The sequence below is a fragment of the Pseudoalteromonas carrageenovora IAM 12662 genome (assembly GCF_900239935.1).
GTDB lineage: Bacteria > Pseudomonadota > Gammaproteobacteria > Enterobacterales > Alteromonadaceae > Pseudoalteromonas > Pseudoalteromonas carrageenovora.
In genome coordinates this window covers 225,001-340,343 of the sequence record NZ_LT965929.1, presented here as the reverse complement: position 1 = coordinate 340,343, position 115,343 = coordinate 225,001, and the positions used below count along the sequence as shown (strand labels likewise).

Here is a 115,343-nt window from a genome sequence, read left to right as displayed (position 1 = left end):
TCTTAAAAATCATAGTTGATTAAGCACACTGTAAGCTCTTATCGGGTAATGTAATCAATCACTTTAGTTTATAGTTAATTTCCTCTTTATTAATAAAATTAAATAAGTTTAATTTTCATATGATGTGCGTCATCTTTTTTATTATTAAATGAAGTAGAATAACGTTGCCTTTTGAATAAACAGAATGTATGCATTTCTAAAACTTAGGGACATTTTTAATGAAAGGTACTGATATTCGAGTTACCTCTGGTCTGATTTCTATAGCCATTGTTTTACTACTTTGGTTTGCTGTACCACCTCCGCAAGGTGTTACCGAAAATGCATGGCATTTGCTCGCTTTATTTATTGGTACTGTAGTTGCCATTATTGGTAAAGCAATGCCTATCGGTGCCATTGCTATTTTAGCTATTACTTCTGTTGCACTAACCGGCGTAACTAATGACAGCCCATCTGGCGCTATTAAAGATGCATTAAGTGGCTTTTCTAATTCATTAATTTGGCTGATTGGTATTGCTATTATTATTTCTCGGGGTTTAGCTAAAACTGGTTTGGGAAACCGTATTGGCTATAATTTTATTTCTTTTTTTGGTAAAAAAACTATTGGTATTGGCTATGCACTCGCGCTGTCTGAACTTGTTATAGCGCCTGTGACGCCAAGTAATACCGCGCGAGGCGGCGCTATTATTCACCCAATTATGAAGTCGATAGCAACAAGCTTTGGCTCGTCCCCTGAGGAAGGTACCTCTCGTAAAATTGGCCACTACCTTGCTTTAGTGAGCTACCATATAAACCCTATTACATCAGCTATGTTTATTACAGCGACTGCGCCAAACCCGCTAATTGTAAAGCTTATTGCAGATGCTACTGGTGCAAATATTAGTATTACTTGGAGTACGTGGGCGCTCGCAGCGCTTGTTCCTGGTTTGCTATGTATTGCCCTTGTGCCTTTGGTTGTTTATGCCATTTACCCACCTGAAGTTAAAAGTACGCCCGACGCTAAAACCTACGCAGAATCTAAATTAACTGAAATGGGCCCAATGAGTTACGGCGAAAAAATAATGGTGGGTGTTTTTGCCATGCTGCTTATTTTATGGGCCGGCGTGCCTGCAATGATTTTAGGGGCTGACTACGCAGTTAATACAACCGCAGTGGCTTTTTTGGGTCTGTCGGTTTTATTAGTGACTGGTGTATTAAGCTGGGACGATGTACTTAAAGAAAAGTCTGCGTGGGATACCGTTGTTTGGTTTTCAGCATTAGTAATGATGGCCACTTTTTTAAATAAACTAGGTTTGGTAACGTGGTTTTCAACACTTGTTGAGAGCAATATTGCGCAACTGGGCTTTGACTGGATTGTATCGGCCATTATATTGGTAGCTGTGTATTTTTACGCTCATTACTTTTTTGCCAGTACCACAGCACATATTACTGCTATGTTTGCCGCATTTTACGCCGCAGGTTTAGCGCTTGGCGCTCCGCCTTTATTTTTAGGTTTACTGTTAGCTGGCGCTTCATCACTCATGATGTCGTTAACGCATTACGCAACAGGCACATCTCCCATCGTGTTTGGCTCAGGCTATGTATCGTTAAAAGACTGGTGGGTAATGGGCCTTATAATGAGCGTTATTAATTTAAGTGTATGGGGAATTATTGGCGGGCTTTGGTGGAAGGCACTTGGGTATTGGTAGTATTGCCTTTGTTAGCTTGGCTTGCACATTTAATACTGCAGACTTATTTTGATTAGTTCTACTAATATAAACATTAAGGCTGTTGCAAGGTAGCACTATGGTTTTTAAATTCATAAAGGCAGCATATTCAGACCGAGGCTACTTATTAAGCCTCAGAAAACTGACTATGGTTGAACACTTAGAAAATGCCGGGTTATTTTTAACTGAGCAACAGCATAATGAAAGGGTTGATGAGCAATACGATTGCTCTCATCTCATACAGTTTAATGGTGATATTTTAGGTACGTTAAAGTACAAAATATGGGGTAGCCACATTGAAATAATGCAATTGCAAATACACCCCAACCATCAAAATAAAGGCTACGGCAGAGGCGTTATTGAGCAAGTAATTAAAACTGCAAAGTTAAAGCCTATCAAACTAACAGTACTTAAAAACAACCCTGCTAAAGCACTTTATACTCGACTAGGCTTTAAGATCACTGAGGAAGATAACTATGAGTACCATATGCAAACCCAGCCTATAAATAACTAAGAGCTACTCTCTTTGATCTTTAAAATCTTTTTTTCTGAAAATGGTTAGGTGCCAGCCCCATTTAAGCGAGCCTAATCTTAAAAATACAGTGGTAAAAAGTGAGCCTAAAATACACCAAATGTAATCGACTTCTATGGTAAACAGCGCAGCATAAACTAGGCCGCCTACTAAACAGGCTGAAGCATAGGGCTCGTTTCGCATAACTGAAGGTACTTCGCGGCAAATTACGTCTCGTATTAGGCCGCCAAAAATCCCTGTGGTGATCCCCATTGTTATCGCTATTACCATACCTGTGCCGCTTATTAAGGCTTTTTCTATCCCCATAATATTAAATAACGCCATACCTATGGCATCGACTAATAAAAAATAATAGTTATTTACATGAGGTAAGTAACGCACAAAAAATATGGTGGCAATAATAGCGGCGTATGTTGAGTATAAATACTCAGGCGTGGCTATCCAAAATATAGGTTTATCTAAAAGTATGTCTCTTAGCGTGCCGCCACCTAAAGCAGTTACAGTTGCTACCACCACTACACCAAAACCACTTATGCTTTTTTCATAGCCGAGCAATGCACCTGCTACCGAAAAAAATGCCACCCCAAGCAGCCCCAACACCATAAAATATTCAGCGGTCATGTGCAGTCCTTTTAAAAAATTTATAAATGAGTGCATCAACTTATGTGCCAAAAATAATTAGCGAAAGCGAAAGTGGATTAAAAAATATTATTTAAAAACAATACAGTAGTAAACGTTTAACGCGGTTGTAGGTCAGGCTTAATAAAATGTAATATTTAAAAAGGTAATTATTTTAAAAGTGAGTAGTTTTTACACATTTTTTGTTTTTAACTGTTCTGCCTTTTTTAGTGCCCACCAGCCAATTATTAGGCTCATTAGTATACGTACGGGAAAGTAAATAACAGCAGGAATGCCAAATAACCAATTGGCAAAGCCTTCGGGCATTACATAAAGCGCAACCTGCTTCACCCAATATATAAACTCAACATACTGTGCTAAAAAGTCATTAAGCGATAAGTTTAAAAGTGCTAAATTATTACCTATTAAAACCCATAGTGCATACAAGCCAAGTAAGCCATCGCCCACACTGCCAATGTATGATGAGTAGCCAATAAATAATAAAAAGCTGCGCATAATAAGTCCTTGTTGCTGCATCGTTAAGTTAAAAAATAGACTAGCTTAGTTAATTGCAGCCTTTGTTGGTTTTAACTAGGTGAACGTCATGAACACTTGCGTGCGCCCCACAGTAAAACATGTAGTTAGAGCAATGATAGTTTTTATCCTTAATATGCAAGCCATTCTCGTCAAATTCTAGTTCAAACTTACAGTTAATATCGTATTCGGGCTCTTGTTCTTCAAACACTAGTTTTTTACCCTTTAGTATTAAAGGCAATGGTTCTGAAACTCCTTCTACAGGGGCGGTGATAGTACAAATGTGAAAGTTGTAACCCCATATCAAGCCTTCTGTAAAATATTTATCATCTTCTTTAAATACATTTATATAGCTCGTTTTTAACTTAAAACGCTCATTACTTTCGCTCCCATCTTCGTTGAGCATAGGGATCGCACTCGTTATTTTATCCGTCCTTGAATAGCATCCCTCAAATGAGCTTGCATATGAATATTCACTAAAGATGGCACTTGCTAGCATCAAAAATATTAAAATCGGTTTGATCACCACAACTCCTTGCTGCGCTGTTAATCTTCCTCAAAAAAACGGCCCTTATCATCTGTCATTTTTACTGGTAGGGCGTTATCAACCATAAAATAATAAAAGCGTAGGTCGTCAATTAAATCTGGTGCCGTTATTTCAATATCTTGGTATGTGGCGTTTTTAAATTTAAATCTTAAAATATGCTCAAAACGCTTAGTTTGGCAATAAAGTACTTCTTCTAGCTCAGACACCTTTATATTTATGCCGAGTAGTTCAAACTCGCCATTTACAATTTCAACTGCCTGAGATTGTTCTTTGTTTATACAATACCACTGTGAAAACACCCTCAATAATACAAACGCAAATAAGTATAAAAATTGATGCAGCAAAGGCTGTTCAATAAATACCTCTACCCAAAATAAAATTATAACTGCGATAAATGTATTGAAACCAAGTGTCCAAAGTAATTTTGCACTGGGTGCTTTTTTATACCTCGTTAGTTTATTCATAAATACCTTTTAAACATTATCCTTAGCTGGGTATTACTACTTCTCAATATAACTCACTTTGGTTCCTGCTATATGGTCGTGTAAACAGCGTTTATCTTTTGCAAAAATAAAGGCTGGATTAACTACGCCAGCTATCACCTGCCCTACAGAAGGTACAAGCGATAACAGCTGCATGGGTAACATGCGTTTAAAGTAAATAGTTGTAAAACTCGCTTTTGTGCCATCTATGTTTTCTATACGAATAGACATACAGTACTTACCAATAGTTTGTCCGCTGTGATACATAAGGTAACCATGAAGTACTAAAACGCTAAGTACACCATAACCCAATAAAAACAAAGATAACCCAAGGGTTGGCTGCATTAAGCTATCAAAGCCGATATACATCATTAAAGGTATAGTAAAAGCGATTCCTATTAGGCCATCAATTATGGCAGCAACGAGCCTATCCCCGCGTGATGCTTGTTCGCCCACTATTTTTGAGTCGGTATTTTGTGTGGGATCTTGCGCTTCTCGGGTTTTAATAAGCTCGTCTATTTCTTTTGCGCGCTCAGGAAAGCGTTCTCGATCAATTACTTTTGCGCTGGAGTAAAGCTCATCTAAGGTGTAGGAGGTAAAGTCTATTTGAGTGTTCAATTTTGTACATTCCTTTGAATAATCCTCCTCAAAATAGCATATATAGTTAATAATATTCAATAAGTTATAAAGCAGACTATTTAGCCATTAAGCTTATAGCCAACCCCATAAACTGCAGTAATAGGGTTTAAATCGCTTTTAATATCATTAATTTTTTTACGAATATTTTTAATGTGGTTATCAATATTACGGTCTGATATTTCAACTGTGTGGTTATAAACGCTATTAATGATATCTTCACGGCTAAATACACGGCCCACATGGCTAATAAACAATAAAAATATTTTAAACTCTACTGCTGTCAGCGCTAGGCTTTTACCATGGACTAAAGCTACGTAATCATCTTTAAATAACTCAAATTCACCATAGCTAACTACATTATTTTTAGGCTGGCTTAAGCGCCTTAATACGGCTTTTATTCTGGCCATCACCTCTTTAGGGCTAAAAGGTTTGCATATGTAGTCATCAGCGCCAAGTTCAAGCCCTTGTAATCGGTCTAGCTCTTCACGTTTGGCGGTTACCATAATAATAGGTATGCTTGAAAACGACCTAACCTGTTTGCAAATAGTTAGCCCGTCAATATGAGGGATCATTAAATCGAGTAAAATTAAATCGGGCTGATTATTTTTTACAAAGCTCACTACTCCATTGCCAGTGTTAAAATACTCTGTGCTGTAACCTTGTTGTTGGCTGTAAGCTATGAGTACTTCGGCTATGTTTTTTTCGTCTTCTACTATTAGTATTTTTTGTTTAGTCATCGTGTTACTCAAAAAGCGGTAAAGTTATTTTAGCTTCGAGCCCACCTAGTGCACTATGGCCAAGCGTAATATCGCCATTGTGCGCCAACACTATTTGCTGGCAAAGCGCTAAGCCGAGCCCCGAGCCGCCAAATTCTCTATTACGAGACTTTTCTACTCGGTAAAATCGCTCAAAAAGTTTGTTTAATTCTTCGCTTTTGACCCCGGGTGCTGAGTCTTGAATACATAATGTAACTTCTTTACGTTTAAGGTTTTTGCAAATAGTTATATTTACTTGCCCACCAGCATGGGTGTATCTGCAAGTGTTTTCTAGTAGGTTGGTAAATAACTGCATTAAGCGGTCTTTATCGGCATTTATAAAATATTGTGGCGCGGCAATTAAACTTTCATTGTTTAAGGTTAGCGAGCGCTCTTTAAAACGTGCACTAAAATTTTGTAAAGCGAGTTTAAATACCTTGGTTAAATCAAGCTTATTAAAATGATAGGTTAAATTAGCTGTGTCGTTATTTACCAGTTGAGCTAGGTCGTCAACAATATGATTTAAGTTATCTACTTGCTCTATTAATAAGTTTATACGTTTTTCGTCGGCTATAAAAACGCCATCTTGCACAGCTAATAAATGAGAGCGCAATACAGTAATGGGGGTTTTAAGTTCATGAGACGTATCCGACATCCATTGAAAGCGCATTTGCTGGTTGTGCTCAAGTGTATTAGCCAACTCGTTTACGTTACTTGTGAGTATACCTAGCTCATCGCGCGTTAAAGGGGTTATTCGGTTTGAAAAGTTCCCTTTATTAAGCTGATTTGTGCCATGCACTATTTGTTTAATTGGCTTAGTTAAATGACGAGAGAGTAAAATAGCCATTACAAAAGCCAATAAAATTACAAGCAGCGTAATCATAAAGTAGTTATGAAACTGAGCCGTTAAAAAGGCTTTTGCGGGGCTGTTTTCAACTAAGCGTGACGGCATTAAACCAAGCCAGCCAACGGTATTTTTGTTAATTACTATAGGCTCAATATGAGGATTGTCGGCTATTTGAGGCTTGCCTACCACAACCTGTTTCTCTGCGTTATATAAGCTAATACGCTGCCCTGTTTTAAGCAAATCGGCGGGTAAATTTATCCATAACAATGAGGGGGTTGGTTGTAGTGGTTTGCTTGCTACGCTACTTTTTGGCTTGCTTTTAACTGGTTTAGATTTTGGGGCAACAATAGAGCGCCATAAATGTACACTTTGAGAAATACCCTGCCAGCTATTATATTGGCTATACACTTTGGCAAGTTGCTGTTTTACATTAGCTAAATGCTGTTGTTCTTCTTTTTCAACAAAGTTATTAAACTCGCTAGCAAAGTTCATATAAATAAACACAAACATTAAGCCTACGAGCGTTATATTCGTTATAAAAAATGCTAAAAAGAATTTATGTATTAGTTTCACAGGTACTCTATTTTTTTAGGCTGTAGGCGTGTGCGGTAATAGTGCTTACACTCTAATTAGCAGTATTGCATAACGAGGGTTTACAATTAAGCTTTAAATAAATAACCCCTCGTTATTTAGCACATTAAAAGCTGGCGTTTAAAGCTTCACCAGCATTGATCAACTTATACTGCGGTTTAACAATGTTAGCGTGCACCGCGCCTAAGCTTTTAGAAAACGACAACGACACATCACTTACTTTTGAAACCTTATGCCGTGCTAGCAAAACTATTTCATCATGTTGATTTGGGTATGTGTTGAATAATGCTCGCTCAAACTTTATTGCTTGATTATTTATTTGCAATTGAGTCGATTGTAAAAGCATAATTTTAATATAGTTTTGCTGATCATTTATGCCCAAATTTTCTGGCATAACTTGTTCTATGTCGCCCATTAACCACGCTTGATCACTTTGTAATGTAGCTGCTAAATGGGCTGTGTCGGTTATTATTTTAACTTCTACTTGGCCATCTCTTAAAATAATATGAGCACTTGTGCCATTAAGCTCATGCGCGCTCACGGCTGCACTTAAATTTAGTAATACACACATAAAAATTAAATAGCACTTTTTTAATACAAACATATCTTGCCTTTAAGTTTATTAATGCGGCTCATTTATAGTCACTCTACAAATAAGCGTATTATCGGTCTCTAAATCGCTACCCCAAATAAACTGTGCGGTTTTATCCCAGTTTATATCATCGAACCCGTCTTTAGGGCTTACCGAGGAGGTGGTATGCTCGGTAGCATTAGGCCAGGTGCTGTCATCAAAGTTACTTTTTAACCAATCGCGTGGCGCTTCTTTTGCCATATATTTGCACGGAGCGATACCTGCGGTTGGGTTTTGGCTATTTTCACATGTTTTATCTAGTGGGGCTTTGTGTAACATTTCACATTTTAAGGTTTTATTACTTACCGCCACTATTTTATTATTTTTGGTATCAGTAATTTGCATTATAAAACCACCATCGCCCATTTGCTGCCTGCGCGTACCTATGTACTCAAGCCCTGTATTATTTTGCTTAAAGTCTTTAATAATAAAATTAAGCTGTATAGGGTAAGACGCTGAAAAGTTAATGCTTTCTGCATTAAAAGATCGCTCTGTAGTAATAGGTACAGAGTCTTCAATTAGTAATTTATCTCCAATATAGGCTGCAAACCAATTGTCGGCCCATGCCTCTAATTTAAAACGAGCTTCGGGATTATTTTGACTTAGTTTTTTAGCTTGTGGTTGCTGACCTCGGCAAAAAGTCCCTGTTTGAATACCGTTTTTGTTACTAATGGTTTTTTGTTTAAAGTCAAAACAGTCATCCCCCTGCTTTGAAGGACTATAAGTTGTAAAGTATTGCTCATTTTTATATGTGTAGCGCATAGTACGGCTACCATCTTCGCCTACTGTGTGAGTTAAATTTGTTACCCCACCAACAGGTGGTTTTAATTGAGATCTAATACCTTGGGTATCACCACTAAGCGGCGCAACTCGTGGTAATACACGCGTATCGACCTCACCTACTAAACATTGAAAAATATACGGTGCATTTTTTGATGTGTGGTATCGGTAGCCAAACTTGCTATCACTTTGCCCGTTACACACATCGAGTTCGTTTTTGGCAATGGTACTGCCATCAGGGTTTTTATTGCCATACAGCGGGTATCCGTCGTACGCCCAGCCAATAATGGCATCACTGCTTTGGTTTTTCATTGTGTCGATCATACATGTGGGTGCTACATGGTAGTGGTAATCATCCCCGCGCCCTGCATGGCCGCCACAGTTATCTAGTTGGCCTAACTTTAAAGTATCGTGTTTGGCATCATACTGATTAACGTTTAACTCACCTTGCGATGAATAATCGTAAATTGGTACACCATTTACCGCTACACCAAGTGCTGCATCTATTGTTGTAAGCTTTTTGGCCTTTTCGGGAGCTAACTTAATAGGTGCGGCGTAATTTTTTGCTGGTACTGGCACCTGTTCATTAGTACCTGTTATACCCGTCATCACAGGGTGTTCAGGGTAAGTATTCGATACTATGTAAGCATATTGGTTATCGCAGGTAACGCGTGCGTTTTTACTAAACCCTGCGTTATTTACAGAGCTTTTTATTGTATTACAGCGACTAGATTGCAAAGCTGTTAAATCAACAGGAGGTGCTGAGTTAACTAAACTTAAAGGTGTTTTTATACCTTCATGCACTTTAGGCTTTTTACGTGCAGGCTTATGTGGACTGCCTGCTCGCTCGTAAGTTACCGTCATTTGTGCTGAGTCTAGGGTAATATTTTTTATAGCTTTAAGTAAGGTAGCTCTATCTACTTGAGTGTTTTTAGCAAAATTTATCGCATCCGATAGTGCATAAACAGTATATGTATAGCGTTTTTCACCAGGCCCCTTTGAGCAAGGCGGCGCATACTGGTTCAAATTATTAACACTGTTGCTACCAAGTTCTGCTTTAATATCAGCTAAATTTTGGCCGCTATTTATGTGTGAAGTGCTTGCATTAATATTATAAACATTCCAATACCAATGTACTCCATCGGGCGCATTGTGATGCATTATGAGAGCATAATACTTTGTGCCTTTTGGTGCTCCACTCCAGCTAAGAGGGGGGTTAACACTATTGCCATCACAGGTATAGGCTACAGGTAACGTACCGTTATTTTTCATTACGTTACTAACTAATTTAAACGTATTGGATTCCGAGCTTTGTGTATCACTTGTGTTGTTATTACACCCAGCTAACGAAACCCCGTACACTATGGCAAAGCATAATATCCATAAGTTTTTCATTTTTTGCGCTCCAATATGTCACAGCAGATATAAATATTTATAGATAGTGTAATGAGCAATTGTAGGGGAATTATGTAGATTGGTAGTTTGTATCTTCAAACTAGTTAACAGGGCCTAAAGGCCCTTATAATTTTTATAGTTTGTAATTAAGTTTTAAGCGCCGCAATAAGCCAATATTTAATAGGTTAAAAAATAACAAGGCCAACAACACAATTAAAAAAGTAAGAAGTTGATAAAAATGTAAATTAATATTGCTTTGTGCGCCTTCAAATAACTATTTTTTGTCAATTTAAGCTTATATGAGGGCGTTTTAAAATTAAAAACATTGCTCTACTGTACCGCATCTTTATTTTTAGGGTTTACTAAATTCATTACCGCAAGGTAAATCCAACCACCAATAAAAGTAAACCCTAATACAAACGTAACAAGTGCGCTAACAAGCTTTGAACGGTTTTGTTTAGCTGCTAAACGTAATGACAATAAGGCAGGTATTAAAGATGAAAAAATTAAAATAATGTAGACAAAATTAGCACTGATATTCATTAAAAATCCTTTATGTTAATTAGGGTATGGTTATCTTTTAAGGTAAAACTAACAATACCAAAAATATTTAAACCACATCTAAAGCTATCATAAAAGGCGCTTTTATAGGTACATTTAATGATACAAAAAAGGCTGCATTAAATAGCAGCCTTTTGTGGTCATATTCAGAAGCGTTTAAAATTTTAAAAGTGCCATTTAACCATTAAATTTGGGTTGTGCTCTGTTTCGCCATCTACTCCAAACTTATTTTTCCAAAATACGTATTCAATACCTACATCTAGGCGGCCTGTATCGAGGCCAAGCATTGGGGCAATGTTGTACTTAAGTTGCGAGGTAAAGTTAAAACCGCCTTCACTTTTACCAAACATAGTGTCGGTGCTATCAACAATATCTAAAAAGCCATCGTATCTAAAATTACCTTTGTTATAGCCCCACGTTACGGTTATTTGGTTGTTATCTTCACGCTCTATACCTATATCGTCTTGAAAACGACGGTAATAAGCCACATTAAAGTATTGAAAACCAGGTACATCTAACGACACGCCACCACCTAATAAATAGTTATTTTGATCGGTATCGCCTGAGCCATATTCTGTTTGTAGCCCTAAAAACACCTCTTTAACAAAGCCGTCTTGTGGTTTATACAGCGTTGGGTTTATATTTAGCTCTCCGTATACTTCATCAGGGTTACTTAACCTATCCATAAAGAAGAACGTGCTTCCCCAGGTATGGCCCGATGCGTGCTCAATGGTTACTACGCTTCTGTCGTCTTCCTCGCCAGAAAACGGTTCTAGGTAATCTGCACCAGTCATAGCGGTAATACTAAAATCTGACCAAAGCTCTTTTGCCGACACGCCCGTTGAACACAGTGATATTGCAGTTACTAACGCTAAACTTTTTATTGTTTTGATTTTCATTATTGATCCCTTTTTTGTAATTTTATTAGTTTAGTTAAGATGATCTGTACTTGCTGAATAATTTTCAGGCAATACCAGCGTCATAACTATTGCTGTTAAACCTGATACCGTAACAGCACTTCCAAATATGGCGGTTACTAGCTTAGGCGCATTAATAAATAGCTCTGGTACAAAACTAACCCCTAGCCCCATGCCTAAGCTCACCGCAATAATAAGTAAGCTACGGCGATTGATTTTTTCACTGGCCAGTATTTTGACCCCTGCGGCTGCCACGGTACCAAACATCACGAGCGTTGCGCCGCCTAGTACAGGTTTTGGTATGTTTTGCAGTACAGCACCAATTACCGGAAATAATCCTAAAACAATCAGTATTGCGCCAATCCATAGGCCAATGTACCTACTTGCTACACCTGTTAACTGAATAACGCCGTTGTTTTGACTAAAAGTAGTATTAGGAAAGGTATTAAACGCGGCTGCAATCATTGAGTTAACGCCATCACCTAAAATGCCTCCACGTATGCGTGCTAAATAGCTTGCACCTTTAACGGGTAATTTAGATACTGCACAATTAGCGGTTATATCGCCGGTCGATTCTATGGCTGTAATAAGGTATAAAAAGCCAAAAGCAATCATGGCGCCAAAATCAACATTAAAGCCATATTTGAATGGTATTGGCATGGCAATTAAATCAAACTCGCCCACCTCAAATTTGGCAATACCTAATAAAACCGCTAGCAGCCAACCTACTATCATGGCTACAACCACAGCAGTAAGCCTTACCCATTGGTTTTTACTGGCGTTAAGTAACACCACTAGTGCCACCACCGAAAAACCAACAATTAAGTTACTTGCTGAAGCAAACTTTTCGGGCATATTAGTTAATAACCATTGGCCACCGCCTATGTCGGTCATGCCTACTTTAATGAGGTAAACCCCAATGGTGGTGATCACCACACCGGTGACTACAGGTTTAATTACCTTCCCGAGTTTTTCTATAAAAAAACTAATAAAAATCTCTACAAAGGCCGCTAAAAAACACACTGCAAATATAGTAGCAAGTACCTCATCGTTATTGCCCCCAGTGGCTTTTACGGTAAATCCGGTTGCCAAAATGGTGCCTAAAAAAGCAAAACTGGTGCCTTGAACGCATATAAGCCCTGAGCCTACAGGCCCTACTCGTCGCGCTTGTATAAAAGTACCAACTCCCGATACAAACAGCGCCATACTAATTAAATACGGTATTTCGCTGCCGAGCCCCAATACCCCACCAATAATAAGCGTGGGCGTAATAATGCCAACAAAGCTTGCTAGCACATGTTGTAGTGCGGCAAAAAATGATTCAGTTAGCCCTGGTTTATCATCTACCGCGTATATTATGTCTTCTGAAATAGCTTCTTGGTTTGACATGGTCAATATCCTTTTAGCGCTTAAATTTGGGCAAGGTAAAACAACCTTGCCCTTATTTTAATTTAACTACCTAAGCGCTTATTTAAGCTGCCCTTCAACGCCTTCTACGTAAAAGTCCATACCTAGTAAGGTTTTATCATCGATTGTTTGGCCCGCTTTAGTAACCAACTCACCTTGCTGGTTTTTAATTGGACCACTAAATGGATGAAACTCGCCATTAGCAATTTTTGCACTAAGAGCGTCAATTTCAGCGACTACATTGGCAGGAATATCTTTACTCAGTGGCGCTAAACGCGTCATACCAGCGTCTATACCTTTCCATACATCTTGCGATTGCCACTCGTCGTCAAGCACTTGCTGTACACGCTGGGCATAAAACTCATCCCAATGGTGCACAGGTGCCGTAAGGTGCGCTTTTTTACCATAGCCGCTCATATCTGAGTGGTAACCAATCGCGTATATTCCGGCTGCTTCTGCGGCTTGAAGTGGCGCAGGCGAGTCGGTATGTTGAGTAATAATATCAACACCTTGGTCGATTAAGCTGTCGGCAGCTTCGCGCTCTTTACCTGGGTCGAACCAGCTATTAACCCAGACTACTTTTACTTTTGCGTTAGGTTTTACTGAGCGCAGGCCTAAAGTAAACGCGTTAATACCGCGTATTACCTCAGGAATAGGAAACGCGGCAATATAGCCAATACTGTCAGACTTACTCATGTGCCCAGCAATAACACCGGTTAAGTAACGTCCTTCGTAAATACGGTCAAAGTAAGTGCCTACATTTTTAGCGCGTTTATAACCTGTTGCATGCTCAAACTTTACATTAGGAAAACGTTTAGCCACTTTAATGGTCGGGTTCATGTAGCCAAACGAGGTGGTAAATATTAAATCGTGCCCGCTTTTAGCTAATTGTGTAATAACTCGCTCTGCATCGGCGCCCTCAGGTACGCTTTCTACAAAGGTGGTTTCTATTTTTTCGCCAAATTTTTCTTCTAGGTAGTGGCGGCTTACATCGTGTGTGTAGGTCCAACCGGCTTCGCCAATGGGGCTTACATATACAAACCCTACTTTTACGCTGTCTTTTGCAAGTGCACTCGCGCTTAACCCTAAGCTAAGTGCTACGCCAAGCGCTGTTATTAGTTTTTTCATTGTTATTCTCCGTGTTGTATTTTTAATATCCTGTTGAAGGCTTATTTTTACTCTTTATTTAAAGTTTTAATGCCCTTTGTGCCACGGTTTCCCTAGCCACATGGGTTCGTACATTTTTAGTTTTTGTTTATTTTTACTTAGCATAATCAATACGATAAGCGTTGCACCATAAGGCAGCATGGCCAGTAAATTAGAATCAATCGCTAAGCCAAATGCCTGTGCCACTAAGTGCATAATGCTGGCAAAACCAAATAAATAAGCGCCGAGCATTACCCGCTCAATTCGCCAGCTTGCAAAAACCACTAAAGCCAGCGCTATCCAGCCACGCCCTGATGTCATGTTTTGTGTCCAAAGCGGTGTGTAAGCAAGTGACAAATACGCCCCTGCAATACCCGCTAATGCGCCGCCAAACATCACCGCTAAATAACGAGTACGCATTACTGGTAAACCTAGGTTATTGCCTACACCTGGGCTTTCGCCAATAGCACGTACTGCAAGCCCTGCTCGATGATGTTTAAAAAATAAATAAGCACCTAGCACTAACGCCCAGCTTAAATACACAATGGCATCTTGCGAAAATAGCGCTTTGCCCAGTACCGGAATATGCTCAAACCCAGCAATTGCTAAAGTAGGTAAAGCATTAATGGTTTTTCCCTCATAGTCGGCGCCTAAAAAGGCCGACAAACCCGTGCCAAAAATAGTGAGCGCCAATCCTGCTGCCACTTGGCTGGCATTTAAATTAAGTGCTACAAACGCAAATACTAACGACGCCATAATCCCCACAAGCGCAGCCACACTAAAGCCTATAAGTAGGTTGTCGCACTGGTACATGGTTATAAATCCTGCCACCGCACCGAGCAGCATCATGCCCTCTTGCCCAAGGTTAAGTGTGCCGCTTTTCTCACATACCATTTCACCTAGTGCCACCAGCAATAAAGGCGTACCGGTACGAATAGTGGCGTATAAAATATTAGTAATAACCTCTAAATCCATTTTTATGACTCCTGTGCAATAGGGGTTAGCTGCGTTTTTTGTTGTTTAAATGGCAGCGATAATTTAATGCGATAACCAATAAGCACATCGCACGAGAGTAAATAAAACAGCATTAACCCCTGAAAAATACCGGTAATCGCATTGGGCAAACCTATGTTTATTTGCGCCATTTCCCCGCCCATATAAATAAGCCCCATTAATAGCCCTGCCAAGGTAATACCCAGAGGATGTAAGCGCCCCAAAAAGGCTACAATAATCGCTGCGTAACCATATCCGGGTGATATTTTCGGCACTAATTGCCCAATAGGCCCAGCCACTTCGCCAGCTCCCGCAAGCCCTGCTAATCCGCCACTAATCACTAATACACCGGCAATTAAAAACGCGCGTTTATAGCCCGCCATTTTGGCAGCAGATGCATCAAGCCCGAGTACTTGAATTTGAAAACCCACAAAGGTTTTACTAATAAACACCCATGTTGCACACAGCGCTAATAGCGCAAAAGCCAGCCCTAAGTGAAGTCGAGTGCCGTCAAAAATCACCGGCAGTAAAGTGCTATCGCCAAAGAGCGCGCTTTCAGGAAAGTTATAACCGTGAGGGTCTTTCAATGGCCCATGAACAGCCCACAGCAATACATTTACTGCTATGTAATTGAGCATAATGGTGACTAAAATTTCGTTGGTGTTTAAACGTAATTTCATAAATGCAGCAAGGCCTGCCCACAACATGCCACCGGCAATACCCGCAAGTAATGTAAGCGGTAATGCAAATGCACTTGTAGAATCAACAAAGTTAACAGCTACGGCACTAGCGCATACGCCGCCAATAAGTAGCTGCCCTTCAGCGCCGATATTCCACACCGAGGCTCTGTAGCACAGTGCTAATCCATAAGCACACAGTAAAATAGGTGTGGTCATTACTAATAACTCTGTAACGCCGTACCAATCAGCAATAGGTGCTACAAGTAACGTATATAAGGCATTAAGCGGATCGTGCCCTAGTAAGGCAAACACCACATAACCTGTTATTAATGTAAGTAAAATGGCTAAAACAGGAGAGAGATAGCTCCAACTTTTTGAGCGCTCTACCCGTGGCTCAAGCTTTATCATGCTAGCGCCCCTTGCGGTGTTATTTGTGTTGTGTTGTTTTTAAGGTCGTGATTAAAATCGCCCGCCATCCATTGCCCTAATTGCACAAGCGGTACACAGTCGGTATCTAAAATAGGAGAGAGTTTGCCATCGCAAATTGCGCCAATTCGGTCGCAAATTTTATAGAGCTCGTCTAAGTCTTCTGAAATAACCAGCACCGCACAGCCTTCGTCGCGAAGCGTTAAAATAGCTTCGTGAATTGCCACTTGCGCGCCAATATCTACACCCCATGTTGGGTGCGACATTACTAACAATTGTGGGTTTTGCTCGACCTCTCGGCCAATAATAAATTTTTGTAAGTTACCACCAGAAAGGCTTAGTGCATGCGTGCGGTTACTTGGGGTTTTTACTTTGTATTTTTTTATAATTTTGTCGGCGAGTTGGCTAATTTTTTGTTTTACTAAAAAGCCGTTTTTAACTAAACCACTATCAAAACTAGTAAGTAGTGCGTTTTGAGCTAAGTCCATATCGGGTACTGCGCCGCGCCCTAGCCTGTCCTCTGGTACACAGGCAAGCCCGAGCCTGCGCCTTTTTAATGGGCATAACGCATCAACTACGGTATTTTTAAATTTGATAGCGCTACTGTTTTCTTGTATTTCCTCACCCGAGAGCGCTTTTAATAGCTCTTCTTGCCCATTACCAGCTACGCCTGCAATACCCACTATTTCGCCTTGCTGTACGGCAAAGTTAATATTTTTTAGTGGCGTGTCGAATAGTGCCTGCGCATTGGTTGATAAATTATTGACCGTTAAAAAATCACCTGTGCCTCTCGCTCTGCGCGTTTGGTTACTTATTGGTGTGCTATCGCCAACCATTAAGCGGGCTATTGATTCGCTGGTTTCGTTTTTAGGAATGCAATGCCCACTTACTTTGCCACCGCGTAAAATAGTCGCGCTGTCGCACAGCTCAATAACTTCATGCAATTTATGACTAATAAACAGTACCGAACAGCCTTCTTTTTTTAAAGAATGGAGCGTTTTAAACAGTGCATCTACTTCTTGAGGAGTGAGTACAGAGGTAGGCTCATCCAGAATAAGTAGCTGAATATCTAATAATAAACACCTGACTATTTCTACCCGTTGGCGCTCGCCTGTTGAAAGCGTAGACACCAACCTGTGTGGGTCAAGCGGCATACCGTACCTAGCCGATGTTTTACTAATTCTGCTAGCAAGCGAACTACTGTGCCCTGCTAAATCACCCAGTGCTAACGCTATATTTTGCGCCACGGTTAGAGTTTCAAATAATGAGAAATGTTGAAACACCATACCTATGCCTAATTCGCGGGCATCTGCGGGTTCTTTTATGTTCATTACTCTGCCATTAAAAAACATGTCCCCTTGGTCAGGTTTAACTACACCGTAAAGCATTTTCATTAACGTACTTTTACCCGCGCCGTTTTCACCAAGCAGGGCATGTACCTCACCATGTTTTATTTTTATTGTTACGCCGTCGTTGGCTATACATCCGGGGTAGTGCTTTGTCATTCCCTGCATAGTAAGGCGGTATTTATTGTCCATTATTTAAACCTTTCTTTGTGCTTGTTGGTTAAATAAGCTAGCCTAGAAACTTAGCTGACCAAGCGGTCAACAATGGCATGGTATCTGCAATTAACTTACCAAGATGAAAAAGTTTTTTTCTTAGCAGTACCAAAACAACAAGAAAAAATATACGCCAAGCCTTTACATATCAGGGCTTTATAAAAGTTAAGGGGGTCTGTGTGATTACGTTTTTATTAAATGACACGCCAATAGAAGTAGAAGAATGCGCGCCGAATCTCACCATTTTGGACTGGCTTCGCACCAAAAAAGGGAAAATGGGCACCAAAGAAGGGTGTGCTACAGGCGATTGCGGCGCGTGCACAATTTTAGTTGGCGAAGAAAAACTAAACTCAAACGGTAACCCAGTTTGGCACTACCAAACCATGAACAGCTGCCTGCTTTTATTAGGCAATGCACACGCAAAACATATAGTAACCGTAGAGGCTGTAACAACGGGGCTTTACCCAACCCTTGATGACTTACACCCAGTACAACGCGCATTGGTTGAGTGCCATGGTTCGCAATGTGGTTTTTGTACCCCTGGCATAATAATGAGCATGTTGGCGCTTTATATTAATAACCCGAGTTACCCGGGTAAAAAAGCCGCTATTCATGCTTTAGGTGGCAACTTGTGCCGTTGTACTGGCTACAGCCCTATTTTACTAGCGGTAGAAAAAGCCTACAGCTATGAGCGCAAAAATGAGCCTTACTCAGCCATGGCAGCTCAGTTTAAAGCCTCACTTAATACGCAACATGATGACGATGTTCCATTTTTAAAAAATGGCCCTCGCAAATTCTACTTGCCACAAAATGCTAAGCAGCTTGTTGAACTAAAAGCGCTTTACCCGCATGCACACTTGGTTGCTGGTGGCACCGACTTTGCCATTGAGCTTAGCCAAAACATGCTGTTGCCCGATATTATTATATCGCTTAGCCAAACCAGTGAGCTGTGCACTTTAAGCGATAACAACGGCGAGCTACATATTGGTGCAGCACTACCTTACAGCCAATTTGTTGAAGCGTTTTACACTTACTACCCTGAGTCTAAAGAGCTGTTTGAACGCCTTGGATCTAACCAAGTACGTAACAGTGGCACCTTAGGTGGCAGCATAGGAAATGCCTCTCCTATTGGCGATCCAGCCCCATTATTAATTGCACTTAATGCCACTATGGATTTATTAAGCGCAGCAGGCACACGCACTATAAACGTGGCCGACTACTTTGTTGATTACAAAAAAACAGTCATTAAAAGCGATGAAGTAATTAGCAAAATTACAGTGCCAAAACGTCCAGACTCGTTAAAGCTTGCGTGTCATAAAATTTCAAAACGCTTTGAAGATGATATATCTACTGTGTGTTTAGTGCTGGCTATAGAGCAAGCACAAGGTTTAATTAGCACTGCCCGCTGCGCCATGGGCGGTATGGCTGCCATACCAAAACGCGCAGCGCACATAGAGCAAAAGCTTAATGCTCAGACCTTACAAGTAAGCACGTTTATAGATGCCGCTAGTGCTATAAATGATGACTTTGCTCCCATGAGCGATGTACGCAGCAGCGCACATTACCGCACTACGGTAAGCAAAAACTTGCTACAGCGTATTGGTATTGAGTTTTGTGGTGCACAGCCAAGCAGTAAAAATAATAACAACATTGCCATTACGAGGATCTCACATGCGTCACTTTGAAATGGATAAACTAAAAGCCCAAGGCGGAAGCGTTGGCCAATCTAAGTATCACGAAAGCGCAATAAAACAAGTATGTGGCAATGCAAACTACGCCGACGATAACCCAGAGCCCCATGGCTGCTTGCACGCCTATCCTGTGCTTGCGCCTATTGCCAGCGGCTTTATTAAATCAATTGATAAAAGTAAAGCGCTTGAAGTGGCAGGCGTTAAACGTATTTTATCGGCCGATGATGTACCCGGTAAGCTTGATATTGGCCCAGTATTCCCTGGGGATGTACTGCTGACCAGTCATGAAATTCAATACCACGGACAACCAGTGCTGGTAGTGGTTGCCGACAGCTACGCCATTGCGCGCCGCGCAGCACGCTTGGTGGTTATAGAGTGCGAGCAAACCACCCCCATACTTGATATTAAAGAAGCCATAAAAAAAGAGCATTGGGTAAGGCCGCCACACTCACTTAACCGCGGTAATAGCGAGCAAGCAATAAATAATGCAGCCCACCAACTTAAAGGCGAAATACACATAGGCGGGCAAGAACACTTTTACCTTGAGGGGCAAATAGCACTTGCTCAGCCCGACAATGACGGTGGGATTCATGTGCAATGTTCTACGCAGCACCCAACAGAGGTGCAGCACTTAGTTGCTAAAATTTTAAAAAAGCCATTTAGCTTTGTAAACGTAGAAACCCGCCGTATGGGCGGAGCCTTTGGCGGTAAAGAAACCCAAGGCGCGCCGTGGGCTTGCCTTGCAGCGCTTGCAGTTTACCACCTTGGCTGCGCCGTTAAAATGCGCCTAGCCCGCAGCGACGACTTTAAACTTACCGGTAAGCGCCACCCATTTTATAACCAATACCATGTAGGGTTTGACGAAAATGGCCTTATTGAAGGCGCTGATGTAACCGTAAATGGGTTTTGTGGTTATTCGCCTGATTTATCTGATGCCATTGTAGACCGCGCAATGTTTCATGCAGATAATGCTTATTACTACCCAGCTGCCACCATTAAGGGGAATCGCTGTAAAGTAAACACCGTAAGTCACACTGCGTTTAGAGGATTTGGTGGACCGCAAGGCATGATTATGGGCGAGCTAATAATGGACGACATAGCCGCTAAATTAGGTAAAGATCCACTTGAGATCCGAAAGCTTAATTTATACAAAAAAGGCCGCGACACTACGCCGTATCATCAAACAGTAGAGCAGCATATTTTAAAAGATATGATAAGCCAGCTTGAGGAGTCGGGTGATTACTGGGCGCGAAAAAAGGCAATTAAAGCCTTTAATGCATCATCGCCCATTATCAAAAAAGGCCTTGCGATGACGCCGGTAAAATACGGTATATCGTTTACTGTACAGCACTTAAACCAGGCGGGTGCACTTGTGCATGTATATAGCGATGGCTCGATACATTTAAACCATGGCGGCACCGAAATGGGCCAAGGGCTTAATACAAAAATAGCGCAAATAGTAGCCCATGGCTTTGGCGTTGATTTTGACGCAGTAAGCATAAGCGCTACTCGTACCGACAAAGTACCAAACACCTCGCCAACAGCAGCTTCAAGCGGGACTGACTTAAACGGCATGGCGGCGCTAAACGCGGTAAATACTATAAAAGAGCGTTTAATAAACTTTATAAGTGAGCACTTTGAAGTAGACAGCCAAAGTATTGTATTTAAAGATAACCTCATTACCTTTAGTAAAGGCGAAATTAGCTTTAGCGAACTTGCAAACCTTGCTTACATGAATCGAATATCGCTTTCATCAACCGGTTATTACGCCACACCTAAAATTCATTACGATAGAGCGAAAGGCGAAGGCCGGCCATTTTTTTACTACGCACACGGCGTAGCACTCAGTGAAGTAGAAGTAGATACGCTGACAGGCGAAAACACCGTAACCCGCGTTGATATACTGCACGATGTGGGCAGCTCAATTAATCCTGCACTTGATATAGGCCAAATTGAAGGCGCTTTTGTGCAAGGTATGGGCTGGCTTACCACCGAAGACTTACAATGGAATGATAAAGGCCAGCTTGCAAGCTTTGGCCCTGCTAACTATAAAATTCCTGCAATTGGCGATACCCCTGCCGAATTTAATGTAAATTTATATAACTCGGCCAATCCAGAAACCACGGTATTTAGATCAAAAGCGGTTGGCGAGCCGCCGTTTATGTTGGCCTTTAGTGTGTGGAGTGCTATTCGTAATGCTATAAGCAGTGTGGCCGATTACAAATACACCGCCCCACTTGATACACCTGCCACACCTGAGCGTGTATTAAATGCAATTGAGCAAACCGCTAGCAGGTTTAAGGAGCAGCAACATGGCTAATTTAAATGAATCGTTTCAGGGTTTTCATACGCAAAATTGGGCGCAAGCTATAAACGAGCACGAACAAAGCGGCACTAACTATGTTATTGCCACTGTGCTTGGCACCAATGGCTCAACCCCACGTGGTACAGGCTCTAAAATGGTAATAAGCGGCGAGCACATTTACGACACCCTTGGCGGTGGTCACCTTGAATACGTAGTAATAGAAAAAGCCCGCGAGCTACTTGCTAAAGGCGAGGCAGCCCAAGTGATAGAGCAATTTAACCTAGGCGCAAATTTAGGCCAGTGCTGCGGCGGAGCTGCCACAGTGATGCTTGAGTGCATGCAATGCGAGCGCTTTACCCTCGACATATACGGCGCAGGCCATGTAGCACAGGCGCTTATTGGTATATTGGCACAGCTGCCTATGCGTATACGTTGGATAGATAGCCGCGCCGATGTATTCCCACAGAACATTCCTAATAACGTAGTAAAAGTGGTTGATGAAGAACCAATAGAGCAAGTAAAACGCGCCCCTAAAGCTAACAATTACTTAATATTAACCCATAACCACCAGCTCGATTTTGCACTCACACAAGCCATTATTAAACGCGCTGATGCCAATTGGCTTGGCGTAATTGGCTCAGATACCAAAGCAAAACGCTTTAAGCAGCGCTTAGCTCATCGCGATTTTACCACCGAGCAAATAAAGCAAATGGTCTGCCCTGTTGGGCTAGAAAATGTAACGGGCAAGCTCCCTATGGAAGTGGCAATATCAATTAGCGGGCAGTTAATTGGCCTTTATCAGGCTATGCAAACCCATGCGCCTAAACGCCAAGGTGTGCAATGGCGTGCACTTAAAAATGCCCTAATTAGCACCACGCAAGAGGAAGAAAACGCATGAGTAGCTTAAAAATTAACAACCTAAATGAAGCGCAAGCGTATCAAGCCTTAGAGCATTGCTGCGCCGCCCCTAATTGGGTAAGCGGTATGCTAAATACCATGCCATTTGAAAATAAAGAGCACCTATTTCAGAGCGCTCAAAGCGCATGGGATAGCCTAGGTGAGAGCGATTATTTAGCCGCTTTTGAAGGCCACCCGCAAATAGGCGATTTATCAACTTTAAGTAAAAAGTACGCCGCTACAGCGCAAAAAGCGGGGCACGAACAATCAGGCATGAGTAAAGCAAACGAGCAAACCCTAAAAAAAATGATTGCGCTAAATAAAGAATACCTCAGTAAATTTGGCTTTATATTTATTGTGTGTGCCAGTGGTAAAAGTGCTGAGCAAATGCTTGAACTTATTGAGCAGCGTATACACAACACCCGCAGCACAGAGCTTAATATAGCCGCGGGCGAACAAGCCAAAATAACAAAAATAAGATTGGAGTCATTGCTATGAATAAGAGCCCTATCACTACCCATATTCTCGATACCAGCACAGGTAAACCTGCAGCAAATGTAGCTGTACAATTGTTTTTACTCACTAATAACGAGTGGCAATTAATTGCTCAAGGTAAAACAAATAGCGACGGGCGAATTACCGACTGGCTCAACATAGACGTAGAGTTTGCAACCTATAAACTGGTTTTTGACTTAGACAGCTATTATGAAAACCAAGAAAAACCTGCGTTTTACCCAGAGGCGCAAATTACCTTTAGATTACAAGATAAAAAACACCATCATATTCCGTTATTGCTTAGCCCATTTGGCTACTCAACGTACAGAGGCAGCTAATTATGAGCACGCAAAATAATAATAAAATAACCGTAATTTGTGCCAACATACTCGATTTTGTTGACGACCCAGCCATAGCCGGCGACAACGCCCATCGCTATTTTGAAAAAGGCGCGTTAGTTATTCAAAATGGCAAAGTGGTTAACCTTGGTTACGAGCAAGAGATACTTCCAAGCATTGATAAGTCAGCCACTATTATTCGCCACGATGGCAAATTGGTTATGCCCGGCATGATAGACACGCACATACATTTGCCGCAAACCGAAATGGTCGGCGCGTATGGCGAGCAGCTTTTAAGCTGGCTCACCGAATATGCCTTCCCAACCGAAAAAAAGTTTACCTGTGAGCATTATTCAAAAGACATATCTAACCGCTTTTTAGACGAGCTACTGCGTAACGGCACCACCACCGCGTTAGTATTTGGCACTGTGCACCCGCAATCGGTGGATGCATTTTTTAACGAATCACAAAAACGTAATTTACGCATGATTGCCGGTAAGGTGATGATGGACCGAAACTGCCCTGACGATTTATCAGATTGCGCGCAAACTAGTTACGATCAATCAAAAGCACTTATAGAAAAATGGCACAATGTTGATAGATTAAGCTATGCGGTCACGCCACGTTTTGCGCCTACATCAACCCCTGAACAACTACAAAAATGTACTCAATTATTAGAAGAATACCCCGACACCTACCTGCATACACACTTATCTGAAAACAAAGACGAGTGCGAATGGGTAAAAGGGTTATTTCCTGAAGCCGAAGATTACCTTGGCGTTTATGAGCAAGCTAAAATGGTGCGTAAACGCTCGGTATTTGCCCATAGTATTCATTTATCTGAACGTGAGCTTTGCTGTCTTGCAGATCAGGGCGCAGCTATATCGCACTGCCCTACCTCTAACTTATTTTTAGGCTCGGGCTTATTAAATTTAAAAGCTTGTGAAGAGCACGGAATAAACGTGGGTATGGGTACCGATGTAGGCGCAGGCACAAGTTTTTCTATGCTACAAACAGGTAACGAAGCGTACAAAATTCAACAGTTACAAGGGCAAAAGTTCTCGGCATTTAAAGGACTGTATTTAGCCACCCTTGGCGGTGCACGTGCACTTGATTTAGAAGGCACAATAGGTAACTTTGCAATAGGCTGCGAAGCCGACTTTATTGTCATGGATTACGCGGCCACCTCATTTTTAAAATTCAGAATTGGCCATGCAAAAACCCTGCACGAGCAGCTTTTTGCCATGATGATGCTAGGCGATGACCGCTGCATAGAGCAAACCTACATCATGGGTAAAAGCGTGTATAAGCGCGATGATAATAATCAATTTTCAGACACCCGCTCACCGCAATTAGAAGAGGCTTAACCTAATGGAAAACTATTTTTTTGAGCTTGCTCATTTAGTGCTGCGTTATTTTCATGTTATTGCGGGCATAGCGTGGATTGGGGCGTCGTTTTATTTTGCGTGGCTTGATAATAACTTACAAACCCCACCACAGTGGAAACAAGACAAAGGCATAAAAGGCGATTTATGGGCCGTACACGGCGGTGGCTTTTACGAAGTGGCTAAGTATCAAAATGGCCCTGAACAAATGCCCCACACCCTGCACTGGTTTAAATGGGAAGCCTACACAACCTGGATCACCGGTATTTTATTATTTAGCTTACTTTATTATGTTGGCGCCGATGTTTACCTAATTGATAACAGCAAAAGTGAGCTAAGTAAATTTGCCGCTATTGGCGCGTCGCTTGGCTTTATTGGCTTAGGTTATGGTGTTTATCGATTATTGTGCAAAACCCCGCTCGTTGAAAACGGTAAAGCGTTTATTGCTGTGGTTATTGGCATATTGGCCCTTTGGACTTACGGGGTTGACCAGCTATTTAGTGACCGCGCTGTGTATATTCATGTAGGTGCGCTTATTGGTACGTGTATGGTTGGCAATGTGTACCACATAATTATGCCAGGGCAGCGCTACATGGTAAGCGAAGTAGAAGCTGGCCGTATTCCCGATTCCGCACCGGGTTTAAAAGCAAAGCTGTGCTCTATTCATAATAACTACGCCACGTTACCTGTGGTATTTATTATGCTGAGCAACCACTTTCCTTACACCTACAGCCACAGCTTTGGCTGGCTTATATTAATTGCGTTATTTGGTATTGGCATGTGGATACGCCATTACTTTAACTTAAAGCACCAAGGCGTTAATAAACCTTCGGTACTTATAAGTGGTATTGCCGCCTTTTTTGCCCTAATGCTAGCTATAGCTCCATGGCCTAGCAGCCCAACAATTACAGGCGAAAGCGCGCCTTTACAAGCAAGCATTACCGACACTCAAGCGTGGGAAATAATCAGCAAGCACTGTACACAGTGCCACAGTGAAACACCCACCTCTGAGCTTTTTCAAACAGCGCCGCTTGGCTTTAAGCTCGACTCTATTAATGATGTAAAAAAAGCCAGCACGCTTATTCATACCCGCGCGGTTATAACCAAAGACATGCCATTGGCAAATATGACCAAAATGACTGATGCAGAGCGCGAAACGCTAGGCTCTTGGCTCACAGCGCTTAAAAAGGAGCAATAACATGAGCGAGCAATTTAAACACTACCCGCGCGATTTAGTTGGTTATGGCTCACAGGTGCCCCATGCAAATTGGCCCAATAAAGCCCGTATTGCTGTGCAAGTGGTATTAAATTACGAAGAAGGCGGCGAAAACTGTGTACTGCATGGTGATGCAGCGGCTGAAACGTTTTTGTCTGAAATAGTCAGTGCCCCACATGTAGAAGACCGCCATATAAGCATGGAGTCCATTTACGAATATGGCTCGCGAGCAGGTGTATGGCGTTTACTTAAACTCTTTAAAAAATACGATATACCGGTCACCATTTTTGCCGTGGCGATGGCCCTTGAGCGCCACCCTGATATTGCTAAAGCCTTTGTTGATGCTGGGCACGAAATTGCAAGCCATGGCCTACGCTGGATTAATTATCAACATATAGATAAGCAAACCGAGCGCGAGCACATGCAAAAAGCCATTGAAATAATTCAAGCGCTTAGTGGTAAAAAGCCCAAAGGCTGGTATACCGGGCGTACAAGCCCCAATACTGCAGCCCTTGTGGTAGAAAATGGCTCGTTTTTATATGACGCTGACGATTACAGCGACGACTTACCCTTTTACAGTATTAAAGAAGGTAAACCACAGTTAATAGTACCTTACACCCTTGATGTAAACGACATGCGCTTTGCTGCTGTGCAAGGCTTTAATGCCGGCGATCAGTTTTATAATTATTTAAAAGATGCCTTTGATACGCTTTATGACGAAGGCGACCCACAAGGTGAAAATGCCCCAAAAATGATGTCGATAGGTTTGCATTGCCGCTTAATTGGCCGTCCTGGGCGCATTAAAGCCCTAGCGCGGTTTTTAGAATATGCCAGCTCGCATGAGCAGGTATGGTTTGCCACGCGCGAGCAAATCGCCGAGCACTGGCTTAAAACCCATCCGTATAATACCAATCCGCAATAATACTTAATCATTTTCAGGGGCTAAACGTGTCGCTATCTGCGTTAAAAAATTCTCATTTAGAACAACTAAATAGCGAATTTTTTGCCTTGCTATCAACACGTTTATCCATCCTCAAAATAGATCTCTTAATTATGCGGTTTGGTATAAAAAAGCCTAGATGTGAGTCGTTCAAACTAAACTCTAAGAGCTTATTAGATTTATCGTAAAATAAAAAAAGCCCAGCAGTGCTGGGCTTAAGCTCACTTTAGGAGTAGTGAAATTTATTCAAAAGAAACTGTGATGATATTCGAACACACATTTTCTGTTACACATAATTGGTAATCGTACGAAGGTAATGTAGCACCACGTACATAATCACGGTATCTGCCGTTATCTGACGTTGTATCTACTAGCTCACCGTTACGGTATACGCTTAATGACTCAGCGCCTACACGATCCCAGCTTAGATCTACTCGCATAGTATCTAATCGAGACTTATTAGCACGTTTTAAAGTCAGTTCTAGCTCTACATCACTTACAACAACCGTTTGAGTTGATGTACTTGTGTTGCCTTCACTGTCTGTTACCGTTAGTTCTACATCGTAATTACCTGATGCCGCATACACATGCATAGGATTTTGATCAGATGATGTTGCTCCATCGCCAAAGTTCCAGCTCCACTGCGTAATATCGTTATTTGAATCTGTGCTTGAATCAATAAAGTTAACAGTTAAACCTTGTGTTTCAGCCTCAAAGCTAGCACGTGGTGGTTGTGGACTAACTTCGCCAATAGCGCTTAGCGTTAATGACCAACCATTAATTGTGCCCGTATCGGCTGCGGCAGTGTCTTCTACTTGTAGTGTCCAATCGCCTGTAGCAACTTCGCCATTAAACGATTCAGACGTAAAGCTTTTAACTATGTCGTCGTTAGAACCACCCACATTGCTTTGTAGCGTTACTTGCGTGCCCTGAGCAGATACTAACTTAACCACTAAGTCGCCAGAGTAAGTATGCGAAATATCTACATCTGCAGTAGTACCAAATACAGTTAAGTCATCAGGTACATTAATTACTGACATTGCGCCTACTGGCGAGTTATCAGGAATGTCAACGCTTGTGCTACTGCTGTACGTAAAGTCATTTAAGCCAACAGGTTGAATCATTAATTTAACTGATTGCTGCTTAACAATATCACCCGCGGTAGCTGTTACAGTAAGATCGTATTCGCCCCACTGAGTGTCAGTGTCGGTTTCAACGTTAAGTCTTACTTCATCACCAGGGCGTGCTGTATTAGCCGACAAATAAGCACCGCCTAATGTTGTTGATAATTCAAGCGTTACTTCTTCATCCCACTCAGCAATTGAGCCAATTGTAAACGTGTAGTTTGTAGCTTGCCCAGCTTCAACTTGCTGCGTAAGTGGATCGGCTGATATTTTAAATCCTGGCGTAGGATCTGCATCAATAAGCGCTTGATTTACATTAAGACGCGTGCCTGCAACAGTTACACCTTGAAGTGCAGCATTTGCATCACCAGAGCTCATTAGTAAATCTTTAAGCTCTTGAGTGCTAAGCTCTGGGTTAATTGACAATACTAACGCTGCAGCACCTGCTACATGTGGCGTTGCCATTGATGTACCTGAGTAAGACGCATAGCTCTCACCTGGTGTAGTAGATAAAATAGCACTACCCGGCGCGCCCATATCAACGCTTGTTAAACCATAATGTGAGAACCATGAAATACCATCAGTTTGGTCTGTACTTGCAACTGATAATACACTTGCATTTTCGTAGTTAGATGGGTAGTGAGGGTTAACATCGTTATCAATAGTATCGTTACCCGCTGCAGCTACAAATAGTAAATCGGCCGCTTCGCTTGATGCAATTGCATCAGCTAATGCTTGGCTGTAACCGCCACCGCCCCAGCTATTATTTAAAACGCGTAAGTTAACACCTGAGTTTTTAAGACCAACCATATAGTCAATACACTTAATAGCGTCTGATGTTGAACCATTACCCGCAGCATCTAAAAACTTACAACCAACAAGTGACACTTCATGGTTAACACCTACGACACCAATACCATTGCCGCCACTTGCGCCAATAGTACCTGAAACGTGGGTACCATGGCCTTCGTCATCCATAGGGTCGCCACTGTCTGTAATGGCATTTATACCATGCACGTCATCAACAAAGCCGTTGCCGTCATTATCAATGCCATCTCCAGGAATTTCACTGCTATTTACCCACATGTTGCTAGCTAAATCACTGTGGCTGTAATCAATACCCGTATCGATTACACCTACCACTACATCGCGGCTACCAGTCGAAATATCCCATGCTTCTACTGCATCAATATCAGCGTCTGCTGTACCACCCGTTTGGCCATCATTATTTAAGCCCCAAAGCTCATCAAAACGAGGATCATCTGGCGTACGTGCAATGCTTACTTGGTAATCAGGCTCTACGTATTCAATTGCTTGGTGTGATTTTAGGCGAGCGATTGCTTCTTTAGTGCTCATACCCGAAATTTTAAACTTAGCTAAACGTCCAGAAAGTAAAGACTTGTAGTTATCATCAATCTCATCTGCGTTTACATCTGAAATTTTTGCTTTTACTAATGAACGCGCTTGTTTACGCATTTCTGCTGACGCATTTTTTTTGTATTTAACAATTACTGCATCATTACTTGCTACAACAGGTTGTTTAACACCAGCATCAGGAAGTTTTGCTGCAGCTAAACACGGTAGTAAAGCAAGAGTAATAATAGATAATTTTGTTTTCATTGTTCTATCCATAGTTTAATTAAGTTGGCTTAGTTTCTCTAAGCAAGTTTTTCACTATTTCGAGTACAGCGGATCACGTGGCATGTACTTAGAAAACAACCTAATTACTAATTAAACAAGCTAAAAAAATAAATTGGTTTAAAAACCATCTTTTTTGACCAGTTCAGTTTCAAAAAAAACACCAAACACAGTCATTTTCATGAAATTTAACATCTGAGCAATACCTAATATAGGGTCAGATATTTTTACTGGTTTTTATTCCAAAAATAGAAACAAACAAGAAACAACCCGTAAGTCCATGATATTTAAGATGTAATAAATTGGTAAAAAAAGATGATTTAAGTAATCGCGTTTGAGGAATACAGTAATTGGGTACTTATTAATTAACAGCTACTAAACGTAAGTTAAAAATAATGACAATACGCTCACTAGCTATTATTAATTGTACGGTACGTTTTACTATTAAGAATTAAACAGGCGGATCACAAACATTATATCGGCACGGCATGCTGAAACAGCAAATACCTTTTAAAACTTATAACACCTAGGTATTTGATTTTAATATTCAAGGAGAATAATAATGAAGTTAAATAAATCACTTTTAAGCTGCGCTGTTGCTATTGCAATGGGTACCAGCTTTGCCTCATACGCTGATACGGATAATAAATCAGCTTCTAGCTCACAACTTAGCACCAAAATTACAACTGAAAGTGTTGAAAATACATTAACGTTGAGCCAAACATTATCTGAAAACAATGCATACCTTTATCAAGATGGCGACAGCAACACCATGCTTGTCACTACAATTGGTAACAATAATGATACTGAAGTTGTACAAAACCAGTTTGGTAATTATGCCCAAGTAATTACAACAGGTGACAACAACACACAAGTATACTCTCAAGATGGCGTTGCAAACGGCTTTATCTCTGAAGTAACTGGTAATAATAACATGTTGTTTGTTTCACAATTTGGCCAAGGCTTTTTTGTAAATAACGAAGCAATTAATATTGTAACAGGTGATGATAACCTGATTGATGTAGAGCAAGGTAATGGCGGTCACTGGTTCTACAACATGGATATGCAAGGTAATGCAAATGAAATCACATCTTTGCAAACTGGTGAATGGCATGAAGCAGAAATTACTATGCTTTCAGGCGATGAAAATACACTTGATCTAGTTCAAGACGGCTACTGGAATACCTTCAAAGTAAGTAGCTTACAAGGTAACGACAACGAACTTGAAGTTGAACAAGACGGTGATCGTAACGCTGTAGCATTTAGTGCAATTTCTGGTGATGCAAATGAAATTGAAATTGAGCAAGATGGCTTAACTAATGCGGTAACGTTTGCAGCTGTAATTGGCGACGACAACCAAATAGATTTAGATCAAGAAGGTTCATTAAATACAATTGAATCAAACTTATTTGAAGGTTCGAATAATGAAGTTTCAGCAACTCAAGTTGGCGCTGAAAACTTAATGACAGCCGATTTAATTGGTGACAACAACGAACTAACATCAATGCAAAACGGTGATTTGAACGAAGTTTACATGGGTGTAATTGGTTCAGACAATGAATTTTCATCAAGCCAAATGGGTGATTTAAACTCTATTCACTTAGCTAACTTTAACGGCACAGGTAACGATGTTGATTTAGTGCAATCTGGCGATGAAAATACAATGCTTGTGCAATCATCTTACCCAGATGTGTCTTTAACGTCTAACGACAACGATATTGATATTTCGCAAAGTGGCTCTCAAAACGAAACTGTTGTAACGCTTGCTGGGATTCTTGATAGCAACAATAACCAAATTGACATTTCGCAAGATGGTACATTAAACCTAGTTGACATGATGGTTGAAGGTAATAACCACAGCATTGATATTTCACAAGAAGGTGAAGGCAACTGGGTAAGCGGCATTGAACAGTCTGCCTTTTTAGTAGGCGGTGAAAATGTGTCGTTCAGTGTTACTCAAGTAGGTAATGACAACCTTGTTGAAGGCTCTGTAATTGGCTACGACAGCACTGTGTCAGTTACTCAAATTGGTGACGGAAACACTGCAACAATTACGCAAATGTAATTGCTGAGGTGGGGAGGTTAACCCTCCCCATTTTTACTTATGAAAAAACATATTCAGATTCGTAACTACCTACTCCCCATTTTTCTGTGTTTTTCTTCGGCAAGCTTTGGCGCCGACGAACTAGAAATAGATGGCTTATTACTCGATAGAAGTATTAGCCGCTTTGGTCATCAGTTTTATTACGAGTTTTCAAACTACTGGCGAGATCTTCCCTCAACAGCTGGTTTTAATATTGAAATAAGAGAAACCGTAATCCCTAAAGCTGGCACAAAACTTTCTTTAATTATGAACAACCAACTAGTGTATGCAACTTACTTAGGCCGTAGATTAGCGCCCCTTGATGAGCGAGTTGAACAAGCTGTTTATACTGTAATAGACGCAATGGCGCGTTCAAACATGGCAACATCATCACCCGATATGGCTGTAAATGGATGGTAAAATGAAAAAAATAGCACTTATAATAATAACAACATTAAGTTTTTCAGCCTCTGCGACTGAAATAATTTACACTCCAATAAACCCAAGCTTTGGTGGCAACCCATTAAACGCAAATATGCTGCTGAGCAAAGCTCAAGCACAAAATAAACATAAAGCACCTAGCGTTGAAAAAGGTTACGCCGAGCAATTTCAAGACACATTAGAGCGCACATATTTAAACCGTATGGTCAGAGAAATTACTGATATGGCGTTTGGTGAAGACATTGAAGACAGTCTTTTTGACCAAGACTCAATTTTTATGAGTGGCGATTATCAAATAGAAGTAATAACCAGTACAACAGACAGTATTACCGTAAAAATAACAAATATGTTAGATGACTCTGTTGTGATCATCGAAGTACCGAGGTTTGGATAATGCACAAGATACTAATAACAATAACTTTATTAGGCCTTAGTGGCTGCACAAGTATGGCAAATTTAATTCCCCCTTCTCAGCAAAAAGCGATGTCTTTAGAACCAACAGAAATATTTAGCGATTTAAAAAATTTACCTAAACCTGTTGGTAGTATTCCTGTTTCTGTCTATTCATTTAGAGATCAAACGGGTCAATATAAGCCGCAAACTAACGTCAGCTCTTTTTCAACAGCGGTTACACAAGGCGCTAACTCAATACTAATACAAGCCCTGCATGAGTCTGATTGGTTTACACCTGTAGAACGAGAAGGCCTTCAAAATATATTAACTGAGCGAAAAATTATTAGAGCAGGTCAATCCGATAACCCAAACCAAGCAGAATTACCCCCTTTAACTACTGCAAAAATAATTTTAGAAGGTGGCATTATTAGTTACGACACCAACGTAAAAACTGGCGGCTTAGGTATGGAATATTTTGGTATTGGCGCATCGGAGCTATACCGTGAAGATGCAATATCTATTTACTTACGTGCAGTTGATGTACGTACTGGGCAAGTATTATTAAGTGTAGCGACTAGTAAAAAAGTGCTTAGCCAAGAAATGCGAGCGGGATTTTTTAGATACGTAAGCTACAAGCGTTTAGCCGAAGCTGAGGCTGGTTTTAGTGATAACGAACCTATGAGCATTTGTGTAACACAAGCCATTGAAAAAGCACTCACTGATTTAATAACAAAAGGTATTAACAAAGGTTTGTGGGCTCAAAAAACAGCGTAAACTCATTTCAGGACAAAACATTTAAATACACTAAAAAGGCTACATAACTGTAGCCTTTTTAGTGTTTGATACTTGTTGTATATATAAGCTTTAGCTCATCTTTACCTAAATATAATATAGTACCTAGCTCGCCTTTTACTTACTCATTGGAAGTAAAACCGATATGTAACGCTGGGCCCAATTAGCTAATTCAATTCGATTACGAGAGTTGGTTTTTTTAAACGCGCTGTACAAGTGAGTTTTTACAGTGTGATCGCTAATATTAAGCTTATCAGCAATGGCGTTATTACTCGCGCCTTGCGCTATTAAATGAATAACCGACTTTTCTCGCTTCGTTAAATGTGCGTAATCATCTTGCTTAAGCTCTATATTATCGCTTAAGTTATTAAATGAAGCTGCAACAGCCAGTATATCGTTAAATGCTTGAGAAATGACCTTACGAGTAAACCAAAGCTCCCCTGCACTTACCCTTACCAATCCTTTAAAAATATCTTCAGGCTCGTCTGATTTATAAAACACACCATTTATATGGTTTAGTAATAAGTTTTTTTCACAAACATTTTCTTTATCTACATTAAAAACAACAATGCTGTATTGCTTAGCTAAGCATATTAGATCTGCTGGAATTAGGTCGTGCCAATTATTTTTAGCACCATCAATTAAAAACAAATCATAATGACCGCGTTGCTCTGCTTTAGGCAAAGTATCGTCCATTTTGATATCGCCAAAAAGCGCCTGGATCGTTTTTAAAATAGTTGTGTAACTTTCTGTGTGAAAAGATGACTGGAATGTGGTCTTTACAAAAATAGCCTGCTGCTGTGACATAAATCTCATCCTTGAAATGTTTAAACCACATTACCGAAATTATACCAAAGTTACAATGCGATTTTGGTATGAGAAGATGCAGTTTTTTCACTCATACTATTTAGCTAAATTTATTATATAACATGGTGTTACAAAATTAGAATCACAAAAAGTTGTATGAGTTACAGCTCTGATCAGTGAGTTCAAGAAACATGCAAGTATCTTAATTCTACGAATAGCGCCATTCTCATATATTAAATGGCTACATCAAAAAATCACTGGGTTACGCCTGTTACTTTACATTTGCTTTTAATTTATTTAATGCATCAACCGAAAAGCCACGGTCGTAAAAATATAAAATTTCCCCTGTATTATCTATAAGTATCACACGGGTATTATTAGGGTTTTGATTACCTGTAAACTTTTGAACTGTCTCGCCATCTTTATAAATAGTGATAACCCCACCCCACAGCTCTTTTGGTATACCTTTGCGCATACCGTTGTCTATAAATGTACTAAACATACGCGGTGCCATACCAGCAATAGTAGGTAATTCGTAGGTAGGAAGCGTAACACCTGCCATATCTAAACCGATTAACCAACGGTCAATATCAAACTGGCTGTCTTGCTTATAGCCAATTAATAAGAGTGTTTTATCGGCTTTGAAATCACTAGGTATAGTTACCATACTTTGATCTAAGCTTTCACCACTAATGCTTGGAAATTGCTCCCCCTCTAGCTGCTGATTTGGGTATTGAGCAGAGCATGCACTAAGTAGCACAACCGCAAACACACTTGTTATTAATTTGAACATGGTTAAACCTTACTTTTTAAGTATCATAATATTACGCTTTAGCTAGCACTTAAGATTTAAAAGTTTTGCTTAGTTAAAAACGTTTTAAATGTAGCGGCTGTCATCGGTTTCCCATACTTCCAACCTTGTCCGTAATGTACTCCAGCTGTTTTTAATATAGCCTCTTGTTCAGAGGTTTCTATTCCTTCAGCTACACAGGTGTAATTAAATTTATGTACAAGCTCCATAATGTTAGGGATCATAGAGGCTTTTAAGCCTTCAGTGGCTATATCTTGAACAAAGGTACGGTCGATTTTAAGTTGATGAAAACTCAGATTTTGTAAATTTCTTAAATTTGAATAACCAGTACCAAAGTCATCTAACGACAAATTAAAACCCGATTCAACCAAGGTTCTAAAATGAGCATGAGCCATACTTGTATCAAGGTATTCATCTTCTGTTATTTCTAAACAAATAATAAACCGTGAATCGGTAAGCTCTGTAATTTGTGGTAACAGCGACACATTACCTTGCTCTACATCACACGGAAATATATTAAGTGATACTTTAAATCCCTTTGGTAATGCCTCTATTGACGTAAGCTCTTTAAGCGTAGTGGCTATCATTGCCTCGGTAAAAGCCCACGTTAAATGTTTTTTTCTAATTACTGGAATAAACTCATCGGGGAAGAGTGCGCCATACTTATCTTCAAAGCGTGCTAACACCTCACAGCCAATTAGCTTGCCTGTTTGCAAACAAATAATAGGTTGGTAAGTCCAATAAAATGAGCCTTTTTTAAGCCCTTTTTTAATACGTTGATTAGTAGAGCGACGCGCTGCGATGCGAGCATCAACCAGCAATGCACTCGATACACCCGCTAAACAAGTCAAAATTAAAGAAATAATTAACAATAAGTGGTTATTAGAGAAAAACTTACTCCAAGGTAAATGTACCGCAGCGCAATAATTAGCATTATTATTACTACAGGTAAAACCTGTTTCGTAAGGTAAAAAAGAGTGAGTTCCTACCTGACTAAAAAGCCCTTCTATGCCTGCTAAGTGGTGCAACTTTTCATCTTCTTTATAAATTACTTCCCAGCTAGGCGACTCAATGCCAGCAGAATCGAATGCTCTTAAGTCCATAATTAAATTAAAGTTACCTTGGCGAACTATGATTACTTTCATTGGGCGGCCGGTAAACAGTAATAAGTATAATTGTGGCTCATACCGCACACGTACATTTTCGTCTTTGCGAATGTAGTCGGGCTCTCTGTCGTTTATAACGTTGCTTAATAAACCCGCACCGGTAGTGCACACGAGCTGATTATTTATAAAAAAGCCTATATCAATGGCATATTTTGAATCAAACAAAGCACGGCGCATCTCAAGCAAAGTAGCTTCATCGCATTGTTTAAAAGCAAATTTATTAAGTGGGGTTAATATATCGCGACGTTCTTGCGCGGCAGAGTCAAGATGGTCAATAATGTATTTAGCGTCTGTATTTATTTGTGTCGTTAATTGCTGCGCTGCAAAATACAATAAAACAAAACAGCCAGCCACAAATACCACACCTCCGGTTATAACGGCTATTATTGATTTTTGTTGGTACTTTTTCATAGTATCCCGAGGATGGTTATTTATAAAGCGACTTAAACAGGATAATTACATAACTTGCATTAAATTCAAACAGATAGATTCAAAAATTGTTCATTAATTGCTTTATCGCATTAGCAATTAAGTAGCTGATTTGCTCGTGCTCTTGGGCATTAAAGTGAATACCATCTTCTGCTAATGCGTTCACCGAGTTCAAATTTATAAACTCACATTTTTGATTATCGGCTATTTGCTTAAATTCGTCAGACAGTGTTTTTAGCTTTACATCAGCACCGCTGTAGATGCGCGCATATTGCTCAGTTAGCCTTATTTTAGCAGGGCTAATAACAATAATTTGAGGAGGTTTTAACGTACTATTAGATTGGTAAAACGCTTTAATAGCATTAATTAAGTCATTTAACCCATTTGCAATTGCGCTTGAAGTTAAATCAAAACGTTTTTTAAGATCGTTAGTACCCAGTGCAACGACTATAATATTTAGTTTATGCGTATCTAAATAAGGTTTTAAATAACTAACACCGCTAAGCACTCCGTCAAACGGTGGGTTATTCACCAAAGTACGATTTGGTTGCCCCGCCTCAATTACGTTAAAGCCAGGCCCTAAATTTTTATTTAGTAGCGCTGGCCAACGACTATTTTCATCAAAACGTTTACCCGTTACAGAGTTTAAGCCCCATGTATTTGAGTCGCCAAAGCAAAGTATGTTTTTTATAATTTGAGTCATTAAAATGGATTGAGCGTATAGCCTTGCTGTTGAAGTTGTGCATGAGCGGTCATCGCTGAAAGCGACATTTTTACACCATCAATTAAAAGCGCTGGTGTTACTTTAAAGTGAGTAGCCGATTGCCCGCACACATACACTTTAGTGTTCTTAGCAAGTAACTGCTTAATTAAGGCTTGGTTTTTATTGTTAGCACTAAAGCGCTTTTTATATTCGCTGTTAGCTAACACATCAACGCTTGCGCTGCCGTGCACAACTAATGCAAGTTGAATGTTTTCAGGCTTTACACCATGCGCTACATGCATATTAATAAAACGTGCAAGTGAGTTCATTGAATTGTTCTGCTCACCTTTTTTAGCGCCATCGCCAACATCAAAGGCTATTTTGAATACCGTAGAGTCATTAATTTCATCATGTTGAGGAACATCATAATAATTACCAAACCCTTTAATTGGTTGCTCAGCTGCATTTATTAAAGGGCTAAAAAGCAGTACTAACCATAGTAAATATTTCATAAAACAATCCTGTGTTTTTAATATTATTACTAAACTACCAGAGACAACCAAAAAAGGCTGCAATTTAAGCAACCTTTTGGGTACTTTTATGGCTATGGTTAATAAACTGCATGCCTAAATAGCTAAACGTATTTTTAAACTGCTCTATAAAACACGCAGGGGCTTCGCTTGATGACGCATTCGAAAGCACAGAAAAATGCTTACTACGCAGCGTTCGTAACTTTGGCTTTAATACTTCATCGTCCATGTAATCGGTTATTCTATCAATAAATAATTTCATTTGTACTGTGGTGCTATACCAATAAACGGGCGAGGCAAACACCCAATGGTCATACTTTAAAAGCGATTCAAATACAGCGTAAAAATCATCATTTTTATAGTTTTTGTTATAGCAGTATGGCGCAATTTTATAATCATCCAGGCAAATTACACGCACAGCATTTTGCTCTGCAAATCCGTTAACGTGCGCCTGTGTATTACCATTTTTACGTGCGCTTGAATAAATAATAACCGTACTACGCTCAAGTTTTTGTTGCATTTAGTTAGCTCCTTTTTTAATGTTGAAAGAAGCTTAAAACCTCAAGTTATATTGAGGTCAAACGGAAATTAAAAATAATGCCTATAGATCAAAAAAAACTAACTGAGGCCAACTTAACAGTAGGTTATGTAGCAAAGCGTAGCAGCGTAAAAGTATCAACCCTACATTTTTACGAAACAAAAGGACTAATACGTAGCTGGCGAAATGGCGGCAACCAACGCCGCTACAAAAAAGATGTATTACGCCGTATAGCGGTAATAAAAGCCGCACAAGCAATGGGAATAACCCTTGATGAAATTAAACAAACACTGGCTACTTTGCCAGATAAGCGTACACCCACGCAAAAAGACTGGTCAGCCCTTTCAAAGCAGTGGCAAACACAGCTTGATGAACGCATAGCGTATATGCAGCGCCTGCGCGATCGCGTTGATGGGTGTATTGGTTGTGGATGCTTATCTATGAGTAAGTGCCCTATTTATAACAAAAACGACCACTTAGGCGAAAACCAAAGTGGTGCTATTTTATTAGAGCAAGATTAAGGCTGATTAATGTTAATCTAGGCCGTTTAACCCCTCCCTCGCTGCTCTAAATAATGCACCAAGGGTTGAGTCAAATACGTATTTTATAAAGCTATATGTTAGCTCTACCGCTTTACGAATTACTTTGCCTGCAAACACTAACATATGCCCAAGTAAACCAAGTGTTTGCGTTGCAAACGAGGCTGAAGCCTTCGCTATTTTATCTAAAGTACGTGCCAACATATCGTAAAAAGTGAGCCCTGTACCAATAGATGCTTGGGTAGCAACTGCACTGTAATAACCAGCATCTTTAAGTAGCGTTATTAACGCGGCCGTTAATTTATCAGACCAATGTGAATTAAATGAAGCTTGATTTCTGTCTTCAAACTTTAAACGCACAGGCGTACTTAAAAAGTGGTTAGCTTTTACAGTTAAGTTATTCCAATCGTTACTGTTAGCCGTGTTAATGTAACCTGGTGTACCATCTAATTTATGAGCAGGGCCTTTTAAACCTTGGCCATTATCTAAACGTATTTCTTGACCATTGTAAGGAGCATGTGAAAAAGGCCACAAAGGCACTTTGGCAACTGGGTCTGCCCCATGAGTACAGCGGTAAATTTTATCAATTCTTGAGGTTGCAGCACGAGAGAAGTTTTCAAGCCCAACACGTGGTGATCCAAACGTATATAATTTAACAGGGAGCCCAAACTCCGCCTTAATCCAATCAGCAGAAAGTGTTGCTAAAGCACCACCTAAACTGTGCCCAACAACATGGACTCCGCCGGTGATTTTATTTTTATAATTATCTTTAATAAAATCTTGTAAAGCATGCTGCATACTATAAAACGTTTTATTAAATCCTGCATGAACCATACTGCCATTTGCACCACCGCTTAAGCCAAAGTGAAGATCGGTAATGCCATCGCGTATTGTATCTGTACCTCTGATTGCTATTACTGATTCTCCTTTTAAGCTACCCATACCATGACCTACAAGACCAAAGCCTGAGCTTAATCCAAATAAATGTGAGATAAAGCCACCAGATACACCTTGAACTGAATGACGGCTTATAGAAAAATCAACTTGACCGCGTAAAGAAGGAGACAATGAATTATTTATAAGATCTGTATTCTTAATATCTTTAGCGTCATAAGCAAGTAACGCAAGTTGTACCGCTTGTTCAGGTGTTAATGTATTCATGCTAAATCCCTTTAAATTGTTTAAGCTAAATTTTACATGTTGTATAAACCGTAAAAACGTGTTGTTTATCTTCAATAATAGGTATGTCGTAAGTTTGAGGCTCTTTTGCTATGTCGCACATTAAGTTATTTAAATAACCATTCAAGGTAGCACTTTGTTTATGTAAACCGAGTCTAGCAAACCAAATAACCTTATCTTGAGCGTTATCACTTTTTATATAAATGTGCTGAATTAAAGATCCGTTATCAAACATATTCGATGGCTTAGAGGTTTTAATAACCTTTTCAGGGAATGAAAAATGACCATTCTCGTCTGATGTTGTTTCATCTAAGTACTCATCGCCAAATGTAAACGACTTAAAAACAGTCACATTCGCAAGTGGCTTACCGTCTTCTAGTAGCTGACCATTAATTGGAACTGATAAAACAAAATCATGTTTTTTAAAAAAACCAAACATATCTGCACAAGCCTGTGATGTAGTAAAAAAAACAACGGTAATAGAGACTATTACCAACACAAAAATTTTTAAACGCGATAAAAACAAAGTAAACACTCTCCCACTAGCTATAAGCTACTTAATGTATATGGCTAATTAATTACACAAGCCATATTTATATTAAAAAAAGCAGGGGTCTAATTAGGTACAATTATACTGCATGTTTTTTAATCAAAAAACAATCACTAATCTAATTATAAAATAGTGTATATATTAATTTACCCATGCCACTAAACATGATGCCGCCCATAAGCAAAAAGCCATACATAAAGCTAATAGCACCCGCTGAGGGGTCGCTCTTTTTATCAATTTCTATGCATGCCGTGCAAACAACAAAATATATAAAAAAGTTAGCGATAACCCCTAAAATAAAAGCATTGCCAAATAACGGTGATACGCCAGCTAAAACTGCACCCAATATTAGCAGCGAGCCTGAAAATGAATGTTTATTAAACCGGCTCTCTATTATTTTTATAGCTAATGTGGCTAGCATTAAGAGTAAAAAGTATAACGTTGGCCAAAACTGATAATATAAATACCCCCAGTTTAAAAGCTCACCTGAAGTTGATGAATAAGCTTGCTGACCTATGTCGGGTGCTGAAGCATTCGCGGCATTTTCGGTAAAAAGATACCCTATCCCACCAATAATTAATTTTATAAGCCAAAAAAATAAAAAACTGGCAATAGTAAACCCGATAGCGTCATCCCTTGTTAATCGTTTTTTAGCTTTGCTTTTTACAATAATGGCGAGCATTAAACCTAGTAGGCATACACTTCCTAAATAAAGTACTGCCTGCCAAAAGTCATCAGGATAAAATACAGCTAACCCTGGAGCGATAAATAGATACATAGCATCTTCGTTATCAAGTGAACGGTTTTGGGCACTGTGCTCAGACTCTTTAAAAAGAGCTAAATATACAAATAAAGGCTGTAAAAACAGCATTAAAATACTCGTGGTGATAAGGCTCATACATCATCCTTAATGAGAAAAAACGAATGCAGCACTTGTGCTGCATTAAAATGTGGGTGTTCAATAATAAAGAGAGGTAGGTGTTATAGGTTTATTTTTTGAAAGTATGTTTTAAGTTTTAAAAGCCCTGACTCAAGTTCAAATTTTTGTATTTTTGGATTTTTGAATTTAAATCCATTAGAAATATGGGTATTAATCATCGTCGCCATACCCTCAAACCCAGCTGGTGCAGTGGCAACTAAATCGCTCAATAAGGGCATGATAAGCACTTGATGCTCTTCTATTAAAGTTGGGTCTTCGTATATATCGTAAACAAGGTTAGTTAGTGTTTGTTGGTTTTGTTGTTCCATATCATTTCTATAACGCCGTAGCTTAGGCGTTTATAGCTCCCTAAAGTTCTAAATTGAATAAAGGTAAGTAAAATTTTATTACTTTTTGTTCCTTCGGTTACCTTTTGACATTTCTTTTTCGACAGCAGCACGAGCGTCTTTTATATCTTTAAAAAAATCATACTGATATTTAATAAGACCTTGGTATTTTTCTCCTTTAATTAAATAAAAAGAGAGCAACATAAAGGCTATATTGATAACTGTTGCAATATAATACCCATTACCTTCTAAAATTATAAAAGCCGGTAAGCAAATCACAGCTAAAAATAAAGCATAGAATTTTAATATATTTGCGCAAAAAAAAGAGCCTTGGCTTACTTTAAAATTTATAAGGCAAAATACTAGCCCTGTAGAAAATAAAATACCTAACAGCCACTCAGGATCTGTATCAAAGTATTGCGTTAACACCGTCATTCCTGAGTATGCAGTACCCAAAAGTAAGAGCACTGTTACTAATAGAAACCTACGTAAAAGCTTCCATGGTGGAAATAATAGAAATACCTCATCGTTTTTAGACACTACTTACTCAACTCCTCAAATATTCCAATTGCGAGTGAATTCACCGTTCCAGATAGAGCGCTCCCACCAAAACAGACGACTTGAGGCTCTCTACTCTGTCTCTATAAAAAGAGCTAAACATAAAAATAAAGCTTGTGAAAACAGCGTTAAAAAATGAGTGAGTAATTATGAACGGTATTACAGGTTTATTTTTTTGAAAATATGTTTTAAGTTTTAAAAGTCCCGATTCAAGTTCAAATTTTTGTATTTTAGGGTTCTTGAATTTAAACCCATTAGAAATATGGGTATTAATCATCGTCGCCATACCCTCAAACCCAGCTGGCGCACTAGCAACTAAATCGCTCAACAAGGGCATGATAAGCACTTGATGCTCTTCTATTAAAGTTGGGTTCTCGTATATATCGTAAACAAGGTTAGTTAGTGTTTGTTGATTTTGCTGTTCCATATCATTTCTATAGCGCCTTAGCTTAGGCGTTTATAGCTCCTTTGTGTACCAGTTTTAATTCAATAATTTATTTTTAATTGAGCTTTCTCATTTGCTAACTGTAATAGGCTAACAGCTTGCTCTTTGTCATAAGCTAAAGCGCTGTGTTCAATAACATATTGTGCATGCTCTTTTACTGCAAGCCAATTATGCTGCGATTTATATAAACTTGCTAACTCAAAATGCGCCGTTGTAACTAATGAATTTGGCAATTCTGTATCTAACGCTAAAAATTCTTTGTGAAGGGAAATTGCATTATCAATATCTTGCCCTACAAACATGCCACTTCCATATAACCAAGCTAATGTTGAATAAGCTTCTATCTCTTTTGCCGCAACCCGCTTTTTGGCTTCCTCTAATAATCGAGTCCCATCCCCAGTGTGAAGGCTTAAAGTAATCAATGCTTTCCAGTATCCCATGGAATAAGCTTTTTCACACCACTCCTCAAGATACTCTGGCGCGTTAATTAAGCTTTTATGACATTGCTGTGCGGCGGTTATTACAGTTAAATCTGGGTCATTTATACCTATAGTATTATCCCATCGAGGACCTGCGGCATAGATGGAAGGCGCCATCATAATCAACAATAATAATATTTTATCCATAAAATCACTTCCCTAAAGATTGTTCTGGAAGATGGACAGTATAAGAAGGTACTGGTGAAGGTAAAAATGCACCTTTCCTATAGAAATAAGTCTCTCTAAGCGGCTTTTTTAAGTCGCCTTCACCTTCACAAACTCCACTATCTTTGCAGGTCATCCCACCAATATAGTCAATTATACTTATTCCACTGATTTTTAAATTAAGTAAAATAGAATCAACACCTACATGCCTATTACCAGCATTAAATGCATGATACCGATGCATAAATGCAACAATACGGGAGCCTTTTTCAATTTTAAGGGAACTGCTTAGTATGCTCGCCCACATTTGATTTCTTTGAATATGTGAATCAGTACATAAACCACCATCAGCGTCCTCCCAACTGCACCTACCATCAATTTTATCCATCACCTCAACAGGCATATCTAACGGAATAATTTTCATACCTAGAGAGTTAGCAGCTTTAACTAGCTCACTATAACCTGTGCTAGCAGCACCATTCCAATACCAATTTTCTCGAAAATGTTTGTAAATCACATCAAAACCTTTACCAGTACGTTGATAAAAATCTATTTTTTCTTTTATCTTTATAGGTAACATTTCCATCGCAAAATGAGTGAAACCCGCAGCTTTAAGTTGTTTTAGAGCCTTTATAGCCTCATATTTATAAGATACTGGATTATGGCTAGACTCGGCAATAATCACTAAGCGCGCGTTACCTACCATTGTTCTGTAATTTACATCCGTGTTTATTTTACTCACTGTATTTCCTTATGTTTAATATTCTTAATATTATTCAAAAACCCAAGCTAGTCACAGCAACCTGCATGTGTGCGTGCTAGTTTAAGGGAATCTCTATTTTCATTTATCCAAGCATCAATAACAGGTGTAGGTTTAAACTCTGAGCCCGTACCAGGCCAATAATAGGACCCGCTTAAATTCTTACAAAGTGCTAAGTAAATAGGTGCCGAGTTAAACATTACATCTTCGCCACTCTCAACAAACATCTCATAAGAGATTTGTTTATGAATTAACCCTTTATAGGTTGTAATTATATCAGCAATAAAAACATGCCTTTGGAAACCATCAAGCTCTAATAAATCAGTATGTTGAGCATTAGTACAAAAACTAAAGCTTAATAAAATAGTGTGCGCGATCAGCGCTTTTAATTGGCTAAAAATCATCAATAGAAGCTAATTTACTAATAGCAGTACTGTCACAAGTCCAGTATTTCTTTATATCATTCTTTTGTAGTGTGACTGTTTTTTCCTTTGTTACTGTATCAAACTCTTCGCTATAGTAATCACTCACTATAACTTCTCTTTTTCCTTCACTAAAAGCCAAACTGTACTCAGTAACTAAAGAGCGATGATAGCTCGATTTTTCTACCGCTTTAAAGTCTGCTGAATCAATAACTGTGGCTGCATTTATAATGAATTTATCTAAGTGAAATTTATTCCCTACTTTGTTAATAACCAGCTCAATAGGTGTAGGTACATCCGCATTACATTTAAATATAACTTGCGAAGTACCTTGAGCTCCATTACACGGTGCAATAAAAAATACAGGAATAATCAGCAAAAACTTACCAAGGTTACTTTTTATCATGCTTCTAAATACCCTTGGCAATTCAATATTATAGTTATTTAGTAAATACATTACTTAATGCCTAACTGATACACCTGATAAATCAAAGTTGTAAAGTGTAACTGAATCAATTGAGTGCTCTTCAACTAGCTTAGTATTCTTTACGCTAATAACACCTTCATCAATACTAATATTGCTTACATTACTACTTAAAGTAAAATTAGGGAGTGCGTATAGCTCTGAGTTGATGACTTGATATCCCTTTAGTATTTGCAATTTGTTACCTGCATAAAACTTTATTAATGCATAATAATTTTTGTCTTTTTCGAGCAATGTTATTTCTGGCGTATGACCTTTTAATCGAGTGACAATAAAAGGGATCCCTTCACTAAAAGACAAGATGTAAGTATCCCTCGTAGGCAAGCAAATACCTGACTTATCTTTGTGGAGTAATTTAACTTGCTCATACTTCAATGACTGCAATAGCCCTGTTTTGTCATCAACTTTTATAGGCTTAGTTACTTTTATATTTAAGCATTCTGACGCGAAAGCGGTATGACTTACCGAAAGTAATAAAACACAAATTAAAGCTTGTGTAAGCGAGATAAGCCTTTGTGATTTATTTAGCACAGTTTGTACCGCTTCTACATCAGTTAAACTATTAAAGCCACTCAATCCAACCGATTGTACTATTCTTATTAATGACATCGAAAAGTCCACTTTTAACGTTACCTCTTTTGGATGCATTTTGTCAGCGGTAAGTGAACACCCATCATTAAAGGTGGGTGTCTTTATTATTTAAATTTTTATACATAAAATATGAAAAACTAAAATATTTTTAACTTAGTTTTGAAATTTCTATAAATATCCATTTATAAAACCCTAAATCATCTTCCTCAGAGTTTTGATAAGGCATAACAGCAAAGTCATAATTAAGGACAAATATTAATTCTTCTATACTGTATATGCTTTCCGCTTTATTTTTATATGCTTGCTTGACCCCTTCCCATAAGCGCATTGCATTATCGGAGTACTTATCTTGCCAGTGCTCTTTCAACAATGCTGAGTTATTATGTTTTAAAGTAAATGCAGAAACATCTGCTCTCGTTAACGAATCAATATTTGGAAGCACTAATAGCGTTTTTGCCCAATACCTAGGGTAACTTTCAGGCAAGCCTTCCCATGACTTTATTTGATTTATAACGTCTATATCAAGATCGTCATATTCTTGACTATCGATGTCGAGTGATTTGTACCACGCGAAATCTTCATCATATTTAAAGTCAATTGAGAAGTCGCCTTCGGATGTCATTTCAAAACGCGCTTTATTCCAAGGCACATCATTTTCATTCTTTTGCATAATCTCAAATAACTCTTTATATGCTGTGATGATATTGAGAATATCCTTGTTATCAAATCTGAAATCATAAACCGAAGAAATATTACTAACTTGATATTGATTAATAAAGCTCATTATTCCCAATGCATGATTGTCTAATAACACATAGTTTTGTGCCTTGCTCCATTCATCGGGAAGTACATTGAACATTGATTGTCCAATATAATTATAAATCTCATCTATATCTTTAAACATGTATCTACCTATTAATTTGGAAAAACTTTTAGCTCAGGGCTACTATTTTCTACTTTTGTAAATGCACTTATAACCTTAGGGGTACTTTTATCGCTGTCATACTCAATCAATACCTCAATTTCAACTTTATTGTCTTTATCCAATTCTTTAGCCCAGTTCTTTTCCATCTCTCGCCATTCGCCGTAACGATTTTGGTCTTTTAGTTGAGGTACTAAGTTTATTTTTTCTGCAGGGCCTTGAAATAGAGTACCAATTAAATGCCCGCCATCATAGTTAGGGTCATCACCGCCATAGCTGCTCTGTTTCGCACTGCGATGTTTTTTATCCCTTGTTTTTTGATCTTTAATCGCTGACTTTACAAGCTTTCCTTTGACTCTTATTGTACGTCCTTGCTCATCTGTTTCATAAGTATAAGTTGCAGGTTGACCATCATGAATAGAAGTAACTTCGTATATAGTATTAGGTTCCGGATTTTCAAGTTCTTTCGCCCAACTACCTCTTCCTCTTGGTTTATCTGATGCACTTCCAGCCAAAATTTTTACAACTGGCTTATCTACCTTTTCACTCTCAGCTTTTGGCTTTTTAAAGTTGAGTTTTTTAGATTTTTCTGGCTCTTTTGGTTTTTCTGGTTGATTATTTGTGACTACAATATAACCCCCAGATTTTTTACCTAAAACAGAGCCGTTAAATCTAAAATCAGATAACACTTTTGCATCAGGATTTTTATCTAACAACTCACCTACAGTTGCTTGTTTTAGCTCTACATCATCATCAAAATACCCTTGCTTCTTCCTCAACTTTGTTAGCTCGTCAAGGTTTGGTTCCGAAGCCGCAAATAAAGCTTGATAGTAATCAGGCTTTAAACCATATTCCATAGCCTTTGAAACGTCAAAAAACGGTGATTCATGCGGTGTCATCGGCGTACTTTCTAGAGGACTTTCGAATCTGACTAATTTAGTATCACGCGATATATGTTCAACTATTTCACCAGACGCACCTATTACAGGAACTAGATTGTCCGTAGGAGTCCCTTCCTTACAACTCAACCCAAACGGATCTACCCAATTCACCGGATTCGGCGCATATTGATAGTGGTTTATCCCACCCACTAGACCAATCGGGTCTTGATTTATAAAGCGTTGCTGTTTGGGGCTGTAATAGCGGTAGCGGTTGTAATGTAGGCCGCTCTCTTCATCTAAATATTGCCCTTGAAAGCGAATTGGCTGAGTGAAGGCGTTTTCTTTATTAGTGTCAGGCTCGGCTTCTGGCTCTTCATAACCATACACATCGGCTTGGTTTTCCCATACGACTTCTGCTTTGTTGTTGGTTACAAAGCGCGGGGTGTTAAGTTGGTCTAGGTGGTAGTAGTACACCTCGCCTTTTTTAATAAGCGCTACTGGGTGAAATTGATTTGGTAGGTTGATATACCAAGTATATTCACCGTGCTGGCATTCGCCGATTAACTGGTCGTTATCCCAAATGTAATCAATTTTACCGTGCTCGGTGTGCTTGGCAATACGACGACCGAGTGGGTCGTAGTCGTATTGCGTGAGCGTGCCGTTATTGTTAAAACAGCTTAACTGATTAAACGCGTTGTATTCACGACGGGTTTTAATGCCTTTGCCGGTTTCGCGTATTTGGTTACCAAAATCGTCGTAGTAAAAGTCGCTGTCGCCAAATTGTGTTAGGCGGTCGGCGTCGGTGGCACTGTTTATTGTGGTGTTGTTCGTACTTTCATTGTTTGCTACTGAGTCAACGTTGCTACTACTTTCACTACTACTTTCACTACTACTTTCACTACTACTTTCACTACTACTTTCACTACTATTTAGCGCTAACTCATTGTATTCGCTATGCGTGGCGCGTGTTAAATCAATAGAAGAACTGGCTGTATGCTCGTTACTGGCAGTATCATGTTCTATACCCTGCTCGCCTATATCTATAAGGTCTGCATCGCTTGTGTTTGATTGAACAGTCTGACTTTGCGGGTTACCAAAGCTATCCCACTGGTAGTGTGTGGTTGTATCAGCACGTGAGCTTGCCAATGTTTGTTGTATTAACTGCCCGAGGCTGTTGTATTCAAAATTGATATTTTGGCTGCTTACGCCTTCGTTTTTACGGGCAATAAGCTGGTTTACGCTGTCGTAATTGTACGTACAGGTATCAAATAATGTTTGCGCTGGGTGTGTAAGCTGTTGCTGCGTTAAACGGTTGAATACATCAAACTGTTGAGTAAGGGTTATGCTGTTACCAAACTGCTGGGTTTTAATATTACCTTGGCGGTCGTATCTTAATGTTACGAGCGGCTGTGCAAGTTCAGCCTCTTTGCTGTTGGTTTGCAGTAAGTTAATGCCGCTTAGCTGGCCAAACTTATTGTAGCTGTATTTAAGCGTGGTTGAATCTGGCAGGGTAAGGGTTTGCCTTCTGCCGTATTCATCGTAGCTGTACTCTAGGGTATGCGCTTGTTGCTGGTTATTAACTTGCTCGGCGCACAATAGCCTGCCGCCTTTATCAAAGCGTTGCTTAAGTGTTGATTGCGCATTATGTGCACGAGTAATTTTACCTTGCAGGTTATAGCTGTAGTAATTGGCGTTATTAATGATATGTGAGTCGCTTGCAAGGCTTGCATGCTGCGCAGTTACACGGCCTAAGCTGTCGCGCTCTATTTTTACGTGGCGTTTGTTGCTTTGCGTTACTGAGGCTAAGCGGTTACAGGCATCGTATTTATATTGCTGTAGCGTGCCATCAAACCCGGTTATTTGTGTTGGGTTTTCGTTCGCGTCGTAACTTATGCGGTATACGTGGCCGTCGCTTCGCTCGATGGCTGTTAAGTTGCGCTCTTTGTCGTACGTTAAATGCAGTGCGCTGCCATCGGGCTGAATAACACAATGCGGTTGGCTTAGCCCTTCAAAGTGTTGCTCGGTGGTGTCGCCTTTGCTGTTTTGCGAGCTAATTAATCGCCCTGCTTCGTCGTAGCTAAAGTATTGATGCTGCTTATTTTCAGGCTCGTTTTCATCAAAGGCAATTGTTTGTGTAAGCTGGCCGTGCTCATTGTATTTATATTGGGTGAGTAAGCCTGCGTTATTCAGTGTGGCATTTACGCGGCCTAAATTGTCGTAGCTGTAACGTATTAACTCATCGTTATGGTGTTTGGCTAACAGCTCGCCTTGCTCGTTCCAAATAAACTTGGTGATTTGGCCGTTTTTATTAATATGCTGGGTTAACTGGCCGAGCTTATCGTAGCTGTATAATGTGGTGCGGCCATCACCAAAGGTTTCGCTTTGTAATAAGCCAGCCACGCTGTATTTACGCGTAATGGTTTGGCCATCAGGTAAGGTAGTTAGTACACGTTGCCCAAGTTGGTTGTAAGCAAAATGGGTTTGGCTACCATCTGGCTGCGTTATTGTTTCTAATTGGCCATAAGGTGTGTAGCTATAGCGCATTGTGCTGCTATCGGGCTTAATTTCACTGAGCTTTTGGCCTTGCGCATTGTATGTATATTGCCAAACGTTGCCGTTAGGGTCGGTATGTTTTACCAATTTACCTTGTGCGTTATGTACAAAGTGCTCTTTGTGGCCTCGAGAGTCTATACAGGTTGTTTCACCAGCCTCTAAGTTATATTCAAACTGGTAGGTATAGGTATTGTTATCGCCCCACTGCTTTATACATTTAGCGCTGGGTGAGTAGCTATCCCACTCAAAATGATGGCTAAAGCCACTGGCTCGTGTACGCTTTGTTAATAAGTTAGCGGCATTATAGGCGTAGCGCTCAGTTTCATTTTGCTGATTAGTAGACTGAACAAGGTTTTTGTTTTCGTCGTACTCATAGCTTGCAAGTAATGGCGATAGCAATTGCTGCTTGTTGTTTTTATCGGTACAGTACGCTGCTATTTTGCTTAACAAACCTTGCGCGTTGTAGCTAATAATACAGCCGCGCACTTTGTTTACTTCTATACGGTGTAGGCGCTCTTTAGCATCGTAATAAAACGCGATGCTTTGACCTTTTTCGTTAATTATTTTTTCAAGCAGCCACGCGCTTTCGCCTGGTTTAAACGTAAGGTGTTGGTCATCTGGTGTTACAAGTACTTGCTTACCATTTGTTTGGTAATGTAGCGCAAGGTTACTACTTAACTGATAGCTTGATTGGCCAGGTTTCACCTTTTCAAATTTATGTTTAGCGCCGTGCTCGTCTTGGTACTCTAACCAGTAAGTGCCTTTTTGCTTAGGGCCCACTTTTGGCGGCGGCAAATAATGCTCTGTAAGGCTTGCCATAAAGTCATGGCGCCAACCATTACCCATTGTTGTGCATACATCAGCATGAGATGAGCGATACAAACGTCGCCACACTAATTGGCGACTGCCTGCTAAAGTAAAATCAATTAGCGGCAGTATTTCTTCACCCGATAGCATTGAAACCGGATCTGAGCGGCACTCTTGATTTGTAATGGGCTCTTCACTTGCGGTGTTATTACTTGCACCACCCGTATTTTTAGCGGGTGCTTGCGATGCGCTTTTACCTGATGCGGTTGAGCTTGATTTATTGCTCGACTTTTTGCTCGCTGAGCCACTATTAGTATTATCGCTTACTTGAATGGCCGACTTTGCTTTTTGGTGGAAACACGTTACTGCGCCACTTACTAAGGCTTGGGTAAGTACGCTTGCGGTTTCGCGAGCTGATGCGCTGCGTGGGCAACCAACACCCGCACTGTTTAATAAGTTAATTACGTCGAGGCGTTTGGCCGCATCACTGGTTAACGCACCACCAATTTGAGCTATTTGTTGTTTAGCCGTTTCTGGGGTGTTTGCCACAGTTGGCGCATAACCTGACGGCGTTTGGCCTTTGCCAGCAACTAGGCAAATGGGGTAACTCGTTCCTTGTAAAACAACCGTATTACTTTGCATTAGTTGTGTACTTCCTCACTTATCCATAAGTATGATGCTGCGGCCTGATATTTTGATTGTTCTTGAGAAATCACTAAAGCGTGTTTAAAGTGATTTACAATAGCCGGGCTTGAGGTCAATTGATATAAATTGACAAGTCCTTCAAGCGCACCAATTTTACCTAATTTGTAATTAGGTAATTCATAATGTGTATGCTCATTAATTAAGCTACTGAGCAATTCTAAATTAGTTAACCACACATCGCTTTCGTGGTTTACGCCATTACCTGGCGCACATATAAAATCTATTTGTTTTTTACTATTAAGCGCAATGTTAGAAAACATCCCACTTAACTGGTTATGCTTTATAAAATCTACAGATGGAGCTAGTTCGTGGCTTTGTTGCATCCAACCCGTTGTACCTGCTGTAACCGTTGTAAATGCACCACCAACACCTTGATAAATATATTCACTGTTACTATTTGCTTTGTATGTTGCGTCTACTGCAAGTACGTTAACCTTTTTCCACTGATTTTTTTGTACAAGTTCAACCATTGCATTAGCGCCCGTAGCACCATAAAACAAAATATGATTTACATGCTGTGGAAATAGCTGCTTTAAACTATTTGCCAAAAGTTGCTTAAGCTCACCTTGATACTCAAGCGCAGGAAGCAGCCAAACTAAAGGCGCTTGTAGGTCTTCAACTTTTGCAAATAACTCTTTTGCTTTTAATATGCAATCGTATATGCAAGCATTCCAAGATTGCCATTCTTTAAACTCTTTTGATGCTGGGTTTTCGCCGTATAAAAGCTCATCTATGTCTTGTGAAAATGGCGCTGAAAAGCACTCCATATTAATATTAAAAGCACTCACAGCACGGCCTCCGCAGTTAACTGCTTAGTAGTAACGTGCTGGTAGTAGCTATATAAATTAAATACAGCTTGGCTATAGCTATCCATAGCAGATATTTCTATCGCATTTAACTTAGTATTTAATGCCTTCCCAGCTATTAAGCGCGAAGATGAAAGCTCGCCTTCAAACTTGGGCCAGTTAGCTTGTAACTGACGCTTAAATTCACTGCACGATAGCTCATCGCCCTGCCACGCTTGTAACTGCGTTTCAAAGCTCACCAATAAGTCAAGCTTATCGCCAAGCAAGCGCCTTATTAAAGCAATAATGGCACTAGGGTCTTCAACTTTATTTAAAGAGGTACTAGCTAAAGGAATAAGTTTTGCAAAGTTACTTTGCAGTAAAACCTGCATAGTTTGATCAACCGTTAAAGTGTTACTTGCATAGTTGCCAACTACATTTACCTGTTCCCAACTTAGTGATAATAAAAAAAGCGACATTAACGGAGAGTTAATAAGCCCAGCATTGCACAGGTGTTTAAACGTATTTATTACATCGGTATTTTTTGTTTGGCTGCTTACTAAAAAATTTTTATCCAACGTTGGCTGTAAATTCTCAAGCGACTCTTGATTAGTGGTTAATGCAAAGCCCAGCGTTTTTAAATCAATATAAGCGATTAAATTAAAGCTATGTTGTTGTAATAACACTTTATAAATAATTAATTTAGTTAGGCTTTGTAAGGTGGGCTCATTCATTAAAGCGTTAATAAACGCTAGGTTAATGTTTTGGGGCAAATTAGCCATAACCTCAATACATGCTTGTGCTGTGGTATCAATGTTGGTGTCACTTTGTAAAAAAGTGATTAATTGCACTATATCTGGTTGGCTGAATTTTTGTGTTACGTTATTTTTTTTAGCCGTTAACCAACAAGCTTCTAATAGCTTTGTTTTAAGCGTTTTTATAAAACCTACGCATGTAAAAGGGCAATATTGTGCTTCACTAATTGTTAGCAGTTGCGCTTTATGATTACTTAGGTATGTAGATAGCAAGGTTAGCCACCTATTAATACTGTAGGGTTGCCAACAACAATTTTACCACCATGGGAGCTGTCATCACCCATTCTAGCGGCAGGCTTTCCGTTAATTTTAACTGAGCCAGAACCCGATTTAATGCTATCTGGCGGGCCAATACACACCATCATGTCACCTTTACGCGCAGCGGGCATACCACCAATTAACACATTAGTTGAGCCAATAACTACAGGGCCACCTACATGCGGCACTGTGCCGGTTGTTTTAGGGCACACATGCATGTGACCAATTGTAGCTGCGGGCTTACCCATAAAGACTCCTTGTCTGTTTATATTTTTTAAATAATATTAATCAAATAAAGGGATAATTAATAACTTACTGTGCGCCACTAAAAGAGATAAAGACTCTATTAACTCACTTTGAGAGTAATCTGAAAGTGCAACAGGGCTTTGCATAGCATATTGGTATAACCCCGACACAATATCTTCACTATTTAATACTGGGTGTAAATTATTTAAAAACTGGCTAGCGTAATAACCATTCATTGCTTTTAAGTGAGTTAATGCAGGATTTAGCAATGGATCATCAGGCCTGTTAACAGGTAAACATATTAAATGTGCAAGCCCATAACGGCAATATACAACATAGCCATTATTATTAATGCCGTTTCTTAGTCCTGAATGAAAGCTATTTATTATTTCCATATATGCACTAATTTAATTTAATCATTCCGGCAGATAAAGTAATAGCACTGCCATCAACTTTAACATTACTACCTTTAATATTTATATTAGTGCCTTCAATAGTTATATTACCACTACTGCTCATTTTAATTTGCGCAGAGCCTGTTTTAATAACTATTTCATCACCCGCTTCTATATTTAATGTTTTGCCTACTTTTAAAGTATCGTTTTCGCCCATGTCGGCAATACGATTTTTAGCAACTTTAAGGCTGTCGTTGTTAGCTATATCTGTTTTTCTGTCGTTGCCAATTTCAATATTATGGTCGTGATCTGTTTTATCGTTTTGATCGTTTTTAACATAAAGTTGCTTGTCTTTTTCTGCTTGAAGATAAACCAGCTCACTGCCTTTTTTATCTTCAAATCTAAGCTCATTAAAATTATCAGCCCCGCCTTCTTTTGTAGAACGTGTTTTTATACCGCTTTGTGTTTTTTCAGCAGGTAATGCGTACGGAGGCATTAAGTCAGCGTTATACACTGCCCCACTTATTATGGGTTGATCTGGGTCGCCATTTATAAAGTCCACAAGAACTTCTTGGCCTACACGAGGGAAGAAAAACGCCCCCCACTTTTTACCCGCCCAATTTTGCGCAACACGGATCCAACACGAACTTTTAGAATCTTTTTTGCCTTCTCTATCCCAATCAAACTGCACTTTTACACGGCCAAATTGGTCAATCATAATTTCATCAGCGCTGTCGCCAGTTACAATTGCCGTTTGAACCCCATTTATTACAGGCTTTTTCTTATTTATTTGTGCTCTGTAAGGGATTTCTTTTGGGACACATTCAAAGTGATTTGAATAAACTTCCTCTACCGATGACTGCTGCGAACCTGATTGGTTTGGCACTGTAATTGATGTCATCATAGAGGTAATAACAAATGTTTTACCTTCAAGGCGTGGGTCTTCATGCTTTTTAAAGCTAAATAACTTACCTACAGTAAATGAGCGGCAATCACTACGCCCACTGGAAAGCTTCATGTCTCTTTGCAGTGACTCTAACTGTACAGATGCTAAATTAGCTGCGCGCGGGTGGCACTCTTGCTCGCCCGTGTATTCAAAAATTTCAGAGACCGATTGAGTAGGAAGCTCAGGGTTTGCTTGCTCGCCATCAGGGTATCGAGATGGCTGTTTAAAGTCGTAACCAACACGTTTAAAACTACCAGGGGCAATGCTTAAACCGCCTTGCCAGCGCGATACGTGTGATTCACTTAAATGACCAGTTGAAAATACAACTTTACCTTCGCCACATACTTCATAAGCTGTAATATCGTCAGCTAAAACAAGCGTATGGTTACTGTTTGAGTGTTCAAAAAAGTAAAATATACCTTCTTGTTGAAATAAGCGCTGAATAAAATCAAAATCAGACTCTTGATACTGAACACAATATTCGTACTTAGGGTAGGTTTTACTGGTTTTATCGCTAAAGGCAACATTGTGTTGACCAAATAAATCAGCAAATATTTCTTTAATTGTTTTCTTTTGAAAAATGCGGCTATTTTTACGATTGCGCATTGAAGCTGCGAATGGAACTATCGTCGCTTGATAATCTATATAATTTTTTTGCTCGTCAACATCTGCCGTACGGCTTCCGTTTGAAACCAAATGACTAACTATACCGTGGTAGTAACGCTCACCACCGCCTTCTGCATTTTTTACTTTAATAGATACAGGTTTACCCACTAAATCTTCGTGTGCGATTTGTTTTCCAATCGTGTACATATTGGCAGACATAACAAACAAATCAGACATTGCCTCTTGGGCAACAAAACGAGTTAAATAGAGGGCATCTTTACCAGCAGGGGTGCTAATTTGAATTACGTTTTTATCTTGTGTTGCTTTTTGCATTCCTTGCTTTTCCCGTCCTAAAGATCAAAAAAAGCTCTGAGCAATGCCCAGAGCCATTATAAGGTAACAAATATTACATTTGTTGACCTTTAACACCGCTGTAACCGTATACAAGAGGAGCAGTAATGTTATTTTTGTCGTCTGTTGGAGTAACAGTCATCATCATTTCTGTGTAGCTGATAGTGATTGTTTCGATTGGACGATCGTTTTGTACTGATACTGAGTAGCTAGAAATCATTGCATCTGTAAGTTCGATTTTCATGATTTCTTCAACCTTATCACCTTGCTTAGTGATATGGAAAACAGCTGGTAAACCTTTACCGATTGTCGCTTCTTTGAAAAGATCCGGAGATGCTTTATCTTGAAGTTTAGTGATTGTTACGTCGCCAAGGCGAGTAGAGCTTGACTCACGGTCCATCGCTGTACCAGTAGCTGAGCTAATTTCACGACTTACATTCCAATCAAGAGATAAAACTGTAATTAAATCTTTGAAAGACTCAGCAGTAGTTTCGCCTTTGATTGAACCGTATTTTAAATATGTATTTGCTTGCATTTGATAATGCTCCTTTTTATTAAACAATGTTATCCATTAATACTGGATTCTTTACTTTGGTATATACCAAAATTCCTTTGAAACCATTATCTTTAATACAGCAATGAAAAGGCCTTCTGATTCCTTTCCTTAGATGAAGACAATGTCTCAAAAATTCCATGTAGTGATATCAGGCACCAAAATTATAATGCCCTCAAACTAAAGAAACAACCTTAATAACAAGTTATTTCAAATTAACTTTAATTAACCTTTAATTCAGCTCCAGTTCAAATTCATTATCTTTTATTAATAGCGATATACTATTAATTTCTTTGTCATCAATCATGCTAGAAAGTAAAACTTCAGACAATAATGGCAGCACTCTGTTTTGCAGTATAGTGTGAATATTACGTGCACCTGAGCCTGCGTTCTGGCAATTAGCAATAATATATTCAATTACATCTTTATTATAAATTAACTCGGCATTGTAATGTTTTTTAACACGTTTAATTATTTTATTTATTTGAATAGCGGCAATTTCTGTAAGAATATCGTCACTTAGTGGGATGTAAGGTATTACATTAATACGACCTAAAAATGCGGGTTTAAATGAAGCAAGTAAATCATCTTGTAGTGCCTTTAATAAACCTTTGATACTTGGTTTACTTTCTTCGTCTTCAAATAAGCTCATTGTGGTGTCTGTGCCCACGTTTGAGGTCATAATTATAATAGTGTTTTTAAAGTCGATATCGCGGCCTTCACCGTCTTTTATTGTACCTTTATCAAACACTTGATAAAAAATATCTTGCACGCCAGGATGTGCTTTTTCCATCTCATCTAAAAGTACAACACTGTATGGCTTTCTTCTTACGGCTTCGGTTAGTATGCCTCCCTCGCCGTAACCTACATACCCTGGAGGTGAGCCAAGCAGTAAAGATACTTTATGCTCTTCTTTAAACTCAGACATATTAATTACAGTGACGTTTTCTTCACTACCATATACTTCTTGGGCTAAAGAAAGCGCTGTTTCTGTTTTACCTACACCGCTTGGCCCTGCTAACATAAATATACCGTTAGGGCGGCTTTCATCAGCGAGTTGAGCACGCGATGTTTGAACAACTTTAGCTATTAAATCAAGAGCATGGTCTTGTCCTACAACTCGTTGCTTCATTTGTTGTGCTAAATTTAAAATGCCATGAATTTCATCTTCGTGCATTTTACCAACAGGTATGCCTGTCCAATCTGAAATAACTTGCGCTATAAGCTCTTCGTTAACCTGCCAATGAACCATATTATGTTCAAAAGAGGCTAGCTTCTCTTTGCTAAGTCTTAGCTTATCGAGTATCTCTTGTGATGACTCATCGTCTTGAGAGTTAATAAGCTCTAGAGCTTGATTAAGCTCAGTTACAATTTCTTTTTCAGTACTAAATTGTTCATTTAAAGGGGCTAATTGCTCTTCAATTGTAATTAGCTCTGCTTTTAATGTGTCTAGCTGCTGTGAATGATCTAAACCCGTTTTTTGCTCTCTGTTAAGCATTTTTACTTGTGTTTCTATTTCGCTTAAGCGATTTACAAGCTGCTCAATAGTATTTGGAGTTGATGCTTGGCTCATTGCTACACGTGCACACGCTGTATCTAGTAATGCTACGGCTTTGTCTGGTAGCTGCCTTGCAGTAATATAACGATGTGATAAATGCACCGCGCCTTCAAGTGCTTGTTCAGATATAAATACCTTGTGATGCTTTTCCATTACCGGCACTAAGCCGCGTAACATTGCTACCGCTTTTTCAGGGGTTGGCTCTTCAACTTTTACAACTTGGAATCGGCGTGTTAATGCAGCGTCTTTTTCAAAAAACTTTTTGTATTCAGCCCAAGTAGTTGCCGCTATTGTACGTAATTCACCACGCGCTAAAGCGGGCTTTAATAGGTTGGCCGCGTCATTTTGACCAGCAGCACCACCGCTACCAATCATGGTATGTGCTTCATCAATAAATAAAACTACCGGATTTACCGCATTCTTTACTTCATTGATAAGTGATTTAAGGCGATTTTCAAATTCACCTTTCATACCCGCACCAGCTTGTAGTAGAGCTAAATCTAAGCTGTGAATTTTTACATTTTGTAATACAGCCGGTACGTCTTTTTGAGCGATTCTTAACGCAAGCCCTTCAACGACTGCTGTTTTGCCTACACCGGCTTCACCCGTTAAAATTGGGTTGTTTTGACGACGCCTTGTCAAAATATCTACCATTTGACGTATTTCGAAATCACGACCAAGAATAGGGTCTATTTTTCCAGCGAGTGCCTGGGCTGTTAAATCAACAGTGAATTGATCTAAGCTTGGGGTTTTAGAGCCAGCATTTGCCTGAGTTGATGCATTTTGTACTGAATGGTTACGCTCTTGAGATTGCGCAACTATTTCAGGCCATGCATGAAGCAATTGACCAGGTTCTATTTTATTAAATAACTTACTACAACGTGTAACTAAACTTGATAAAGTATCGTCTTTAGTAAGGGTATAAATAACGTATGCACTACGAATTTGATTATCTGTAAACTCAATGCTGGTACTTAACCAAGACTGCTTAAGCAGACTCGTTACATGCACTGACAAACTAGGTGATGACTCACTACCCGTTTTAAACGACTCTAGTGATTGATTTAAATCCTGCTGAACTTTATCAATATCTATATCGAACGAGCCAAAAATTAGTCTAACGTCATCTAATTGCTGCTCAATCATAGCTAGTAGCCAATGTTCAAGTTCAACCGTAAAATGACTGCGGCTATTACATATAGCAACAGCACCTTCTAGGCTTTTTCTGCAATCGGGACTCAGTTTTTCAACTAGTTTATTCAGTGTCATCGAAGACATACTTTGTTCCTTTTAATTTTAATTATCCCTTAAACGATAACTTAGTAGGGTTAGATTTTAATTTTTTATCTTGTACAGATAAGAAGCTATTGGCACCTAACTGACACTCATTTTTTGAAAGTTTAGCGGCGCCTAAATTTTGAAAATTTGACTCAATGACTAAGCGAAAGTTAATGGCATTGCCAACATAGTCTTTTGTTATTTTATTCGCGATTTCGAAAAGCGGACCTTTGGGCAAAAGTTGTTTTGCTTTATCTGGATCATCTGATTTTATGTGGATTTCGATATTAGAAGAGACATCCCATACTTTATTTCCAATCATGGTATCAACACCTAATCGGGCATGCTGGCCTTCATATAATGCTTGGCTGGCTAAACGGGTTTGTTCTTGCGCTTTTAGCTCGTGCCATTGGCCAACCATTTGTTTAATTGATACATCACAACCTAAGTATGACGAAAGTACGTTTTTTAAATCAAAGGCATTTCTAATTTTACGGCTGTATAAACCCGAAAAATGCAGTTGGTGCTCGTTATAGCCACCACTTAATAAACCGAGTATTTGTGTGTATGGGTCTTTGTTTTTTTCATTATTAACGTGATTAAGCGAAGGCTTATATTTTTTCCAAGCGCGGTAATACAGTGAGATCAAGCGATGGTTAAACATGTCGTAAAAGTCACGCATCGTTGTATCTTTATAGCGTAAACGCTGCATCACAAGTTCACTATAAAACTGGGGTAAAGCGCCTGAACAACCCGTTAATCCCATAAAAGAAACCTGCATATTTACTTTATGCATACCGTCTTCAAAACCTGTTTCTTCTAGTTTAGTAATTGCATTACCTGGATAGCCAAACTTTTGGGTAGCAGTAAATTTAATCAACTCTTGCTTTGGACTACTGTCGTAACCGACGTGTCGATAATCTAAGCCATGCTTTTTGAGCTGATTTTCAATTATGAAAACAGCTTTATAAAAGTCAATTTGAGAAGCTTGTGAGATTATTTGCTTAATCATAATAATGGACTGTCACCCACTCTTGCAGGCCATTGATAATATATTTGTTCTTGCTCTTTAAGCCTTAAACTTAAACGCGTGTAACTATTTATTGCTGCAAATTGAGCAAAAAAGTGATCAAGTATTGATGCAAAGAAAAACATGCCGCTGCCAGAAAAGTCATCGTTAGCAAATGTAATTTCTATTTCACTGCCTGTTGCAAAGCTTACTTTGCCTTTTTGAATAACACGTGCTGTTGAGGGCTCGATTATCACTCTATAAATGTTATCTATCATGCCCTTAGTTTGTGGCGATGCTCTAAAATCGTATAAACGTAAAACTTCTTTAAGCTTATTGCATGCATCTTCACCACTAAACGTATCAAGCGTTAAATGATTAACTAACTGCCACCGTGTTGCATCAGCTAATATTGGTCTTACTGCATGAGTAAATGGCGTTAAACATCTAATTTTTTTTATTACATCGCCGCGCTCAGGCATTAATAAACCAAGTTCGTCATCACCAAAGGGCATACTTGCTGGTAGGTTACGATTACTACAATTTGCGCGCACAGTAAGTACAGAGTTTCCGTCACCATACTCCATCGCACTATTTTCAAAAGTAGCATCAACTAACGATAAAAATGTTTCGGTTCCTGACTCTACATAACCGCCAGCCCACGAAGCGGTTTCTCGACGAATATGCCAAAACAAATCATCATGCCCATGATATTTAGGATGTGTTTGACCATAAAAAGGCGAAACAATTTGCTTGTTGCCTTTATGATCAAATGCAATAACTTCAGAAATACCAATTACTTCTGATATCTCCGAATCCATATAACGCGGTGTTAATTGGTATTCATATTCACTGATCTCAGGTCTTATTGGCTCAAGCTCTTGTTCAAATAAGTTTATTATTGGGGTACAGCCTAATAAGAACATATCTTTATCTACTTGCTTTTCAAGCTCAGCAGATTCAGTATCTAGGTAAATGTAAATACTACATTTATTCGATTGCTTAGGCAGTGATGAGAGAATGCCTTCAAGCTCAAAAAACCTAAACTTCTCAGGAAAAGTAAAATTCTCAACAAGCAAACGGTATCCGGCAGATGAGCGCTGCGAATAAGGGACTACGGCTTCGTTAGAATCAAAACCTACGGCTTTTAATTGGTTTTTTGACAGGTACCTAATACCTTCATCGCCATTATCTATAGCAATACCGATACTATGCTTAAACAGTAACTCGTACACTTTAAGCGTATGATGCCACTGACCATTTATAAAAATACGAAGTTTTTCAAGGCCTGTTTCTGCAAGCGAAACCCCTTTATACTCACCCGTTAATTCTATTTTAAAAATAGATTTTGCTTTTTCGTGCCAGCGGGGCTTAGGCGCTACAAATGGGCTATTATCAAATTGCACATTTGTAATTTCAACGGGCCAAAGGTAAGTTTCATAACATGTTTGAAATTTACACTGCTTCATTGAGTCAACGTTTGTTTCTACTTCGCTGGCTTTGGGGATTACTACGCCCGCCGTTGATAAGTTTTCGGCTTCAAGTTTAACAACCGACATTGACGGAATTGGTGCTTGGTAATCTGGCAACATTTGCCCGAGCAAAGCATCTGTTAACTCCGGGAAGCTATCATCGAGCTTTTGTCTTATATTGGCGGTTAAAAATGCAAAAGACTCAATTAGTCTTGATACATGAGGGTCTTCAATATGATCTTCACTTAACTTTAAACGCCCTGCAACTTTTGGGTATTTTTCAGCAAAGTCTTTACCTAAATGACGCACAAATGCTAATTCACGATTGTAATACTTTAATAACTCATCGTTCATAATGATGCCTCAATAATCTTCATACCCAAGTTAACGGGCTCAACTTCTGAATCAAAACTAATAAATTCTGGCTCAGGATCGGCGTATAAAAGTGCATTTATTCTTAAATTTAATACTCTATTTAAAGGTACTTCTTCGTCAGTGAACACTTCCACTTCAAGAAACCGTGGCTCAAATTTTAAAATTGTTTTTCTGACGGTTTCACACAGTAATGCGCGACCTTCATGAGAGCTTACAGACATACTCGAAAAGTCAGGTAAACCATAAGATAAACACGAAGTAGCCAGCTCAGTATATTGAGTTGGCCACGTATGCCACTGAATTCGGGCATTTAACAAAGCTTCAATATCTCTGCGCACGTTTTTTCTAAGCTCACTAATAGTGATCCCTTCGGTACGTGATGGCGCATCCTGAAAATCTGGCTCATCATCAATGAGCTTATCTATAATGGATGCTTGAAGCTGTTGCTTATGCTCTATCATGGTTGCTAAAACTTAAATTAAGCTGTTTCAAGTGAGTTGATTTTTAAATTTGGAATGGTGATCGCCTCATCATCAACAAACAGCATTTTCATTCCCTTGCCTATAATAAATTCATCTTTTAGCTCTACCCAGTCAGATACTTGACCTAGCTTTTCAAGCTCAGATTCAGAGTTAATATAAACAAGTGGCAAATGAGCTGTACCTGATGGGCCATCTTTGATCGTAATTTCAACACGTAACCAAATGCTTTCTAATAAAGACTCTACTGGCTCCATTTTTAACGATTCAATTTCGTTAAAGTTAGCTAAATAAAATTCACCATTAGTCCCTAGAACTTCTAGGTATGGGTTTAAGCAATCATCGAGATCTCTTGCTGATGACTCGTCTGTGCTAACTCTTATAGATTCCATTTCCTGAGCTAACTGAGCTGCTTCGTCGGTTGAACCTTCTAACAGAGCCACATGCATTTTCAAAAATAGTGTGTCTAATTCGTTTGCATCATGAAATAACTTAGGAATGCCTTTACCTTGATAAAAATCTACACGAGATTGCTGAGCACGAATTAGGTGTCTTAAATTTACTGCACCTACTGCAAACTCTGGATTTTTTTGTACCATAAAATCTAGTTGTTTATCAGCTTTTTCAAGCTCACCATTGATGCAAAGTAGTTCGGCGTAAATGCTTCTGATATCAAAATTTAGTGGCTCATCTTGAAGCTCTGTAGCACAACAAGATAATGCATCAGTAAGTTTCCCCTCGCGAATTAAGCTATGTATTTTTTTCATGACTATTCCTTTATTTTATGATGAGGACTGAGCTCAGTAATTAATTTAATACTGGAGATCATCTGATCTAATTGAAAATGTGGCTGTAATTGTAAAACAGAAAAGTAATGCCCTGGATTAGCTTTATTTTCACTGACTTTTATTCTGGCATTACTTAAAGGGTACTTACTTCTTATATGCTCTGAGGCAGAATCTGAAGCAGTGGTATAATTATTTATCCATGCTTGTAAGTCTCGCTCACAAGCTTGTGCTGTGTTGTAAGACCCAACACGGTCGCGAGCTAATAACTTTAAATAGTGAGCAAAGCGAGATACACATAAAATATATTGCAGCATTGAAGATAAGCGCGCATTTATATTAGCAGCGCTTGATTCATAGTTTTTAGTTTTTTGAACCGACGCATTACTATAAAAAACAATGTGTTCTGTATTGGTTACTGACGATGTTGGGATAAAGCCAAGCTCAGAAAATTGCTTTTCAAATTTGCTTGTTACTAACAAGTTTAGAGGTGGCTTTGCTTCTTTTTGATAAGTGTCGTTTGCAAAACTATCTCTAGCCAGCCCAGTTACCAATCCCTTTGAAATTTTACCAGGCTCAATACCGCGAATATGTCCAAACCAGCCACTGTCGCAATATGCTCTTATTATGGTAGATACGAATTGATACGCTGCATTGCCCCAAAGCATATCGCTTTCAGGGTCTTTAATTTGTTCTTTAAAGTAAAAATCTTGATGGCGTTTACCATCATTGCTATATGGCGGTCTAACTAATACATGAGGAAGCGTAAGCCCAATAAAGCGAGATTCTTCCATCGCTCTAAAGCTTTGCCATTTAGCGTATTCAGGCTGTTCAAACTGATTAAACAAATCGGCGTAATAGCCTAAATCAGAAAAGTTATCTGCACCAAATAAGTTAGGAGAAGCGGAGCAAATAAATGGGGAAAAAGCCGCTGCAGCGGTTCTAGATATTTCTTTTATTGTGTCTATGTCATTATAAATTGTGCCCGCTGAGCACATGTTACTAATTTCGTAATCACCTATAACAACACCAAATGGCTCTCCACCTGCGCTATCAAATTCACTTTGATAAAGCAGCTGAAAAAATAAACTTTGGTCAAAATCAATGGCTTTGTTTACATCTTTAGAAAGTGTTGCCCAATCGCAGTTCAATACTTTTATTTTTACTTTATTTTCTTTGTCGTATTGTTCGCTTTGAAGTATTAGCCACCAAAGATTACGCCAACTGGCTTCTAACTTTTGAAATCTATCATTATGAATTATCAGGTTTAATTGTTCTGAAATGAGCTGATCGAGCTCAACAATTACGCGCTGTAAATAAGGACCCAGTGATTCTTTAGTCCATGAGATAGGTGAGTCTGAAGAGCCTTCAAGCCATAATAACAAGGCTTTATCTAGGTTTTTTTCGTTTAAAAACCTATCGAGTAAAGCCTCATTATCACTTATTCTAGACTGTGCTTTTTGTACAAAAGCGAAGTCTTGATTTATAAATGAAAACTCTTCGTGATTCATTCTACTGCATTATCCTTAACGCTAAAGATCAGTTTATTAACCGATCTCTGGAATTTTAGCTACAAGGCGTAAAGAAGAAGTAAGCTCTTCCATTTGTAGCCAAGGTCGTAACCATGCAACTGCATTGTATGCACCTGGTTGACCTGGAATCTCCTTAACCGATACTTTTGCATCAGCTAGAGGATAACGTGCTCTGATATCTTGACCACCACCCTCAGTCGCATTTACGTACGATAAGATCCAACGGTTTAACCAAGACTCAACGTCTTCAGCTTCCATAAAGCTACCAATTTTATCACGCGCCATTACTTTTAAGTAATGAGCAAAACGAGACGTTGCCATAAGGTAAGGTAGACGTGCAGATATAGCCGCATTAGCCGTTGCATCTGGAGTAGAATAAATTTGTGGTTTTTGACAGCTTTGGCCACCAAAAAATACGGCATAATCTGTATTTTTGTAATGACAAAGAGGTAAGAAACCTAACTTACTTAATTCCGCTTCGCGACGGTCTGTAATGCCAATTTCAGTCGGACATTTAAGATCTGGATCGCCATCATCGCTAGTGAAAATATGCGTAGGAAGACCTTCTACTTTACCGCCACCTTCAGCACCACGTATTGCAGTACAGAAACCGTATTGAGCAAATGCTTTGGTCATATTAGTTGCCATTGCATAAGCTGCATTACTCCAACAGTAATCACTGTTATCAGTACTTACAGAGCGACCATCTTTTGGTTCAACTTCAAACTCTTCATAGTTGAATTCTTCAACAGGTTTAGAAGCAGCGCCATAAGGTAGGCGAGATAAGAAACGAGGCATAGTTAATGATACAAAACGTGAATCATCACTGTCTCTAAATGAGCGCCACTTAGTGTATTCTAAAGATTCGAATACTTTTTCTAAATCGCGAGGCTTAGTTAGCTCTTCCCAGTTATCAAAGCCAAATAATGATGGCGATGAAGCGGCAATAAACGGACAGAAACCAGCGGCTGCTACATTAGACATTAGGCTTAATGTTTCAACATCTTCAGGATGGTTAGTAAACTCAAAGTCACCTACGATAGTACCGTAAGGTTCGCCACCTGGAGTACCAAACTCAGACTCATAAATTTTCTTGAATGTTTGGCTTTGGTCAAACTCAACAGCTTTACTTAAATCTTTATGAAGTTCTTTTTTCTTCATATTTAGCATACGGATTTTAAGTGTAGAGCTTGTCTCAGAGTTCATTACTAAATGGTGCAATCCACGCCAAGAGCCTTCTAACTTTTGAAACTCTTCGCTGTGCATTACTACACTTAGCTGTTTTGAGATTTTTTGATCGATTAATTGAATTGCTTCATTAAACGTCACTGTCATGTTTTTGTTCCACTGAACAGTCCCTTTTAAGGCTTCTTCTGTCAGTGTTTTAAGTAGCTCTTCTGCACGGCTTGCATCAGTTTGCTTAGTAGCGCCGATTGCTTGTTCTAAAAGTGAAGACGTCGCTTCTGAGGTAGACTCTAATTCAGTACTTAGTTGCTCTGTACTCATTTTTCAGTCTCCTCAATTTTAAGTTCTTTTGCGATCGTATCTAAGCTTGAGGTGTTGCTTAGCACTTCTTCAAGTACATTTTCTAATTCTTCTGAACGGTCAATCTTAGTCATCAAATCGCGTAACTTGTTGCGTGTTTCCATTAATTTACGTAATGGCTCAACTTGGTTCACAACAGCTGCTGGCTCAAAATCGTCAATCGATTTAAAGTTAAGTTTTACTTCAAATTCAGAACCATCATCATTGAGCGTATTATCAACTAATAATTTTAATGAAGGGCTCATACGCTTTAAAACATCGTTAAAGTTTTCACGATCTATTTGCACAAATCGTCTGTCTTTAAGTGGTTTTAATGCTTCAGTATTATCACCAGAGAAGTCGCCCATAACACCAACAACAAATGGTAATTCTTTTTTTACTGCAGTGCCTTCAGTTTCCACATCATAAGTGATGTGTACGCGAGGCTTACGAACTCGTTTTAATTTATCATGGATACTCATAGAGAACTCCTTTTACTTATATTTCAGTTTCGCTGATTTTAATGCCAGACAACTTAAAGTACCCCGTCCTAGCATCACTATCTGTAATTAATTCATTTAATAATTCAGGCAGCGACAATTCGCTCCATCGAATTACTTGTTCTATGGTGTACGACATAGGTGAGTGCGGCTCTGTCTTTCTAAAAAAAGTAGCGATTTCTTTGAGTTTATTAATCGCGCTTTCTCTTGAGTTAATTTCGTTATTAACTTTCACAGCTTGTAATGCAACACCTTGACCTTCGTCGTCCTCACTTTGAACCACTTCTTGCACTTCATTTAGTGCCGCTTTTGCTTTTTCAGCAGCTTCAAGCTTATCTGCTGCAACATGCTCAACAGCAGCAAGGCTTACTTCTAATGCTTGTTTTATATTTGAAGTTGGCTGGGGCTGACCCGTTACTCTATCCATTACTTCGCTTAATAAGGCAAATTGCTCAATCGCGTTTTCAATGTCTTGTTTTAAAGTAACAAAAAATTCAGTACTAGTTTCTGCAGCGCTTCTTTCAATAAGCTCATAATCAACAGCACCTAGATTAAGCTTTTTTTCTCTTTTCTCATCCGTTAAACGAGAAATATCATAGCCCTGCTGATACTCCCAAAAAGAATATGACTCCATACTGGCACTGTCGGTCAGATAGATACTTTTAATTGGGATTATTAATGTACCTTCCCCTGCAGAACCATTAAGGCCAACCAAGGCAGATACTTTATCTGACACTTCATCATCGTCATCGAGAGACGGATAGAGTTCGTCAAAATAATTATCGAGCAAGTTATGAGCAACTTTAAAACCAAAAGCCAAACCTTTAAAACTATGAATTCGACAAAGGGCTTCGATAAACCAAGCTAAATATTCAATATCTTTGCTTTGTGTTTTTATTGCTTTGCTACATTGCTCTAATAAAGGAAGCCAATCTCTTGCTAGTGAGGAAATACCTTCTTCATCAACTAACGCATTTCTTTCTGCTGCACGAAGCTGGTTTCTTAAATCTTTTAAGGCGTAATAAGTCGACGTAGGAGACACATCTGAGCGAGGATCAATACCTGCAACTTCGGTGTCTGAAATAGGGGAAATATACTCTTCAAATAAAAACATTCCGTCGTCCTAATAATTATCCATAAAACTCCAATAAAGCGGAGCGGATTTCATATTACATTCTTTATAATAAATTACAAGCCTAGTTACAATTGAGTTTAAACCTTAATTATTGCCTTTATATAAACAATTAAAATTTAATATACTTATAAATTAATAGGTGTAATTAAAGTAAAAACTCTAATATAAAAATAAAAGCACTATTTATATTTTAAAATCGTTATTTTGAAAAAAGAGGTATTGTAGCTTCATCTTGAATATTGAATGTTTCTGAATTATTACCAACGTATCCTTTATCGTATTTTATTAAAATACAGGTCACATTATCTCGCGCACCTCTAACTAAAGATGAATGCATTAGCGCCATACCAGAATCAATAATGCTACTAGGCTCTAATGACAAACATATGTCCTCATCAGACAACTCACCAGTGAGGCCATCTGAACAAAGTAAAAATATATCGCCTGTTTTCACTTCATTTTGAATAACGTCTACTTTTACTTCTTCAGTTACACCCACAGCCCTTGTGATTACATTTGATAATGGATGCGTTTTAGCTTCTTTTATTGAAATAATCCCTTCATCGATTAAATCATTTACTTGGCTGTGATCTCTTGATATTTGCTTAAGTTGACCATCTCGAAGCATGTAAGCTCTGCTATCGCCAACCCACAAAACATAGTACTTATTATTTTTTAAAAATAATGCGGTAACTGTACTGCCCGCGGTTTTACTACCTAGATATTGGGCACTGTATTCGTTTAATTGCCTATTAGCATCTTCAATGGCTTCAACTATGTGTGATACTTCTAGTTTTTCAAGTGGAAGCTCTTCAACTTTTGCTCTTATTACATCTACAACAAGTTGGCTGGCAACTTCACCAGCCTCGTGACCACCCATCCCATCTGCGACAACCCATAAGTTATGGCTGTTTATTTCTACATGCGCATCCTCGTTAAGCTGTCTAACAGCACCACGGTGGGTAATTGCATAACTTGTACTAAACTTGCTAATCACTATTTTTTACCTGTGTAAAATTCCATTCCCAGTGTTTCCACCTTCCATCTAACATTGCCGCAACTTGATTTACTGCAGGCAAACTAGGGGTTATAAGTACCATTGGTTTTATATTGCAAGAGCCATGCGTCCACCAAACACTGTAATCGCCATGTTTTTTTAATAAAAGAGCATGCATTGCATCTTGAAGAACTTCACCCGATAACTCATCACCTGAAAACTCAAATGCTTCCGCACTTTTATTTTTATCTGCAGAATTTGAAAAGCTAACCTGCTTTTTAACTCCAGCTATAGCACTTAAAGATTTAGCAACTTCTTTACGCCATGAAAATAAATCGACAGAACTATCTAAAACTTTTAATACAGTATCTTCATACTCTAAAGAGAACACTCCTGAGTTTAAAACATCAATCGGTGCTTGCTCTAATGTGCTTGCAACTGTAAAAGGGTAGTGTCGTCCCACGGCATCCATACTCGGAAACAACGTGCCCATAACCCCTTTGTCACCAACAATATTTGGCGATAATGCAAAGTGCCATACTGGTCCGGTTAAGTAATTATCTTGCCATACCTCACCTAGTTGCTCTTTACTCACTGCAATGGCTGCTTGCAGCCATTGCTCCCAATGCTCTGAAAACTCTTTCGATACGTTATCTTGTACAAAGTCACCTAAACTAGGCACTTTGCCAAGATAACCAATATTTATAATCGGGTCGGACATGAAAACTTCTCTACACTTTTATTCCAAAATGGATGCCTGATTGATTTAGGCAATAATTCGACTTTCGCATTGTTCCCCATGAGTGAAAAATGTAACTCTAAGTCTTCACGTGTTTTTGCTCTTTTAGCACTTAACTCGTCTAACATACGATATAACGACCATTCACCTTGGTAAGTTGTATTAATGGGACGACCACCACTTGGAGGAGTAAATTCAATCCGAGTATTACTTTGCCCTGATGATCCTGGCCATACAAAGTTAGTTATCTTGATTGGCCCATGACGATATGACATAGATTGCCCATCAATTTCGACCCTGAACTTTGATACTGATTGATCTAATTCTACAGTCCTTAAACCAAACTCAATTCTTGGTGTTGCACTACCGCCATCAAAAAAGACGGTTTGAATTTGATTAGCAAGTTCAAACATCGCTAATGTATCTCGGCTAATGCCTATATCTTTTTCAAATTTCCATGGCGTTGAGCTCATATCTACACTAGGCGCAATATAGTTAGTGAAAAAGCTATCAATCGTGCCACCAGGGCTGAAGAATCGAGTGAAGTCTTTCATATTCACTTCTTTATTTGCGTACGGAGAGAATGGATAACGGCCAACAATTGCAGCGTTATATTCGCGTAATACCTTACTTTTCCACATCTCGTTTAAATGTCTGTTGGCACTATTTTTAGTTATATTGCTAGTATCACGACTGATATCTAACAACCAACTATTAAACGGATAAGGTAAGTCTCGGCTTTGGAACTCAAGTTGACGAATAAAGCTTGGCTTACTTTTACCGCTAATTTGATCTTTAATTGACGACTTTAACTGATCGCCTCTATCAAGTTTGGTTAAGTAAACGTTTAGCTCTCTTAGATTTTTCTGAATATTATCTAATTGTTGAGCATCAATATTTATTACATCTTCAAAGGCTTCTTCAACTTGATGACCCGGTAATTTAATATCAAATTTAGGGGCTTCGTCAGGTAAAAATCGTTTGATGCGATTAGCCTTTGTTTGCATAGCAATCTCAGCAGCATTTGCTGCCACTTTACCTGCAGCCTTTTGATTATCCGATACGGGTAATTTAGTAAGCTGCACATTTTTTTGAACTGCAGTAATAATATTTTTAATAGGTGCTTCAGAGCCCGCTAGAGCATCAGTAATATTAACCCCCTCAGCAGGAGAGCTATATTGGTTCAGGCTCAAATCATCAATAAATGATTGCCAATAATAGATATAATCTTGAAAATATCGTTGCTCTAGTTTCTTCTCAATCTCATCTTTAGAAATATCGTAGGTACCCGTGGCCTCTTCACCATACACCCAGCTACTTGCCATTAAATTACCAAGCATTTTACTTTTCTCAACATTAAAAATGCCGTGGAAACCATTAAATGTATATAAGCCCGGGATACTTCGCGTAAGCTCACCGTCATTTCTAAAAGTAAATTTTTGCGCACTTTCGAAACTAATAATGTCTGTAAGCCTAAATGGCGGGATACTGCTATCTAAAAAGTCGGCTTGAAGTCGTTGGTATGCTCGCTCAGCAATTGGTAGCTTAGTTAGCTCAGCTCGTGCAACACGCACGGCTTGATTATCAATTTCAATTTGGCTTACACCGTTTTCAAGTAATGTAGCAACATGCTCCATTAGCTCTACTCTGGTTTGCATATTTTTATCGCCTGGTAAATTACGTTCTAAATACGCGTTAAACCATACCGTTATATCTTCACCTTCAAAGTATTCAGGCTGAAACAACATAAGGTAACACTTCAGTGTTTCGTATAAATAACTTAAGTGCTCAGGATGAGCTTCCATTTCTTTAATTAAGGTACTTGCAATAAACGGTTCTAAATACGTTTGCAATGAACGGTCGTAGGCTTGTGTAGAAGCCATTTTTATTTCATTTAGTTTGTTAAACCCAATTGATTTAGACTCTTGTGTATTAACAAGTTCAGGGTTGCTTGCAGGTAAGTTTCTAAGAGCTTTTAATCTGTCGTTTAGTACCAATAAGTTATTACGATCAAATGAGGCGGTATCAAGCTCTTGGTACGTTGCAATCGCATCCTCAGTCTCTGAAATTAAGTTACTATTCCAAGCAAAACTAAAGTACCACGATGTTGAAAAACCAAATAAAGCTATGCATGCAAGCGATATGCTACCAACACGAAGCCATTTATTTTGCTTGTCATGATGTTTGTTAGTGCTTGCTAAGTTTTGCTCTGGAAAAATCACACCTTCTAATACATTCTTTATAAAAAAGCTTTTAGATTGGTTGATGTATCCCGATTCGCCTGCGTTCGCTTCGTTTAAAAAGCTTGATGGCGTACCTTCTTGCGTTGCACTTGTAAGATAAACACCACGAAACATTGGTAGTTCTTCATATGCATTAGGAGTGAATATTTCTTTTAAAAAAGCATCTCCTACACCTTGTAGCACACGAAGCTGCCTTGGGAATTCGAATATTTTAGCGCGAATTTCTTCGTTTCTTTCATTAATTAATCTACGATTTAACATCTCGGTTAATTTAGAAATTAATGTGTGAGATTCTTTATTAAATGCATCTACTTGCGTGTCTTTGTCTAAATCAAGTTCAAAGGTTACGCCCCAAACCTGCTCACATTCTTCTTCTGTTAATTCGCCAAAAAACTCTCTAAAGCCTTCGATTAAATCAACTTTTGAAAAAATAACGTAAACAGGAAAAGTCATGCCTAATTGGCTTTGTAGCTCTTGTAATCGCTGTTTAATAGCGCGAGCATGTAGGTTTCTCTCAGTTTTGGTCTGGCTCATAAGCTCAGAAATACCCATACTGATCATTACACCATTAATCGGCCTAAGAGGACGGTACTTACGCAGTAATCCTAAAAAGCCTTCCCATGCACGTGAATCATGCTTTGCATGGCTGCTTTGCGTTGTGTAGCGCCCTGCAGTGTCAATTAAAACAGCTTTATTGGTAAACCACCAATCACAATTACGCGTACCGCCAACACCATGAACTAAATCAACACCCAGCTTATCTTTTAGTGGGTAATCAAGCCCTGAGTTATGAATAACGGTAGTTTTGCCAGCTCCTGGCGGTCCTATCATTATGTACCAAGGCAGCTGGTAAATGTTTTTACCTTTGAACAGCTTTACATCTTTTAAAAGATCGATAGCTTCGTTCATTCGCGTTTTAAGCGTGGTAATTTCTTCATTTACTTCAGAGCTATTTGTATCGCTATTACTATCAATTAACTCATCAGCCATTTTTTCGTCTCGTTTGCTTTGTTGCATAAGACGATAAATTTTAGACACAGAAAAAACCAATAAAACCAATATAATAGTAAACAGTCTTGCTGCAATACTTTGTAGTGGTACATAGTCAGCTATTGCGATTAATGGGCCGCCAAACCAAATTAGTAATGATAAAGCTAAAAAGCCAATAATTAGCATTGCCGTACGAGATGTAAGTGCGTAGGTCACTTTTTTTATTTTTTGTGAAAAACTCATTTCAGCCTCTTAAAATAATAAGTCGATTTCAATTCGTCGGTTAAGTGACCGAGAAGCTGAATCTGAATTACTGGCAATAGGCTCTGCTGCGCCCTTACCTTCGGGCCATAAACGCCCACTGAGGTTTGTACTTTTAGCCATAGAGTTTGCAACTTGCGTTGCGCGCGCTAAAGAAAGGTGCCAATTTGAAGGGTATTTATCAGTTCTAATTGGTGTGTCGTCTGTGTGGCCGGTTATTAAAATACGCCCTTTAGTTCCTTCAAGGCTTAATGCTAGCTTTTCTAAAATAGGCTGAAATGAAGGTAATAATTTAGAGTCACCTTGATTAAAAAGGCTCTCACTATTAATAGAGATTCTGATCCTATCGATATTTTTCTTTATCGTTACAATCCCCATTTGAATCTCAGTTTGTAATAGTTGTTCTAAAACAAGTAGCTGCTGATCCTTTTTGTCTATTGCTTGGTCTTCAGCTAGAGGGTGAATGATGGCCAGCTTGTCATTTACAGCGGTAACATCATCATTTAGCTTCATATTTATAAATAAATAAACGGTAAGTAAAAGTAGACCCAGAACAGAAAAAATAACCCACAGCGGCACCTGATTTCTTAATTCAACGCCAGCGGCTACTCTTTGTTTCCAGTTAGGAGAAAGCTTATTATTGATTGGCCCATCTAATTGATTTAATAGGTGGTACATTTGTGAGCGGTATTCTTCTACTTTACTATCACCCACAGTATCTAGCCTGTACTTACCTTTAAAACCTAAATTTAAACAGTGGTACTGAAGCTCTAAAAAGGCTTTGTGTTGCTCTGGCTGAGACAATGCATTATCTAGCAAAGTATAAAAGTACTCACCGCCAAAGGTCTCTTTATGAAATGTTGAAAGCAAACTTTCGTCAGCCCATTCCATAGAGCTCCATTTAGAATTTAAAACAGACTCATCTAAAATTGCACATAAACAATAACGAGAGTTTTTGATTACATCTTTTGATAAATTCTGATTACGAATCTCGACTTCAAAGCGTTTGATAGCCTCAACACATCGATGCTTTAACGCAGCCAAGTTTGTCATCTCAACTGATTTTCTGATTGAAATAACCAATGAAAAACAGTCTGTTGCCGCTTCCATTAACGGGTTTTTAAATATAGATACCTTTGCATTACTAGGAATACTGCTTGCAACAGGCTCAACAGACATAACTGTTTTGTCTGGATCATTATCTACTTGAGTATTATTTGAGGCATCACGCCCTAATCGACCAGGACGTGGTTTTATAATGGTTTCGTCCATTGAAACTCTTCCTTTTAAAAGTTAAGTTCTTATTGCCCACAGGCTTAGTTGTAACTCGGGGTAATTTCCAGACAAGTGAATAGCAATACCACCACTTGAATGAAGCTTTGCCCAATGCTCGCCATGTTTATTTAATTCAAAATAATGAAAACCTGCATGGTAAGGAATTTGACGCGGTGCCGTTGGTAAGTTACTGATTGTAATACCTGGGATTTGATTGTTTACTAAATCTCGGATTGTCTCAACACTACCTATTTTAATTTGAGAAGGTAGTATCTTACGAAGCTCTTCGTGGGGGACACTCGCCTTAATAGCCAATACAAATTGACCCGAGCTAAGTACCGATTTGTCTTTGAGTGCACCAAAAGAAATACCAAACTTGCTTTGCTCTAGCTTTATTTCTGTCGCAGTTTGCTCGATTACATGACTTAAAGATTGATATAAAAAGTTTACTACTTCGCTAAATACTGGGCCTAAATTTTTATGATCGTACTTAGGTAATTTAGGTACTCTTTTGTTTACTGTACTAAAAGTAGAGAGTTCACCAGCAAGCTCTATTAAACGTGTATAAAGAATATTTGGATGAAGGTTATTAACTGATAATAAGTTTTCAAAAACAGCGTCATACTTATTTAACGTTTGCAGCATAATAAAATCAGCTACAGATGTGCTTCCCGCATAGCCTTGGCACAACCTAACAGCGATACTTTCTGAGCGCTGCTTTATCATTGAGCCAATTTCTCTCACTAGACCAAGTAATGGCTTACACTGACCTACTTTTAATGAAGCTGGTATATACTTTGAATCGAGCTTAATTTGCCCTTCGCTACTTACTTCAACAATGCGTGCTAATGGCAATAATATATAGCCAGCGTGATCGTCTGATGACAATACTAGCTTACTAAATACCTTAGCTACTTGAATAATTTCTTGAGCTTGCGCACCTAAAGAGTCATCGCTTACTGATAAGTCATTAAGTTTATAACGCGTAACAATATCTTCATCTAAAGATGAAATATTAATACCACTGGCTTTTAGTGCAGGAACCGCTAAATAAACTATTTCATCATAAACATCTTTACCAACCACTAAAGGCGCAGGTAAAGAGGTTGATTGAGGCATATCGATGGGTAGCAAATCAGGAGTAATAGCTGATAACGACTCAATTGCAAATTGGCCTGAGCTTAATAGTTGAGTGTCGATACTTATATCAAGTATGCCCCAAGGATCTGCTAAATTCCCATTGCAAATTTGCTTTATTAAATGCGAAAAATGCTTATCTGACTGCTGAAAGTGTTGCGGCCTTAAGAACATTCCTTCGGTCCAGGCAACACGAGTGTTATCACTCATTGTACAAATCCTTTTTTATTGCTCTCTCATGTATGTAGCAATTGCTTCAACATTTACATCTATATCGTCATAGCCTGTAGGGTCAACTTCAATTACAGCTCTCCATCGTGCTTGGTCGATATCTCTGTACGCAACAACAACTCCAACATATCGCGTATTGCGGTTTAAGCTCATTTTGTATTCTTGAACAGAGTTTGGCTGTAATTCTAATTCATCTTTTTTTAATAAGTCTGGGCCTAATAGTTTTTCAGGTGTTTCGTATAGGCTAAAAAAATCCTGCGTATCAAAAATTGTTCTTGAGCTAAGCTCAAAAATTTTCATTACTACCGGTGAAGGCCTATCCGAAGTGTCCGGATTAACATTTTTAGACACATTGATTTTTAGATCTGTAGAAGGAGGTACAAACTTGTTAACAGTTGAACAACCCATGGCTAAAAACAGTAAACTGAAACTCATTAAAAAGAGCTTAAACTTGTTCATTATCTACTTTCCTTTCTAGAACGATTCTTTAATTCTATCGTTATATGCTTTTAAGAAATCATCTGACAATGCCATAGCTCCCTTACTATTTACATCATGAGATAACTCATCATATAAATTTTGGTATAGCTTCCAGCACTTAGCCTCTGTTTGACCAGGGATGATTTTTAATACGTTAGAATTATCATTTATTTGTTGATTTATGTGTTGGGGAGAAACTTGCTCTAACATCCCTTTTAATACGCCATCAGCTCCTGCTAATAAAGCATGTTCATGTCTTCGAGTGTCAACAAAGCTTTCTTTGATTGATTCTCGAGACGACAGGAAGCTTGCACTATTTCTGATGAATAAATTCTGAATAACATCATCAATATCTGCCGAAAACTTAATTGGGTTATTTTGTTGAGTTTGAAACATTGTTTGGTTTAAACGCAATTGGTTTTTCACAAGTGCTCTTTGACGAAGAGACTCCATCAACTCTGTGAGTAATAAATTTAACCCTTGGCCCATTTCAAACCAAAGTTCTTGCGAGTTTAACGAATTTTGTAACTCAGCTTTAATCCCTAACCCGTTCAAGAAAGCATCGGTTAACGCAGTATCTTCACTCGGTGATATTGAATTCTTTTGCGCAGCAGGCTTATGAACAGGCTTTACAGCTTGAGGTTTGCTTACAGGTGTATCAAGTACCGCAGCCTCAACTGAAACTTGTTGTTTAACAGGCTGTTTTGGCTGTGGCTTACTTACAACTGGTGCTGGTTGAGTTACCGCCTCTGGGTTCATTAAGTGAGCAAGCTCATCCCAGTTCTCAGGTATTTGGTTTGCTGAATTATCTTCACTGGCCTGAGTCATAGAAACTGCAGGCATAGATTCATCCATTATTGATTCATTAAAATACTGCTCTGCCTCTGAAAAACGCTCAGTAGGGTGCTGATAAGCGCTTTCTGGCTCTTTGCTCAAACTAGCAGCTGCACTTAAATTACCATAATCGGTCTCAGGAGCTTTTTCGTTGGTAGCTAATTTCACTTCTACTTGAAAATCACCCACAGTAATTGTGTCACTATCAGACAAGCGTTGTTTATTACCTTGGCCTAATGGAGCTACGCCAAAATTTACAAAAGTACCATTTGTAGATGTATCGTAAACATAAAAAGAATCGCCCTCTTTAACTATGCGCCCGTGCTTACTAGAAATGATTTTTTCGGGATCAGGAAAGTGCCAATCACATGCTTCTGAACGGCCAAATATTAGAGAGTCTTTTACTGTTTTAGTGGCTTCAATTTCTGGAGAGAGTCTATGATAACTAGTGATGTTTAGTATCAGTTCCATTTGATAAGTTAGTCCCATAAATCTACATTTTTATTAGGATAAAGTAGAAGAGAAACTATTGTCAACATTGAAATTAATATATAAAAATATACTCAGTCTTTTAAAAGCATAAATCCAAATAATTTAAATTAATCAAAACCGCTTTAAAAAAGCCCTTTCACAGCTTAAAAAACATATTTTGTATGTTCCGATTTAAAAAATTACTATTTATTAATTTTCACAACACATTATTCATTTTAAATACCTTAAAGTGTTACAAAACAATGCCTGTAGACTTACGCTGTTTATAAAAAAAAATAGCAATTAAACGATATTTCAATAATTAATATAAAAGCTCTAAATTTTTTAAAGTTTTGTACGAAAGTTCTGCTATAGAAACATTGCTAAGTTGGCTGATTTTTGTAAAAATACAGCGCTTATCAAAGGGAGAATTGATAAAAATAAAAAACTCACCTTTGCGATTATTTTAATATACACAATAAAAGGATTTATAATGAGCGGTGTCAACAGTTCTAATGATAAAACGCAGATAGCTTCGCTTGACTCAAATCTTCGCACGCCAAAAGCAATAAATAAATTAAACCTTGTAGGTAAAAAAATATCAGACCGCTACTTAGTTGAAGAACTTATTGGCCAAGGTGGTATGTGTTACATTTATCGAGCCAGAGATTTATTTTTAGAAAGTGCGAGTCGCCCTGAAGTTTTTGTAGCGATTAAAGTATTGTTAGAAGAGTTTTCTCACTCTGAAGAAGCTATTTCACTTCTTAAAGATGAAACAACTAAAACACAACAGCTCTCTCACCCTAATATTGTAAAAGTATATTCTGCAGGATCTGATAACGATTTACATTATGTAACCATGGAATTAGTAGAAGGCGAAACGCTTGAGCAAATAATCAAGCGTAATAAACCCTCTGGAATGGCTTTCAAAAAAGCGAATGTAATTCTTAGCCAACTTGCTGATGCATTAATTTATGCTCACTCTCGTGGCGTTATTCATAACGATTTAAAACCATCAAATATAATTTTCGATTCTAATGGTAGCCTTAAGGTACTCGACTTTGGTATTGCAAAACATAAAACCATTGAAGATGCCTATGCAGTTAAAAGCGAATCAAGCATAGGTACTGTAGGGGGCTATACACCAACCTATGCAAGCCCTGAACAACTTAAAGGTGCTGCAGCATCTGTCAAAGATGACGTTTTTTCTTATGCGTGTATTGCACTAGAATTATTAAGTAGCAAACATCCATATAATCGTGTTGCAGCAGATACACTCCCTAAAGATACATCGGCAAAACGCCCTAGTAACTGCCCTTTATGGCTGTGGGGCACGCTTAATAAAGCAGTTTCTTTAGATGCAGCAAAAAGAACTGATTCGTTAAAGCCCGTTTTAGCTAAGCTTCAAAGTAACTTTAAACCAGCAATAGCGCTTGTTGCCAGTACTGTCGTGTTAGCTCTTTTAGCAGGCCAGTACTACCTAACAAATACAAACAATATGAAGCAGCTTGAAGCTAAGTTAGACAATGCAAAAGCAATAAACCAACAAGTAGAAACATGGATGTCTTGGAATGGACCGGAGATTTTAAATAAACTTGCAGAAATCCCCCCGCAATACGAGGTATTAAAACAAGGTTTATTAAGATCAAATCAAGCTAATATCTTGCAGAGTTTTGATTACAGAGCTAACCAAATCAATACAAGCGCTAATAAGTTTAAAGATTTTGATGAAACTATTAATGTTTATAGTAAAGCATTAGAGTATTACCCTGATTCAGAAAAGCTATCTGTACAACTCGAAAGTATTTTAAGAGAACGCCAATCAATAATTTCGGATATTACTTCTCGTATTGATTTGTTACTTGAGCAATCTCGCTATAGTGAACTTGACAATAATAGTATTCCACAATTAATCAATGATTTAAGCGTAGTAGATAGTACCTACGTTTATCGTCCGTCTGAAATACATTTTGATAATTACAAACTTGCCTTAGATAAAGCTATTGAAGAAGATGATGTGATCACGCAAAAATCTTTACTTAATGTTGGTAAAGCTATTTTCACTAATAATCAAAAAAATGAACTTGGTTTCGCAAACCTTCTTAAAAGAGAGTCGGCGATAGATGCTTTAACGCTCTACCAAAAGAAAATTAACCTAGGTGAACAAGCTGATTTTCCAACTGAAGATGCCGTTGTATTTTACGGCCCAAGATTTGACAGATACACACAAAAACTAGAGACAATTGAAGAGTATAAAGATTTATTAGACTTTGAAGAGTTAATCAATACTGAGTCTGCAGCGTTACCTAAGGACTTTTCTTTATTGGTTTCTTTAAAACAAGAATTATCTAGACGCTACATCACTATGGCAAATACATTAATGAAAAGAAAGATGTACCGCACAGCAGAACAACTAGTTGAAAGAAGCGAAGCTATTACTCAGTCTCTTGATAATGTAATGCTTTAAACAACTGTTTTTATTTGGTGAGTATCACCAAATAACTAAAAATAACGATATATATTAAACTAACAAACGTTTTGTTTTAACAAACGAAGGTCAAGGACGACGAGTTGAGCGATCATTTTGCATAAACTCCTCCAAGATTTTTCGTAATTATTACTATTTAAATGAGTTTATGGAGTACCTATGAAAAAGATAAGCGCACTAGCAGCACTATTAATACTAAGTGGTTGTTCTACTACATCGTCAGTAGACGAAACGCAGCAAACGGCAAAAGAAGAAGCAGTTCAAGTACAAGAAGAAATTGTTGAAGCTGTAGCACCTATTTCATTAACTGTAATCACTAACCCTAGTGATGCACGCGTACGCATAATGAACATAAAGCCTGTATACGAAGACGCTATTGAGCTGAAAGAAGGTGAATACGACGTTGAAGTAAGCAAACCTGGCTACCTAACTTACCGCAAGTGGGTTGCTGTAGATAAAAAGACTATTTTAACTGTAAATTTAGATGAAGTAGCAGCAACTGAAGCGGCTAACTAAACACTAAATAGAATTTTGAATTATGCCTTTAAACCTCGTTTTAAAGGCATAATTTTAGCTACCTATCAAAAAATACAATACACCACCTGCCCCACTTATATTTAAAATAATACACAACCACAACACACCTATAAAACGACGTTTTTGCGATTTATGCCTAAGCCATTGCTGTGCAATGAGCGCACCGGGCCAGCCGCCAAATAATGATAATAACTGGAGTGTTCGCTCGCTCGTGCGGTTAACTTTTTTATGCGTTGATTGTTTAGCTTGTCGCTTATCCCATGCGTACATTATAAAAGTGATTAGGCTCAGTGAGCTTATATAACCTGGTACATAAATAGGTATGTAAATAGGCAAGTACTGAGATAGATACGCAAGCCAAATTATTGCTAAATAAAGCAGTGAGAACGTGATTAATGTTTTCTTTATCAATTAATGTTCGCCTATACTAAAAGCTGTTAAACCAAAATAATAAGAGCCAAATTATGACATATTTTAAAGCGCTATTCTTAGTATTATGCTTATACACAATTAGCAGCTATGCATCCGATACCCCAACCAACCTTGATAAAGAACTTGCCGTATTTAAGCCTTATTTAGGCACTTGGCAGGCCGACTTTAAAGTGCCTGAAGGTGCCAAACCAGTTCAAGATGTAGGCCGATGGGAGCGGGCATTAAATGGTAAAGCTATACATACCAAGCACTCTATTAATGAAGGCGAATATGGTGGTGAATCGATGATTTTTTACGACAGTAAAAAAGAGTCATTAGTGTTTTACTATTTCACTACCGCAGGGTTTTACACAAAAGGCACCATGAAAGTGCTCAGCCCTACTCAATTTGTAGCCTATGAAGACGTGACAGGCAGTCAAGATGGTATTACTAAGGTTAAGTCGATGAGCGAGTTAAAAGACGATACATTTATAGTCTCAACCTCATATTTAAAAAAGGGTGAATGGACTAAGCCCGAGCAGCGTATTTATACTCGTAGTACAAAAACCGTCAAATTTAAATAACTTTGCATTTAAAACACAAAAAGGCAGCCTAGGCTGCCTTTGTTATTTATAAAACGGCTATTATTTAGCGAACTTTTTAAATGGTTCGTCAACTGGTGTATCAGCAAGGTGATTTGTGTAATTGCTCATTACTTTTTGCGATAAACCAACAATAATTTCTAGTAGTTGTTGCTTAGCGTAACCTGCTGCAAAAAACTTCTCAATTTGCTCATCGCTAATTACGCCGCGATCGCGTGTCATTGCAAGCGTTGTTTCACGTAGTGTTTCAAGTTTTGCATCTGCTAGTGGTGTTTTGTTTACTAGTGCATCAACAATACCTTGGTCAACTTTCATTGAAGCGGCAATTGCGCTGTGCGCTGGTACACAGTAATGACACTCGTGCTCAACGTTAATTGTTTGCCATACTACTGTTAGCTCTTCTGCATTAAACGATGTTTTTTGAAATAAGTCGTGCAGTACTTGGTAGCCTTTAAGTAGCGTAGGCGCTTCTGCCATTACTGCGTGAAGGTTAGGCACCATGCCAAATGCTGCTACTGAATCAGCCATAAGCGATTTTGATTCTTCAGGTGCGTTGTCTTGAGTATATAACGTAAATTCTGCCATGTTCTGCTCCAATAAATTAATGTGTTTGAGTAACTTCGAGACACATACTATTTGATTTTGAGCGACTGTTCAAGTTAAAATTGAGCATACGTTCAAAATAGTTGAGATTAAAATGGCTAACAAAGTTAAATTTGAACGCGAGAATGTAATTCGCGTTGCAAGCCAATTGTTTTGGGAAAAGGGGTTTACAGCAACCTCAACCCGCGATTTACAAGAGGCAATTAATATGCGCCCAGGCAGTATTTATGCGGCGTTTGGCTCTAAAGAAGGCTTATATAGTGAGTCTTTAAAAGACTACACCGTACAAATGAAAAGCCAAATTGACGGGTTTTTAGCAAGCTCTGACACTGTTATAGGTGGTTTGCGTGCGTTTGTAGAAAACGTAATAATTAAAACCAAAGACTGTAGCCCAAGTGCTATTTGTATGTTGGTAAAAGCAAACAGTGAATTTGCAGAAAAAGATGCCTCTTTATATGAACTGAGTTTAGACTTATCGGCAAAGTTTGAAGCTTACCTAACAACCTTGTTTGCTCAAGCTATTAAAAATAATGAGCTTAGTAGTAATCTTACGGCACTTGAATATGCGCAGTTTTTTCAGGTGCAATTTACTGGGCTACGTGGCTACTTTAACCGCCCAGGGGTTGAGCAATTAGCGCATCCGATGATCAATCAAATGTTTGCCTTGATCAAAAAGCTATAACTTTTCGCATTACTCACAGCTAAAAAAGTCTCAACAAAAAAAGCGGCTAATTCATACTGAATTAGCCGCTTTTTTATATCTTACTTTTTTACGTTTTAAGCTTATTAAGCTCGCTATCTTGTTGCGCTACCAATGCATTAAGCGCTTCGCTGCTATCGCCCGCTTGGGTAGATAAATCAGCAAGCTGCGATGCCGCATCAGAGATAAGCGTTAGGTTACGGTTTATCTCTTCGGTTACTAAGCTTTGCTCTTCAGCTGCGGTGGCAATGTGCGTAATTTGATTAGTAATTTCGTCTACTTTTACTACCACGCTATGCAGAGCATCAAAGGCAACTGAGGTTTCGTCTACTGCGCTTTCAGCGCGTACTACGCCTTTTTCAATTACGGTAGATGCATTACCTACTTCTAACAATAAGCTATCAATAAGTTGGCTAATATCATCGGTAGATGAACGGGTTTTAGAAGCAAGTGCTCGTACTTCATCGGCAACAACCGCAAAACCTCGGCCATGCTCGCCAGCACGTGCTGCTTCAATGGCTGCATTCAGTGCAAGTAAGTTTGTTTGCTCTGAAATCGTTCTGATTACATCTAAAATTTGTGTAATGTCTTTACTACGCGACGCCACTTTTTCAACAGCTTGGTTAGCTTCTTTTATTTCTTCAGACATGGTTTTAACTTGGCTCATAGCCGATGACAAGCTCGACTCACTACTTACCACTAAACCATTTATTTCATCCGCTTGTTGAGCTGATTGCTCAGAGGCTCTTGCAACTTCAAGTGCAGTAGCGCTCATTTCATTCATGGCGGTTACCACGCTTTCAATTTCTTGAAATTGTGATTGCACGTTGTGCTTGGTATCAATAGCAATATGCTGCGCTATTTCGCCTTGATGCTTAGTTTGCGATGAAACATCTTTTAGCTCTGCAATTAAGCCTCGTAATTTAGTTAAAAAGGCATTAAACCCACCAGCAAGAGCAATAAGTTCAGCATGAGTATCAACGTGGAGTGTGTGTGTCAAGTCGCCCTCAGAGCTGGCTAGGTTATCTACACGCTGTTGAATTTGCTCAAGAGGAGCAACCACGCTGCCCACCACAATTTTCATAATTATAAATGCGATTAGCGCTATTACAGCACCTGTAATTAAGATCATCACACCTAAGTAGCTTGCTGTATCATCCATTCCTTTAGCAAGAGCATTAGGTCCTTCAAGCGCTAAATTAGTAGGTACTTCAATAAGTAAAGACCACTGAGTATTCGCAAGTTTAATATTTATAGGGTAATTAACTAAATACTCTGACGACATTTTAAAAATGCCTTTTTGACCTTTGAATCTTTCGGCTTCTTTAAAAGTAGCGGAACTAACAGCCTCTTTAAATGGGCGCCCTAATTTAGATTTATAATGGCTACTGCCCACCACTAAACCGATGTCGCTCAAAAGCGTTACTTTTGCTTGCCCGTTATATAACTCGCTAGACAATTGCTCGGTCATTACTTGAAAGGTAGGTAGGGTTAAATCAGCACCAGCTAAACCTATAAACTGGCCCGATTTTAATATCGGCACAGTTAACGAGGTCAACATTACTGAATCGCCCGATGGGATTTCGTATAAGTAAGGTTCCATAATACACGGCTTTAACGTGTCTTTTGCACATAAGTACCAATGCGCTTCGCGAATACCAAACTCGTTTAATGAGGTTATATATTTATCGGCTGCGTTGGCTACTTTTTGCTGCTCAATGACGCCGTTTTGATCGCGAGTAATATACACCTCTAAGGTGCCATCGCCAGTAACTGAGTGTTTATACCCTTGCTTAAAGCTCGAATCTTGCCCATCAAAAGCATTTGGCTCAAATTGCGAATATATAGAAGAAAGCAACGTATTTTGCTCTAACATCGAACGGTTAATGCTCACAACCGTATCGCGATCTAAATTTTGACTTTGTGCAGCATCGCCTAACAAAGCGGCTAATGAATAAGGTACGCGATAGGCTTCGTTAATAAAGCCTGCTATTTTTTCACCATAAGCGGCTGCATTTGAATTAAGTTTATGCTCAACCTCGGCAACAATGTACCCTTCTGATTTAACAGCTAAGTCTTTGTTACTTGATGATAATTGCCACCACAACGTAACCGACAATACTATTACTGTTAATAATATACTTGAGACTGTAAGCCACAGTAATTTTTTTGCTAGCGATAATTCCCGCATTCATTTCACCCTTTAATTTAAACTACGGCTACAGTTTAGTAGATCTGAGAAATGAAGCTATGAATATCGCTAAGAAAATTAAATCTAATACAAACGTTTAGCTTTTATTTTTGGTTAAAAAGGCAGTGGCTATAGAGGCCAAAATAAGCAAAATTACGCTCACCCATAAACATGCTACAAAACCATAAACCTGAAACACCCACCCCGAAAGCACCGTACCCAGTAAACGCCCCATTGCATTGGCCATATAATAAAAGCCAACATCAAGCGATACACCATCGCTTTTAGCAAAGCTGACAATTAAATAACTATGCACAGATGAATTAACTGCAAATACACCGCCAAATATAAGTAAACCTATAATCAAGGTGGCATGCACAGCAACGTCAAATTGCATAAGTAGTGCTAAAAGTGCAGTTACACCACTTAGCAGCAATACCCATAAATAGGCGTGTTTAACAGTATCAACGTTTGAATTGCTGGTGCCTGTAATACGCGGCGCTTGCGATTGCACACCACCGTAGCCAATCACCCAAAGTGCCATAAAGCCACTCACCCACCAAAAGTTCCAGTTAAACTGCTGGGCTAAATAAATAGGTAAAGCCACTACAAACCATACATCACGCGCTGCAAACAAACATAACCGTGCTGCGCTTAATAAATTTATTGCACGGGATTTAGAAAATAGCTCTTTAAACTTGGGCTTATTTTTAGCTTTACCCATGTCGCCTTTTAAAAATACAACGCTAATCATCCACGCAATAGTAAGTAGTATAATAAGTGCTTTTAAAGCCCCGACAAAGCCCAGTACCGTAAGTAGTAACCCGCCTAAAAAGAAACCGACCCCTTTTAACGCGTTTTTAGAGCCCGTTAAAATAGCCACCCATTTGTAAAGCTGGCCTTGGCCGCTTTCTCCCTCGGGCACTAAGTGTTTAATGGCGCTTTTGGCGCTCATTTTATTTAAATCTTTTGCTATGCCGCTAAGCGCTTGCGCCGCCATAACATATGCCACTGTAAGCCATTCACTTGGCGCACATAACATGGCAAGCGCCATTATTTGCAGCGCCAAGCCAAAGTTCATGGTTTTATTAAGGCCTAAATGAGCCCCTAGCCAACCGCCCACTAAATTGGTGATCACACCAAAAATTTCGTAAAACAAAAACAGCATGGCAATGGCCAGTGCACCATACCCTAACTGATGAAAATGCAGCACTATCAGCATACGAAGTGCGCCATCGGTTAAGGTAAATGCCCAGTAATTACCGGTAATTATTAAATATTGTTTTATAGCTGTAGGTAAATTAGCGAGTTGCTCAAACATGGTTAACGCCCTTAAAACCTTTAATTAATGGTTAAACCACGTCACTTTTAGCAACTTTAAGCATAAGCTCGGCAGTACGATTAGCGTAGCCCCATTCGTTATCGTACCAAGCGTATAATTTAAGCTGGGTGTTATTAATAACCATGGTAGAAAGCGCATCAATAATGCTACTGCGTGGATCGGTTTTGTAATCAATCGATACCAGCGGTTTTTCTTCGTAACCTAATACACCTGCAAGCTCGTTTTTAGACGCCTGAGCAAACCATTCATTCACCTCTGTTGCAGTAACTCCACGCTCAAGCTCAAATACACAGTCGGTAATAGATGCGTTAGTTAAAGGTACGCGCACGGCATGGCCATTTAACTTACCTTTTAACTCAGGGAATATATGCGTAATAGCTGTTGCACTACCTGTTGTGGTGGGTATTAAACTAGTACCGCACGAACGAGCACGGCGTAAGTCTTTATGTGGCGCATCAATAATAGTTTGGGTATTGGTAATATCGTGAATAGTGGTCATTGAGCCGTGCTTAATGCCTACTTTTTCTTGCAGTACTTTTACAATAGGCGCTAAACAGTTAGTCGTACACGAAGCCGCAGTCACAATTTTGTGCTCATCTGGGTTATATAAATCATCGTTAACACCCATAACCACATTTAAAATGCCGTCTTCTTTTACTGGTGCGGTTACCACAACGCGCTTAACACCTTGTGCTAAATATTGATTTAACAGCTCAGTGGTTTTCATTTTACCGCTGGCTTCTATTACTACATCGCAATCAGACCAATCGGTGTCGCTAATGGTTTTGTTATTGGTAACGGCAATAGTGTGTTTACCCACACTAAAGCTATTTTCGTTTGCTGTAACATTTTGGGCTAAACGCCCGTGCACTGAGTCAAACTCTAATAAATGGGCATGTGTTTTAGCGTCGCCCGCTACATCGTTTACTTTAATAAATTCTACTTCTGGCCACTCTAAAGCTGCGCGCAGTGTTAAACGTCCCATACGGCCAAAGCCGTTAATACCTACTTTAATTGTCATAATAAATACCTTTAGTAAAGTTATATCAATTTGCTTAATTAACAGCAGCTTGCTGCACGCTCTGGGCGATTACCCATAGCATTGAGTCGATTTAAATCGTCGTTATAAAACGCAGAATTTTCATCTTTGGTTTGTGTTATTACACTAAGAGCCCACTCTGGCAGGGCTTTATTAATGCTGTAGTACACCCATTGATTTTGCTTACGGTCGCTCAATAGGCCACATTGCCTAAGTTGCGCTAAATGGCGCGACACTTTAGGTTGGCTCAGTTCCAGCGCAGCAACAAGCTCACACACACATAGTTCTTGCTCATGGCTAATTAATAACATGGCTTTTAAGCGCGTATCGTCGGCTAAGCATTTGTAAAATTGAAGTGGGTTGAGTTGTTCCATAGCATCCTCGTTTAGTTAATGTGCATACAATAAAACAAAATTAGGATATATGGAATAGTGAATATACGATTTTCCGTATATTTATTTAAAGCCCGCTTCAATTAATGTGACCTCCAGTAAATTGCAGCGCACAAAAAAGCCCAGTGGCAAACCACTGGGCTATTACAATGCTAAGTAATAAGTTAATTAAATAACCGAAAGCTCTACTTCAATGTTACCGCGTGTAGCGTTTGAGTATGGGCATACTTGGTGTGCTTTATTTAACAGCTCTTGCGCCGCCGCTTTATCCATATCACCGAGTGATACAGCTAATTTAACTGCAATGCCAAAACCGCCTTCAATCGCGCCAATAGAGACTTCAGAGTTAATGTGTGTATCACTTGGTAGCGCAATTTTTTCGCTACCTGCTACAAATTTTAGTGCACCAATAAAGCACGCTGCATAACCAGCTGCAAATAATTGCTCTGGGTTTGTGCCTTGTCCGTCGTCGCCACCTAGCCCTTTTGGGGTTGATAAGTTTACATTTAAACGGCCATCGTCTGATTTAGCTACACCTTCACGGCCACCGGTTGCAGTTGCTTTTGCTGTGTAGGCAACGTTTTGTAATACATTCATAGTGAACTCCAAAGTTTATCAATTAATTTAGTTTGCATGCAAAATAATAGGTCAAGTAATTAGAGATTGCAAATATTTTGCATGCAAATTAAAATGTTTTTTGAGTTTAAAGTATTAACGCGTTGGGAGTTGGGCATGTCGTTTGAGCAATTAAAATTAAAAAATCAGCTTTGTCATAGGTTATATATGGCATCAAATAGCATTGCACGTGCTTACCGTGAGCCTTTAGCTGCACTTAATTTAACGTATCCGCAGTATGTAGTAATGATGGCGCTGTGGGAGCAAGACAAAATAACCATAGCGCAGCTAATAGATAAAACCGCTATTGATGGTGGCGCTATGACCCAAATACTCAAAAAAATGACCGAAAAGTCTCTGCTGGCTGTTATTAAAGATGAGCACGATAAGCGTAAGCGCCTAATTCAGCTTACCAAAAGTGGGCAAGCCCTTAAAAACGAAGCTGCTGATATTCCAAAAAATATATTATGTAAGTTTGAAAGTGTAGACCCCACACAAGCCAAACAGCTAATGCAGCTGCTTGATTTAGTAATAAGCGATTTAACAACTAAAAACGATGATGAGTTAGCCAACTAACGCGGTTATTTTTTGTTGAATAAACGCCCTAAATGCGCTGATCACCGGGGTCATTTGGCGCCGGTCGGCGTACATCATATAAAGCGGTAGCGGATCGCTTTGCCACTCTGGGCATAAATGAACAAGCTCCCCGCTTGCTAAATCATCAATTACATCCAAGTATGACTTATACGCAATGCCTTTCCCCTCTAGCGCCCACCGTCTAACCATTTCGCCATCGTTAACTATGTGTTGGCAACTTAGCAGCACTTTTTGCACCGCGCCATTTTTATAAAATCGCCACTCTTTAAACACCTCACCAAAGCGCATAAACGTAATAGTGGTGTGCTGTGTTAAATTAAGGGGATGTGTAAGCAATCCATTTTTAGCAATATAGTCAGGAGAGGCCACTAAAATACGCGCATTATTTAAAAAAAGCGGCGCTGCAATTAACTGCGAATCTTTTGGTACACCAAAGCGCAGCGCAATATCAATTGATTGGCTGTAAATGTCGCTTACTTCGTCACTTAAGTGCAGTTTAAGTTTTACATGCGGGTAGTGTGCTAAAAACTCATTAAGCCATTCACTTAGTTTATTGCGCCCTAAGTCGCACGGAGCCGATACCTGTAGCGTTCCCGTTACTTCGCCTACTGCGGTTTGTACTGCAGCTACCCCTTGTTGAATAAGCGAAAGTGAGTCTTTGGCGTAACTTAAAAACTGCTCCCCTGCTACACTTAATCGTAAGCTGCGGGTAGAGCGAATAAACAGCACGTTTCCTAAATCTTTTTCTAGGCGTTTAATAGCTGCACTTACCGCCGCTGGGGTTTGCGCGTTTTGCCGTGCGGCTTCAGAAATACTGGCGCAACTGGCTACATCTATAAAGGTTTGAATATCGTTAAATGATCGCATATTTTCAATTAAAATTTGAAAGTGCTTTAGTTTTTCATGTCTTTTTCTATTTTTCAACTGAGCTATAGTGCTTACATATTAAAAAATACTTAAAATCATCAGGAACCCACATGAAAGCATTTGGCTACACCAAAAACTCTAAAACGCTTACAGCAAAATCAATACAGGCTATTGAGCTTGATACTCCGACCGCCAGCGGGCACGACCTACTTATTGAAGTAAATGCTATTTCGGTAAACCCTGTTGATACAAAAATACGTGCAAATGTAGCACCAGCTCAAGGCTACAAAGTACTAGGTTGGGACGGCGTAGGCATAGTAAAAGCCGTTGGCGAGTCGGTTTCGTTATTTAACGTGGGGGATCGTGTATTTTACGCTGGCGATTTATCGCGCCAAGGCAGTAATGCGCAATTTCAATTAGTTGACGAGCGTATTGTAGGGCGTGCGCCTAAAACATTAACCGACGCACAAGCCGCAGCGCTGCCGCTAACCAGCATTACCGCCTACGAAATGCTGTTTGATCGCCTGCAAGTGCCAAAAAATAAGCAAAATACTCAGCAATCTATGTTAGTTATTGGCGCCGCAGGTGGCGTTGGCTCTATTTTAGTACAGCTTGCCAAGCAACTTACTGGGCTAAACGTGGTAGGTACTGCATCGCGCGAGCAAAGCGTAGCCTGGCTTAAAGAATTAGGAGCCGATCACGTGCTCGATCATTCTAAAAACTTAAACGAGCAGCGCAAAGAGCTGGGTTTAGCTGAGTTTGATTACGTTATTGGCTTAACCCATACCGACCAATACCAAGACCAAATAGTGGAGTGTATTAAACCCCAAGGTAAATTTGCGCTAATAGACGACCCTACATCGTTCGATATTTTAAAATTTAAGCGTAAGTGTATATCGGTGCATTGGGAGTTTATGTTTACCCGCTCGCTATTTACTACCGCCGATATAACAGCGCAGCACACCTTACTTAATGAAATTAGTGAGCTTATAGACTCAGGTACGCTTAAAACCACACTTGGGCAAAATTTAGGCCCAATAAACGCCGCTAATTTATATAAAGCGCACCAAATTTTAGAATCGCACACATCACGCGGTAAACTTGTTTTAGAAGGCTTTTAAGCATGAATCAGATTAAAAAAATACTTTTAGTTGCAGCCTGCAGCACCGCGTTTTTAACCAGCAGTGTGTTTGCTAATACCGCTAATCAAAATGCTGATTTAAAAACAGTAGCCACATTCGACGCGCAGCACCCACCGGGGAATATTGCTATTACGCCATCGGGTCGTAAGTTTTTATCGGTGCATGGTTTTTACGGCCAAAAACAAAAAATTATGGAGCTATTAAGCGATGGCACCACCAAACCCTACCCTAATGAAGAATGGGCATACGCGTATAAAAACGGCAAAGGCTTTTACGGTGTACTTGGCATAAATGTATCAGCCGATGGCGTATTATGGATGCTTGATACATCAGGCCCTGATCATGCTGGGCGTTTAGTCGGATGGGATACCAATAAAGAGCAGCTGCATAAAATAATTTACTTAGCTAAACCCACCATTACCGACACCTCGTTTTTAAACGATTTAGTCATCGATAATAAGCACGGTGTTGTATATATTGCCGACACCGCACAAGGCAGCCAAGCCGCTATTATTACCGTAAATTTAAAAACTGGTGAGGCGCGCAGAGTATTACAAAATAACCAATACACCACAGCCGAAAACATCGATATGGTCATTGAAGGGCGCACCATGAAACTAGGCGGCCAACCAGCACGTTTAGGGGTAAACCCAATCACACTCGACCCAAGCGAACAGTGGCTTTACTTTGGCTCTATGTCTGGCACGTCGGTTTACCGTATTGCCACCAGCGATATTAACAATAAAAGCCTGAGCGCAAGCACCCTTGAGAGTAAAGTAACGCGTTACGGCACTAAACCCATTTCAGATGGCATTATTGTTGATGGCGGCGGCAATGTGTATGTTACCGACATAACTAATGGCGCAATTGGCGTAGTAAAGCCAAGTGGTAAATACCAGGTATTATTTAAAGACGAGCGCTTAAGCTGGCCAGATGGCTTTAGTTATGGCGCCGATCATAAAATATATTTTACCGTAGATGAGCTACACCGCTCGCCAGTACTAAATAACGGTAAAAATGCCAGCCAAGGGAAATTTAGTGTGCTGTCGTTCGACCCACTAGTAAAGGGTAAAGTAGGCCGCTAATTACCACGTATAAAACATAAGCCACACACCTGCTGCGTGGCTTTTTGGTGCAACTTTTAAGCCCTTGAGCCCCAAAGTGGTGCTAAACGCTCAAAAGTTATTTTTAGTGTTTTAATAAATTACTGATTTATATTCATAAAATATTCAATTAACAGTTGGCATAATTCTTCCACAGTACAGATGTGTTCAGTGAAACTTTCAAGGAAAATACCATGGCTAACTTATACCACACCCTTTACCTAATTTGGCGTTTAGACATTAGCGTATGGCAGGTAAACGATCCGAGTAATACCCATACAACGTGCGACAAAGAGCGAGTTTACAGCCGATAAATTTCGTATTTATAGGCTTTGCAAGCGCGGCCATTGCGTTGTATTGTTAAGTTACTAAAAACAATATGATTGGAACGTGTATGCACGCCTTAGAAGTAAATTTTGATGGCTTAGTTGGCCCTACTCACAACTACGCGGGTTTATCGTATGGTAACGTTGCCTCGTTAAATAATGCGGCAAGTTTTTCAAACCCTCAAGAAGCTGTGTTACAGGGCCTTGAAAAAATGAAAGCCATGCACGACAAAGGCCTAACACAAGGTGTGTTTGCGCCCCACGCGCGCCCCGATTTAAACGTACTACGTCGCTTAGGTTTTACCGGCAACGACTCGCAAGTTATTCATAAAGCATTTAAAGCAGACCCTATCTTATTGCGCGCGTGTTATTCGGCCTCTGCAATGTGGACCGCCAATGCCGCTACTGTTTCTCCATCGCCAGACACCCTCGATGGCAAAGTGCATTTTACCTCAGCTAATTTAAACAATAAGTTTCATCGCTCCCTAGAGCCTGCTACAACTACCCGCTTACTAAAAGCCATGTTTAATAACGATAGCTACTTTGCACACCACACTCATTTACCTGATCAGGGCTTTTTTGGCGACGAAGGCGCAGCTAACCATACCCGACTTTGCGACAGCCACGGCGAGCAAGGGCTAGAAATGTTTGTATTTGGCGCAAGTGCCTTTAACAGCCAGTTACCAAAACCGGCTAAGTTTCCTGCAAGGCAAACACTAGAAGCCTCAGAAGCCATTTGCCGATTACATAACTTAAAAGAATCGAGCCAAATTTTACTGCAGCAAAACCCAGATGTTATAGATCAAGGCGTGTTTCATAACGATGTAATTGCAGTAGGTAACGCAAACGTATTACTTTGCCACCAGCAAGCATTTTTAAACCAACAAGATGCCCTGCAAGAAATTCGCGATGCCTACACCGGTAGCAAACAGCTATACATAATTGAAGTACCTACCGATAAAGTAAGTATTAGCGATGCAGTAAGTAGTTACTTATTTAATAGCCAATTAGTAAGCCTAGACGATGGCTCAATGCTGTTAGTAGCGCCACAAGAGTGCCAACGTAATAGCGCAGTAAACGCCTACATTGAAGAAATGATTTTAGCGGATAACCCAGTAAACCAAGTGCAGTTTTTTGACCTGCGCCAAAGTATGCAAAATGGCGGCGGCCCTGCCTGCCTACGTTTACGTGTAGCTCTTAACGAGCAAGAACTTGCTGCGGTAAACCCAGAGGTTATTTTAACCGATACTAAATACACTCAGCTTTGTGACTGGGCAAAGCGTAACTACCGCGATAAGCTAGGTGCAAGCGACTTTGCCGATTCAGCCCTACTTACCGAAAGCTACCAAGCACTGGATGAACTAACCCAGCTGCTTAACTTAGGCTCAGTGTACGACTTTCAATTAGAAGGCTAATACTCGTCAGCAAAAAGCTAATACAAAAATAGCGAGCCAAGGCTCGCTATTTTTATTTGTGCTTATGCAATAGTGTTTAAACGTTTTTATTATACCAATTCGCTTAATTAAGTGATCTATTTTGAGGCTGGAAAACGTGTTGATAACTAGGCAAAAAATTCGTTATTTAGTTGTTCTAAATGAGAATTTTTTAACGCAGGTAGCGACACGTTTAGCCCCGCAAAATGATTAAGTATTATTGCGGATTGGTATTAACCGTTACTGCCGATGCCATCGACTCAGATATATGGAGCGTTCGCTGCGGAAACGGAATACTCAGCCCCGCGCCTTCTATAGCCTCTTTAACGCGTTTATTTAAATCCCACACGGTTTGCCAGTAATCGCCATTTACAGCCCATGCACGTAATTGAATATTTACTGCGCTTTCGCCTATTGAGGTAACCATTACTTTAGGTGCTGGCTCTGCGAGTAATCGGCTTTCTGATTCGGCAACTTCTTTAAGTACATTTAAGCCAACATCAATAGAGTCGGCGTACGAAATTCCCACTACTATATCCATGCGCCTTTTACCGTTGCGGGTAAAGTTTTTAATGTTGCCGCCCCACACTTTACCGTTAGGCGATGCGATATAAAGGCCGTCGGTGGTTTTAAAAATGGTCGTAAATAAGTTTATTTCGTTCACTGTGCCAAGCGTGCCGCTAGCATCTACAAAATCGCCTATTTTAAATGGCCTAAGTATGAGTAGCATAATGCCAGCAGCAATATTACTTAAGGTGTTTTTAAGCGCCAAACCAATCGCTAAACCCGCCGCGCCCATTAGCGCTATTAAACTTGCCGTATTAACGCCAAAAATATCTAAAATAAACAGCCCAGCAATTATGTAAACTAAATACCCCGCAATGCTCGATAAAAGCGGCAGTAGCGTTTCGTCTACTTTTTTTAATGGCGACTTAGAATTTTTAATCGCTTTTTTTACTGAACGCGCAATAAGCGCACTCGCAACTAAAATAGCCAACGCTAATACCACTTTGTAACCTAAAGTGATGATAGTTTCTGAATGGCTTTGCCAAAACACAATAAGTTTATCTTTCATACATATTCCAAAAAACGGCTGACACTCAGCACAATTTAAAAATGAGCAAAGCTAAATGCGCTAAACCCACAATTTAGCCTTAATGGCTAAAAAACCGCGCGAGTATATAGCTATAAATTAGTTATACCTATTGTTTTTGTATTAAATTAAAACATTAAATAAAAGCTATGTTCCTCTAACGTTACTATTCAATTTAGGTTAACCACACACTGTTAATGTTAGTACAAAAGTTACTGTAAATACTTTTCTCATTTTGAATAGGCTCACATAGGAGAAATAACCATGGCGAACAAAAAAGTAATCCTCATTACAGGTGCCTCTAGCGGTATTGGCAAAGCAACCGCCAAAACGCTGGTTAACCATGGCCACAAAGTCATACTTACCGCCAGAAGCGAAGACAGACTAACAAAATTAGTTAAAGAATTAGGCGAGGATAGCGCACTCAGCGTACCGGCAGATGCAACCAACTTTAACGAGCTTGAAAACGTAGTAACAAAAGGGCTTAACAAATTTGGCCGCTTAGACGCTACATTTGCAAACGCAGGTAAAGGGCTAAACACATTAGGAATAGAAAAAGGCGACCCCGACGAATGGGCAACTATGCTTGATATAAACATAAACGCCCTGCTGTGGAGCGCTAAACTTACCCTCCCTCATTTACGTAAAACCAAAGGCCATTTTATTATAACTAGCTCAGCCACTGGCCGCAGAGCTGTTAAAGGCTCAATATATGGTGCAAGTAAATGGTTTACCTATGGCTTTGGTCAAAACCTAGCAGCAGAAATGAGTGAATGGGGCGGGCGCTGTACCACCATAACCCCAGGAGCTGTAAATACCCCATTTACCGATGAAGCAAGGCCCGACAAATTATACCCACAAGATGTTGCCGACGCCGTACTCTTTGCACTTGAAGCAAACCAGCGCAATAACATCAGAGAAATTCACCTAAGGCCAACCAATTAATGGGGCCTGCTGACCTCTCAGGATTAAAATTGGCTCTATCCAAGGAAGAGTTAATCGCGCTGTGTTTATGCCTATTGCTTAAATACCAAGCACACAGCTGAAAACTCAACCTCAAAAGATAAACAGGCTCCTCCATTCAAGCCCTGTTAACCCAGAACTGGTACAGTTAATAGCACGTATTAGTTAAACCGTTCTTATCATTTTGAATATGTAAACATAGGAGAAATAATCATGGCGAAAGAAAAAATAGTCCTCATTACAGGTGCTTCAAGTGGCATAGGTGAAGCAACCGCCAAAACACTGGTTAATAACGGCCACAAAGTAATACTAACAGCCAGAAGCGAAGACAAATTAACTAAATTAGTACAATCATTAGGTGAAGATAACGCACTGAGTGTACCCGCAGATGCCACCGACTTTACCGAGCTTGAAAACGTAGTAACAAAAGGGCTTAAAAAATTTGGCCGACTAGATGCCGCATTTGCCAATGCAGGTATGGGCGTTTCAACCGCAGGCACCGAAAAAGGCGACCCTGATGAATGGTCAACCATGATAGACATAAACATTAAGGCCCTGCTGTGGACGGCAAAAGCAACCCTGCCCCATTTACGCCAAAACAAAGGTCACTTTATATTAACCAGCTCAGCTGCTGGCCGTAAGCCAATTAAAGGCTCTATTTACGGTGCCACTAAATGGTTTGCTTACGGGTTTGGTCAAAACTTAGCTGAGGAAATGAGCGAGTGGAATGGCCGCTGTACCACCATAGCTCCTGGCATGGTAAACACCCCATTTTTTGATGAAGCAAAGCCCGATAAACTCGACCCACAAGATGTGGCCGACGCCGTACTATTTGCCATTGAAGCAAACCAGCGCAACAACGTGCGCGAGATTTATTTAATGCCGACTAATTAACGTTGATTGGTTTGGGCTGTCAGGTTTAATGCCAATAGTGTTAAACCTGATGGTTGTTAACTCTAAATACCGGCTGGATAGATTAAAAATTTGAGATGGCCGTCTAGTTTATTATCTAAATGGGCGCATAGACATACAATCTAAAATTCGAGTCGGCCGCAATATCCTTGTGAGCAGCTTAATATGAACTAGCTCAAAATTAATATGATTTTTAGCAGTTTATAACAACAACGTCTGCATCTTTAAAAATCTCTCTTGCATACTCAAAAATAGGCTTCGCTAGAAGATCGCTTGGTGCCCAAATATCAACAGCATTATCACTCGCATTGAAAAAACTGACATAATTACCAGCTAGCTGGATTTTAGTAACCGAAGACTTAGGAATAGTTTTCCCGTACTTTTTATTTAATCTAGCAACGGGTAAGTGAGAAATGAACACTTGCTCTCCCATGGCTACCAACACTTTTTCGGGATTATAATGCTTAGACCCATAACTAAAATACAAAGATGTTACGCTAACAATAAAGCAAATTAATAAAAACCATTCCATACACTACTCCCTAAACTATCAACGCCGCCATAACCAGTAGACGTGTGCTAGCACTCTTTAGGCTGCCCTGCCACGAAGTGGCGATGATTGAATACCTTGTTAGCTATCGAAATACACTTAGGCCAAAAGGTGCAAACCTGCCACGCTGCTGACTCCGTAAGCCCATAAAGTTTCAAACGCAGAGCTTAAAAAAATACGAGTACGAGCAGTTATTGTTTTTACCATAGACACCTCCTTTTTACTGTTATCGTTTGCCAAAGGAACTAAACGAATGGTTAAGTAACGAAGTAAAATTAATAAAAGGGCTACAGAGCCAACAATCGCTAGAGGAATTGAACCTCCACCTAATACCCCTATTGGCTTAAATGTACTTTGCTAAATGTTACCTCCTAGATAGCTAACGCCGCCCACAGCGGCGAGCGAAGCGAGTCCGGTAGCCGAAGGCTACGAGCTGCTGGGCTTTATTATGGTTCACGGCAAAATTACATTGATGCGATAGCTTGAAAGGCTATGCGTAACTCATCAACATCTTTAAATCTAATAGACTTATCACTACTAAGGCCTATATCAATGAAAGCACGCACATTCTCTGGTGACTTTTCAGTCTTACTCTTTCCGGTTAAGACGTAATATAAAATACGAGTCAACGCGTATGTTTCATGCAAGATGCTATAACTATCAAATCCTTCTGTAACTAGGCTTGGATCATTATAGTAGCCTTTAAAATCCGTATTTTCAGAAGTTAGTTCGCTATCAACGATTTTCACCAGACCAAAATCCGCTATTTTCACTACAGCCACATCATCATATTCTTTGAGTAGAATATTTTTAGGGCTAATATCCCTATGCAAAATATTTCTAGAATGTATGTACGAGAAAGCTCTGAGTATTTGCAGCCCTAACTTAACGCGATCTTGAAACGATAACTTGGAATTGTTTTTTAACATATACTTATCCAATGAGTTGTCCATAAATTCCATAATGTACTCATTGTTTTTCTCATTGTATCCATAAACTTCTAGAACATATGGTGAGCTTAGCATACTCATTTGTTCGTACTCTCGCTTAAACCTTTCAATTTCCTTTGCATTTAGATCTTTCTTTGCCCGCTTTAAAGCAAAGTTTTTATTATAGAAACTGTCAAAATACTTATAGACATTTGCATAAGACCCACTACCTAGAGCCTTTAGATCAGCGGTCTTATTTTTGTTCTCAATTTTCACTGAGCTTTGGGGAAAAAATATTGGGATCGTGTAATAAATCTCTACCTTTTCAGTATAAGGAGGGATTGCACTCCCACCACTCTTACTCAGAAAGCTCTTACAAAAAGTAAGTCTATCTCGATGGTACTCCTCAATATAGAATGCATATTCGGAGTTCTTCAAAGATCTCTCTAAAGCTTCAATCGTCTCTATAGATCTAATGAGTTCCCTACTCTGGTCTGCCCAGAAGTGAGCCGTGTCTTCATCTGTTGGAAGCCTATTATTCATCGAGTCAAAAAGACTAGTGACGCTAGAGTGAAGAGTAGAGAATAAAATCCTTAACTTGTCATTATTTATTGATTCGTAAAGATCTTCGAATTCATTATTCAAAATATCAATGAGCTTTCTGTAGTGACTCTCTATGGCATTATCTGCATTCATTAATATTATAAAACCTGTCTCTAATTGAACCATAACAACTTAGTCTATAACATTTGTCGTTTTACAAACTGGCAGATGTCCCTATTTTATACCAGTTTCATCCTAACCATAAAATAAATACCTGTAAACAAATAGTTAGCTTCGCCTTACCTTTCCTAAATGTAGCAAAACCCAAAAATGTTGGAGATCAGTAATATCAGACATATAGCTGTGTAGTTGTACTAGTTGATTACTAATTAACAAATCATATTTTAAATACCTGTGTTTAAATCAATAACGCATACACACATTAACCCTTAACCTTGTAACTCATTGTTGCTTATAAAATTAGTTAAAAATCACCATCTACTTCTATTGAATACTCTGTATTTTTACTTCATATTAAATAATCTTATTTCTCACTTATTAGGCTGTTATGTCACTTTTAAAATTTAGCCAAGCACTTATATTTACCCTTGCGAGTACCCTACCGCTTACAAGCCACGCGGCGCTTAATAAAAACGAGCGTGAAATAGTAAAACAGGTTGAGCAAAATATGCCGCAAGCGCTTGAAGAGATAAAACAAGCGGTAAACATTAATAGTGGTTCGCTTAATATTGAAGGCGTAAAAAAAGTAGGCGCTATTGCAAGCGAACAACTAAAAGCGATTGGTTTTAAGGTTGAGTGGTTAGATGGCAGCGCGTTTAACCGTGCAGGGCATGTACTCGCAACCTTTGAGAGTAAAAACCCCGAGGCAATAAAAATACTGATGATCGGCCATCTTGATACGGTTTTTGCTAAACACGATAACTTTATTACCTACAAACAAATTGATGAACACACCGCGAGCGGCCCAGGTGTAGCCGATATGAAAGGCGGTAACACTATAATAATTACCGCCCTTAAAAGCTTACAAGCCCTTAATTTACTTGAAAACGTAAGCATAAAAGTATTGCTTACGGGCGATGAAGAAAGCAGCGGTCGCCCACTTAGCTTATCTAAGCAAGCTATTGTTGATGGCGCAATATGGGCAGATGTAGCGCTTGGCTATGAAAATGGCGATAACAATATTAAAACCGCGATGGCAGCGCGCCGTGGTTATACCGGTTGGACGTTAAATATAACGGCCAATGCTGCACATTCATCGCAAATATTTAGTGATAGTGTGGGCGATGGCGCTATTTACGAGGCGTCACGTATTTTAAATGACTTTAGAGAGCAACTAGCTACACAACCTAATTTAACCTTTAACCCTGGGCTTATTGTAGGCGGTACAAATGCCGATTACGACAGTGCTAACTCGTCAGCAACGGCGTTTGGTAAAAGTAACGTAATTGCGCAAACCGTGCATGTAGCGGGTGATTTACGAGCGCTTTCGCCAAAGCAGGTAGAAGGCGCTAAAAAAGTGATGCAGCAAATAGTGGCTAAAAGCTTAAATGGCAGCCACGCTGGGCTTATTTTTGAAGACGGCTACCCACCAATGGGGCTCACCGAGGGTAATAAAAAGCTGCTTGCACTGTATAGCCAAGCAAGCCAAGACTTAGGCTATAACAAAGTGGTGGCTGCAAACCCTCGTAATGCCGGCGCTGCTGATATTTCGTTTGCTGCAAACCATGTTGATATGGCGCTTGATGGCCTTGGCCTAATGGGCAGTGGCGCGCACACTAAAAACGAAACCGCCGATTTAACCAGCCTAAATAAAAACACCGCTAAAACAGCGCTGCTTATATATAGATTAGGGCAGTTATAAACGCAGGCTTAGCTTTTATGGGTTAATACGCTCTAACCGTTTGCCTGCTACTTGCAATGCAAATTTACGCAACGTTTTAAGCTGCGGGCTTTCGGTTTGCCAATAGTGCCAGTACAAAGGCGTATCAATATAATATTCTGGGAATAAATCGACTAACTCTCCTTTTGTTAACGAATCTCCTAGCTGTAATGTAGGTAATAACCCGTAACCTAAGCCTGCGATCATGGCTTGTTTAAATCCCTCTGACGAAGGGTATATATGGGTAAACAGTGGTGTTGAGCCGTTAATGTCGTTTAAAAACTGATGCTGTAACTTATCAAGGTCGCTATACACTAAACACGGTAAGTGCGCTAACTGCGAAAGGTCGTTGATTTTATGCTGCTTTATAAATTCAGGACTCGCAATGGCTTTATAGCGTATAGCGCCAAGTGGGCTAACAAGTCCGCCATTTACAGGCTCGGGTGATGAGCTAATACACACCATTACTTCGCCGTCTCTCATTCTTTTATGGGCCACTGATTGATCTTCACTAATTACTTCAAACCTGAGCTTGCACGTAAGCTCACTATCGAGCACGGCTAGTGCTTCGGGCAGCCAGGTTGCAAGCGAATCCGCATTAGCAGCAAGCCTTACGCTAAGTGGTGTATTTAAATCTGTATGCTCGTTAAGTGCCCCCACATTAAGGGCTACTTCTAGCTGTAATACTTGCTGTAAATGATTAAGTAAGCGCTTGCCTAATACTGTTGGCGATGGTGGCTGGGTTCTTATTAATACGGGTTCACCTAGTTTAGCTTCTAGCTGATGAATACGTCGGCTCACCGCCGATTGCGTAATAAATAACTTTTTAGATGCCTTTTCAAATCCGCCTTCGCTTATAACGGCGCTAAGCGCATTGAGTAACTGATAATCAATCATGAGTTTTACGCATATAACAATAAATATATTCATTGGATTTGTAACAGAATACTCCCTACCCTGCAAGGCATTGAATAGCAGGTTTTATTTATTTGGATTTAAAGTATGTCGTTTTTGTCGGGTGTGATGCTGGGGCTGAGTTTAATTATTGCCATTGGAGCGCAAAATATTTGGATTTTAAGCCAATGTATGGCGGGCGCTAACCGTTTTGTTTTAGCCGCGGTTTGTATAATTTGTGATGCCACATTAATTATTGTAGGGGTATTTGCAGCTAATGAGTTAAAGCTATGGCTGCCGGAGTTATTACCGTGGTTAACGTGGGGCGGTATAGCTATGTTGCTTTACTTAGCATTTGGCTCTGCACGCAGTGCAATTAAAGGCACATCGGGGTTAAAAGTAACTCAGGTAATAAAAGTGAGCTGGTGGCAAACCGCCTTTGCGACCTTTGCAATAAGTTTACTAAATCCACATGTTTATTTAGATACCGTATTACTGCTTGGCAGTATTGGCGCACTACAACCAGAGCCTATGTACTTTGCTATTGGCGCTTGTGTTGCCTCTGTTATTTGGTTTAGCAGCTTAGTGTTGTTTGCGCCAAAATTAAAAAAGGTTTTAAGCTCCCCTTTTAGATGGCGCATATTTGATAGCTGTGTAGCCGCTATTTTATGTTTTGTAGCGCTTCAGTTGTATAACGTGCCTAGCCAATAAGTTAAAAAAAGCGGTAGTAATATGTGTTACTACCGCTGTTTAATTTTTTACTTGTTCGCCGTTTTAATCTACTAAGCCATTATTTTATATAGAAGCTCTCGCACTGTTGCGGGTTCAAACGGTTTATCACAAATGGCATCAACTCCCGCTTGCGCAATATTAGCTAGGTGGGTGTCGTTTGCCTCTGAGCTCACCATTAAAATAGGAATATGCGAGTAAGCATTTGAGCCACGTACTGTTTCGGTTAACTCGCGGCCATCCATTTCTGGCATGTTGTAATCGGTAACGATTAAGTCGAACGACTGCTCGTTAAGTTGCTCTATCGCTTCTTTACCGTTTTCGGCCTCTACAGGCGCAGGAATCCCCATACCAGCAAGTACGCGTATTATGTGTTTACGCGCAAAGCGGCTGTCGTCAACCACTAACACACGCAGTAGCGTTACATCAAAATGATCAAGCTCTACTTCTTCTTCGCTTATAATATCGAGCGTTGCTTTTAGTGCGCGGGTAATAGCTTTTGCGCTAAAAGGCTTAGGTAAAATAGCCAGCACACCCGATTGGCGTAATTGCTCAAGGTATTTTTTATTACGCTCACTCGATATAAGCATAAAAGGTTGATGCTCAGTGTTAGGGTTTGATCTTATTTCTTGCAATAATGAATCGGCAGTGCCGTCAGATAAATACATAGAGCTTATTACTAAGTCAGGATGATAACTTGCTAATAAGCTAAGCGCTTGCATTTGTGTAGATGCAGTTTCAACTTGTTTTACACCACTTTCTAAAAGCGATTTTATTATTATTTTTTGCTGAACCTCTGAAGGCTCTACAAGTAAAATTGACAAGTTTGCTATTGCAGTTAAGTCGCTCATTCAGATCTCTTTAGTATTGTTATAATCAGGATAATAGTAACATTTTTGACTCGTTAATATTATATAAAGAGATTGTAATATTTAAGAAAACATTATCAATCTCTTTGAAATATAGCACTTATTAATTAGATTGAATGTAATCTAGTGCATTCATTTTTTTATACGTGACGTTAGCGTGCAAAATATGTGCAGGCTCTGGGTCAATCACTTCAACAGGAATGTCGTAATTTCGGGCTATTTCAATTGCCATTTGAGTGATATTGACACTAAATGAAGTGCCCATAAATACAATTTTATCGGCATTGAGCATACGCTGCTGTGCTTCGGATATTCTGTAAAGCTCGGTGTAGTATTCATCAAATAATAAAACAAAGGGCTTAAATGAATGATTTAGCTCTGGCATTTGATTTTGAATATTAAATAGCTCAAAAAGAGAGTCATGCAGGCGGCTTTCGTCTACGCTATCCCACGGGGTCATAAGCGGTTTGACTGCTTCCCCTTGCTTATGAAATAACGTCATTTGATCGAGCCTGCCATGTATAGCGATGTAATTTTTATTACCCGCTTTGCCATCAAGCCCATCTATATTTTGGGTAATTAAGTTTTTATCGCTAAGCCAATGGTGTACGTCGTTAGGGCCATGGTTACGATACGTTGCAAAACGATTGTAATACCAGGCTAAAAACTCGCGCGGATTGTTTTGATACATAGCACGCGTGGCCATTTCCATAGGTGTATAGTTTTTACTACCTATCGTCCAAAAGCCATCTTCGCCCCTAAAAGTAGGTATACCACTAGCAGCACTTACTCCTGCGCCTGTAATATAGAGCGTATTCACTGTGTTACCTCATAACCTGTTACATCGTTTATTACTTGCTGTTGGTTGTTCATACCGCCAATACGATATAAAGCCCCGTTGTGCTCAAGTAGCCCGCGGTGATCCATGCTGCCTTCGGCTAAAGGCGATAAAACTTGCCATGAATTTTGCTCAATATTAAAACGCCACACGTGTTTACTTGCCGGTGCTGGCTTTTTATTGTAGCCAATACCATCGTAGTTATAGGGGTTGTTAGAACCGGCCATCATGTAAATGTTGCCATTGTAGCTAGTAGCAGCCATGCGGTAATGCGACTCACCTGTAGGATGAGGTAACGTGCGCCAATCTATTTTTAGCATATTGTTATCATCTATTGTGCCTTTTAAACACTGCGCAACACCTGCAAAAGAGCGGCGTAAATCTGGATTTGCTTGGGTTTTAACGCCATCGCATATAACAATGGTGTTACCACTAATAGCAGCTGCTTGGCCAAATACGGGCTCGCCTAAAAAAGGTGATGCCTGTTGCCATATGTTGGTTTGGGTATCGTATACCTGTACTAAATTTACGTTTCCATCGTTATGCCAGCCGCTAATAAGGTAAATGTAGCGCTCTTTGTAACTAATCGCTACGCTGTCATCTACCGGTACTGGCATACTTGCAAGGTGTTTGTATGTATTGCTTTTTATATCGAAACGGTACACATCGGGGCTTGAAATTTCAGTATGATCGCTATCTACCGTATAACCACCAAATATATAGGCGTATTCACCTAAGCCCACTGCAGTACTCGCTAAGCGCCCCTTTAAAGGCAAGCTTGAAGGCACGCTCGCTTGTTGCTGCCATGCGCTCTCACCTAATTTAAGTGAAAACACCTTGTTGTGTACATCGCTATGTTGTTTGTTTTTACCAAGCCCCATAAAACTTAAAAAGTAGCTTTGGTTTTGAACTGTAACCTTAGCTACGGCATTGTTTGCAACGGGCTCTGGTAAGGCAGGAAGGCTTGCTAATACTACAGAAAAAAGAAGGCTCATAAGGTAATTAATTTAAAGGTGGCTAATGCACTTAAGGTAATTTATTTTACGCTGATGAACCAGTATTAATGCAGTTATTTGACTAAGCTCGCCTCAGTTAAATGTGTAATTAAACATAATACCAAATGACAATTTATGGCTATTTTTATTCTGTAATTAAGTTTGTAGCAAATTTATTATATTTTATAAACCTACTCGTAAATTTAACTACCGCCACGCTAATAATAATGATTCAAACTAACTTATTATTTACGTTATAAGCTGATGTATTAGCGACGAAAACATATAAAAGCTCTTTATTAGGGCGTGTTGACCTTTGCGGATTGAAGTTTGTTCAATCTAGGGGCGATTAAATCGCGGCGCGAGGTTTGTAACCTAGTGGGCTAAGTAAAAACCGAGTAAAGCTTCCGCGTCCTGCTCACGCCCCTTACCTACATCCATGTAGGCAACAAAGAGTTTATCGCCCCTAGGCAGAACCCGAAGGGCAGCGCATGTTTGGCATTTATGCTGCGTTATCGCCTATTTATGGGGAACAACCACACTACACAGGCTCTGCCTTGCCTAAAAACCAAACACACTGCTGCAAATTCAACCATCAAAGATCAACACGCCCTAGTATTTAATCGCATTTTTTAATTGTGTTGCGCCAATACATGTTAACATTGTGTAATACCACATGTTTTATAAAACAGTGATTATTTTGATTGTGCAGGAGATATTGGTGAAATTATCACGACGTTTTTTTTGGCCATTGCTTTTAATTTGCCCTATTGTTGCGGCAGACCCATTTGAAGATGACGACCTAGACCTCGATACCCTTATGGGAATGGATGTACAAGCAACATCAGCCATGAAAAGAGCACAATCAGCTTTTGATACCGCATCATCTATCTATGTATTAAGCAAAGATCAAATTACTAATTCAGGGGCAACATCAGTCCCTGAAGCGCTAAAAATGGTGCCAGGGCTGATTGTACGTCAACTTGATAATAACCAATGGGCAATCTCATCAAGGGGGATTGCTTCTCGCTTTTCCAGTAAGCTATTGGTGATGATTGACGGGCAAAGCTTGTATACACCAAAATTTGCAGCCGTATATTGGGAAACCCTAAATGTGCCTTTATACGATATTGAACGCATTGAAGTAATACGAGGCCAAGGTGGGTTACTTTGGGGGAGTGATGCAAATAATGGTGTTATTAATATAATTACCAAAAACAGCCTTGATACTCGAGGTGGTTTTGCAAATGCAACAACGGGTAACCAAATTAATGCCGATGTAAATTTACGCTACGGTGGGGATATAAGTAACCAAGGTAGCTACCGTGTTTATGGCCATTTAAAAAATGCTAATGAGTCAAAAAAAGGTATTTCACTTCCTCCTAACGATACAACAAAACAGCATTCATTAGGCTTTAGAGCCGATTTTACCCCCAGTGATGAATGGTCAGGCTTAATTCAAGGTGATGTAACTCACTCTACACTTGGCCAAAACTACCGTGGTGTAATAGACGAATCTAACGAGAACATTGCGTTTTCAGATGATTTAAAACGCACTGACTCACGTATTATGGCTCGACTCGAAAATAGAATGTCGCCAGATGCAAATCAAATGATACAGCTATCTTGGTTAAAGCAAAATGGCTCGCAAGACTATATAAAAGAAGACTTTGAATCGATAGATATTGATTATCAGATGAATTTTATATATCAATCTTTACAACTCGATTGGGGGTTAAACTACCGGTATAACTCTATTTCATTTGCAGAGAGTTTATTTTTAGATAGTGATAAAGACTTTGATGATCTCACGCAATTTGGTGTGCTTGTTCAAGCCCAATACAATGTAACCCCAGATAAGTTAGACTTTATTATTGGTACTAAAGCCGATCATAACGATTTAACCGGTTGGGAAAACCAACCTTCAGCAAGGTTTATATATAAACCAACTCAAAACCATTTAACGTGGGGGGCTGTGTCTCAAAGTGTTAGAACCCCTACACTAATTGAATTTAACGACAACTTTAGAGTTAATGGCACAAGAGTACAGGACCTGGCTGTATTAAGCTCAGGTATTCAAGCCTTAGATAATTACCGAATTGCGACCTACCTAAATGGCAATGACAAAGTAAAATCAGAAAAGTACCTGTCTTACGAATTAGGTTATCGATTTAGCGATAATGACTGGTCAGTGGATCTATCGACTTATTATACTGATGCAAAAAATGTTGCTGTAATTGATATGAATGCACATGATGAGCAATTTGGGCCAATACTTGATTTGTTTCTTGCAGGAAGAATTCCAGAAGTTTTTCAAGCTTTAACAACAACTCGCATAGACTTAGACTTTGCATCAGTTGCAGATACAACAACAAAAGGGTTTGATGTGCTGCTCTCGTGGCAACCACTTGATAACCTAAATACTGAGTTAGGTTATAGCTATACAAAATACACCTACGACTTACCTCCTAGAGTTGAGCCTGCCATAGGGTATGACTCAAAAAACAGGCAGCTATTTGCTAAAGCTAATTATACTTTTTTAACTGATCATAATGTATTTGCAACCCTGCGCGCAGAGAACTCTAATGCATACAATACAGACAGTTACACAACGCTAGATATTACTTGGAATTGGCAACTCAGCCCTGTGTGGGCAACAGCACTTTCGGGTAAAAACCTATTTGCAGGTTCACATATTGAATATAACAATACGCGCGAAACATACACGCTACCAAACTACATTGATGAATGTATAACTTTTACTGTTTCGGCAACCTTTTAAGCAAATAAGATGTGTAAATTAAGAAGCTTAATCCATAGTATATTGATAACGCTCATTCTTTTTAGTGTGGGCGCTAATGCTGTGGAAAAAGAATATATGCTAAAGGCAGGCTTCTTATACAATTTTGCTCGATTTGGAAGCTGGGATCAGCCGTTAGATAACTTAAAGCAGTTTACAGTGTGCAGCCCCGACAAATATTTTATCGATGTAGCTAATAGTGCTTTAAAAAACAGAACTATAAAAAACTTACCACTGCATAATAAACTTATTACGCTTGATGACACCTCCATACGTGGCTGCAATATTGTGTTTATAACTTCTAATACATTTGCAAAGTGGCAAACGGCTAACATCGCCACTGTAAAAAATATAATGGTAATTGGCGAAAGCGACTCATTTATAGAAGGTGGCGGGCACATTAGGTTCTTTCTTTCTGCGGGAAAAGTTCGTTTTGAAATTGCACCCAAACAATTAAAAGATGCAGGTATTACAATGAGCTCAAAAGTATTACGCCTTGCTCGCGTTGTGCAAAGGTAATGTAATGAAAACTTTATTCGCACTAAACACTATCAGTAAAAAATTATTAGTTATTTTAATGAGCGTTGCACTTGCCTCTACCGCTACAGTGACTATTGTATTTAGTGCTTATGAGATAAATAGCGCAAAAGAAGAACAAATAGAAAGCTTAGACTCCCTTTCGAAAATGCTAGCACCAAATATAACTACGGCTCTTATGTTTGATGACCTAGACGCAGTTCAAGAGCTAATAAATCCTATTCTAATGCGCTCTGACGTAGTAAGTATAACGGTGTATAACCAAAGTGATGTTCAACTTGCTGTCGCACTCTCAACCAAGCAAGAGCTCGATCATAGTATCGAAGTAAACACTCCCCTTACGTTTGAAACCAATAACTATGGTTTATTAAAAATAAGAGCTAACGATAGCTATATTCAAAACAAAATTTCTTTTTATAGCAAATTTTTAATTGTTTTGATGACATTTACCTTCGCTGTAAGCTTAGTTTTATCTTTATTATTAAGACGTCGCTTTTTAAACCCTATACTTTACCTAGCACAAACAGCAGATAAAATTACTACATCACACGACTATAGCTTGCGTGCTAAACAACTATCAAAAGATGAAGTAGGCCAGCTTACGGCCTGTTTTAACGATATGCTATCCAATATTGAACAACGAGAAAACTCATTAGAAAACCAAGTTAAACTTAGAACTAATGAACTTGAAAGCGCTAATATTCAATTACATCAATATGCTTATCAAGATGGCTTAACAGACCTGCCTAATAGACGTTATTTTTACGAAAAAATACAAAGCTTAATAAGCGTAAAAGATATGACTTTTGCACTTATCTTTATAGATTTAGATGGTTTTAAAGAAGTTAACGACAGCCTTGGGCATGACTACGGTGACTTACTATTGCACCAGGTAGCAATCCGGTTACAAAACTGCATAACCAGCAAAGACACTGTTGCTCGATTAGGCGGAGATGAATTCACTTTGATTTTAGAAGGCGTTAGCAACGCTAATCAAGCATCAAAAATTGCTGAAACAGTCAAAAGTAGCCTAATGGAAAGTATAAAGATAAAAAATGAAACGGTTTATGTCACAGCCAGTATAGGCTTAACATTTTACCCTGTTGATGGCCAAACTGTTGAAGAGCTTGTAAAACGAGCCGATCAAGCAATGTATTTATCCAAAAATAAAGGCCGTAACCGCTATGAGTTCTTCTCTTATGAAATAGAAGAAAGAGCAACGCAAAGGCGCCTACTTATAGAGGAAATTAGAGTAGCACTGGATAAAAAACAATTTGAGCTATTCTATCAACCAATATTCTCAATTGATGGTTTATCAGTACCTAAAGCTGAAGCACTGATTAGATGGAACCACCCAAAGCGAGGTTTAATTGGCCCGAATGAATTTATACCTGTAGCAGAGAAAAACGGCTTAATAGGAGATATTGGTCATTGGGTTAAATCTCAGGCGATTAAAGATACTGTCGATTTTAACAAGCTGAGTAAAGACGCAGTACAAGTAAGTGTAAACACATCGCCTTTAGAAATAGACCGTGCCGGGCAGTGGGTAGATGACTGGATAACCGCAAGTAAAGAATCTCAACTACCTAACAACACCATACTTATTGAAGTAACAGAAAACACCTTAATGGACCCCGACTCTTCAATACAACGCCAACTAAAACGTTTAAGTGCTATTAACATAGATATAGCGATTGATGATTTTGGTGTTGGCTACTCATCTCTCGCTTACTTACAACGACTAGATATAGATATTTTAAAAATAGACCGTTCATTTATTCAAGATATTGAATCTAACGACAACAGTATTGCGCTAGTGAAAGCCATAATTACAATGGCACATAACCTAGATGTTATGGTAGTGGCTGAAGGGGTGGAAACAAGTAGGCAATATGAACTATTGAAACACCTTAGCTGCGATTATATTCAAGGCTATATTTTTTCAAAAGCAATTACAAAAAAAGAGTTTATAAAAAAATATATCACGAAAAATATTGGTTAGAGGTAACCTGAACTCGAATTGCTAGGCTCAGGTTATTTACTTTGTAACGTATAGCTAGAGCGTGTTGATCTTTGCGGATTGAAATTTGTTCAATCTAGGGGCGATTAAATCGCGGCGCGAGGTTTGTAACCTAGTGGGCTAAGTAAAAACCGAGTAAAGCTTCCGCGTCCTGCTCACGCCCCTTACCTACATCCATGTAGGCAACAAAGAGTTTATCGCCCCTAGGCAGAACCCGAAGGGCAGCGCATGTTTGGCATTTATGCTTCGTTATCGCCTATTTATGGGGAGTAACCACACTTCATAGGCTCCGCCTTGCCTAAAAACCAAACACACTGCTGCAAATTCAACCATCAAAGATCAACATGCCCTAGTTAAACAATAACTCACAACCAACGCGGCACTAGTTGTTTATACTCTTTATATTCCCCAGGGAAGTGCTGCTCAAGATGAGCTTCTTCAACTAAAGTTTGTCTGTATACCGCAATCATACCAACAACTAAGCAAATTAGGCTAAACACACTTGGTAAAGCTAAAAAGAAACCGATTTGTGCAGCTACAACACCTAAGTACATTGGGTTTCTTGAAAATTCATACAGGCCATTTGTTTTGAGTTCTCTCGGGCCGCGAGGATCTACTCCTGATCGCCAAAGCGAAGCCATATGAAAATGAACAAACATTGTCAGTACAAAACCAGCCGTTAGTAAAATATTTCCAAACATAACACCTGGCCAACCATTCAACACATTTAGCAAACCTAGATAGCTATCAACCTCAGGAATAAACACGCGTAGCACACAAACAAACCATATAGCCGCTCTAAAAAACTTAAACACCATATGGTTCCACCAACTAGCGCAAAATTGCTCGCCAGGAAAAATGACTCCTTTTGGAGTTGAACGATTCTTATAAATAATTCTGAAGGTATAAAAGCCAGCAACGAAAGTATAAAAAAGTGCTAGGTATATTCGTGTAAATTCGATAAGTGATGCAGAGTCATCTAAAAAAAGCGGTTGATTCATTGAGGTTGGACTCTCATTCATAATTAATACTAAAGTTATAAGCACATATTAGTATTCATACGCCATACAAACAAGAGAAGTAATTAGTTTGTGATAAATTTATTAAATACACCGCCTACTCTTACAAACTTTATTACTTTAAGCCCTAACTACATCAATGTAACCGCTATTACTGATGAAGTTAATGTGTGTTAGTAACCCACTTTATATAATGTGGAACATGTAGCTAACTGTTTTTCACTTGTCTGCAGACGTAAAAAGCCCGACTATTTCTAGTCGAGCTCTCTATAATTTAAAGTCGGTGCACTACGCAGTAGAATGTCGTAGTCCCCACAGCGCTCGAGAGTCACAGTGAAATGCTACACTATCATTGTGTCGGGGCGGCCTTCCGTGGGGTTCGCCTTCAGCTGTTTTGTTTGATGTATAGGAATACAAATGCCGTGGAGTACAGGACGTACGAGAGCGGCACTACTGAGTTCGGCATGGACTCTTGGCTATTTACTAAACCTCAGACAGAAAAAAACCCGTTACATTGCTGTAACGGGTTTCTTTAATTTGAAGCCTGGTAATGTCGTAGTGCTCACAGCGGTGGAGAGCCACATAGCCAATGCGACACTATCTTTGTGTCGCGATATGAGTGTGTGTTAATTACGCACATTTTACTTTTCTGCAGACGTAAAAAAGCCCGACTATTGCTAGTCGGGCTTTCTACAATTTGAAGTCGGTGCGCTACACAGTAGAATGTCGTGGTGTCCACAGCGCTCGAGAGTCACAGTGAAATGCTACACTATCATTGTGTCGGGGCGGCCTCCCGTGGGGTTCGCCTTCGAGCTGTTTTGTTTGACTACTGAGCTCGGTATGGCCTCTTGGCTATTTACTAAACCTCAGATAGCAAAAAACCCGTTACATTGCTGTAACGGGTTTCTCTTATTTGAAGCCTGGTAATGTCCTACTTTCACATAGCAAATGCTACACTATCATCGGCGCTGTTTCGTTTCACTACTGAGTTCGGCATGGAGTCAGGTGGGTCCAAAACGCTATTGTCACCAAGCAAATTTGGTGCAAAGGATTAATGATAAGCACGTAGTGCTACTATTTCCTTTGCGCAAGGTGCCTCTACTTTAACGCTACGCGCTAAGAGTCACCTCATAAATTTGGAAAATATCTGATAATATTTTTTAAGTTTCTAAGTAATATCTACTTTAGTCATTAACTTCTGTCGCTTTACTGTCACAAAACGCGTTTGGCGTTGTATGGTTAAGCCTCACGGGTAATTAGTACAAGTTAGCTTAATGGCTCACACCACTTCCACATCTTGCCTATCAACGTTGTAGTCTTCAACGGCCCTTCAGAGACTTTAAAAGTCTAGTGAGAAATCATCTCGAGGCCTGCTTCGCGCTTAGATGCTTTCAGCGCTTATCAGTTCCGAACGTAGCTACCGGGCAATGCCATTGGCATGACAACCCGAACACCAGCGGTTCGTTCACTCCGGTCCTCTCGTACTAGGAGCAACCCCTCTCAATTCTCAAACGCCCACGGCAGATAGGGACCGAACTGTCTCACGACGTTCTAAACCCAGCTCGCGTACCACTTTAAATGGCGAACAGCCATACCCTTGGGACCGACTTCAGCCCCAGGATGTGATGAGCCGACATCGAGGTGCCAAACACCGCCGTCGATATGAACTCTTGGGCGGTATCAGCCTGTTATCCCCGGAGTACCTTTTATCCGTTGAGCGATGGCCCTTCCATTCAGAACCACCGGATCACTATGACCTACTTTCGTACCTGCTCGACGTGTCTGTCTCGCAGTTAAGCTGGCTTCTACCATTACACTAACCGTACGATGTCCGACCGTACTTAGCCAACCTTCGTGCTCCTCCGTTACTCTTTGGGAGGAGACCGCCCCAGTCAAACTACCCACCAGGCACTGTCCGTAACCCCGATTCAGGGGCCAACGTTAGAACATCAAAACTACAAGGGTGGTATTTCAAGGACGACTCCACAAAAACTAGCGTCTCTGCTTCAAAGTCTCCCACCTATCCTACACATGTAGGTTCAATGTTCAGTGCCAAGCTGTAGTAAAGGTTCACGGGGTCTTTCCGTCTAGCCGCGGGTACACAGCATCTTCACTGCGATTTCAATTTCACTGAGTCTCGGGTGGAGACAGCGTGGCCATGGTTACACCATTCGTGCAGGTCGGAACTTACCCGACAAGGAATTTCGCTACCTTAGGACCGTTATAGTTACGGCCGCCGTTTACCGGGGCTTCGATCAAGAGCTTCTCCCTAAGGATAACCCCATCAATTAACCTTCCGGCACCGGGCAGGTGTCACACCGTATACGTCATCTTGCGATTTTGCACAGTGCTGTGTTTTTAATAAACAGTCCCAGCCACCTGGTCACTGCGGCTCCCGTCCGCTTAGAGAGCAAGTCTCATCACAGATAGGAGCGTACCTTCTCCCGAAGTTACGGTACGATTTTGCCTAGTTCCTTCACCCGAGTTCTCTCAAGCGCCTTAGTATTCTCTACCTGACCACCTGTGTCGGTTTGGGGTACGATTCGGTATAATCTGAAGCTTAGAGGCTTTTCCTGGAAGTATGGCATCAACAACTTCATCACCTTGGTGACTCGTCTCGTGTCTCAGGTTTAATGTTCGTCCGGATTTACCTAAACAAACGCCCTACTCACTTTCACATGGACAACCATCGCCATGCTTGCTTAGCCTTCTCCGTCCCCCCATCGCAATTATACCAAGTACGGAAATATTAATCCGTTTCCCATCGACTACGCCTTTCGGCCTCGCCTTAGGGGTCGACTTACCCTACCCTGATTAACATGGGATAGGAACCCTTGGTCTTCCGGCGTGCGGGTTTTTCACCCGCATTATCGTTACTCATGTCAGCATTCGCACTTCTGATACCTCCAGCATGCCTCCCGGCACACCTTCAACGGCTTACAGAACGCTCCCCTACCACTCAACGTAAACGTTGAATCCGCAGCTTCGGTGCATAGTTTAGCCCCGTTACATCTTCCGCGCAGACCGACTCGACCAGTGAGCTATTACGCTTTCTTTAAAGGATGGCTGCTTCTAAGCCAACCTCCTGGCTGTCTGGGCCTTTCCACATCGTTTCCCACTTAACTATGACTTTGGGACCTTAGCTGGCGGTCTGGGTTGTTTCCCTCTTCACGACGGACGTTAGCACCCGCCGTGTGTCTCCCGGATATTACTTTACGGTATTCGGAGTTTGCAAAGGGTTGGTAAGTCGGGATGACCCCCTAGCCTTAACAGTGCTCTACCCCCGTAAGTATTCGTCCGAGGCTCTACCTAAATAGATTTCGGGGAGAACCA

General features: G+C 39.5%; 104 protein-coding genes and 2 rRNA genes (1 of these 106 running past the window's edge). 30 read left to right on the top strand and 76 right to left on the bottom strand.

The window, feature by feature from the left end; genetic code table 11:
* Positions 1-218: 218 nt before the first annotated feature.
* Together ALFOR1_RS17860 and ALFOR1_RS17855 are read left to right on the top strand one after the other, a co-directional pair.
* Positions 219-1,685, top strand: a complete 1,467-nt coding sequence (locus tag ALFOR1_RS17860) for a DASS family sodium-coupled anion symporter (protein ID WP_104643905.1) — start codon at positions 219-221, stop codon at positions 1,683-1,685.
* A gap of 97 nt (positions 1,686-1,782) precedes the next feature.
* On the top strand, positions 1,783-2,217 hold the full coding sequence (locus tag ALFOR1_RS17855) for a GNAT family N-acetyltransferase (RefSeq protein WP_104643904.1): 435 nt from the start codon (positions 1,783-1,785) through the stop codon (positions 2,215-2,217).
* A 3-nt stretch (positions 2,218-2,220) separates the two neighbouring features.
* Here ALFOR1_RS17855 and ALFOR1_RS17850 read toward each other — a convergent pair whose 3' ends face one another.
* The 16 genes from ALFOR1_RS17850 to ALFOR1_RS17775 form a co-directional block, all read right to left on the bottom strand.
* The gene (locus ALFOR1_RS17850; RefSeq protein WP_058547789.1) at positions 2,221-2,856 is read right to left on the bottom strand and encodes a trimeric intracellular cation channel family protein; all 636 of its coding nucleotides are present in this window, start codon (positions 2,854-2,856) and stop codon (positions 2,221-2,223) included.
* Positions 2,857-3,045: 189 nt separating this feature from the next.
* The gene (locus tag ALFOR1_RS17845; RefSeq protein ID WP_104644174.1) at positions 3,046-3,369 is read right to left on the bottom strand and encodes a hypothetical protein; all 324 of its coding nucleotides are present in this window, start codon (positions 3,367-3,369) and stop codon (positions 3,046-3,048) included.
* A 49-nt stretch (positions 3,370-3,418) separates the two neighbouring features.
* Positions 3,419-3,913: a hypothetical protein gene (locus ALFOR1_RS17840; RefSeq protein ID WP_227006970.1), complete on the bottom strand. Its 495-nt coding sequence runs from the start codon at positions 3,911-3,913 to the stop codon at positions 3,419-3,421.
* A 20-nt stretch (positions 3,914-3,933) separates the two neighbouring features.
* Positions 3,934-4,398 (bottom strand): hypothetical protein, encoded by a 465-nt coding sequence (locus ALFOR1_RS17835; RefSeq protein WP_165491336.1) that lies wholly within the window; start codon positions 4,396-4,398, stop codon positions 3,934-3,936.
* 36 nt (positions 4,399-4,434) lie between these two features.
* Positions 4,435-5,034: an RDD family protein gene (locus tag ALFOR1_RS17830; protein WP_058547793.1), complete on the bottom strand. Its 600-nt coding sequence runs from the start codon at positions 5,032-5,034 to the stop codon at positions 4,435-4,437.
* A gap of 80 nt (positions 5,035-5,114) precedes the next feature.
* A complete protein-coding gene (locus ALFOR1_RS17825) occupies positions 5,115-5,792 on the bottom strand; it encodes a response regulator (RefSeq protein ID WP_104643903.1) in 678 nt (225 codons plus the stop codon).
* Between the two features lie 4 nt (positions 5,793-5,796).
* A complete protein-coding gene (locus tag ALFOR1_RS17820) occupies positions 5,797-7,230 on the bottom strand; it encodes an ATP-binding protein (protein WP_232007065.1) in 1,434 nt (477 codons plus the stop codon).
* A gap of 124 nt (positions 7,231-7,354) precedes the next feature.
* Complete coding sequence (locus ALFOR1_RS17815; RefSeq protein ID WP_104643902.1) at positions 7,355-7,852, bottom strand: hypothetical protein; 498 nt, start codon at positions 7,850-7,852, stop codon at positions 7,355-7,357.
* A gap of 18 nt (positions 7,853-7,870) precedes the next feature.
* Entirely contained in the window at positions 7,871-10,054 is a 2,184-nt protein-coding gene (locus ALFOR1_RS17810) for a YHYH protein (RefSeq protein WP_104643901.1), read from the bottom strand.
* A gap of 330 nt (positions 10,055-10,384) precedes the next feature.
* Positions 10,385-10,597 carry a hypothetical protein gene (locus ALFOR1_RS17805; RefSeq protein ID WP_104643900.1) on the bottom strand — a complete coding sequence of 71 codons (213 nt, stop codon included), beginning with the start codon at positions 10,595-10,597 and terminating at the stop codon, positions 10,385-10,387.
* A 182-nt stretch (positions 10,598-10,779) separates the two neighbouring features.
* Entirely contained in the window at positions 10,780-11,514 is a 735-nt protein-coding gene (locus ALFOR1_RS17800; RefSeq protein WP_104643899.1) for a DUF5020 family protein, read from the bottom strand.
* Between the two features lie 30 nt (positions 11,515-11,544).
* Complete coding sequence (locus tag ALFOR1_RS17795; protein ID WP_104643898.1) at positions 11,545-12,921, bottom strand: uracil-xanthine permease family protein; 1,377 nt, start codon at positions 12,919-12,921, stop codon at positions 11,545-11,547.
* A 78-nt stretch (positions 12,922-12,999) separates the two neighbouring features.
* The gene (locus ALFOR1_RS17790; RefSeq protein ID WP_058547801.1) at positions 13,000-14,067 is read right to left on the bottom strand and encodes a BMP family ABC transporter substrate-binding protein; all 1,068 of its coding nucleotides are present in this window, start codon (positions 14,065-14,067) and stop codon (positions 13,000-13,002) included.
* A gap of 66 nt (positions 14,068-14,133) precedes the next feature.
* Positions 14,134-15,060: an ABC transporter permease gene (locus tag ALFOR1_RS17785; protein ID WP_058547802.1), complete on the bottom strand. Its 927-nt coding sequence runs from the start codon at positions 15,058-15,060 to the stop codon at positions 14,134-14,136.
* 2 nt (positions 15,061-15,062) lie between these two features.
* Entirely contained in the window at positions 15,063-16,166 is a 1,104-nt protein-coding gene (locus ALFOR1_RS17780; protein ID WP_104643897.1) for an ABC transporter permease, read from the bottom strand.
* Complete coding sequence (locus tag ALFOR1_RS17775) at positions 16,163-17,722, bottom strand: ABC transporter ATP-binding protein (protein WP_104643896.1); 1,560 nt, start codon at positions 17,720-17,722, stop codon at positions 16,163-16,165. The genes ALFOR1_RS17780 and ALFOR1_RS17775 overlap by 4 nt, the downstream gene beginning before the upstream one ends.
* 200 nt (positions 17,723-17,922) lie before the next feature.
* Here ALFOR1_RS17775 and xdhA point away from each other — a divergent pair, with 200 nt between their 5' ends.
* The 8 genes from xdhA to puuE are packed head-to-tail and all read left to right on the top strand — an operon-like array spanning position 17,923 to position 26,992.
* Positions 17,923-19,428 carry a xanthine dehydrogenase small subunit gene (gene xdhA / locus ALFOR1_RS17770; RefSeq protein WP_104643895.1) on the top strand — a complete coding sequence of 502 codons (1,506 nt, stop codon included), beginning with the start codon at positions 17,923-17,925 and terminating at the stop codon, positions 19,426-19,428.
* Entirely contained in the window at positions 19,415-21,754 is a 2,340-nt protein-coding gene (gene xdhB, locus ALFOR1_RS17765; protein WP_104643894.1) for a xanthine dehydrogenase molybdopterin binding subunit, read from the top strand. Before xdhA ends, xdhB begins: the two co-directional genes overlap by 14 nt.
* Positions 21,747-22,637 carry a xanthine dehydrogenase accessory protein XdhC gene (xdhC, locus tag ALFOR1_RS17760; protein ID WP_104643893.1) on the top strand — a complete coding sequence of 297 codons (891 nt, stop codon included), beginning with the start codon at positions 21,747-21,749 and terminating at the stop codon, positions 22,635-22,637. Before xdhB ends, xdhC begins: the two co-directional genes overlap by 8 nt.
* A complete protein-coding gene (uraD, locus tag ALFOR1_RS17755) occupies positions 22,634-23,134 on the top strand; it encodes a 2-oxo-4-hydroxy-4-carboxy-5-ureidoimidazoline decarboxylase (protein ID WP_104643892.1) in 501 nt (166 codons plus the stop codon). Before xdhC ends, uraD begins: the two co-directional genes overlap by 4 nt.
* Entirely contained in the window at positions 23,131-23,469 is a 339-nt protein-coding gene (gene uraH / locus ALFOR1_RS17750) for a hydroxyisourate hydrolase (protein ID WP_104643891.1), read from the top strand. The genes uraD and uraH overlap by 4 nt, the downstream gene beginning before the upstream one ends.
* A 2-nt stretch (positions 23,470-23,471) precedes the next feature.
* Positions 23,472-24,836 (top strand): guanine deaminase, encoded by a 1,365-nt coding sequence (gene guaD / locus ALFOR1_RS17745; RefSeq protein ID WP_104643890.1) that lies wholly within the window; start codon positions 23,472-23,474, stop codon positions 24,834-24,836.
* 4 nt (positions 24,837-24,840) lie between these two features.
* Positions 24,841-26,052 (top strand): urate hydroxylase PuuD, encoded by a 1,212-nt coding sequence (locus ALFOR1_RS17740; RefSeq protein ID WP_104643889.1) that lies wholly within the window; start codon positions 24,841-24,843, stop codon positions 26,050-26,052.
* 1 nt (position 26,053) lies between these two features.
* Positions 26,054-26,992: an allantoinase PuuE gene (gene puuE / locus ALFOR1_RS17735; protein WP_104643888.1), complete on the top strand. Its 939-nt coding sequence runs from the start codon at positions 26,054-26,056 to the stop codon at positions 26,990-26,992.
* 260 nt (positions 26,993-27,252) lie between these two features.
* On the opposite strand, the gene ALFOR1_RS17730 is transcribed toward puuE, so the two are convergent.
* Entirely contained in the window at positions 27,253-29,754 is a 2,502-nt protein-coding gene (locus tag ALFOR1_RS17730; RefSeq protein WP_104643886.1) for a S8 family serine peptidase, read from the bottom strand.
* A 580-nt stretch (positions 29,755-30,334) separates the two neighbouring features.
* On the opposite strand from ALFOR1_RS17730, the gene ALFOR1_RS17725 reads away from it, so the two are divergent.
* The 4 genes from ALFOR1_RS17725 to ALFOR1_RS17710 are packed head-to-tail and all read left to right on the top strand — an operon-like array spanning position 30,335 to position 33,463.
* The gene (locus ALFOR1_RS17725; protein WP_104643885.1) at positions 30,335-31,837 is read left to right on the top strand and encodes a curlin; all 1,503 of its coding nucleotides are present in this window, start codon (positions 30,335-30,337) and stop codon (positions 31,835-31,837) included.
* Between the two features lie 39 nt (positions 31,838-31,876).
* Complete coding sequence (locus ALFOR1_RS17720) at positions 31,877-32,275, top strand: curli production assembly/transport protein CsgE (RefSeq protein ID WP_058547815.1); 399 nt, start codon at positions 31,877-31,879, stop codon at positions 32,273-32,275.
* Complete coding sequence (locus tag ALFOR1_RS17715; RefSeq protein WP_058547816.1) at positions 32,265-32,690, top strand: curli assembly protein CsgF; 426 nt, start codon at positions 32,265-32,267, stop codon at positions 32,688-32,690. The genes ALFOR1_RS17720 and ALFOR1_RS17715 overlap by 11 nt, the downstream gene beginning before the upstream one ends.
* Positions 32,690-33,463 carry a CsgG/HfaB family protein gene (locus tag ALFOR1_RS17710; RefSeq protein WP_058547817.1) on the top strand — a complete coding sequence of 258 codons (774 nt, stop codon included), beginning with the start codon at positions 32,690-32,692 and terminating at the stop codon, positions 33,461-33,463. The genes ALFOR1_RS17715 and ALFOR1_RS17710 overlap by 1 nt, the downstream gene beginning before the upstream one ends.
* 135 nt (positions 33,464-33,598) lie before the next feature.
* Here ALFOR1_RS17710 and ALFOR1_RS17705 read toward each other — a convergent pair whose 3' ends face one another.
* The 6 genes from ALFOR1_RS17705 to ALFOR1_RS17680 all read right to left on the bottom strand — a co-directional run bounded on the left by ALFOR1_RS17705 (position 33,599) and on the right by ALFOR1_RS17680 (position 38,447).
* Entirely contained in the window at positions 33,599-34,288 is a 690-nt protein-coding gene (locus ALFOR1_RS17705; protein ID WP_104643884.1) for a LuxR C-terminal-related transcriptional regulator, read from the bottom strand.
* A 271-nt stretch (positions 34,289-34,559) separates the two neighbouring features.
* Positions 34,560-35,081: a hypothetical protein gene (locus ALFOR1_RS17700; protein ID WP_104643883.1), complete on the bottom strand. Its 522-nt coding sequence runs from the start codon at positions 35,079-35,081 to the stop codon at positions 34,560-34,562.
* Positions 35,082-35,137: 56 nt separating this feature from the next.
* A complete protein-coding gene (locus tag ALFOR1_RS17695) occupies positions 35,138-36,676 on the bottom strand; it encodes an EAL domain-containing protein (RefSeq protein WP_104643882.1) in 1,539 nt (512 codons plus the stop codon).
* Positions 36,677-36,755: 79 nt separating this feature from the next.
* Positions 36,756-37,388, bottom strand: coding sequence for an SGNH/GDSL hydrolase family protein (locus ALFOR1_RS17690; RefSeq protein ID WP_104644171.1), 633 nt, complete (start codon positions 37,386-37,388; stop codon positions 36,756-36,758).
* An 8-nt stretch (positions 37,389-37,396) separates the two neighbouring features.
* Entirely contained in the window at positions 37,397-37,909 is a 513-nt protein-coding gene (locus ALFOR1_RS17685) for a DsrE family protein (RefSeq protein WP_104643881.1), read from the bottom strand.
* Positions 37,910-37,973: 64 nt separating this feature from the next.
* A complete protein-coding gene (locus ALFOR1_RS17680) occupies positions 37,974-38,447 on the bottom strand; it encodes a flavodoxin family protein (RefSeq protein WP_104643880.1) in 474 nt (157 codons plus the stop codon).
* A gap of 77 nt (positions 38,448-38,524) precedes the next feature.
* Here ALFOR1_RS17680 and soxR point away from each other — a divergent pair, with 77 nt between their 5' ends.
* Entirely contained in the window at positions 38,525-38,986 is a 462-nt protein-coding gene (soxR, locus tag ALFOR1_RS17675; RefSeq protein ID WP_104643879.1) for a redox-sensitive transcriptional activator SoxR, read from the top strand.
* A 12-nt stretch (positions 38,987-38,998) separates the two neighbouring features.
* Here the strand turns inward: soxR and ALFOR1_RS17670 are convergent, their stop codons facing one another.
* From ALFOR1_RS17670 to tagH, 35 genes are all read right to left on the bottom strand, one after another.
* Positions 38,999-40,165: a lipase family protein gene (locus ALFOR1_RS17670; RefSeq protein ID WP_104643878.1), complete on the bottom strand. Its 1,167-nt coding sequence runs from the start codon at positions 40,163-40,165 to the stop codon at positions 38,999-39,001.
* Positions 40,166-40,190: 25 nt separating this feature from the next.
* Positions 40,191-40,709 (bottom strand): DUF6795 domain-containing protein, encoded by a 519-nt coding sequence (locus ALFOR1_RS17665; protein WP_058547886.1) that lies wholly within the window; start codon positions 40,707-40,709, stop codon positions 40,191-40,193.
* A gap of 142 nt (positions 40,710-40,851) precedes the next feature.
* Complete coding sequence (locus tag ALFOR1_RS17660; protein WP_104643877.1) at positions 40,852-41,631, bottom strand: hypothetical protein; 780 nt, start codon at positions 41,629-41,631, stop codon at positions 40,852-40,854.
* An 83-nt stretch (positions 41,632-41,714) separates the two neighbouring features.
* The gene (locus ALFOR1_RS17655; protein WP_104643876.1) at positions 41,715-41,981 is read right to left on the bottom strand and encodes a hypothetical protein; all 267 of its coding nucleotides are present in this window, start codon (positions 41,979-41,981) and stop codon (positions 41,715-41,717) included.
* Positions 41,982-42,059: 78 nt separating this feature from the next.
* A complete protein-coding gene (locus tag ALFOR1_RS17650) occupies positions 42,060-42,539 on the bottom strand; it encodes a hypothetical protein (RefSeq protein WP_131692528.1) in 480 nt (159 codons plus the stop codon).
* 40 nt (positions 42,540-42,579) lie between these two features.
* On the bottom strand, positions 42,580-42,984 hold the full coding sequence (locus tag ALFOR1_RS20550) for a hypothetical protein (RefSeq protein ID WP_232007064.1): 405 nt from the start codon (positions 42,982-42,984) through the stop codon (positions 42,580-42,582).
* A gap of 59 nt (positions 42,985-43,043) precedes the next feature.
* Positions 43,044-43,628: a hypothetical protein gene (locus ALFOR1_RS17640; RefSeq protein ID WP_104643874.1), complete on the bottom strand. Its 585-nt coding sequence runs from the start codon at positions 43,626-43,628 to the stop codon at positions 43,044-43,046.
* A 4-nt stretch (positions 43,629-43,632) separates the two neighbouring features.
* A complete protein-coding gene (locus ALFOR1_RS17635; RefSeq protein WP_104643873.1) occupies positions 43,633-44,388 on the bottom strand; it encodes a TraB/GumN family protein in 756 nt (251 codons plus the stop codon).
* Positions 44,389-44,435: 47 nt separating this feature from the next.
* Positions 44,436-44,810, bottom strand: a complete 375-nt coding sequence (locus tag ALFOR1_RS17630) for a hypothetical protein (RefSeq protein WP_104643872.1) — start codon at positions 44,808-44,810, stop codon at positions 44,436-44,438.
* Entirely contained in the window at positions 44,800-45,285 is a 486-nt protein-coding gene (locus tag ALFOR1_RS17625) for a hypothetical protein (RefSeq protein ID WP_104643871.1), read from the bottom strand. Before ALFOR1_RS17625 ends, ALFOR1_RS17630 begins: the two co-directional genes overlap by 11 nt.
* Before the next feature lie 3 nt (positions 45,286-45,288).
* Entirely contained in the window at positions 45,289-45,921 is a 633-nt protein-coding gene (locus ALFOR1_RS17620) for a hypothetical protein (RefSeq protein WP_104643870.1), read from the bottom strand.
* Between the two features lie 130 nt (positions 45,922-46,051).
* Positions 46,052-46,807, bottom strand: a complete 756-nt coding sequence (locus ALFOR1_RS17615; RefSeq protein ID WP_104643869.1) for an immunity protein YezG family protein — start codon at positions 46,805-46,807, stop codon at positions 46,052-46,054.
* An 11-nt stretch (positions 46,808-46,818) separates the two neighbouring features.
* Positions 46,819-51,708 (bottom strand): DNA/RNA non-specific endonuclease, encoded by a 4,890-nt coding sequence (locus tag ALFOR1_RS17610; RefSeq protein ID WP_104643868.1) that lies wholly within the window; start codon positions 51,706-51,708, stop codon positions 46,819-46,821.
* Positions 51,708-52,559, bottom strand: a complete 852-nt coding sequence (locus tag ALFOR1_RS17605) for a hypothetical protein (RefSeq protein ID WP_104643867.1) — start codon at positions 52,557-52,559, stop codon at positions 51,708-51,710. Before ALFOR1_RS17605 ends, ALFOR1_RS17610 begins: the two co-directional genes overlap by 1 nt.
* Positions 52,556-53,584: a hypothetical protein gene (locus ALFOR1_RS17600; protein ID WP_104643866.1), complete on the bottom strand. Its 1,029-nt coding sequence runs from the start codon at positions 53,582-53,584 to the stop codon at positions 52,556-52,558. Before ALFOR1_RS17600 ends, ALFOR1_RS17605 begins: the two co-directional genes overlap by 4 nt.
* A 2-nt stretch (positions 53,585-53,586) precedes the next feature.
* Positions 53,587-53,877, bottom strand: coding sequence for a PAAR domain-containing protein (locus ALFOR1_RS17595; RefSeq protein WP_024595244.1), 291 nt, complete (start codon positions 53,875-53,877; stop codon positions 53,587-53,589).
* 36 nt (positions 53,878-53,913) lie between these two features.
* Positions 53,914-54,270: a hypothetical protein gene (locus ALFOR1_RS17590; protein WP_104643865.1), complete on the bottom strand. Its 357-nt coding sequence runs from the start codon at positions 54,268-54,270 to the stop codon at positions 53,914-53,916.
* A gap of 7 nt (positions 54,271-54,277) precedes the next feature.
* Entirely contained in the window at positions 54,278-56,155 is a 1,878-nt protein-coding gene (locus ALFOR1_RS17585; protein ID WP_058547838.1) for a type VI secretion system Vgr family protein, read from the bottom strand.
* Between the two features lie 73 nt (positions 56,156-56,228).
* On the bottom strand, positions 56,229-56,708 hold the full coding sequence (locus ALFOR1_RS17580) for an Hcp family type VI secretion system effector (RefSeq protein ID WP_024594574.1): 480 nt from the start codon (positions 56,706-56,708) through the stop codon (positions 56,229-56,231).
* 250 nt (positions 56,709-56,958) lie between these two features.
* Positions 56,959-59,562 (bottom strand): type VI secretion system ATPase TssH, encoded by a 2,604-nt coding sequence (gene tssH / locus ALFOR1_RS17575; protein ID WP_104643864.1) that lies wholly within the window; start codon positions 59,560-59,562, stop codon positions 56,959-56,961.
* 22 nt (positions 59,563-59,584) lie between these two features.
* On the bottom strand, positions 59,585-60,574 hold the full coding sequence (tssG, locus tag ALFOR1_RS17570; protein ID WP_104643863.1) for a type VI secretion system baseplate subunit TssG: 990 nt from the start codon (positions 60,572-60,574) through the stop codon (positions 59,585-59,587).
* Entirely contained in the window at positions 60,571-62,397 is a 1,827-nt protein-coding gene (gene tssF / locus ALFOR1_RS17565) for a type VI secretion system baseplate subunit TssF (protein WP_058547841.1), read from the bottom strand. Before tssF ends, tssG begins: the two co-directional genes overlap by 4 nt.
* Positions 62,394-62,879 carry a type VI secretion system baseplate subunit TssE gene (gene tssE / locus ALFOR1_RS17560; RefSeq protein ID WP_058547842.1) on the bottom strand — a complete coding sequence of 162 codons (486 nt, stop codon included), beginning with the start codon at positions 62,877-62,879 and terminating at the stop codon, positions 62,394-62,396. Before tssE ends, tssF begins: the two co-directional genes overlap by 4 nt.
* A gap of 17 nt (positions 62,880-62,896) precedes the next feature.
* On the bottom strand, positions 62,897-63,664 hold the full coding sequence (locus ALFOR1_RS17555) for a type VI secretion system accessory protein TagJ (RefSeq protein WP_058547843.1): 768 nt from the start codon (positions 63,662-63,664) through the stop codon (positions 62,897-62,899).
* 2 nt (positions 63,665-63,666) lie between these two features.
* Complete coding sequence (gene tssC / locus ALFOR1_RS17550) at positions 63,667-65,193, bottom strand: type VI secretion system contractile sheath large subunit (RefSeq protein WP_104643862.1); 1,527 nt, start codon at positions 65,191-65,193, stop codon at positions 63,667-63,669.
* Between the two features lie 36 nt (positions 65,194-65,229).
* Entirely contained in the window at positions 65,230-66,720 is a 1,491-nt protein-coding gene (gene tssC, locus ALFOR1_RS17545) for a type VI secretion system contractile sheath large subunit (RefSeq protein ID WP_058547845.1), read from the bottom strand.
* Positions 66,717-67,220 (bottom strand): type VI secretion system contractile sheath small subunit, encoded by a 504-nt coding sequence (gene tssB / locus ALFOR1_RS17540; protein WP_058547846.1) that lies wholly within the window; start codon positions 67,218-67,220, stop codon positions 66,717-66,719. Before tssB ends, tssC (ALFOR1_RS17545) begins: the two co-directional genes overlap by 4 nt.
* 16 nt (positions 67,221-67,236) lie before the next feature.
* Positions 67,237-68,352 (bottom strand): type VI secretion system protein TssA, encoded by a 1,116-nt coding sequence (gene tssA, locus ALFOR1_RS17535; protein ID WP_104643861.1) that lies wholly within the window; start codon positions 68,350-68,352, stop codon positions 67,237-67,239.
* A 220-nt stretch (positions 68,353-68,572) separates the two neighbouring features.
* The gene (locus ALFOR1_RS17530) at positions 68,573-69,370 is read right to left on the bottom strand and encodes a PP2C family protein-serine/threonine phosphatase (RefSeq protein WP_104643860.1); all 798 of its coding nucleotides are present in this window, start codon (positions 69,368-69,370) and stop codon (positions 68,573-68,575) included.
* The gene (tagF, locus tag ALFOR1_RS17525) at positions 69,363-70,091 is read right to left on the bottom strand and encodes a type VI secretion system-associated protein TagF (protein WP_104643859.1); all 729 of its coding nucleotides are present in this window, start codon (positions 70,089-70,091) and stop codon (positions 69,363-69,365) included. The genes ALFOR1_RS17530 and tagF overlap by 8 nt, the downstream gene beginning before the upstream one ends.
* Entirely contained in the window at positions 70,073-73,585 is a 3,513-nt protein-coding gene (gene tssM, locus ALFOR1_RS17520; protein ID WP_104643858.1) for a type VI secretion system membrane subunit TssM, read from the bottom strand. The genes tagF and tssM overlap by 19 nt, the downstream gene beginning before the upstream one ends.
* 9 nt (positions 73,586-73,594) lie before the next feature.
* Positions 73,595-74,875 carry a type VI secretion system protein TssL, long form gene (tssL, locus tag ALFOR1_RS17515; RefSeq protein ID WP_058547851.1) on the bottom strand — a complete coding sequence of 427 codons (1,281 nt, stop codon included), beginning with the start codon at positions 74,873-74,875 and terminating at the stop codon, positions 73,595-73,597.
* A 21-nt stretch (positions 74,876-74,896) separates the two neighbouring features.
* Entirely contained in the window at positions 74,897-76,225 is a 1,329-nt protein-coding gene (gene tssK, locus ALFOR1_RS17510; protein WP_104643857.1) for a type VI secretion system baseplate subunit TssK, read from the bottom strand.
* Positions 76,226-76,240: 15 nt separating this feature from the next.
* Positions 76,241-76,705, bottom strand: a complete 465-nt coding sequence (tssJ, locus tag ALFOR1_RS17505; RefSeq protein WP_058547853.1) for a type VI secretion system lipoprotein TssJ — start codon at positions 76,703-76,705, stop codon at positions 76,241-76,243.
* Positions 76,706-76,720: 15 nt separating this feature from the next.
* Positions 76,721-78,031 carry a type VI secretion system-associated FHA domain protein TagH gene (gene tagH, locus ALFOR1_RS17500; protein WP_058547854.1) on the bottom strand — a complete coding sequence of 437 codons (1,311 nt, stop codon included), beginning with the start codon at positions 78,029-78,031 and terminating at the stop codon, positions 76,721-76,723.
* A gap of 493 nt (positions 78,032-78,524) precedes the next feature.
* On the opposite strand from tagH, the gene ALFOR1_RS17495 reads away from it, so the two are divergent.
* Together ALFOR1_RS17495 and ALFOR1_RS17490 are read left to right on the top strand one after the other, a co-directional pair.
* Positions 78,525-80,498: a serine/threonine protein kinase gene (locus tag ALFOR1_RS17495; RefSeq protein WP_104643856.1), complete on the top strand. Its 1,974-nt coding sequence runs from the start codon at positions 78,525-78,527 to the stop codon at positions 80,496-80,498.
* 180 nt (positions 80,499-80,678) lie between these two features.
* Complete coding sequence (locus ALFOR1_RS17490) at positions 80,679-81,035, top strand: PEGA domain-containing protein (protein ID WP_058547856.1); 357 nt, start codon at positions 80,679-80,681, stop codon at positions 81,033-81,035.
* A 54-nt stretch (positions 81,036-81,089) separates the two neighbouring features.
* Here ALFOR1_RS17490 and ALFOR1_RS17485 read toward each other — a convergent pair whose 3' ends face one another.
* Positions 81,090-81,467, bottom strand: coding sequence for a DUF1294 domain-containing protein (locus tag ALFOR1_RS17485; RefSeq protein ID WP_104643855.1), 378 nt, complete (start codon positions 81,465-81,467; stop codon positions 81,090-81,092).
* Positions 81,468-81,520: 53 nt separating this feature from the next.
* On the opposite strand from ALFOR1_RS17485, the gene ALFOR1_RS17480 reads away from it, so the two are divergent.
* On the top strand, positions 81,521-82,051 hold the full coding sequence (locus ALFOR1_RS17480) for a hypothetical protein (protein ID WP_104643854.1): 531 nt from the start codon (positions 81,521-81,523) through the stop codon (positions 82,049-82,051).
* 60 nt (positions 82,052-82,111) lie between these two features.
* Here ALFOR1_RS17480 and ALFOR1_RS17475 read toward each other — a convergent pair whose 3' ends face one another.
* Positions 82,112-82,654 (bottom strand): carboxymuconolactone decarboxylase family protein, encoded by a 543-nt coding sequence (locus ALFOR1_RS17475; RefSeq protein WP_058547859.1) that lies wholly within the window; start codon positions 82,652-82,654, stop codon positions 82,112-82,114.
* A 112-nt stretch (positions 82,655-82,766) separates the two neighbouring features.
* On the opposite strand from ALFOR1_RS17475, the gene ALFOR1_RS17470 reads away from it, so the two are divergent.
* A complete protein-coding gene (locus ALFOR1_RS17470; RefSeq protein WP_104643853.1) occupies positions 82,767-83,354 on the top strand; it encodes a TetR/AcrR family transcriptional regulator in 588 nt (195 codons plus the stop codon).
* An 88-nt stretch (positions 83,355-83,442) separates the two neighbouring features.
* Here the strand turns inward: ALFOR1_RS17470 and ALFOR1_RS17465 are convergent, their stop codons facing one another.
* From ALFOR1_RS17465 to ALFOR1_RS17445, 5 genes are all read right to left on the bottom strand, one after another.
* A complete protein-coding gene (locus tag ALFOR1_RS17465) occupies positions 83,443-85,563 on the bottom strand; it encodes a methyl-accepting chemotaxis protein (protein WP_104643852.1) in 2,121 nt (706 codons plus the stop codon).
* Positions 85,564-85,660: 97 nt separating this feature from the next.
* A complete protein-coding gene (gene arsJ, locus ALFOR1_RS17460) occupies positions 85,661-86,884 on the bottom strand; it encodes an organoarsenical effux MFS transporter ArsJ (protein WP_104643851.1) in 1,224 nt (407 codons plus the stop codon).
* A 31-nt stretch (positions 86,885-86,915) separates the two neighbouring features.
* Positions 86,916-87,926: an ArsJ-associated glyceraldehyde-3-phosphate dehydrogenase gene (locus tag ALFOR1_RS17455; RefSeq protein WP_104643850.1), complete on the bottom strand. Its 1,011-nt coding sequence runs from the start codon at positions 87,924-87,926 to the stop codon at positions 86,916-86,918.
* 38 nt (positions 87,927-87,964) lie between these two features.
* Complete coding sequence (locus ALFOR1_RS17450; RefSeq protein WP_104643849.1) at positions 87,965-88,318, bottom strand: metalloregulator ArsR/SmtB family transcription factor; 354 nt, start codon at positions 88,316-88,318, stop codon at positions 87,965-87,967.
* A gap of 186 nt (positions 88,319-88,504) precedes the next feature.
* Complete coding sequence (locus ALFOR1_RS17445) at positions 88,505-88,933, bottom strand: organic hydroperoxide resistance protein (protein WP_104643848.1); 429 nt, start codon at positions 88,931-88,933, stop codon at positions 88,505-88,507.
* Positions 88,934-89,068: 135 nt separating this feature from the next.
* On the opposite strand from ALFOR1_RS17445, the gene ALFOR1_RS17440 reads away from it, so the two are divergent.
* Complete coding sequence (locus ALFOR1_RS17440; RefSeq protein WP_104644170.1) at positions 89,069-89,527, top strand: MarR family winged helix-turn-helix transcriptional regulator; 459 nt, start codon at positions 89,069-89,071, stop codon at positions 89,525-89,527.
* Here ALFOR1_RS17440 and ALFOR1_RS17435 read toward each other — a convergent pair.
* Positions 89,516-90,415, bottom strand: coding sequence for a LysR family transcriptional regulator (locus ALFOR1_RS17435; RefSeq protein ID WP_227006969.1), 900 nt, complete (start codon positions 90,413-90,415; stop codon positions 89,516-89,518). The two genes, ALFOR1_RS17440 and ALFOR1_RS17435, sit on opposite strands and share 12 nt — an antisense overlap.
* 110 nt (positions 90,416-90,525) lie before the next feature.
* Between ALFOR1_RS17435 and ALFOR1_RS17430 the strand changes: the two genes are divergently transcribed.
* The 3 genes from ALFOR1_RS17430 to astB all read left to right on the top strand — a co-directional run bounded on the left by ALFOR1_RS17430 (position 90,526) and on the right by astB (position 94,401).
* Positions 90,526-91,536: a zinc-binding alcohol dehydrogenase family protein gene (locus tag ALFOR1_RS17430; protein WP_104643846.1), complete on the top strand. Its 1,011-nt coding sequence runs from the start codon at positions 90,526-90,528 to the stop codon at positions 91,534-91,536.
* 2 nt (positions 91,537-91,538) lie between these two features.
* Positions 91,539-92,642: an L-dopachrome tautomerase-related protein gene (locus tag ALFOR1_RS17425; protein WP_104643845.1), complete on the top strand. Its 1,104-nt coding sequence runs from the start codon at positions 91,539-91,541 to the stop codon at positions 92,640-92,642.
* 412 nt (positions 92,643-93,054) lie between these two features.
* Positions 93,055-94,401, top strand: coding sequence for an N-succinylarginine dihydrolase (gene astB / locus ALFOR1_RS17420; protein ID WP_058547869.1), 1,347 nt, complete (start codon positions 93,055-93,057; stop codon positions 94,399-94,401).
* A 235-nt stretch (positions 94,402-94,636) separates the two neighbouring features.
* Here astB and ALFOR1_RS17415 read toward each other — a convergent pair whose 3' ends face one another.
* A complete protein-coding gene (locus ALFOR1_RS17415) occupies positions 94,637-95,494 on the bottom strand; it encodes a mechanosensitive ion channel family protein (protein ID WP_004587017.1) in 858 nt (285 codons plus the stop codon).
* 282 nt (positions 95,495-95,776) lie between these two features.
* Here ALFOR1_RS17415 and ALFOR1_RS17410 point away from each other — a divergent pair, with 282 nt between their 5' ends.
* Together ALFOR1_RS17410 and ALFOR1_RS17405 are read left to right on the top strand one after the other, a co-directional pair.
* Complete coding sequence (locus ALFOR1_RS17410) at positions 95,777-96,457, top strand: SDR family oxidoreductase (RefSeq protein WP_104643844.1); 681 nt, start codon at positions 95,777-95,779, stop codon at positions 96,455-96,457.
* A gap of 231 nt (positions 96,458-96,688) precedes the next feature.
* Positions 96,689-97,369, top strand: coding sequence for an SDR family oxidoreductase (locus ALFOR1_RS17405; protein ID WP_104643843.1), 681 nt, complete (start codon positions 96,689-96,691; stop codon positions 97,367-97,369).
* A gap of 211 nt (positions 97,370-97,580) precedes the next feature.
* Here ALFOR1_RS17405 and ALFOR1_RS17400 read toward each other — a convergent pair whose 3' ends face one another.
* Positions 97,581-97,919 carry a hypothetical protein gene (locus ALFOR1_RS17400; protein WP_104643842.1) on the bottom strand — a complete coding sequence of 113 codons (339 nt, stop codon included), beginning with the start codon at positions 97,917-97,919 and terminating at the stop codon, positions 97,581-97,583.
* 482 nt (positions 97,920-98,401) lie between these two features.
* A complete protein-coding gene (locus tag ALFOR1_RS17395) occupies positions 98,402-99,595 on the bottom strand; it encodes a protein kinase family protein (protein WP_197709270.1) in 1,194 nt (397 codons plus the stop codon).
* Between the two features lie 382 nt (positions 99,596-99,977).
* On the opposite strand from ALFOR1_RS17395, the gene ALFOR1_RS17390 reads away from it, so the two are divergent.
* Positions 99,978-101,291, top strand: a complete 1,314-nt coding sequence (locus tag ALFOR1_RS17390) for a M20/M25/M40 family metallo-hydrolase (RefSeq protein ID WP_104643840.1) — start codon at positions 99,978-99,980, stop codon at positions 101,289-101,291.
* 15 nt (positions 101,292-101,306) lie between these two features.
* Here the strand turns inward: ALFOR1_RS17390 and ALFOR1_RS17385 are convergent, their stop codons facing one another.
* Positions 101,307-102,206: a LysR family transcriptional regulator ArgP gene (locus ALFOR1_RS17385; RefSeq protein ID WP_104643839.1), complete on the bottom strand. Its 900-nt coding sequence runs from the start codon at positions 102,204-102,206 to the stop codon at positions 101,307-101,309.
* A 105-nt stretch (positions 102,207-102,311) separates the two neighbouring features.
* Between ALFOR1_RS17385 and ALFOR1_RS17380 the strand changes: the two genes are divergently transcribed.
* Positions 102,312-102,914, top strand: coding sequence for a LysE/ArgO family amino acid transporter (locus tag ALFOR1_RS17380; RefSeq protein WP_104643838.1), 603 nt, complete (start codon positions 102,312-102,314; stop codon positions 102,912-102,914).
* 71 nt (positions 102,915-102,985) lie between these two features.
* Here ALFOR1_RS17380 and ALFOR1_RS17375 read toward each other — a convergent pair whose 3' ends face one another.
* From ALFOR1_RS17375 to ALFOR1_RS17365, 3 genes are all read right to left on the bottom strand, one after another.
* Positions 102,986-103,783 (bottom strand): response regulator, encoded by a 798-nt coding sequence (locus ALFOR1_RS17375; protein ID WP_104643837.1) that lies wholly within the window; start codon positions 103,781-103,783, stop codon positions 102,986-102,988.
* Positions 103,784-103,904: 121 nt separating this feature from the next.
* Entirely contained in the window at positions 103,905-104,621 is a 717-nt protein-coding gene (locus ALFOR1_RS17370; protein ID WP_104643836.1) for an SIR2 family NAD-dependent protein deacylase, read from the bottom strand.
* Positions 104,618-105,634 carry a Kelch repeat-containing protein gene (locus ALFOR1_RS17365; RefSeq protein ID WP_104643835.1) on the bottom strand — a complete coding sequence of 339 codons (1,017 nt, stop codon included), beginning with the start codon at positions 105,632-105,634 and terminating at the stop codon, positions 104,618-104,620. The genes ALFOR1_RS17370 and ALFOR1_RS17365 overlap by 4 nt, the downstream gene beginning before the upstream one ends.
* A gap of 721 nt (positions 105,635-106,355) precedes the next feature.
* Between ALFOR1_RS17365 and ALFOR1_RS17360 the strand changes: the two genes are divergently transcribed.
* The 3 genes from ALFOR1_RS17360 to ALFOR1_RS17350 are packed head-to-tail and all read left to right on the top strand — an operon-like array spanning position 106,356 to position 110,973.
* A complete protein-coding gene (locus tag ALFOR1_RS17360; protein ID WP_104643834.1) occupies positions 106,356-108,416 on the top strand; it encodes a TonB-dependent receptor plug domain-containing protein in 2,061 nt (686 codons plus the stop codon).
* 9 nt (positions 108,417-108,425) lie between these two features.
* Positions 108,426-108,953, top strand: a complete 528-nt coding sequence (locus tag ALFOR1_RS17355; RefSeq protein ID WP_104643833.1) for a YfiR family protein — start codon at positions 108,426-108,428, stop codon at positions 108,951-108,953.
* 4 nt (positions 108,954-108,957) lie between these two features.
* Positions 108,958-110,973 (top strand): EAL domain-containing protein, encoded by a 2,016-nt coding sequence (locus tag ALFOR1_RS17350; protein WP_104643832.1) that lies wholly within the window; start codon positions 108,958-108,960, stop codon positions 110,971-110,973.
* 383 nt (positions 110,974-111,356) lie between these two features.
* Here the strand turns inward: ALFOR1_RS17350 and ALFOR1_RS17345 are convergent, their stop codons facing one another.
* The 3 genes from ALFOR1_RS17345 to ALFOR1_RS17335 all read right to left on the bottom strand — a co-directional run.
* Positions 111,357-111,992 carry a methyltransferase family protein gene (locus ALFOR1_RS17345; protein ID WP_104643831.1) on the bottom strand — a complete coding sequence of 212 codons (636 nt, stop codon included), beginning with the start codon at positions 111,990-111,992 and terminating at the stop codon, positions 111,357-111,359.
* A gap of 936 nt (positions 111,993-112,928) precedes the next feature.
* Positions 112,929-113,043 (bottom strand): 5S ribosomal RNA (gene rrf / locus ALFOR1_RS17340).
* Positions 113,044-113,245: 202 nt separating this feature from the next.
* Positions 113,246-115,343: ribosomal RNA gene (locus tag ALFOR1_RS17335) — 23S ribosomal RNA — on the bottom strand (it continues 792 nt past the right edge of the window).

Bases quoted from the DNA above. Each gene is read 5' to 3' on its own strand.
- astB (WP_058547869.1), top strand. From the start codon at position 93,055: ATGCACGCCTTAGAAGTAAATTTTGATGGCTTAGTTGGCCCTACTCAC.
- ALFOR1_RS17710 (WP_058547817.1), top strand. From the start codon at position 32,690: ATGCACAAGATACTAATAACAATAACTTTATTAGGCCTTAGTGGCTGC.
- ALFOR1_RS17415 (WP_004587017.1), bottom strand. From the start codon at position 95,494: ATGAAAGATAAACTTATTGTGTTTTGGCAAAGCCATTCAGAAACTATC.
- tssG (WP_104643863.1), bottom strand. From the start codon at position 60,574: ATGATTAAGCAAATAATCTCACAAGCTTCTCAAATTGACTTTTATAAA.
- ALFOR1_RS17845 (WP_104644174.1), bottom strand. From the start codon at position 3,369: ATGCGCAGCTTTTTATTATTTATTGGCTACTCATCATACATTGGCAGT.
- ALFOR1_RS17620 (WP_104643870.1), bottom strand. From the start codon at position 45,921: ATGTCATTAATAAGAATAGTACAATCGGTTGGATTGAGTGGCTTTAAT.
- tssJ (WP_058547853.1), bottom strand. From the start codon at position 76,705: ATGAACAAGTTTAAGCTCTTTTTAATGAGTTTCAGTTTACTGTTTTTA.
- tssC (WP_104643862.1), bottom strand. From the start codon at position 65,193: ATGAATCACGAAGAGTTTTCATTTATAAATCAAGACTTCGCTTTTGTA.
- xdhB (WP_104643894.1), top strand. From the start codon at position 19,415: ATGCGTCACTTTGAAATGGATAAACTAAAAGCCCAAGGCGGAAGCGTT.
- ALFOR1_RS17740 (WP_104643889.1), top strand. From the start codon at position 24,841: ATGGAAAACTATTTTTTTGAGCTTGCTCATTTAGTGCTGCGTTATTTT.
- ALFOR1_RS17775 (WP_104643896.1), bottom strand. From the start codon at position 17,722: ATGGACAATAAATACCGCCTTACTATGCAGGGAATGACAAAGCACTAC.
- tssF (WP_058547841.1), bottom strand. From the start codon at position 62,397: ATGAACGATGAGTTATTAAAGTATTACAATCGTGAATTAGCATTTGTG.
- ALFOR1_RS17785 (WP_058547802.1), bottom strand. From the start codon at position 15,060: ATGGATTTAGAGGTTATTACTAATATTTTATACGCCACTATTCGTACC.
- tssK (WP_104643857.1), bottom strand. From the start codon at position 76,225: ATGAGTGATAACACTCGTGTTGCCTGGACCGAAGGAATGTTCTTAAGG.
- uraH (WP_104643891.1), top strand. From the start codon at position 23,131: ATGAATAAGAGCCCTATCACTACCCATATTCTCGATACCAGCACAGGT.
- ALFOR1_RS17715 (WP_058547816.1), top strand. From the start codon at position 32,265: ATGGATGGTAAAATGAAAAAAATAGCACTTATAATAATAACAACATTA.
- puuE (WP_104643888.1), top strand. From the start codon at position 26,054: ATGAGCGAGCAATTTAAACACTACCCGCGCGATTTAGTTGGTTATGGC.
- ALFOR1_RS17705 (WP_104643884.1), bottom strand. From the start codon at position 34,288: ATGTCACAGCAGCAGGCTATTTTTGTAAAGACCACATTCCAGTCATCT.
- ALFOR1_RS17410 (WP_104643844.1), top strand. From the start codon at position 95,777: ATGGCGAACAAAAAAGTAATCCTCATTACAGGTGCCTCTAGCGGTATT.
- ALFOR1_RS17345 (WP_104643831.1), bottom strand. From the start codon at position 111,992: ATGAATCAACCGCTTTTTTTAGATGACTCTGCATCACTTATCGAATTT.
- ALFOR1_RS17685 (WP_104643881.1), bottom strand. From the start codon at position 37,909: ATGAAATATTTACTATGGTTAGTACTGCTTTTTAGCCCTTTAATAAAT.
- ALFOR1_RS17660 (WP_104643877.1), bottom strand. From the start codon at position 41,631: ATGAGCCTTATCACCACGAGTATTTTAATGCTGTTTTTACAGCCTTTA.
- ALFOR1_RS17375 (WP_104643837.1), bottom strand. From the start codon at position 103,783: ATGAGCGACTTAACTGCAATAGCAAACTTGTCAATTTTACTTGTAGAG.
- ALFOR1_RS17720 (WP_058547815.1), top strand. From the start codon at position 31,877: ATGAAAAAACATATTCAGATTCGTAACTACCTACTCCCCATTTTTCTG.
- ALFOR1_RS17670 (WP_104643878.1), bottom strand. From the start codon at position 40,165: ATGAATACATTAACACCTGAACAAGCGGTACAACTTGCGTTACTTGCT.
- guaD (WP_104643890.1), top strand. From the start codon at position 23,472: ATGAGCACGCAAAATAATAATAAAATAACCGTAATTTGTGCCAACATA.
- uraD (WP_104643892.1), top strand. From the start codon at position 22,634: ATGAGTAGCTTAAAAATTAACAACCTAAATGAAGCGCAAGCGTATCAA.
- ALFOR1_RS17355 (WP_104643833.1), top strand. From the start codon at position 108,426: ATGTGTAAATTAAGAAGCTTAATCCATAGTATATTGATAACGCTCATT.
- ALFOR1_RS17615 (WP_104643869.1), bottom strand. From the start codon at position 46,807: ATGTTTAAAGATATAGATGAGATTTATAATTATATTGGACAATCAATG.
- ALFOR1_RS17400 (WP_104643842.1), bottom strand. From the start codon at position 97,919: ATGGAATGGTTTTTATTAATTTGCTTTATTGTTAGCGTAACATCTTTG.
- ALFOR1_RS17790 (WP_058547801.1), bottom strand. From the start codon at position 14,067: ATGAAAAAACTAATAACAGCGCTTGGCGTAGCACTTAGCTTAGGGTTA.
- ALFOR1_RS17640 (WP_104643874.1), bottom strand. From the start codon at position 43,628: ATGGATAAAATATTATTATTGTTGATTATGATGGCGCCTTCCATCTAT.
- tssH (WP_104643864.1), bottom strand. From the start codon at position 59,562: ATGTCTTCGATGACACTGAATAAACTAGTTGAAAAACTGAGTCCCGAT.
- ALFOR1_RS17465 (WP_104643852.1), bottom strand. From the start codon at position 85,563: ATGCGGGAATTATCGCTAGCAAAAAAATTACTGTGGCTTACAGTCTCA.
- ALFOR1_RS17680 (WP_104643880.1), bottom strand. From the start codon at position 38,447: ATGCAACAAAAACTTGAGCGTAGTACGGTTATTATTTATTCAAGCGCA.
- ALFOR1_RS17815 (WP_104643902.1), bottom strand. From the start codon at position 7,852: ATGTTTGTATTAAAAAAGTGCTATTTAATTTTTATGTGTGTATTACTA.
- ALFOR1_RS17495 (WP_104643856.1), top strand. From the start codon at position 78,525: ATGAGCGGTGTCAACAGTTCTAATGATAAAACGCAGATAGCTTCGCTT.
- ALFOR1_RS17610 (WP_104643868.1), bottom strand. From the start codon at position 51,708: ATGCAAAGTAATACGGTTGTTTTACAAGGAACGAGTTACCCCATTTGC.
- tssB (WP_058547846.1), bottom strand. From the start codon at position 67,220: ATGAGTATCCATGATAAATTAAAACGAGTTCGTAAGCCTCGCGTACAC.
- tssC (WP_058547845.1), bottom strand. From the start codon at position 66,720: ATGAGTACAGAGCAACTAAGTACTGAATTAGAGTCTACCTCAGAAGCG.
- ALFOR1_RS17795 (WP_104643898.1), bottom strand. From the start codon at position 12,921: ATGTCAAACCAAGAAGCTATTTCAGAAGACATAATATACGCGGTAGAT.
- tssE (WP_058547842.1), bottom strand. From the start codon at position 62,879: ATGATAGAGCATAAGCAACAGCTTCAAGCATCCATTATAGATAAGCTC.
- ALFOR1_RS17455 (WP_104643850.1), bottom strand. From the start codon at position 87,926: ATGACAATTAAAGTAGGTATTAACGGCTTTGGCCGTATGGGACGTTTA.
- ALFOR1_RS17700 (WP_104643883.1), bottom strand. From the start codon at position 35,081: ATGTTCAAATTAATAACAAGTGTGTTTGCGGTTGTGCTACTTAGTGCA.
- tagF (WP_104643859.1), bottom strand. From the start codon at position 70,091: ATGTCCGACCCGATTATAAATATTGGTTATCTTGGCAAAGTGCCTAGT.
- ALFOR1_RS17435 (WP_227006969.1), bottom strand. From the start codon at position 90,415: ATGCGATCATTTAACGATATTCAAACCTTTATAGATGTAGCCAGTTGC.
- ALFOR1_RS17590 (WP_104643865.1), bottom strand. From the start codon at position 54,270: ATGGAAATAATAAATAGCTTTCATTCAGGACTAAGAAACGGCATTAAT.
- ALFOR1_RS17585 (WP_058547838.1), bottom strand. From the start codon at position 56,155: ATGCAAAAAGCAACACAAGATAAAAACGTAATTCAAATTAGCACCCCT.
- ALFOR1_RS17625 (WP_104643871.1), bottom strand. From the start codon at position 45,285: ATGTATTTACTAAATAACTATAATATTGAATTGCCAAGGGTATTTAGA.
- ALFOR1_RS17730 (WP_104643886.1), bottom strand. From the start codon at position 29,754: ATGAAAACAAAATTATCTATTATTACTCTTGCTTTACTACCGTGTTTA.
- ALFOR1_RS17490 (WP_058547856.1), top strand. From the start codon at position 80,679: ATGAAAAAGATAAGCGCACTAGCAGCACTATTAATACTAAGTGGTTGT.
- ALFOR1_RS17385 (WP_104643839.1), bottom strand. From the start codon at position 102,206: ATGATTGATTATCAGTTACTCAATGCGCTTAGCGCCGTTATAAGCGAA.
- tssL (WP_058547851.1), bottom strand. From the start codon at position 74,875: ATGGACGAAACCATTATAAAACCACGTCCTGGTCGATTAGGGCGTGAT.
- ALFOR1_RS17390 (WP_104643840.1), top strand. From the start codon at position 99,978: ATGTCACTTTTAAAATTTAGCCAAGCACTTATATTTACCCTTGCGAGT.
- ALFOR1_RS17595 (WP_024595244.1), bottom strand. From the start codon at position 53,877: ATGGGTAAGCCCGCAGCTACAATTGGTCACATGCATGTGTGCCCTAAA.
- ALFOR1_RS17695 (WP_104643882.1), bottom strand. From the start codon at position 36,676: ATGAAAAAGTACCAACAAAAATCAATAATAGCCGTTATAACCGGAGGT.
- ALFOR1_RS17475 (WP_058547859.1), bottom strand. From the start codon at position 82,654: ATGGCAGAATTTACGTTATATACTCAAGACAACGCACCTGAAGAATCA.
- ALFOR1_RS17810 (WP_104643901.1), bottom strand. From the start codon at position 10,054: ATGAAAAACTTATGGATATTATGCTTTGCCATAGTGTACGGGGTTTCG.
- ALFOR1_RS17800 (WP_104643899.1), bottom strand. From the start codon at position 11,514: ATGAAAATCAAAACAATAAAAAGTTTAGCGTTAGTAACTGCAATATCA.
- ALFOR1_RS17555 (WP_058547843.1), bottom strand. From the start codon at position 63,664: ATGAAAAAAATACATAGCTTAATTCGCGAGGGGAAACTTACTGATGCA.
- ALFOR1_RS17725 (WP_104643885.1), top strand. From the start codon at position 30,335: ATGAAGTTAAATAAATCACTTTTAAGCTGCGCTGTTGCTATTGCAATG.
- ALFOR1_RS17850 (WP_058547789.1), bottom strand. From the start codon at position 2,856: ATGACCGCTGAATATTTTATGGTGTTGGGGCTGCTTGGGGTGGCATTT.
- tssA (WP_104643861.1), bottom strand. From the start codon at position 68,352: ATGTTTTTATTTGAAGAGTATATTTCCCCTATTTCAGACACCGAAGTT.
- ALFOR1_RS17440 (WP_104644170.1), top strand. From the start codon at position 89,069: ATGTCGTTTGAGCAATTAAAATTAAAAAATCAGCTTTGTCATAGGTTA.
- ALFOR1_RS17380 (WP_104643838.1), top strand. From the start codon at position 102,312: ATGTCGTTTTTGTCGGGTGTGATGCTGGGGCTGAGTTTAATTATTGCC.
- ALFOR1_RS17580 (WP_024594574.1), bottom strand. From the start codon at position 56,708: ATGCAAGCAAATACATATTTAAAATACGGTTCAATCAAAGGCGAAACT.
- ALFOR1_RS17430 (WP_104643846.1), top strand. From the start codon at position 90,526: ATGAAAGCATTTGGCTACACCAAAAACTCTAAAACGCTTACAGCAAAA.
- ALFOR1_RS17835 (WP_165491336.1), bottom strand. From the start codon at position 4,398: ATGAATAAACTAACGAGGTATAAAAAAGCACCCAGTGCAAAATTACTT.
- ALFOR1_RS17365 (WP_104643835.1), bottom strand. From the start codon at position 105,634: ATGAGCCTTCTTTTTTCTGTAGTATTAGCAAGCCTTCCTGCCTTACCA.
- arsJ (WP_104643851.1), bottom strand. From the start codon at position 86,884: ATGTTTGAGCAACTCGCTAATTTACCTACAGCTATAAAACAATATTTA.
- soxR (WP_104643879.1), top strand. From the start codon at position 38,525: ATGCCTATAGATCAAAAAAAACTAACTGAGGCCAACTTAACAGTAGGT.
- ALFOR1_RS17350 (WP_104643832.1), top strand. From the start codon at position 108,958: ATGAAAACTTTATTCGCACTAAACACTATCAGTAAAAAATTATTAGTT.
- ALFOR1_RS17655 (WP_104643876.1), bottom strand. From the start codon at position 41,981: ATGGAACAACAAAACCAACAAACACTAACTAACCTTGTTTACGATATA.
- ALFOR1_RS17825 (WP_104643903.1), bottom strand. From the start codon at position 5,792: ATGACTAAACAAAAAATACTAATAGTAGAAGACGAAAAAAACATAGCC.
- ALFOR1_RS17860 (WP_104643905.1), top strand. From the start codon at position 219: ATGAAAGGTACTGATATTCGAGTTACCTCTGGTCTGATTTCTATAGCC.
- ALFOR1_RS17630 (WP_104643872.1), bottom strand. From the start codon at position 44,810: ATGATTTTTAGCCAATTAAAAGCGCTGATCGCGCACACTATTTTATTA.
- ALFOR1_RS17425 (WP_104643845.1), top strand. From the start codon at position 91,539: ATGAATCAGATTAAAAAAATACTTTTAGTTGCAGCCTGCAGCACCGCG.
- tssM (WP_104643858.1), bottom strand. From the start codon at position 73,585: ATGAGTTTTTCACAAAAAATAAAAAAAGTGACCTACGCACTTACATCT.
- ALFOR1_RS17805 (WP_104643900.1), bottom strand. From the start codon at position 10,597: ATGAATATCAGTGCTAATTTTGTCTACATTATTTTAATTTTTTCATCT.
- ALFOR1_RS17480 (WP_104643854.1), top strand. From the start codon at position 81,521: ATGACATATTTTAAAGCGCTATTCTTAGTATTATGCTTATACACAATT.
- ALFOR1_RS17470 (WP_104643853.1), top strand. From the start codon at position 82,767: ATGGCTAACAAAGTTAAATTTGAACGCGAGAATGTAATTCGCGTTGCA.
- ALFOR1_RS17450 (WP_104643849.1), bottom strand. From the start codon at position 88,318: ATGGAACAACTCAACCCACTTCAATTTTACAAATGCTTAGCCGACGAT.
- tagH (WP_058547854.1), bottom strand. From the start codon at position 78,031: ATGGAACTGATACTAAACATCACTAGTTATCATAGACTCTCTCCAGAA.
- xdhC (WP_104643893.1), top strand. From the start codon at position 21,747: ATGGCTAATTTAAATGAATCGTTTCAGGGTTTTCATACGCAAAATTGG.
- ALFOR1_RS17855 (WP_104643904.1), top strand. From the start codon at position 1,783: ATGGTTTTTAAATTCATAAAGGCAGCATATTCAGACCGAGGCTACTTA.
- ALFOR1_RS17405 (WP_104643843.1), top strand. From the start codon at position 96,689: ATGGCGAAAGAAAAAATAGTCCTCATTACAGGTGCTTCAAGTGGCATA.
- ALFOR1_RS20550 (WP_232007064.1), bottom strand. From the start codon at position 42,984: ATGGAACAGCAAAATCAACAAACACTAACTAACCTTGTTTACGATATA.
- ALFOR1_RS17780 (WP_104643897.1), bottom strand. From the start codon at position 16,166: ATGATAAAGCTTGAGCCACGGGTAGAGCGCTCAAAAAGTTGGAGCTAT.
- ALFOR1_RS17445 (WP_104643848.1), bottom strand. From the start codon at position 88,933: ATGAATGTATTACAAAACGTTGCCTACACAGCAAAAGCAACTGCAACC.
- ALFOR1_RS17395 (WP_197709270.1), bottom strand. From the start codon at position 99,595: ATGGTTCAATTAGAGACAGGTTTTATAATATTAATGAATGCAGATAAT.